At 40.3% G+C, this 115,343-nt stretch carries 112 protein-coding genes and 2 tRNA genes (2 of these 114 only partly in view); 56 read left to right on the forward strand and 58 right to left on the reverse strand.

Features of this window, described 5'->3' with window-relative positions; all coding sequences use genetic code 11:
• The 8 genes from ACVCDT_RS02415 to ACVCDT_RS02450 all read right to left on the reverse strand — a co-directional run.
• Positions 1 to 51 carry the beginning of a hypothetical protein gene (locus tag ACVCDT_RS02415; RefSeq protein WP_447131146.1) on the reverse strand. It extends 237 nt beyond the left edge of the window, so 51 of the gene's 288 nt are visible here — the first part of the coding sequence; its start codon is at positions 49 to 51; its stop codon lies off the left edge, out of view.
• Between the two features lie 215 nt (positions 52 to 266).
• Positions 267 to 695: an MAPEG family protein gene (locus ACVCDT_RS02420; RefSeq protein WP_447131147.1), complete on the reverse strand. Its 429-nt coding sequence runs from the start codon at positions 693 to 695 to the stop codon at positions 267 to 269.
• A 500-nt stretch (positions 696 to 1,195) separates the two neighbouring features.
• Positions 1,196 to 1,693, reverse strand: coding sequence for a hypothetical protein (locus ACVCDT_RS02425; protein ID WP_447131148.1), 498 nt, complete (start codon positions 1,691 to 1,693; stop codon positions 1,196 to 1,198).
• A gap of 113 nt (positions 1,694 to 1,806) precedes the next feature.
• On the reverse strand, positions 1,807 to 2,190 hold the full coding sequence (locus ACVCDT_RS02430; RefSeq protein ID WP_447131149.1) for a hypothetical protein: 384 nt from the start codon (positions 2,188 to 2,190) through the stop codon (positions 1,807 to 1,809).
• A 129-nt stretch (positions 2,191 to 2,319) separates the two neighbouring features.
• A complete protein-coding gene (locus ACVCDT_RS02435) occupies positions 2,320 to 2,976 on the reverse strand; it encodes a DUF2987 domain-containing protein (protein WP_447131150.1) in 657 nt (218 codons plus the stop codon).
• Between the two features lie 183 nt (positions 2,977 to 3,159).
• Positions 3,160 to 3,603 carry an energy transducer TonB gene (locus tag ACVCDT_RS02440; protein WP_447131151.1) on the reverse strand — a complete coding sequence of 148 codons (444 nt, stop codon included), beginning with the start codon at positions 3,601 to 3,603 and terminating at the stop codon, positions 3,160 to 3,162.
• A gap of 131 nt (positions 3,604 to 3,734) precedes the next feature.
• Positions 3,735 to 3,995 carry a Txe/YoeB family addiction module toxin gene (locus ACVCDT_RS02445; RefSeq protein ID WP_447131152.1) on the reverse strand — a complete coding sequence of 87 codons (261 nt, stop codon included), beginning with the start codon at positions 3,993 to 3,995 and terminating at the stop codon, positions 3,735 to 3,737.
• Positions 3,988 to 4,242, reverse strand: coding sequence for a type II toxin-antitoxin system Phd/YefM family antitoxin (locus ACVCDT_RS02450; RefSeq protein WP_447131153.1), 255 nt, complete (start codon positions 4,240 to 4,242; stop codon positions 3,988 to 3,990). Before ACVCDT_RS02450 ends, ACVCDT_RS02445 begins: the two co-directional genes overlap by 8 nt.
• Positions 4,243 to 4,407: 165 nt before the next feature.
• Here ACVCDT_RS02450 and ACVCDT_RS02455 point away from each other — a divergent pair, with 165 nt between their 5' ends.
• A complete protein-coding gene (locus tag ACVCDT_RS02455) occupies positions 4,408 to 4,686 on the forward strand; it encodes a damage-inducible protein J (protein ID WP_447131154.1) in 279 nt (92 codons plus the stop codon).
• 2 nt (positions 4,687 to 4,688) lie between these two features.
• A complete protein-coding gene (locus tag ACVCDT_RS02460; RefSeq protein ID WP_447131155.1) occupies positions 4,689 to 4,979 on the forward strand; it encodes a type II toxin-antitoxin system RelE/ParE family toxin in 291 nt (96 codons plus the stop codon).
• Between the two features lie 66 nt (positions 4,980 to 5,045).
• Here ACVCDT_RS02460 and ACVCDT_RS02465 read toward each other — a convergent pair whose 3' ends face one another.
• The 4 genes from ACVCDT_RS02465 to ACVCDT_RS02480 all read right to left on the reverse strand — a co-directional run bounded on the left by ACVCDT_RS02465 (position 5,046) and on the right by ACVCDT_RS02480 (position 6,372).
• Positions 5,046 to 5,339: a type II toxin-antitoxin system RelE/ParE family toxin gene (locus ACVCDT_RS02465; RefSeq protein WP_447131156.1), complete on the reverse strand. Its 294-nt coding sequence runs from the start codon at positions 5,337 to 5,339 to the stop codon at positions 5,046 to 5,048.
• On the reverse strand, positions 5,336 to 5,617 hold the full coding sequence (locus ACVCDT_RS02470; RefSeq protein ID WP_447131157.1) for a type II toxin-antitoxin system Phd/YefM family antitoxin: 282 nt from the start codon (positions 5,615 to 5,617) through the stop codon (positions 5,336 to 5,338). Before ACVCDT_RS02470 ends, ACVCDT_RS02465 begins: the two co-directional genes overlap by 4 nt.
• A 183-nt stretch (positions 5,618 to 5,800) precedes the next feature.
• Positions 5,801 to 6,094, reverse strand: coding sequence for a HigA family addiction module antitoxin (locus ACVCDT_RS02475; RefSeq protein WP_447131158.1), 294 nt, complete (start codon positions 6,092 to 6,094; stop codon positions 5,801 to 5,803).
• Positions 6,094 to 6,372, reverse strand: coding sequence for a type II toxin-antitoxin system RelE/ParE family toxin (locus ACVCDT_RS02480; RefSeq protein ID WP_447131159.1), 279 nt, complete (start codon positions 6,370 to 6,372; stop codon positions 6,094 to 6,096). The genes ACVCDT_RS02475 and ACVCDT_RS02480 overlap by 1 nt, the downstream gene beginning before the upstream one ends.
• Before the next feature lie 196 nt (positions 6,373 to 6,568).
• Here ACVCDT_RS02480 and ACVCDT_RS02485 point away from each other — a divergent pair, with 196 nt between their 5' ends.
• Together ACVCDT_RS02485 and ACVCDT_RS02490 are read left to right on the forward strand one after the other, a co-directional pair.
• The gene (locus ACVCDT_RS02485) at positions 6,569 to 6,841 is read left to right on the forward strand and encodes a type II toxin-antitoxin system Phd/YefM family antitoxin (RefSeq protein WP_447131160.1); all 273 of its coding nucleotides are present in this window, start codon (positions 6,569 to 6,571) and stop codon (positions 6,839 to 6,841) included.
• Positions 6,822 to 7,091, forward strand: a complete 270-nt coding sequence (locus ACVCDT_RS02490) for a Txe/YoeB family addiction module toxin (protein ID WP_447131161.1) — start codon at positions 6,822 to 6,824, stop codon at positions 7,089 to 7,091. The genes ACVCDT_RS02485 and ACVCDT_RS02490 overlap by 20 nt, the downstream gene beginning before the upstream one ends.
• Before the next feature lie 89 nt (positions 7,092 to 7,180).
• Here the strand turns inward: ACVCDT_RS02490 and ACVCDT_RS02495 are convergent, their stop codons facing one another.
• From ACVCDT_RS02495 to ACVCDT_RS02505, 3 genes are all read right to left on the reverse strand, one after another.
• Entirely contained in the window at positions 7,181 to 7,516 is a 336-nt protein-coding gene (locus tag ACVCDT_RS02495; RefSeq protein ID WP_447131120.1) for a DUF2314 domain-containing protein, read from the reverse strand.
• A 94-nt stretch (positions 7,517 to 7,610) separates the two neighbouring features.
• On the reverse strand, positions 7,611 to 8,090 hold the full coding sequence (locus ACVCDT_RS02500) for a hypothetical protein (protein ID WP_447131162.1): 480 nt from the start codon (positions 8,088 to 8,090) through the stop codon (positions 7,611 to 7,613).
• A 95-nt stretch (positions 8,091 to 8,185) separates the two neighbouring features.
• Positions 8,186 to 8,626: a hypothetical protein gene (locus ACVCDT_RS02505; protein ID WP_447131163.1), complete on the reverse strand. Its 441-nt coding sequence runs from the start codon at positions 8,624 to 8,626 to the stop codon at positions 8,186 to 8,188.
• Between the two features lie 367 nt (positions 8,627 to 8,993).
• Between ACVCDT_RS02505 and ACVCDT_RS02510 the strand changes: the two genes are divergently transcribed.
• Positions 8,994 to 9,965, forward strand: coding sequence for an integron integrase (locus tag ACVCDT_RS02510; RefSeq protein ID WP_447131164.1), 972 nt, complete (start codon positions 8,994 to 8,996; stop codon positions 9,963 to 9,965).
• A gap of 41 nt (positions 9,966 to 10,006) precedes the next feature.
• Here the strand turns inward: ACVCDT_RS02510 and hutH are convergent, their stop codons facing one another.
• From hutH to hutC, 3 genes are read right to left on the reverse strand one after another with little or no spacing between them, the layout of a single operon-like run.
• Positions 10,007 to 11,527, reverse strand: a complete 1,521-nt coding sequence (gene hutH / locus ACVCDT_RS02515) for a histidine ammonia-lyase (RefSeq protein ID WP_447131165.1) — start codon at positions 11,525 to 11,527, stop codon at positions 10,007 to 10,009.
• Positions 11,527 to 13,206, reverse strand: coding sequence for a urocanate hydratase (gene hutU, locus ACVCDT_RS02520; RefSeq protein ID WP_447131166.1), 1,680 nt, complete (start codon positions 13,204 to 13,206; stop codon positions 11,527 to 11,529). The genes hutH and hutU overlap by 1 nt, the downstream gene beginning before the upstream one ends.
• Before the next feature lie 9 nt (positions 13,207 to 13,215).
• Positions 13,216 to 13,926, reverse strand: coding sequence for a histidine utilization transcriptional repressor HutC (hutC, locus tag ACVCDT_RS02525; RefSeq protein ID WP_447131274.1), 711 nt, complete (start codon positions 13,924 to 13,926; stop codon positions 13,216 to 13,218).
• A 122-nt stretch (positions 13,927 to 14,048) separates the two neighbouring features.
• Between hutC and hutI the strand changes: the two genes are divergently transcribed.
• The 4 genes from hutI to ACVCDT_RS02545 all read left to right on the forward strand — a co-directional run bounded on the left by hutI (position 14,049) and on the right by ACVCDT_RS02545 (position 18,207).
• Positions 14,049 to 15,257 carry an imidazolonepropionase gene (gene hutI, locus ACVCDT_RS02530; RefSeq protein WP_447131167.1) on the forward strand — a complete coding sequence of 403 codons (1,209 nt, stop codon included), beginning with the start codon at positions 14,049 to 14,051 and terminating at the stop codon, positions 15,255 to 15,257.
• Between the two features lie 4 nt (positions 15,258 to 15,261).
• A complete protein-coding gene (gene hutG, locus ACVCDT_RS02535; RefSeq protein ID WP_447131168.1) occupies positions 15,262 to 16,218 on the forward strand; it encodes a formimidoylglutamase in 957 nt (318 codons plus the stop codon).
• 163 nt (positions 16,219 to 16,381) lie between these two features.
• Entirely contained in the window at positions 16,382 to 17,755 is a 1,374-nt protein-coding gene (locus ACVCDT_RS02540) for an N-acetylmuramidase domain-containing protein (RefSeq protein WP_447131169.1), read from the forward strand.
• Between the two features lie 20 nt (positions 17,756 to 17,775).
• Complete coding sequence (locus tag ACVCDT_RS02545; protein ID WP_447131170.1) at positions 17,776 to 18,207, forward strand: 3TM-type holin; 432 nt, start codon at positions 17,776 to 17,778, stop codon at positions 18,205 to 18,207.
• Positions 18,208 to 18,219: 12 nt separating this feature from the next.
• Here the strand turns inward: ACVCDT_RS02545 and ACVCDT_RS02550 are convergent, their stop codons facing one another.
• Together ACVCDT_RS02550 and ACVCDT_RS02555 are read right to left on the reverse strand one after the other, a co-directional pair.
• Entirely contained in the window at positions 18,220 to 19,011 is a 792-nt protein-coding gene (locus tag ACVCDT_RS02550) for a substrate-binding periplasmic protein (RefSeq protein ID WP_447131275.1), read from the reverse strand.
• A 25-nt stretch (positions 19,012 to 19,036) separates the two neighbouring features.
• Positions 19,037 to 21,235: an acylase gene (locus tag ACVCDT_RS02555; protein WP_447131171.1), complete on the reverse strand. Its 2,199-nt coding sequence runs from the start codon at positions 21,233 to 21,235 to the stop codon at positions 19,037 to 19,039.
• Between the two features lie 181 nt (positions 21,236 to 21,416).
• On the opposite strand from ACVCDT_RS02555, the gene ACVCDT_RS02560 reads away from it, so the two are divergent.
• A complete protein-coding gene (locus tag ACVCDT_RS02560) occupies positions 21,417 to 23,021 on the forward strand; it encodes an ABC-F family ATPase (RefSeq protein ID WP_447131172.1) in 1,605 nt (534 codons plus the stop codon).
• Positions 23,022 to 23,090: 69 nt separating this feature from the next.
• Positions 23,091 to 23,765 (forward strand): nitroreductase family protein, encoded by a 675-nt coding sequence (locus ACVCDT_RS02565; protein ID WP_447131173.1) that lies wholly within the window; start codon positions 23,091 to 23,093, stop codon positions 23,763 to 23,765.
• Between the two features lie 33 nt (positions 23,766 to 23,798).
• On the opposite strand, the gene ACVCDT_RS02570 is transcribed toward ACVCDT_RS02565, so the two are convergent.
• Positions 23,799 to 25,331 (reverse strand): DUF418 domain-containing protein, encoded by a 1,533-nt coding sequence (locus tag ACVCDT_RS02570; protein WP_447131174.1) that lies wholly within the window; start codon positions 25,329 to 25,331, stop codon positions 23,799 to 23,801.
• A gap of 261 nt (positions 25,332 to 25,592) precedes the next feature.
• Between ACVCDT_RS02570 and ACVCDT_RS02575 the strand changes: the two genes are divergently transcribed.
• A complete protein-coding gene (locus ACVCDT_RS02575) occupies positions 25,593 to 25,736 on the forward strand; it encodes a LapA family protein (RefSeq protein ID WP_447131276.1) in 144 nt (47 codons plus the stop codon).
• Positions 25,737 to 25,798: 62 nt separating this feature from the next.
• On the opposite strand, the gene gorA is transcribed toward ACVCDT_RS02575, so the two are convergent.
• Complete coding sequence (gene gorA / locus ACVCDT_RS02580) at positions 25,799 to 27,148, reverse strand: glutathione-disulfide reductase (protein ID WP_447131175.1); 1,350 nt, start codon at positions 27,146 to 27,148, stop codon at positions 25,799 to 25,801.
• A gap of 220 nt (positions 27,149 to 27,368) precedes the next feature.
• Between gorA and prlC the strand changes: the two genes are divergently transcribed.
• Positions 27,369 to 29,408 (forward strand): oligopeptidase A, encoded by a 2,040-nt coding sequence (gene prlC, locus ACVCDT_RS02585; protein WP_447131176.1) that lies wholly within the window; start codon positions 27,369 to 27,371, stop codon positions 29,406 to 29,408.
• A gap of 76 nt (positions 29,409 to 29,484) precedes the next feature.
• On the opposite strand, the gene ACVCDT_RS02590 is transcribed toward prlC, so the two are convergent.
• Positions 29,485 to 30,177: a DNA-3-methyladenine glycosylase I gene (locus ACVCDT_RS02590; RefSeq protein WP_447131177.1), complete on the reverse strand. Its 693-nt coding sequence runs from the start codon at positions 30,175 to 30,177 to the stop codon at positions 29,485 to 29,487.
• 217 nt (positions 30,178 to 30,394) lie between these two features.
• Here ACVCDT_RS02590 and relB point away from each other — a divergent pair, with 217 nt between their 5' ends.
• The 5 genes from relB (at position 30,395) to ubiB (ending at position 34,917) form a co-directional block, all read left to right on the forward strand.
• Complete coding sequence (relB, locus tag ACVCDT_RS02595; RefSeq protein ID WP_447131178.1) at positions 30,395 to 30,703, forward strand: type II toxin-antitoxin system RelB family anti-toxin; 309 nt, start codon at positions 30,395 to 30,397, stop codon at positions 30,701 to 30,703.
• Positions 30,704 to 30,735: 32 nt separating this feature from the next.
• Positions 30,736 to 31,452 (forward strand): hypothetical protein, encoded by a 717-nt coding sequence (locus ACVCDT_RS02600; protein ID WP_447131179.1) that lies wholly within the window; start codon positions 30,736 to 30,738, stop codon positions 31,450 to 31,452.
• A gap of 400 nt (positions 31,453 to 31,852) precedes the next feature.
• Positions 31,853 to 32,632, forward strand: coding sequence for a bifunctional demethylmenaquinone methyltransferase/2-methoxy-6-polyprenyl-1,4-benzoquinol methylase UbiE (ubiE, locus tag ACVCDT_RS02605; RefSeq protein ID WP_447131180.1), 780 nt, complete (start codon positions 31,853 to 31,855; stop codon positions 32,630 to 32,632).
• Position 32,633: 1 nt separating this feature from the next.
• Positions 32,634 to 33,275: a ubiquinone biosynthesis accessory factor UbiJ gene (locus tag ACVCDT_RS02610; protein WP_447131181.1), complete on the forward strand. Its 642-nt coding sequence runs from the start codon at positions 32,634 to 32,636 to the stop codon at positions 33,273 to 33,275.
• Between the two features lie 13 nt (positions 33,276 to 33,288).
• Positions 33,289 to 34,917 carry a ubiquinone biosynthesis regulatory protein kinase UbiB gene (gene ubiB, locus ACVCDT_RS02615; protein WP_447131182.1) on the forward strand — a complete coding sequence of 543 codons (1,629 nt, stop codon included), beginning with the start codon at positions 33,289 to 33,291 and terminating at the stop codon, positions 34,915 to 34,917.
• Between the two features lie 13 nt (positions 34,918 to 34,930).
• Here ubiB and ACVCDT_RS02620 read toward each other — a convergent pair whose 3' ends face one another.
• Positions 34,931 to 35,851 (reverse strand): hypothetical protein, encoded by a 921-nt coding sequence (locus ACVCDT_RS02620; protein ID WP_447131183.1) that lies wholly within the window; start codon positions 35,849 to 35,851, stop codon positions 34,931 to 34,933.
• A gap of 182 nt (positions 35,852 to 36,033) precedes the next feature.
• Here ACVCDT_RS02620 and tatA point away from each other — a divergent pair, with 182 nt between their 5' ends.
• Genes tatA through hemB form a run of 7 tightly spaced genes read left to right on the forward strand, consistent with a single transcriptional unit; the run spans position 36,034 to position 41,732 of the window.
• Positions 36,034 to 36,297 (forward strand): twin-arginine translocase TatA/TatE family subunit, encoded by a 264-nt coding sequence (tatA, locus tag ACVCDT_RS02625; protein WP_447131184.1) that lies wholly within the window; start codon positions 36,034 to 36,036, stop codon positions 36,295 to 36,297.
• Positions 36,297 to 36,596: a Sec-independent protein translocase protein TatB gene (gene tatB / locus ACVCDT_RS02630; RefSeq protein ID WP_447131185.1), complete on the forward strand. Its 300-nt coding sequence runs from the start codon at positions 36,297 to 36,299 to the stop codon at positions 36,594 to 36,596. The genes tatA and tatB overlap by 1 nt, the downstream gene beginning before the upstream one ends.
• A 5-nt stretch (positions 36,597 to 36,601) precedes the next feature.
• Positions 36,602 to 37,345, forward strand: a complete 744-nt coding sequence (gene tatC / locus ACVCDT_RS02635; RefSeq protein ID WP_447131186.1) for a twin-arginine translocase subunit TatC — start codon at positions 36,602 to 36,604, stop codon at positions 37,343 to 37,345.
• Positions 37,345 to 38,016: a hypothetical protein gene (locus ACVCDT_RS02640; protein ID WP_447131187.1), complete on the forward strand. Its 672-nt coding sequence runs from the start codon at positions 37,345 to 37,347 to the stop codon at positions 38,014 to 38,016. The genes tatC and ACVCDT_RS02640 overlap by 1 nt, the downstream gene beginning before the upstream one ends.
• A 4-nt stretch (positions 38,017 to 38,020) precedes the next feature.
• Positions 38,021 to 38,836 (forward strand): TatD family hydrolase, encoded by an 816-nt coding sequence (locus tag ACVCDT_RS02645; protein ID WP_447131188.1) that lies wholly within the window; start codon positions 38,021 to 38,023, stop codon positions 38,834 to 38,836.
• A complete protein-coding gene (locus tag ACVCDT_RS02650) occupies positions 38,821 to 40,719 on the forward strand; it encodes a sensor domain-containing diguanylate cyclase (RefSeq protein ID WP_447131189.1) in 1,899 nt (632 codons plus the stop codon). The genes ACVCDT_RS02645 and ACVCDT_RS02650 overlap by 16 nt, the downstream gene beginning before the upstream one ends.
• Before the next feature lie 8 nt (positions 40,720 to 40,727).
• Positions 40,728 to 41,732, forward strand: coding sequence for a porphobilinogen synthase (gene hemB / locus ACVCDT_RS02655; protein WP_447131190.1), 1,005 nt, complete (start codon positions 40,728 to 40,730; stop codon positions 41,730 to 41,732).
• A gap of 31 nt (positions 41,733 to 41,763) precedes the next feature.
• Here the strand turns inward: hemB and ACVCDT_RS02660 are convergent, their stop codons facing one another.
• Both ACVCDT_RS02660 and rhlB read right to left on the reverse strand, forming a co-directional pair.
• Positions 41,764 to 43,281 carry a Ppx/GppA phosphatase family protein gene (locus ACVCDT_RS02660; RefSeq protein WP_447131191.1) on the reverse strand — a complete coding sequence of 506 codons (1,518 nt, stop codon included), beginning with the start codon at positions 43,279 to 43,281 and terminating at the stop codon, positions 41,764 to 41,766.
• Positions 43,282 to 44,541, reverse strand: coding sequence for an ATP-dependent RNA helicase RhlB (rhlB, locus tag ACVCDT_RS02665; RefSeq protein ID WP_447131192.1), 1,260 nt, complete (start codon positions 44,539 to 44,541; stop codon positions 43,282 to 43,284). It lies immediately after the preceding gene.
• A 101-nt stretch (positions 44,542 to 44,642) separates the two neighbouring features.
• On the opposite strand from rhlB, the gene trxA reads away from it, so the two are divergent.
• The 6 genes from trxA (at position 44,643) to ACVCDT_RS02695 (ending at position 50,027) form a co-directional block, all read left to right on the forward strand.
• Positions 44,643 to 44,969 (forward strand): thioredoxin TrxA, encoded by a 327-nt coding sequence (gene trxA, locus ACVCDT_RS02670; RefSeq protein WP_447131193.1) that lies wholly within the window; start codon positions 44,643 to 44,645, stop codon positions 44,967 to 44,969.
• 365 nt (positions 44,970 to 45,334) lie between these two features.
• Positions 45,335 to 46,600, forward strand: a complete 1,266-nt coding sequence (rho, locus tag ACVCDT_RS02675) for a transcription termination factor Rho (protein ID WP_447131194.1) — start codon at positions 45,335 to 45,337, stop codon at positions 46,598 to 46,600.
• A gap of 144 nt (positions 46,601 to 46,744) precedes the next feature.
• Entirely contained in the window at positions 46,745 to 48,037 is a 1,293-nt protein-coding gene (locus tag ACVCDT_RS02680) for an amidohydrolase (RefSeq protein ID WP_447131195.1), read from the forward strand.
• A gap of 128 nt (positions 48,038 to 48,165) precedes the next feature.
• Positions 48,166 to 48,660, forward strand: coding sequence for a 5-(carboxyamino)imidazole ribonucleotide mutase (gene purE / locus ACVCDT_RS02685; protein WP_447131196.1), 495 nt, complete (start codon positions 48,166 to 48,168; stop codon positions 48,658 to 48,660).
• 25 nt (positions 48,661 to 48,685) lie between these two features.
• Complete coding sequence (locus ACVCDT_RS02690) at positions 48,686 to 49,825, forward strand: 5-(carboxyamino)imidazole ribonucleotide synthase (RefSeq protein WP_447131197.1); 1,140 nt, start codon at positions 48,686 to 48,688, stop codon at positions 49,823 to 49,825.
• A gap of 126 nt (positions 49,826 to 49,951) precedes the next feature.
• Positions 49,952 to 50,027, forward strand: a tRNA-Thr gene (locus ACVCDT_RS02695).
• 715 nt (positions 50,028 to 50,742) lie between these two features.
• Here ACVCDT_RS02695 and ACVCDT_RS02700 read toward each other — a convergent pair.
• The 3 genes from ACVCDT_RS02700 to ACVCDT_RS02710 form a co-directional block, all read right to left on the reverse strand.
• Positions 50,743 to 53,295 (reverse strand): glycoside hydrolase family 3 protein, encoded by a 2,553-nt coding sequence (locus tag ACVCDT_RS02700; protein WP_447131198.1) that lies wholly within the window; start codon positions 53,293 to 53,295, stop codon positions 50,743 to 50,745.
• Positions 53,292 to 54,554 (reverse strand): sugar MFS transporter, encoded by a 1,263-nt coding sequence (locus ACVCDT_RS02705; protein ID WP_447131199.1) that lies wholly within the window; start codon positions 54,552 to 54,554, stop codon positions 53,292 to 53,294. Before ACVCDT_RS02705 ends, ACVCDT_RS02700 begins: the two co-directional genes overlap by 4 nt.
• Before the next feature lie 96 nt (positions 54,555 to 54,650).
• Complete coding sequence (locus tag ACVCDT_RS02710) at positions 54,651 to 57,356, reverse strand: TonB-dependent receptor (protein WP_447131200.1); 2,706 nt, start codon at positions 57,354 to 57,356, stop codon at positions 54,651 to 54,653.
• Between the two features lie 549 nt (positions 57,357 to 57,905).
• Between ACVCDT_RS02710 and ACVCDT_RS02715 the strand changes: the two genes are divergently transcribed.
• Positions 57,906 to 59,036, forward strand: coding sequence for an AraC family transcriptional regulator (locus tag ACVCDT_RS02715; RefSeq protein ID WP_447131201.1), 1,131 nt, complete (start codon positions 57,906 to 57,908; stop codon positions 59,034 to 59,036).
• Between the two features lie 168 nt (positions 59,037 to 59,204).
• On the opposite strand, the gene ACVCDT_RS02720 is transcribed toward ACVCDT_RS02715, so the two are convergent.
• A complete protein-coding gene (locus ACVCDT_RS02720) occupies positions 59,205 to 61,043 on the reverse strand; it encodes a S8 family serine peptidase (RefSeq protein ID WP_447131202.1) in 1,839 nt (612 codons plus the stop codon).
• Positions 61,044 to 61,381: 338 nt separating this feature from the next.
• On the opposite strand from ACVCDT_RS02720, the gene ACVCDT_RS02725 reads away from it, so the two are divergent.
• The gene (locus tag ACVCDT_RS02725) at positions 61,382 to 62,011 is read left to right on the forward strand and encodes a lysoplasmalogenase (protein WP_447131203.1); all 630 of its coding nucleotides are present in this window, start codon (positions 61,382 to 61,384) and stop codon (positions 62,009 to 62,011) included.
• On the opposite strand, the gene prmA is transcribed toward ACVCDT_RS02725, so the two are convergent.
• The 4 genes from prmA to aroQ form a co-directional block, all read right to left on the reverse strand.
• Complete coding sequence (gene prmA, locus ACVCDT_RS02730) at positions 62,008 to 62,895, reverse strand: 50S ribosomal protein L11 methyltransferase (RefSeq protein ID WP_447131204.1); 888 nt, start codon at positions 62,893 to 62,895, stop codon at positions 62,008 to 62,010. The two genes, ACVCDT_RS02725 and prmA, sit on opposite strands and share 4 nt — an antisense overlap.
• Positions 62,896 to 62,985: 90 nt before the next feature.
• Positions 62,986 to 64,335: an acetyl-CoA carboxylase biotin carboxylase subunit gene (accC, locus tag ACVCDT_RS02735; RefSeq protein ID WP_447131205.1), complete on the reverse strand. Its 1,350-nt coding sequence runs from the start codon at positions 64,333 to 64,335 to the stop codon at positions 62,986 to 62,988.
• A gap of 13 nt (positions 64,336 to 64,348) precedes the next feature.
• Positions 64,349 to 64,822 carry an acetyl-CoA carboxylase biotin carboxyl carrier protein gene (accB, locus tag ACVCDT_RS02740; protein WP_447131206.1) on the reverse strand — a complete coding sequence of 158 codons (474 nt, stop codon included), beginning with the start codon at positions 64,820 to 64,822 and terminating at the stop codon, positions 64,349 to 64,351.
• Positions 64,823 to 64,860: 38 nt separating this feature from the next.
• Entirely contained in the window at positions 64,861 to 65,295 is a 435-nt protein-coding gene (gene aroQ, locus ACVCDT_RS02745; protein ID WP_447131207.1) for a type II 3-dehydroquinate dehydratase, read from the reverse strand.
• A 227-nt stretch (positions 65,296 to 65,522) separates the two neighbouring features.
• Here aroQ and ACVCDT_RS02750 point away from each other — a divergent pair, with 227 nt between their 5' ends.
• The 3 genes from ACVCDT_RS02750 (at position 65,523) to ACVCDT_RS02760 (ending at position 71,495) form a co-directional block, all read left to right on the forward strand.
• Positions 65,523 to 66,128, forward strand: coding sequence for an acyl carrier protein phosphodiesterase (locus ACVCDT_RS02750; protein ID WP_447131208.1), 606 nt, complete (start codon positions 65,523 to 65,525; stop codon positions 66,126 to 66,128).
• A 9-nt stretch (positions 66,129 to 66,137) separates the two neighbouring features.
• Positions 66,138 to 66,767, forward strand: a complete 630-nt coding sequence (gene upp / locus ACVCDT_RS02755; RefSeq protein WP_447131209.1) for a uracil phosphoribosyltransferase — start codon at positions 66,138 to 66,140, stop codon at positions 66,765 to 66,767.
• A 216-nt stretch (positions 66,768 to 66,983) separates the two neighbouring features.
• Positions 66,984 to 71,495 carry an EAL domain-containing protein gene (locus tag ACVCDT_RS02760; protein WP_447131210.1) on the forward strand — a complete coding sequence of 1,504 codons (4,512 nt, stop codon included), beginning with the start codon at positions 66,984 to 66,986 and terminating at the stop codon, positions 71,493 to 71,495.
• A gap of 46 nt (positions 71,496 to 71,541) precedes the next feature.
• Here the strand turns inward: ACVCDT_RS02760 and ACVCDT_RS02765 are convergent, their stop codons facing one another.
• Positions 71,542 to 73,344, reverse strand: a complete 1,803-nt coding sequence (locus tag ACVCDT_RS02765; protein WP_447131211.1) for a protein-disulfide reductase DsbD — start codon at positions 73,342 to 73,344, stop codon at positions 71,542 to 71,544.
• 241 nt (positions 73,345 to 73,585) lie between these two features.
• Between ACVCDT_RS02765 and ACVCDT_RS02770 the strand changes: the two genes are divergently transcribed.
• On the forward strand, positions 73,586 to 74,095 hold the full coding sequence (locus tag ACVCDT_RS02770; RefSeq protein ID WP_447131212.1) for an FxsA family protein: 510 nt from the start codon (positions 73,586 to 73,588) through the stop codon (positions 74,093 to 74,095).
• A gap of 19 nt (positions 74,096 to 74,114) precedes the next feature.
• A complete protein-coding gene (locus ACVCDT_RS02775) occupies positions 74,115 to 74,390 on the forward strand; it encodes a peptidylprolyl isomerase (protein WP_447131213.1) in 276 nt (91 codons plus the stop codon).
• Positions 74,391 to 74,432: 42 nt separating this feature from the next.
• Here the strand turns inward: ACVCDT_RS02775 and arcA are convergent, their stop codons facing one another.
• The 6 genes from arcA to ACVCDT_RS02805 form a co-directional block, all read right to left on the reverse strand.
• A complete protein-coding gene (arcA, locus tag ACVCDT_RS02780; protein WP_447131214.1) occupies positions 74,433 to 75,140 on the reverse strand; it encodes a two-component system response regulator ArcA in 708 nt (235 codons plus the stop codon).
• Positions 75,141 to 75,223: 83 nt separating this feature from the next.
• On the reverse strand, positions 75,224 to 76,873 hold the full coding sequence (locus ACVCDT_RS02785) for an ATP-binding protein (protein ID WP_447131215.1): 1,650 nt from the start codon (positions 76,871 to 76,873) through the stop codon (positions 75,224 to 75,226).
• Positions 76,874 to 76,991: 118 nt separating this feature from the next.
• Entirely contained in the window at positions 76,992 to 78,428 is a 1,437-nt protein-coding gene (glgA, locus tag ACVCDT_RS02790; protein WP_447131216.1) for a glycogen synthase GlgA, read from the reverse strand.
• 16 nt (positions 78,429 to 78,444) lie between these two features.
• Positions 78,445 to 79,470 carry a methyltransferase gene (locus ACVCDT_RS02795; protein WP_447131217.1) on the reverse strand — a complete coding sequence of 342 codons (1,026 nt, stop codon included), beginning with the start codon at positions 79,468 to 79,470 and terminating at the stop codon, positions 78,445 to 78,447.
• Positions 79,470 to 80,189 (reverse strand): tRNA (guanosine(46)-N7)-methyltransferase TrmB, encoded by a 720-nt coding sequence (trmB, locus tag ACVCDT_RS02800; RefSeq protein ID WP_447131218.1) that lies wholly within the window; start codon positions 80,187 to 80,189, stop codon positions 79,470 to 79,472. Before trmB ends, ACVCDT_RS02795 begins: the two co-directional genes overlap by 1 nt.
• 112 nt (positions 80,190 to 80,301) lie before the next feature.
• A complete protein-coding gene (locus tag ACVCDT_RS02805) occupies positions 80,302 to 81,021 on the reverse strand; it encodes an alpha/beta fold hydrolase (protein ID WP_447131219.1) in 720 nt (239 codons plus the stop codon).
• A 78-nt stretch (positions 81,022 to 81,099) separates the two neighbouring features.
• On the opposite strand from ACVCDT_RS02805, the gene mutY reads away from it, so the two are divergent.
• From mutY to ACVCDT_RS02825, 4 genes are all read left to right on the forward strand, one after another.
• The gene (gene mutY, locus ACVCDT_RS02810; protein ID WP_447131220.1) at positions 81,100 to 82,158 is read left to right on the forward strand and encodes an A/G-specific adenine glycosylase; all 1,059 of its coding nucleotides are present in this window, start codon (positions 81,100 to 81,102) and stop codon (positions 82,156 to 82,158) included.
• Positions 82,159 to 82,202: 44 nt separating this feature from the next.
• A complete protein-coding gene (locus ACVCDT_RS02815) occupies positions 82,203 to 82,475 on the forward strand; it encodes an oxidative damage protection protein (RefSeq protein ID WP_447131221.1) in 273 nt (90 codons plus the stop codon).
• A gap of 155 nt (positions 82,476 to 82,630) precedes the next feature.
• Positions 82,631 to 82,706 (forward strand) — tRNA-Phe (locus ACVCDT_RS02820).
• 312 nt (positions 82,707 to 83,018) lie between these two features.
• Positions 83,019 to 85,160 carry a response regulator gene (locus tag ACVCDT_RS02825; RefSeq protein ID WP_447131222.1) on the forward strand — a complete coding sequence of 714 codons (2,142 nt, stop codon included), beginning with the start codon at positions 83,019 to 83,021 and terminating at the stop codon, positions 85,158 to 85,160.
• A 52-nt stretch (positions 85,161 to 85,212) separates the two neighbouring features.
• Here the strand turns inward: ACVCDT_RS02825 and ACVCDT_RS02830 are convergent, their stop codons facing one another.
• Positions 85,213 to 86,343 (reverse strand): PQQ-dependent sugar dehydrogenase, encoded by a 1,131-nt coding sequence (locus ACVCDT_RS02830; RefSeq protein ID WP_447131223.1) that lies wholly within the window; start codon positions 86,341 to 86,343, stop codon positions 85,213 to 85,215.
• A gap of 229 nt (positions 86,344 to 86,572) precedes the next feature.
• Between ACVCDT_RS02830 and ACVCDT_RS02835 the strand changes: the two genes are divergently transcribed.
• Together ACVCDT_RS02835 and ACVCDT_RS02840 are read left to right on the forward strand one after the other, a co-directional pair.
• Complete coding sequence (locus tag ACVCDT_RS02835; RefSeq protein ID WP_447131224.1) at positions 86,573 to 86,968, forward strand: c-type cytochrome; 396 nt, start codon at positions 86,573 to 86,575, stop codon at positions 86,966 to 86,968.
• 113 nt (positions 86,969 to 87,081) lie between these two features.
• The gene (locus ACVCDT_RS02840; protein WP_447131225.1) at positions 87,082 to 89,700 is read left to right on the forward strand and encodes a bifunctional diguanylate cyclase/phosphodiesterase; all 2,619 of its coding nucleotides are present in this window, start codon (positions 87,082 to 87,084) and stop codon (positions 89,698 to 89,700) included.
• Here the strand turns inward: ACVCDT_RS02840 and rep are convergent.
• A complete protein-coding gene (gene rep, locus ACVCDT_RS02845; protein ID WP_447131226.1) occupies positions 89,697 to 91,715 on the reverse strand; it encodes a DNA helicase Rep in 2,019 nt (672 codons plus the stop codon). The two genes, ACVCDT_RS02840 and rep, sit on opposite strands and share 4 nt — an antisense overlap.
• A 124-nt stretch (positions 91,716 to 91,839) precedes the next feature.
• On the opposite strand from rep, the gene ubiK reads away from it, so the two are divergent.
• Entirely contained in the window at positions 91,840 to 92,088 is a 249-nt protein-coding gene (gene ubiK / locus ACVCDT_RS02850; RefSeq protein ID WP_447131227.1) for a ubiquinone biosynthesis accessory factor UbiK, read from the forward strand.
• Between the two features lie 32 nt (positions 92,089 to 92,120).
• Here the strand turns inward: ubiK and ubiA are convergent, their stop codons facing one another.
• Both ubiA and ACVCDT_RS02860 read right to left on the reverse strand, forming a co-directional pair.
• Positions 92,121 to 92,993, reverse strand: coding sequence for a 4-hydroxybenzoate octaprenyltransferase (ubiA, locus tag ACVCDT_RS02855; RefSeq protein WP_447131228.1), 873 nt, complete (start codon positions 92,991 to 92,993; stop codon positions 92,121 to 92,123).
• Positions 92,994 to 92,996: 3 nt separating this feature from the next.
• Positions 92,997 to 93,560 carry a chorismate--pyruvate lyase family protein gene (locus tag ACVCDT_RS02860; protein WP_447131229.1) on the reverse strand — a complete coding sequence of 188 codons (564 nt, stop codon included), beginning with the start codon at positions 93,558 to 93,560 and terminating at the stop codon, positions 92,997 to 92,999.
• Positions 93,561 to 93,711: 151 nt separating this feature from the next.
• On the opposite strand from ACVCDT_RS02860, the gene ACVCDT_RS02865 reads away from it, so the two are divergent.
• Positions 93,712 to 94,128 carry a flagellar basal body-associated protein FliL gene (locus tag ACVCDT_RS02865; protein WP_447131230.1) on the forward strand — a complete coding sequence of 139 codons (417 nt, stop codon included), beginning with the start codon at positions 93,712 to 93,714 and terminating at the stop codon, positions 94,126 to 94,128.
• Here ACVCDT_RS02865 and glpG read toward each other — a convergent pair.
• The 4 genes from glpG to ACVCDT_RS02885 are packed head-to-tail and all read right to left on the reverse strand — an operon-like array spanning position 94,125 to position 97,566.
• Positions 94,125 to 94,976 (reverse strand): rhomboid family intramembrane serine protease GlpG, encoded by an 852-nt coding sequence (glpG, locus tag ACVCDT_RS02870; protein WP_447131231.1) that lies wholly within the window; start codon positions 94,974 to 94,976, stop codon positions 94,125 to 94,127. The two genes, ACVCDT_RS02865 and glpG, sit on opposite strands and share 4 nt — an antisense overlap.
• An 11-nt stretch (positions 94,977 to 94,987) precedes the next feature.
• Positions 94,988 to 95,308: a thiosulfate sulfurtransferase GlpE gene (gene glpE, locus ACVCDT_RS02875; RefSeq protein ID WP_447131232.1), complete on the reverse strand. Its 321-nt coding sequence runs from the start codon at positions 95,306 to 95,308 to the stop codon at positions 94,988 to 94,990.
• A 39-nt stretch (positions 95,309 to 95,347) separates the two neighbouring features.
• Positions 95,348 to 96,373 carry an L-threonine 3-dehydrogenase gene (gene tdh / locus ACVCDT_RS02880; RefSeq protein ID WP_447131233.1) on the reverse strand — a complete coding sequence of 342 codons (1,026 nt, stop codon included), beginning with the start codon at positions 96,371 to 96,373 and terminating at the stop codon, positions 95,348 to 95,350.
• Positions 96,373 to 97,566: a glycine C-acetyltransferase gene (locus tag ACVCDT_RS02885; RefSeq protein WP_447131234.1), complete on the reverse strand. Its 1,194-nt coding sequence runs from the start codon at positions 97,564 to 97,566 to the stop codon at positions 96,373 to 96,375. The genes tdh and ACVCDT_RS02885 overlap by 1 nt, the downstream gene beginning before the upstream one ends.
• Before the next feature lie 401 nt (positions 97,567 to 97,967).
• Between ACVCDT_RS02885 and ACVCDT_RS02890 the strand changes: the two genes are divergently transcribed.
• Entirely contained in the window at positions 97,968 to 99,269 is a 1,302-nt protein-coding gene (locus ACVCDT_RS02890) for a 3-deoxy-D-manno-octulosonic acid transferase (protein WP_447131235.1), read from the forward strand.
• A 2-nt stretch (positions 99,270 to 99,271) separates the two neighbouring features.
• Here the strand turns inward: ACVCDT_RS02890 and ACVCDT_RS02895 are convergent, their stop codons facing one another.
• A complete protein-coding gene (locus ACVCDT_RS02895; RefSeq protein WP_447131277.1) occupies positions 99,272 to 100,348 on the reverse strand; it encodes a glycosyltransferase family 4 protein in 1,077 nt (358 codons plus the stop codon).
• 105 nt (positions 100,349 to 100,453) lie between these two features.
• Here ACVCDT_RS02895 and ACVCDT_RS02900 point away from each other — a divergent pair, with 105 nt between their 5' ends.
• From ACVCDT_RS02900 to coaD, 3 genes are all read left to right on the forward strand, one after another.
• The gene (locus ACVCDT_RS02900; RefSeq protein WP_447131236.1) at positions 100,454 to 101,197 is read left to right on the forward strand and encodes a 3-deoxy-D-manno-octulosonic acid kinase; all 744 of its coding nucleotides are present in this window, start codon (positions 100,454 to 100,456) and stop codon (positions 101,195 to 101,197) included.
• Entirely contained in the window at positions 101,194 to 102,225 is a 1,032-nt protein-coding gene (locus ACVCDT_RS02905; protein ID WP_447131237.1) for a CDP-glycerol glycerophosphotransferase family protein, read from the forward strand. The genes ACVCDT_RS02900 and ACVCDT_RS02905 overlap by 4 nt, the downstream gene beginning before the upstream one ends.
• Positions 102,226 to 102,298: 73 nt before the next feature.
• The gene (gene coaD, locus ACVCDT_RS02910) at positions 102,299 to 102,784 is read left to right on the forward strand and encodes a pantetheine-phosphate adenylyltransferase (RefSeq protein ID WP_447131238.1); all 486 of its coding nucleotides are present in this window, start codon (positions 102,299 to 102,301) and stop codon (positions 102,782 to 102,784) included.
• Here the strand turns inward: coaD and mutM are convergent.
• The 5 genes from mutM to radC form a co-directional block, all read right to left on the reverse strand.
• On the reverse strand, positions 102,781 to 103,593 hold the full coding sequence (mutM, locus tag ACVCDT_RS02915; RefSeq protein ID WP_447131239.1) for a bifunctional DNA-formamidopyrimidine glycosylase/DNA-(apurinic or apyrimidinic site) lyase: 813 nt from the start codon (positions 103,591 to 103,593) through the stop codon (positions 102,781 to 102,783). The two genes, coaD and mutM, sit on opposite strands and share 4 nt — an antisense overlap.
• A 3-nt stretch (positions 103,594 to 103,596) precedes the next feature.
• A complete protein-coding gene (locus tag ACVCDT_RS02920; protein ID WP_447131240.1) occupies positions 103,597 to 104,070 on the reverse strand; it encodes a hypothetical protein in 474 nt (157 codons plus the stop codon).
• 103 nt (positions 104,071 to 104,173) lie between these two features.
• Entirely contained in the window at positions 104,174 to 104,329 is a 156-nt protein-coding gene (gene rpmG, locus ACVCDT_RS02925) for a 50S ribosomal protein L33 (protein ID WP_158972543.1), read from the reverse strand.
• Positions 104,330 to 104,340: 11 nt separating this feature from the next.
• Positions 104,341 to 104,577 (reverse strand): 50S ribosomal protein L28, encoded by a 237-nt coding sequence (gene rpmB, locus ACVCDT_RS02930; RefSeq protein ID WP_447131241.1) that lies wholly within the window; start codon positions 104,575 to 104,577, stop codon positions 104,341 to 104,343.
• Positions 104,578 to 104,868: 291 nt separating this feature from the next.
• The gene (radC, locus tag ACVCDT_RS02935; protein WP_447131242.1) at positions 104,869 to 105,543 is read right to left on the reverse strand and encodes a RadC family protein; all 675 of its coding nucleotides are present in this window, start codon (positions 105,541 to 105,543) and stop codon (positions 104,869 to 104,871) included.
• 108 nt (positions 105,544 to 105,651) lie between these two features.
• On the opposite strand from radC, the gene coaBC reads away from it, so the two are divergent.
• Both coaBC and slmA read left to right on the forward strand, forming a co-directional pair.
• On the forward strand, positions 105,652 to 106,863 hold the full coding sequence (gene coaBC / locus ACVCDT_RS02940) for a bifunctional phosphopantothenoylcysteine decarboxylase/phosphopantothenate--cysteine ligase CoaBC (protein ID WP_447131243.1): 1,212 nt from the start codon (positions 105,652 to 105,654) through the stop codon (positions 106,861 to 106,863).
• 25 nt (positions 106,864 to 106,888) lie between these two features.
• Positions 106,889 to 107,482 (forward strand): nucleoid occlusion factor SlmA, encoded by a 594-nt coding sequence (slmA, locus tag ACVCDT_RS02945; RefSeq protein ID WP_447131244.1) that lies wholly within the window; start codon positions 106,889 to 106,891, stop codon positions 107,480 to 107,482.
• Between the two features lie 70 nt (positions 107,483 to 107,552).
• Here the strand turns inward: slmA and ACVCDT_RS02950 are convergent, their stop codons facing one another.
• Positions 107,553 to 109,193, reverse strand: coding sequence for a M28 family metallopeptidase (locus ACVCDT_RS02950; RefSeq protein WP_447131245.1), 1,641 nt, complete (start codon positions 109,191 to 109,193; stop codon positions 107,553 to 107,555).
• A gap of 118 nt (positions 109,194 to 109,311) precedes the next feature.
• Here ACVCDT_RS02950 and ACVCDT_RS02955 point away from each other — a divergent pair, with 118 nt between their 5' ends.
• The 3 genes from ACVCDT_RS02955 (at position 109,312) to ACVCDT_RS02965 (ending at position 111,714) form a co-directional block, all read left to right on the forward strand.
• On the forward strand, positions 109,312 to 109,887 hold the full coding sequence (locus ACVCDT_RS02955) for a TetR/AcrR family transcriptional regulator (protein WP_447131246.1): 576 nt from the start codon (positions 109,312 to 109,314) through the stop codon (positions 109,885 to 109,887).
• A gap of 256 nt (positions 109,888 to 110,143) precedes the next feature.
• Entirely contained in the window at positions 110,144 to 111,181 is a 1,038-nt protein-coding gene (locus ACVCDT_RS02960; RefSeq protein WP_447131247.1) for an NAD(P)-dependent alcohol dehydrogenase, read from the forward strand.
• Positions 111,182 to 111,285: 104 nt separating this feature from the next.
• The gene (locus ACVCDT_RS02965; protein WP_447131248.1) at positions 111,286 to 111,714 is read left to right on the forward strand and encodes a YybH family protein; all 429 of its coding nucleotides are present in this window, start codon (positions 111,286 to 111,288) and stop codon (positions 111,712 to 111,714) included.
• Between the two features lie 239 nt (positions 111,715 to 111,953).
• Here ACVCDT_RS02965 and ACVCDT_RS02970 read toward each other — a convergent pair whose 3' ends face one another.
• Positions 111,954 to 113,609 (reverse strand): LytTR family transcriptional regulator DNA-binding domain-containing protein, encoded by a 1,656-nt coding sequence (locus ACVCDT_RS02970; RefSeq protein WP_447131249.1) that lies wholly within the window; start codon positions 113,607 to 113,609, stop codon positions 111,954 to 111,956.
• Between the two features lie 138 nt (positions 113,610 to 113,747).
• Here ACVCDT_RS02970 and ACVCDT_RS02975 point away from each other — a divergent pair, with 138 nt between their 5' ends.
• Positions 113,748 to 114,842: a serine hydrolase domain-containing protein gene (locus ACVCDT_RS02975; protein ID WP_447131250.1), complete on the forward strand. Its 1,095-nt coding sequence runs from the start codon at positions 113,748 to 113,750 to the stop codon at positions 114,840 to 114,842.
• A 203-nt stretch (positions 114,843 to 115,045) separates the two neighbouring features.
• Here the strand turns inward: ACVCDT_RS02975 and ACVCDT_RS02980 are convergent, their stop codons facing one another.
• Positions 115,046 to 115,343, reverse strand: partial view of a nuclear transport factor 2 family protein gene (locus tag ACVCDT_RS02980; protein WP_447131251.1) — the 3' portion only. Its footprint extends 74 nt past the window's final position; the window shows 298 of its 372 coding nt (coding positions 75-372); its start codon lies beyond the right edge, outside the window; it ends in the stop codon at positions 115,046 to 115,048.

Raw genomic sequence — 115,343 nt, forward strand, 5'->3', positions numbered from 1 at the left:
TTCTAAAATCGTCTGAAATTCTTGAAAATTATTACTTTGGTTGTGCTTCAAAAAAAACCGTCAGCAAAATTGAATTATCAGGTTGAGTATTGGGGTTTGGTTCAGCTAAAGCTGAAATGCAAACTACAGACAAAACCAATAATATAGATAACTTGTACATGGAATACTCCTTTTTTATGGTTAACGCTATTCGAATTGGCAGATTACAATTTGCTTAATTTGTCGTATGCATAGCAAGCAGTTACTTTTATATTTAGGGCTGCTTGTTAGGTTAGGGTTAAAACTTGATATGCGAACTTACACACCATAACCCACAGCACAATACTCGACATAAAATAACTAACAAAGCGCCCCAAAACATGATTTAAAACACAATGTATTAAGCTATGAACAAAACGCAGCATAACGTAAGCCCAAGCTAGATAAACAGTAGGCATATCTACTTTATCTGATATTACAAATAAAATAGAAACCACATAAAAAATGACAGGCATTTCAAATAAATTTTTTAAATTATTAGATGGCTGATTAACTGCCTCTGGTAATAACAAATTACACTTTTCTGGGGTTGCTAGCTTTTGCGAATGAATTTTATTTTTAATTGAATAACCAATTCGCAAATAATACATGTAGCACCACACACACATGGTCAACAACATCATTACAACAACTGGTTGAATTAATAATTTCGACATGAATCTCCTTAGTCTCGCTTGAATAATGTGTACGATAGTTTGGCAATTTTTTTAGGCTTTATGCAATAAAAATCACCAAACCTATTCAAATCACCATTAATTGACTTGGTAGTTGCCCTTGAACAATCTTTGTGCACAGATGCAATCACAAGGTGTGATATATGTAGAGAATTAGATGGGTATTTGACTGAGCAAAGAGGGACAAATGGCGTATGTTTTTTAGCGTGTTTAGTGAAGGCCGCTATTTGGCTGTAACAAAGTTTAATAAAGTTGTTATGCGTTGGGTTTATCCCAAATGTTTTTCCCTGTTTTTAACTTGTAAACAAGATGAATACCAGAGAGTAAGGTGACTAAACCACAAAAAGCCCAAAAATAATCGCCTGTCCGAATCCCTTCGATTAAACCCAATATTCCAATGATAAAAATAAATATTCGACCCAACATTCTAAATCTCCACATTCTATTTTTTATACTGAGTAAAATTCCACATTTTGTTTTTGTTAGGCATCGTCCCATGTCCTCATATCATAGAGGTAAGAATTTAACTCTGAATTAGCAAGCAATGAATCAACAGTTTTAACGAAACCAGGATCAAATGCCTGCCTACCAATTACAACCCACCATTTTCTGGCTCGTTCTGTTCCAAGATGGATTGCAATCACACCGTGATACGCTTTATAAGCTCTTTCATCTAAAACGCCTTCTTGAAATTGAAACCATTCCCATTCTCTCTGACGTAAAAAAGCGATAAGAAAGAGACCTAATTTAGCTTGCTCATCTGCTGTAAGAGGCCCTTCTCTGACACTTGCATAGGTAATAGCAGGATCCGAAAGTTGCATATAAAGTTCTTGATCTTGCTGCTCGATCATCCTTTGCCGTACTTGGAGTTTTGCAAAAATGTTACCTTGACGAACCTGTGCAGCAAGGTAGAGGAGAGTAATGATTACCACAATTACACCAACTATTTGAGATATTGTGCTTATTGCTTCCCAATTCATCGAAAATTCCTATTAATGCCTAGCGCTCGCCTAACACTCAATGTTTTGGCGTGGCTTTTTGAGTTGATTGCCAAATCTATGACAACTAATTATTGTAGTAGTTAAGGCGTATGTTAGGAATTTCTCAATACTTCCTTTGAACTTGAGATAATGCTATCCAATTTTAGTGGTGTGTCTTTATACTGCTCCGACTTCCACAATCTTTCGTCTGACCAGCAATCTGCTTTAATCATGCATCGATCACCTAAATTTTGGTCAATATAATAAATCTTACTTCCAGCATTCATCCATAGGCCACAAATATGCATATCCATTTCATTAGATTTTCTCTCAGGATTCTGTTCGATAATCTTAAGATAAGCTCTGGTTTCTGTTGCAGCCTCTAAAATCAATTTGACAGCTTCCATCGTTTCATTACGACGATCCTTGCGAATAGAAAGCAATTCTTTAAGCAATTCTAGAGTGGCATTTAATCCTTTTATTATATTATCGACCATCAGTTAACCCTTTCAATTATTCCTAACGCCATTTTAAGTGACGAAATGAATGTTGGCTAAAATAAGTGACGCAGGAGCAAAAGCCAATTGTTATGTGTCCTGCTTTAACGACTTGTTATGTTTCGCACACTATAATTTTGGCGTGTAACTTTTTGGAATCTGGCTAAAAACTAATTGAGGGTTAAACTCCAACCACTCATCTTTTAAAGGTATTTCTATTCTATTGTCATCATCCGATTGAAACAATTGATCTTGACCCACTCCAGTAACAAAGGAAATAGTTGCAGGTTCAGAAAAGCTAAATTCGATCTCATCCAAGCTTGGAACAAACCAAGACATATTTCCTGCCATAATACTTATGAAATGATTTAAATCTTTCAGAACTGAGAACAACTCTCTATAGCTAACTTTTGGTTCTTTTATTGGAACAACATCGGTATAGAGGGATATTCCAGCGTCATCTTCTGATTGATTTATATTCAACATTACATTTTCTGCTTTCTCCTGGTTTAAAATAGGGAACGAAATATTACCAGCACTATCAAGTTTACCCTCTGCGATTTTCTTACCATCAAGAGTCAGCCATAATTCAATGTCTTCATAGGTTAAACTAGAGTTCTTGATCTCTACCTTAAATATACTAACAAAGTACTTTGAGTTAACTTTGTTAGTAACAAGGTCCAATACCTGATTGAACTCTTTGTATTCTAGGCGTCGCTCTTTAGAAAAAGTGTTTGTTGAAAAACACAAAATAAATAAACCAAGTAAAAGTAATGTTTTTCTCATTATCAATCTCCATATTAAGGCTTATTAAAGGCAACGCCTTTTAGCATAAGTTCCACACTTCGATTGGTTGGGGCAATTGGGATAGATAGGTATAGAAACGCCCCGTTTATGGGCGTGCGTAGTTTGCGAGTCCGTGCCAGCGTTGATTGCTGGCGTGTTCCGTTAAACGGCTTGTTTTGTGAATTAGCCACATGTTAATTTTGTTTGTTTTTTGCAGGCATTTTGTGCTTGTTCTATTGATTCTCCGCCTATACAAAAATCAAACCTCAAGGTTCTCTTTTCTGGGACAGGGTCTGAATTGGTTGAGGCAGGCACCCACTTCCATTTTTTTAGCATTTTATGCGAATGTTTACCAAGGTCCTTTTTCGGTAATGAGTTGATAACCTCAATATTTTCAGTTTTTCCTGAGTCAGAGATGTTGAAAGATAAGATAGCACAACCTATTGTTCCCGAACGGGCAAGTTCTACAGGGTATTTGGGAGTGTTTTTATTTGCACGTTCCCAAATAAAGTCATTAGTGGGGGCTAAATTGGTTACCTGCACGTCAGCGTAAATAGTATTAGTTTTACCTGCAACAGTTGCCGAGGTAATAGTAAGGACAATTGGGATTAACGTTAAAATTTTCATATACACTCCTTGTTAGAATTATTCACAAAACGCTGCATTAAGAAGCGAGTTAAGGCTACCGTTTATTTAACTGAGAAAGTCCCGGCAGCCGTTACGAGTATTCTTCAATGACATGTTAGCTGCCGCATACACTAGTAGTGATAACGACAGGATATTACCGTTAAATATGAATCAGATACCGCATACACTAAACGGTTAGTTTCATCTATCCGCCTAGACCAAAAGCCAGATAAAGTTTCTTTTAATGGCTCTGGCTTACCGATACCCTCAAATGGAGAACACTGAGTTTCACTAATTAATCTATTAATACGCTTCAAGGTCTTTTTATCTTGCCCTTGCCAATAGAAATAATCATTCCAAGCTTCATCTGTCCAAGCAAGCTGCCTAGTCATCAGTAAGCTCTCGATGCTGAACTTTACCCAAATTATAATTTTCTATTGATTTAGATAAATGCGCAGCATTAGCTGGGGATTTTAATAAATGAACTGTTTCCATTAAGCTATTGTAATGCTCCATTGACATTACAACTGCATCCTCTGCATCTCTTCGAGTTATAACGGTATAATCAACATCATTTACAACGTTATCCAAGACAGATTTCAGTCCATTGCGGGCTTCAGTAAAAGATACTATACGCATAGCTCACCTCATTAGTTGTACAGTTAATAAGACAAGTTTAACCAATTAACAATACATGTACGACATTAGGGACAACTCTTAAACTTGAAAGGCAGCTAACGCATTATTGACTTGCTAGTTGCCCTTGGCTAATCTGTGTGTACAAATGTAAACACGTGGTGTTTTATGGATACACGAATTCAATTTAGAGTCGATGAAGAAGTTAAGAAACTTGCTCAACAAATGGCTGAAAGTCAGGGCCGTACGATAAGTGTTGCATGTAGAGAGTTGACGGAGCAATTAGCCGAGCAGCAACGCCTGAAATCATCGCACGACTCTTGGTTAACCGAGCAGGTTAATCAAGCGTTTGAAAAGATGGATGCAGGAAACTCTACGTTTGTAGGTCATGAAGAAGCGAAGGTATCGATGGCGCAAAGAAAAGCAAAAATTAGGCTTCGGGATTAGTAGTGATTTATTGGGAAGAGCAGTCTCTAATTGACCGAGAAAAGATATTTGAATTTCTATACAAGTTTAATCCGATGGCAGCAGAGGCAACGGATGAAACAATAGAGGAAAAAGTTGATGGCATACTGTTTCAACCAGAGATGGGCGTAGAGCGAAAAGGGGTTAATGGGCGACTATTAATAATTCCGAACATATCAATGATAGTTTCATATTATTTTGATGGTAAAAACATTAGAGTAATGCGAGTACTTCATACAAAGCAAAAGTTTCCAGAAAAAGATGTGGGCGATTAACGCTTTGAATATGGGGATTTTAGGAGCGCTTTTTCAGCCAGTAAAATTCCCACCATGATGCACTTGTTATAACTCAATATTATCTGAAGTTAATAGTTGGCGACTATTTCGTAAGGTTAGTATTTTAATCTCACTTTCAATTTTGTAGATAATGCGATAATTACCAAAAACCACTTCTCGATAGTTTGAGCCTAACAATTCTGGCACCACTCGACCTAATTCAGGTTGAGTAGCTAATAAGTCTGCATGATCAAAAATGTCATTAACCCATTTAAAAGCCGCTGAAGGTTTATCAAGTGCAATATACTTTGCCGCGGCTTCTAGTTTTTCTAATGCTAAAGGAGACCAAATTACCTTCAACGATCGATGCTCTGCAAAATTCGTTCTCTAGCATCTGAGTTAGAAACACCTAACCCCGCAGAAAGTTGGGCTTCCGCTTTTTGTACTTCTTCAAGTAATTCAATCTTTTCTTGCATTGATTCATACTCAGCAACACCTAAAACAACAGCGACACCTTTCCCTCTTTGGGTTATAACAATAGGTCGTCTAGTCTCATTAACTTGACGTATAAAAGCAGCTGCACCAGCTCTAAAGTCCGACAGTGGTTGTATATCCTGATCAAAATGAAGCCTACTCATAACTATACCTTTAGTTGTACTCTGTATGGTACAAAGTATAGTTAAAAGCTGCTTGCAGCACAACGCTTGGTTTTTGAGTTATAACGCCCGCCTAACACGCAATGTGTTGGCGTGGCTTTTGCGTTGTTTGCCAAAACTATGACAACTAATCATTGTCGTAGTTGAGGTGCTTGTTATATTCCTTTACGCGATTGCAAAGTCAATTTGATGAACTCTAGCTAAGTTTACATTATGCTTTGCTTGCCAAAGATCATAATTATCTTGCATCGATAACCAACTTTCAGGGCTACGGCCTAGTGCTTTCGATAGTCGTAAAGCCATTTCCGGAGTAACAGCACTTTTAGCTTTTAAGATACGGCTTAAAGTTGAAGGAGAAACATCTAATTGTTTTGCAACAAATCGACAACTATAGCCAAATGGTTCCATATAAACATCGGAAATAAATTCACCCGGATGCGGTGGATTATGCATATTCATTAGTGATAATCCTCATAATTTAAAATAAAAGCATTGCCATCTTTAAATTCGAATGTGACTCGCCAATTACCATTTACAGTAATAGACCAAATTCCATCTCGTTTACCTTTTAAGGCATGTAACTTAAACCCAGGTAAGTCGATGTCGTCTAAAACAGTCGCAGTATCAATAGCGGCGAGTTGCATTCTAAGTCGACGCTCATGCTTGGCTTGAATGCCAGCTTTACTGCCTGACTCAAAGAACTTTCTCAGTCCTTTATGTTTAAATGATTTAATCATAGCCGAAAGTGTAGCGTGTTGCGCAACGGGTGTCTAGAAGGAATATAACGCCGCAATAAACGGCTAAGTAATAGTTGGCTAAAATGTGAAGCGAAGCGGAACCGAGCCAACTTTTACGTGTCCGATATTTAATTGCCTTGTTATATTTTTAACACTATAATGTACTGCATTACCGTACACAAATTGTGAGTTTATTATGAATAGCATAAGCGTGAACCAGTTTAGGGACAACTTAAAAACATATGTTGAACAAACTGTTAATGAGCATGAACCTATAAAAGTAACCAGACGTGCTGGTGAAGACTTTATTGTTATGAGTGCAGATGATTGGGAAAGAGAGCAAGAAACATTGCATGTATTACAAAGTAGTAATTTGATGCAGCAAATTGCCGAATCGATGGAAACTCATGGAAGCAGTAAAGGCTATAAACCAACACAAGAGCAATTAAATGAGATCACTAGTCTTTGAAGGGAAATCTTGGCTCACTTATGAGTTAATGAGAGAAAAAGATAAGAAGCTTCATAAGGCACTGTGTAAAATATTAAAGGAAATGTTGCGCGCAGATCCTGCTAGTGGTCTAGGTAAGCCTGAGCCATTAAAGCATAATTTATCTGGTTTATGGTCAAAGCGCATTTCTCAGAAAGACAGGCTGATTTATAAATTTGATGATGAATACATCTATATTTTCGCAATAGGTGGGCACTACGACCAAAACTAGAAAAAATATAACGCCTACAATAACGGGAAAAGCTAAGCGGCAGCGAGGCTTTTTCCCAATGAGCGAAGCGAATGTTGTTTATTGTTTTGTTAGGTGTTTTCATCGTAAATATCGATTACATGGCAAGATTGAAAAGTAACAAGTTGTCCGCAAAGCACACAATCACTGCCACCTGGATCATTATCTAACTTGCCTTCATAGTAATTAGGATGTTCGGCTGTAATTTCTACCCACATACGTTCAACTGAAATTTCTTCTGAACCAACAGTTTCTTCCATACTGAAGATTAATTTTACCAAATTACCTACTTTAAGAGATTCCCTAGCCTCTTTTTCAGGAATCCAGAATGAGTCAGGATATTCCTTATTTAATTCTTCTCCATTATCCAATTGATAATGATCTTTGTCATAGGTTGGTAGAATCATCAAAATCCTCAAAACACCTAACGCTTAACATATGGGGATTTTAGGAGCGCTTTTTCAGCGAGTAAAATTCCCATCATGATGTTTTTGTTAGAAATTAATTTGATTCAAAGAGCCCCGACAGTATTTTTAATGCCTCACTCTCATCTCTTTTCATAATTAAATTGTGACCAGAAATACCTGCAAATGAATAGAACCTTTTTGCAACTGCATCGTTCGGAGGAGTATCTGATGTCGTGGTATATTCATAGTAGCTGACCTGATTAGGTTGAAGTGAAACATCAAATTCCATTAAGTTGTGGGTCAGAAATGCGTCAGGCTTTAGAACCACTTTATAATCACCTGGTTCAAGGTTTAGTCGAATAAACCCTTTACCACTTAAACACCCACGTTCAAAATCATTTAAAAGCACCTTTAAACATACTGTTACACCATCATTACTATTTGGTTTATACAAATAAAATAATGAAGTATTGTTTGCTATATCTGTATGTTTAACGAATTTAGAACCTTTCGCAATTGGCCCTGCACATGCCGCTAAAAACAAACTTAAAACTATTACTAAAACTCTAATCATGCTCGATGCTTACCTTTAATTTCTAACGCCCGCATTTGCGGCTGGTTTGGAGCGAAGCGGAAAACCAGTCCGACAACATGCGCTTGTTAGGCGCGCTATTGCCAACCATTGTTCTCTTCGCACCAGTCATAAAGAATTATGATTTGTTCAAGCTCATAGATTGCTCGAAACAAATTACCGTAAAGCTTACGCTCACTGAAATTAGCCATTGATTGAGTTAATGCATTATTAAGAAGAAATTCATGCGCCATATCATTACGATAATTTACGACACTTTCTAGATAAATAATAAAATCTGCCCTTAAGCCTTTATCTCTTAGCTCGTTTTTCGTTTTGCCAAGAGTCCACTTCTCCATGCTCTCTGATGGGACGCCATACATTCTTGATAGCAGCCCCTTTAAACCAAATTCGAGAATTTGAGCTTTACCCATGAACATGGCGTACTGCTCAAGAACACCCAGATTTTTGTATTCTTCCAGCTTTGCATCGACTAATTCTTTTATGTCTTCAGCAGATAATGCCGCAACTTCTGTCATTCTCGACTCCTTGTCGCTTCAGGCGCCTAACAGTTTATTAGGCGGAGGTCGGGTTAAATAAAAACACTGGTTTCATTTTCACCTCGACATTCCGATTAATTTATCCAAGTATTTCATTAACTTATCACTTTAGAAAGGGAAATATGTATTTGATATTTTTTGATCAAACCAAGCCATGTATTTATCTAGCCTTTTTAGTCTGGATAAATACATGACTAAAATACAATTGATATAAAAATCAATGTTATAGAGGTGGGGTTTTGTAAAAGTGAAGCCTTAACTGGCTTTTTATGCCCATTAAAAAGTTTGAATATTTGCCATTTTGCATTATAACTGTATATACATACAGCTTAACAGGGATGTCAATATGTCTGCTTTTATTGAGTCAATTCGTGAGGTTATTCGAACTAAACAATATAGTTTAAAAACCGAAAAGTCTTATTTGTATTGGGTTAGGTATTTTATTCGCTTTCATCATTTACGGCATCCTCGAGATATGGGTAATAAAGAAGTTGAGGCGTTTTTGTCTCATCTTGCAGTGGTGCGCGGTGTTAGTGCTGCAACGCAAAATCAGGCTTTGTGCGCCATTGTATTTATGTATAAACACGTTTTGGATACCGAGCTTAAAGATCTAAAATTTGGTTATGCAAAAAAACCTCGAAACTTACCTACTGTTTTAAATGCTCTTGAAGTTCAAAAAATATTAGCCTGTTTGTCGGGCAAATATTGGTTAATCACGGGGATATTGTATGGCTGTGGTTTACGGGTGCACGAGGCGCTGCGCTTACGTATTAAAGATATTGATTTTGTTAATAAGTCGATATTTATTTTTCGGGGCAAGGGCGGTAAAGACAGATACACGCTTTTACCTAATTGTTTAGTTAAGCCCCTTCAGCAGCAAATTGTCGTTGCTAAAAAGTGCCACGCTAGGGATGTGCGCGAGGGATTTGGTTTGGCTTCTTTACCGTCTTCGTTAATCAGAAAATATGGCAATGCTGCTAAGCAGGCCAGTTGGCAGTTTTTGTTTCCTTCTAGTGTGCGTTGTCCGCATCCATTTGATGGTTATATTTGCCGCCATCATATTCACGAAACCGCTTATGCTAAGTCGTTGCGTCAAGCTGTGGCGCAATCTGGTGTGTTAAAACGAGTTACGGCGCATACCTTTCGTCATTCCTTTGCGACTCGACTTTTGCAGGCTGGGGCCGATATTCGCACAGTCCAAGAATTACTCGGTCACGCTGATCTGAGAACGACCGAGATTTATACCCATGTAGTGGGCAGTAGGCGCGCTGGCACTATTAGCCCTATTGATTTACCCGAACAGGCAATACCTGTGTAACTAAGCCATTCCTTTGGCTTAGTGTGTGCAGATTACAATTGTTACAGCAAATCAATATCTACAATGTCCAATAGTTTGCGTTCTACTATTAGCTGTTTGGCGTTTTCTATATCTGGCGAAAAGTACCTGTCTTTGTCGTAAAAAGGTACTTTTGAGCGTAGTAAGGCTTTTACTGTGTTTAATTTGTCGCTAGTTTCAAGAGGAGCTCTAAAGTCTATACCTTGGCATGCGGCTAACCATTCTATGGCTAAAATGCCTGCTACATTGTCGAAAATATCGGCTAATCGTCGGCCAGCAAAGGTGGCCATAGACACATGGTCTTCTTGATTGGCAGATGTTGGCAGAGAGTCTATTGATGCTGGGTGCGCTAGGGTTTTGTTTTCGCTAGCGAGGGCAGCACTGGTAACTTGTGCAATCATAAAGCCTGAGTTAACCCCGCCGTTATCAACTAAAAACGATGGTAAACCGCTTAAACTAGGATCAATTAGCAAGGCCATGCGTCTTTCCGACAGCGCGCCAATTTCTGCTAGGGCAATGGCTAACATGTCTGCGGTCATAGCCACTGTTTCGGCGTGAAAGTTGCCGCCAGATAAAATGTCTTGGCTGTCTGCAAATACTAAGGGATTGTCCGATACTCCATTGGCTTCAACCACTAGTGTTTGCGCGGCAAAGCGCATTTGTTGCAAACAGGCGCCCATCACTTGTGGTTGGCAACGCAGAGAATAGGGGTCTTGCACTTTATCGCAGCCACTGTGCGATTGCCCTATTTCAGATTGTTTAAGTAAAGCGCGGTAGGCTTGAGCTACGTCTATTTGCGCTTGATGACCTCTTGCGGCATGAATTCGTTCGTCAAAAGGTACTCTCGACCCCATAGCGGCTTCAACACTTAATGCACCTATGGCTATGGCACTGTGCAGGGCGTTTTCGGCTCCAAACAGACCTTTTAATGCAAAGGCGGTGGAGGCTTGCGTACCATTAAGTAGCGCTAGGCCTTCTTTAGGCGCTAGGGCAATTTTTTCTAAGCCGGCAATCTCTAGTGCTTTTTCTGCCGAAATACGTTGGCCTTGATAAATCGCTTCTCCTTCGCCTAGTAACACAACACTCATGTGGGCTAAGGGGGCTAAGTCACCCGATGCGCCTACCGAGCCTTTTTCTGGTATGGCTGGGTATACTTCTTTGTTGTACAGGGTGATCAAAGCTTCTATAACTTGTAATCGAATGCCCGAATACCCGCGGGCCAAAGAGTTAATTTTTAGCACCATTAACAATCGTACTACGTCTTGCGACATAAACTGGCCTATGCCTGCGGCGTGCGAAAGCACTATGCTGCGTTGTAATAGTTCTAATTCGTTAGGGGCTATTTTGGTGTTTGCTAACAATCCAAACCCTGTGTTTATGCCATATACAGTGCGTTGTTGCTTAATCACGTCTTGCACCACTTGTTCGGCTTTGTGGATAGCTTCGTGGGATTCAGGTGCTAATGATATAGGCACATGTTGGCGTTGAACTTGCCTTAATTGCGCTAGGGTTAATTGACCTGGTTGAATAGTTAAGTGTTGCATTATTTATCCCCTTGCACGTCTAGCATAGGTAAATCTAATTTGTGCTGTTTGGCGCATGTTTTGGCTATGTCGTAACCTGCATCGGCATGGCGCATTACCCCTGTTGCTGGATCATTGTGTAGTACTCGGGTTATACGTTTGGCCGCTTCGTCTGTGCCATCACATAAAATCACTACTCCAGAGTGTTGGCTAAAGCCCATGCCTACCCCGCCTCCATGGTGCAAACTTACCCAAGTTGCGCCGCCAGCAGTGTTAAGCATGGCATTCAGTATTGGCCAGTCAGATACTGCGTCAGAGCCATCTAACATGCTTTCGGTTTCGCGGTTGGGTGATGCAACCGAGCCTGAGTCTAGGTGATCGCGCCCAATGACTACTGGCGCTGATAGTTCACCGCTTCTAACCATTTCATTAAAGGCTAATCCGAGTTTTTGTCTTTCGCCTAAGCCTACCCAACATATACGAGCAGGTAGCCCTTGAAATTGAATGCGTTCTTTGGCCATATCTAGCCATCTATGCAGATGTTTATTATCTGGGATCAATTCTTTCACTTTGGCATCGGTTTTGTAGATATCTTCGGGATCTCCAGATAAAGCTACCCAGCGAAATGGCCCTATGCCTTGGCAAAATAACGGGCGAATATAAGCTGGTACAAAGCCCGGAAAATCAAAGGCGTTTTGTATGCCTTCTTCAAAGGCCATTTGCCTAATGTTGTTACCATAATCAAGGGTTACAGCTCCTTGGTTTTGTAGATCTAACATGGCGTTAACTTGTACTGCCATAGATTGTTTGGCGGCCTTAACTACTGTAGCTTCGTCTGACGCGCGCATAGTGGCGGCTTGTTCTAAACTCCAGCCCTGTGGCAAATAGCCGTTTAACGGATCGTGAGCACTGGTTTGGTCGGTCACCACATCTGGGATCACTTTGCGTGCTACTAATTCGGCAAATACATCGGCGGCATTGGCGAGTAAGCCAATCGACACAGCTTGGTTATTGGCTTGGGCGTCTTTTAGCATGCTCAGTGCCTGATCTAAATTATCGGCTTTTTTATCTAAGTAGCCGGTTTTTAATCTAAAATCGATGCGGCTTTCGTCAACTTCAATGGCCAACATAGAAAACCCCGCCATAGTGGCTGCTAAAGGCTGAGCACCGCCCATGCCACCTAAGCCACCTGTTAGTATCCAGCGGCCTGTGGCTTCGCCATTAAAATGCTGTTTGGCCACACTCACAAAGGTTTCGTAAGTACCTTGCACTATGCCTTGCGAGCCAATGTATATCCAAGAGCCTGCGGTCATTTGGCCGTACATCATTAAGCCTTGTTTATCTAACTTATTAAAATGCTCCCAATTGGCCCAGTGCGGCACTAGGTTTGAGTTGGCAATTAATACTCTGGGTGCGTTTTCGTGGGTTGGAAATACCCCTACTGGTTTACCGCTTTGCACTAATAAAGTTTCATCGTTATTTAACCGAGTTAATACTTCTACTATTTTGTCAAAGCTCGGCCAGTCGCGGGCGGCACGCCCAATACCACCATAAACCACTAGGTCTTGGGGGTGTTCGGCCACTTCTGGGTCAAGGTTGTTCATTAACATTCTGAGTGGCGCTTCGGTCTGCCAACTTTTGGCGGTCAGGGTGGCGCCTCTTGGGGCTTTAATTACGCGGCTGGGATCGTGACGATTCATAAGTGTATCCTAAGAGGTTGGATTAAATGTAAGGTGCCCGCCAATCCGATATCGGTCAGCTGGGTGGTATAACAGGGCATAACTCACTATGCCTTTGGCAGAAAAGGTTCTTCGGCTAATTTTCAAGCATGCCTGCCCTGTTGCCATGGTTAATAAATTGGCTATTTTTTCTGGTGCTAAGCAGGCTTCTACCACATGGTCTGCTTGAGTCAGTGGTGCCACCTGATTAAGATAATGACTAGCTGTGATCTGCGAAAAATCTTGCTGCAAATACTCGGGTGCCCATTTAGGGTTAACCAGTCGATCTTCGAGCTGCACGGCTAGGCCGTTTTCTTTGTGCACTATTTGGGTATGAAATACTTGGCTACCTAGCTTTACCCCTAACCATGCGCTTTGCTGTTCGTTGGCTTGAATACTTTGCGCTTTTATCACTTGGTTAGCATAGCTATGGCCACGCTGAATAATTTCTTCATCTATACTACGAATTTCTAACATTGAGCTCATAGGTCGGCAATCAGATACAAAAGTGCCTAAACCTTGCGAGCGCGCTAAAATGCCTTCGTTGACTAATTCACTTAAGGCTCTGCGCGCGGTCATTCGACTCACTCCATAAGCATCGGCCAGCTGGTTTTCAGAAGGAATTTTATCACCAGGCGCCATTTCGCCTTGCTCAATCTTTTTTAATAAAGCCGATTTAATTAATAAAAACCGGGCTTGAATTGGCTTAGTATTATTCAAGGTATTTCCTGCTCAATGACTTAACCGACAATTTATATCAAGCTACTTGTATATACAAGTATGTACAAGTAAGCTTAAGCAAAATACTACTCTGAGAGAAAGCCATGACCTTGCCATGTGATCTATTAATTAAAAACGTTCGAATTGCCTCTATGCAGCAGCAAGGTCAACCCTATGGCGAGTTAAACGAGCAGGTAGTAGCCATTAAAGACGGCAAAATCATTGGCCTAAGTAAACAAGCTCAAGATTTTTCTGCCACTAGAACTTTTGATGGCCAGCAAAAATGGTTGTTACCAGGTTTTATCGATTGCCATACTCATTTGGTTTATGGTGGCAATCGCGCCGCCGAATTTGAACAGCGGTTATTGGGTAAATCTTATGCCGAAATAGCCCAAGCAGGTGGCGGAATTCAAAACACTGTTAATGCCACACGTGCTGCGTCTGCCAGCAATTTGCTAAATAAAGCGCTAAAACGAGCGGCTCGCTTGGTCGAAGAAGGGGTGACCTGTATTGAGGTAAAGTCTGGTTATGGCCTAGATCTCGACACCGAAATTAAAATGCTTAAGGTGGCCAAACAAATCGAACACCATCTGCCAGTCACTATTATTCCTACTTATTTAGGCGCACATACTGTACCCAAAGAATTTAAACAGGCGCCCAACGACTATGTAGATTTTATTTGCCAAAAAGTCATCCCAGAAGTGGCTAAACAGCAACTCGCCGAGGCTGTTGATGTGTTTTGTGAAAGCATTGGGTTTTCGCCAGCTCAATGTGAAAAAGTCTTTGTGGCAGCCAAACAACATGGATTAAAAGTAAAAGCCCATGTTGAACAGTTATCTGATTTAAAAGGTGCCAAATTAGCCAGCGAGTATCAGGCGTTATCGGTGGATCATATTGAATATATGCAAGCTGTAGATGTGCCCTATCTCAAACAATCAGGCACAGTCGCGGTTTTATTACCCGGGGCCTTTTATTATTTACACGAAAAACAATTGCCGCCTATTCAGGCATTGCGTGAGCATCAGGTGCCTATGGCCATTGCCACCGATCTTAACCCTGGTAGTTCACCCATTGCCTCTTTGTTAACCACTATGAATATGGCCAGTGTACTTTTTGCTTTAACTCCTGAAGAAGCACTCAAAGGGGTCACAGTGCATGCTGCTCAAGCCCTAGGATTAAGCAATAAAGGACAAATTGCACAGCACATGGATGCAGATTTATGTTTATGGGATATCGAGCATCCAAACGAATTAGTATACGCTGTAAACCAACACAGACCCGAGACTAAATGGTTAGCAGGACAACAGGTATAATTTCATGGCAAAAATCGACAACAGTTATCATTGGGTAGGTCGCACAGACTCTGAAGACGGCCAAAAAGGTCTGCGTTTTCATCAGGTGGTTGGGCAACAAAACCATCAACAAAGTTGTGCACTTGTGGGTTTTCAGTGTGATTTAGGGGTTGCCGCCAATAAAGGTCGAGTAGGCAGCGCCTTAGGCCCAAATGCTATTCGTAGTTCGCTAGCCAACTTAGCTTGGCATGCCCCATGTAATTTATTTGATGCAGGCAATATTAAAGCGGCACATCAACTCGCCGACGCCCAAGATTTATATGCACAGTCTATTCAGCAAAGTTTAACTAAAAACCAGTTTGTGATTGGGTTAGGCGGAGGTCACGAAATAGCCTGGGGGAGTTATCAGGGGCTGTTCCAACACTTAGCTAAACACCCCAACAAAAGCATAGGAATTATAAATTTTGATGCACATTTTGATTTAAGAAAACCCGCGCCTAGCGCCAGTTCTGGTACACCTTTTCGGCAAATAGCCGAATATTGCCAAGAGTACGACCTAGACTTTAATTATGTTTGTTTGGGTGTGTCCGAGGCTGCTAATACCCCAGCTTTGTTCGACTACGCTAAACAGACCCGTACCGAATATCTACTGGATACAGATTGTACATTTCAGGCCGCCAAACATTTGTTAGAGCCTTTTTTATTCAACATTGACGAATTGTATGTCACGGTTTGTTTAGATGCCTTTCCTGCTTACCAAGCACCTGGTGTAAGTGCCCCTAGTGCCTTGGGTATTTCTGTACAAATGGTTATAGATACCTTGCATTGGATAGCACAAAGCCAAGCATCCTTTGGTTTTAATTGGTCTTTAGCAGACATAGCCGAAATGAACCCCAATTTTGATCAAGACAACCGAACTGCCAAACTGGCTGCTCGCTTAGTGTTTGAAATGCTTAAAGCTAAATTTGTAAAAGGCCAATAACACCAAGTTAACCTAACAAGCTTAAATTTAGCGCTAAGACTTGCCTGCCCTTTTGCATTGTAAATTTTGGCTATGCCTTCTATATTCAGAGCTGTACAAAAAATACACAGCGGATCAAAGGCATGATCGCATCTACACAACTCTATAATGTAGGCGCCCTAAAATGTTAGGGGCCGTTTCCACTTACCGACTAAACGTACGCAGCTTGCCTTCGCCTACTAGTAGTATTCTTGGCCAACTCTCAGAAGGCATGGTGGTAAAAGGCGAAGGGCCGCACAATAATTGGTTACAGTTTGAGTACCAAGATACCTTTGGCTTTGTCTGCGCTGCTTATTTAAAACCCGTCAACGATCTTTCGCGCTTAACTGGCACAGTCAATACAACTAGATTAAACATTAGGCAGGGGCCTTCAACTAGTGCCAAGCACCTAGCCACAATTGGCCGAGGGGCATCTGTAAAAACCCTAGCCTTAGTTAACGATTGGATAGAAATTGAGTTTAATGGCCAAACTGCCTATGCCGCGGCCAAATATATCGATTTAGTTTATGTTTCTTCGGGATATTACGCCAAGGTGGTCGCCGATGTATTAAATGTGCGTTCGGCACCTTATGTAGGCGCGAGCTTATTTGGTCAAATTAATTTAGATACCCGAGTGTGGGTTGAGGGCACGCAAAAAAATTGGAGCCAAATTCGCTTTAACGGTAACCGTGGGTATGTAGTGAGTGACTATTTAAAAGCAGACTTAAGCCCAGCTGCAGAGTCATCTGAAGAGGTACCTATTGCACTCTCTGAGCACCAAGACAGCTTACCTATTCCTGTTGCCGAACCTAGCCATGATCTAAACCGGATTACCCCCTCTCTTATTTTGCCTGTGACCGGCTCGAGCGAACAAAAAAACGTGGCAGCTACCTGGAATCGCTGGGGTGCCTTGTTAGAAAACCTCAGTGCGAAAAAACAACTGGATGTGGCTTGCGCCTTAGCTGTGCTCTGTGTTGAAAGTTCGGGCAAAGGCTTTGAGCAAAATAATGCTGACCGCATGATCATCCGCTTTGAAAATCACAAATTTTGGAAATACTGGGGCAAACATAATCCACAACAATACCGTCAACACTTTAGTTACTCAGAAGACAAAGTGTGGTTAGGACATAAGTGGCGCCAAGAAGCCTCGGGCGAATGGCAAAGTTTTCATGGCAGGCAAAGTGCCGAATGGCAAGTATTTGAATTTGCTAGGCAGCTAGACGAAAACGCCGCTATGTTATCGATCAGTATGGGCGCCCCACAAATAATGGGCTTTCATTATGAGCGTATTGGTTACCAGTCGGTCACCGAAATGTTTGCTGCTTTTGCTAGCAATATTCAAGGGCAAATAAACGGCCTGTTTGATTTTTTCTCTCCCCGTATGCTGCGGTATTTACAAGACCTCGCCTTTGAAGATTTTGCAGGCATGTATAACGGTAAAGGGCAAAAGAAAATCTATGGCGAAAAAATTCAAAAACACTACAGGGCGTGTAAAAAGTTAATGCCCAATGCCAATTAAGTGGCTTACTAGGAGGGAATATGAACGTTTTTTCATTTATTAGTAACATTTTCGAACCTGCGGCAAAGTTAGTCGACGAATTACATACCAGCGACGAAGAAAAACTTAAACTTCAAGCTCAGATAAAAGCAGTAGAAAACGAGCTATTGGCCAAGGTCATTGATTACGAATCTAAATTATTAGAAAGCAAAACCGCAATTATATCTGCAGAAGCCACAGGCCAGTCTTGGATGCAACGTAATTGGCGCCCTATTACCATGCTAACGTTTTTAGCCTTAGTGGTGTTTGATAGTTTTGGCTGGTTACCTAATCCCTTGGCAGGCGATGCATGGACCTTATTACAAATAGGTTTAGGTGGATATGTTGCAGGCCGTAGTGCAGAAAAAATGACACAGCAATATTTAAAAGCCCGCCCCGCAGAAAACAAATCGGGTGATATGGCAAAAGGCTAGGCTGCTTTTAAATTAATCTACCGGCATAACATTTTGAATATTGTATTGTTGCTTAAGTTTTTTATATTTTCCGCTGGCAACAAATTCGCGTAATGCCCGATTAAAAGCCTGCTTTAATTGAATATCTTTAAAGCCCGCACTGTAGCGGTTCATGGGAAATAACGGATGAACCGTGACGTTATTTAAATGATTTTGGCCAGTATGCTTTTTGCTAAGGGCCGAAAAAATATTAATATCGATAATAATGGCATCAACTTCACCGAGTAAAAATAACTCTAATTGTCCGCGCTGATCGGCCATTTCTAGGTATAAATGATTCTTAGCCGCTACCACTTTAAACTCGTCACCTAAGACTTGAGAGGCTCCTTGGAAAGCCACCAAACTCAGTTCGCTGAGATCTGATACATGTTCTACTTCTAGTTTATTTTCGCGTAAAGTTAACACCACATTTTGATATATCACAAACACATCACTCAACAGCGCTTTGTTTACTCCACTATTGAGATTTAAGGTGAGCGCCATATCCACTTTACCTTGCTTTAGCAGGCTAATGGTGCGTTCGTAGGGCACATACACAAAATGCGCCTTGTGCCCCATACTGCTTAGCACTTGCTTTACTAAATCTAATTCAAAACCCGAGTGATGCTCTGGAATAATATAGGGAGGTCTGGCCCACCCTGCTGCCACATCTATCGTTTTAGCCAACCCAAGCCAAGAAGTACTAGCCAAAATCAAAGCCAATGCATACAGCATTTTATTTAACTTAAGTTTTTTTAAATCTCGGCTAATACTTAATTTAAACACAGTCAATTTCGACTCTCTTATTTGCCTATTGCGAATTTCTTTGGCCTGGAATATAAGTTTCTACCGCTCTTTTTAATACATCTTCGCGATAAAAGGCCACGTCTTTAAATTGTTTATCTGCGTAACGCTGGGCTTGGTCATAAAAATGTTTAGACTCTGGATCACCACTTTGACCACCCGCCAACAAAGATTTAGCTTTAACTTTATCACCAAATTCCACCACTGCCACAAAACTATTGCCGCGATAGCCATAAAGTTTTTTACTGCCATTTACGCTTCGAGAGCCATAGGCTGCTAAGGCTCCCCATCGGCCAGACGCCATACCAATTGCAATACTAGGCGCATTGTCATCCACTACATAATCAATATCACCCGTCAGGCGCTGAAACCTATTAATTTCTCCCCAAGGTTTTTGCCATTGACCAAAGTTAGTTTCGAGCTTTTCTAAAGCTTTTCCAAAGATTTCGAGTCTTTCTGAGCGCAACGATTGTGTACCAAAATGCTCAATACGCTGCATTAAGCTGCTGCCAGTTGGATAATCACCCTCGGCTAAATACTGCATGCCATAAAAATGTGCCAACGACATGGCCACTGAATCTGTAGACACAGTAAAATCCCAGTTACGTAACACTTCTATCGGCTCGGCTAAATAACGCGCGGGGTTGCGGGTTTTATCGTATGCATCAACCAAACCCGTAATTAGGCTTTCAAAACCTGGTAAATAGGGATCGTATGCCAATTCAATCAAGCTATCTAAGGTCACATTGCTTGCGTTTTTTAACACTCTTACGGCATTTATGCCTCTGTGATTTTCAGCATCTGGTGCCATATATTTAGGGTAATTTTCTGGCTTAGGGCTAAATTCGCCCGCTGCGGTAAAAGGTGTAGAGTTGGCATTTTGGATCCAGCCAATAGCGGGATTTAACAAAGTAATAGTTTCACTTACATCATGTAAGCCCTGCCAATCTGTTTTAGAGGTAGTGCCTATCACGGGTTGTGAATAGTCAAAGCTTGGATCGCGCTTAGGGATAAAGTTGCCATGAAAATAGGCAATATTGCCTTGAGCATCGGCATACACAGTATTGTTAGATGAGTTGGTGCGCATATCCATCATTTTTCTAAATTCTGCGTAATTAGCGGTTTTGGTTCGAATAAAAGACTGCTGCAAAGCGTTGACCGGATCCCAATTAATGCGAGTGGTGATCCACTTACCATTTTCACTATGGGTCACTGGCCCATGATGGGTGGCATAAGTAGTAAACCTTTTAGCTTTGTATTGCTGGCCTTCTTTGTAATACAAAGTTACAGGCTCAGTTTTAACTCTTAATTCATCATCGTCATATAAATAATACAGCTTGTTGTTACGTTGAATGATGTGCTCTTGGTATTCGTCCATAAAGTCCACGTAAGTGGAGGTGTGCATCCAGCCGTTGTGTTGATTAAATCCCTGATAAACAAAAAATTGCCCCCAAGTTACTGCACCATAGGCGTTTAAGCCCTCTTCACTCACTACATGTACTTCGGGTCTAAAATAAAAAGAAGTATGGGGATTAATCAATAACATGCTGTTGCCAGAAGCAGTTAACTTACCAGAAAGCGCAAAACCATTAGAGCCAGAAGGCTCTGTCATGGCCACATCGATTTTTTCTGGTCTATCGCTTTGCTGTCCATAAAAGGCTTCGATTCCTTTCACCGATATTTGCTCTATATCGCCGCCAATTGACCCTTCAGAAAAAAACATCGGCATCCAGGGTTCAAATTTGCGGATCAAAGCAGGTTTTACCTCGGGGTGTGTGGCTAGGTAAAAGTTCAGTCCATCAGCAAAGGCTTGGCATAATTGTTTGAGTGATTCAGGTGCATTTTCATAAGCGCGTTTGGCTTGTTCTGTGCTCATAAACAATCTGGCACGTAAGTCACTGTAAATGGCTTTTTCGCCTTCTACTTCGGCTAAGCGGCCAATTGCCCAAATATAATTTCGCTCAACCCGGTTAAAATCATCTTCGGCTTGTGCGTACAACAGTCCAAACACCGCATCGGCATCGGTTTTGCCATATATGTGCGGCACCCCAAAATCATCACGTATAATTTCAACCTGCTTAGCTCTGGCGCTTAAGCGTTCAAATTCGGTCAGAGGTTTAGTGGTACTACAAGCGCCCAAGAATAGGGCAAAAATCAGCGCTAAAAGATTAACAAGCTTAGCCTTTGAGAGAACCTTAACTGTCATAATTTATCCATAAAAAATAAAGATTTTAGCTGATGCTACCAAGCAGCTATTAAGAAGTACAACCTAGGTTAAAAAAGCAGCGTTTTTACTCGACTTTAGTTGGCCATTTCCGTATGATGCGCGGCCTTTTGTCGGCTAATAGTCAGACGCTCTTTTTACTTTTATTCTGGATGACCTACTTTTGATTTCTACTGCCAATATCACCATGCAATTTGGTGCCGAACCTTTATTTGAAAATATTTCAGCCAAATTTGGCCACGGCAATCGTTACGGCCTAATTGGTGCAAACGGCTGTGGCAAGTCAACCTTTATGAAAATTTTAAGTGGCGATTTAGTGCCAAGTGCTGGCAATGTGTCTATTACCCCAGGAGATAAAGTAGGTACTCTTAGTCAAGACCAGTTTGCCTTTGAAGCCTTTACTGTAGTTGACACTGTTATTATGGGTGACACTAAGCTTTGGCAAGTTAAACAACAACGCGACCAAATCTACGCTAAAGCTGAAATGAGCGAAGCGGATGGCATGTTAGTGGCAGACTTAGAAACCCAGTTTGCCGAAATGGATGGTTATACCGCCGAAGCCAGAGCAGGAGAAATCCTATTGCAAGCCGGCATAGCTGAGCATTTACATTTTGGCTTGATGTCGCAAGTGGCACCGGGTTGGAAACTCCGAGTATTATTAGCTCAAGCCTTATTTGCTAATCCCGATATTTTATTACTGGATGAGCCGACCAACAACTTAGATATTTACACTATCAATTGGCTAGCCGAAGTATTAAACCAACGTAAATGCACCATGATCATTATTTCGCACGATCGCCACTTTCTTAATTCGGTATGTACCCATATGGCCGACATAGACTACGGTGAATTACGCATTTATCCGGGTAATTACGAGGCTTACCAAGCGGCTGCGTCATTAATTCAAGAACAACTACATACAGAAAACGCTAAAAAATCAGCAGAAATTGACGAACTTCAAGCCTTTGTGAATCGTTTCTCGGCCAATGCATCAAAAGCCAAACAGGCCACATCTAGAGCTAGGCGCATGGAAAAAATCACCTTAGACGAGGTTAAGTCTTCGAGCCGTCGCAGCCCTAAAATTATGTTCAAGCAACATAAAAAGCTCCATCGCCAAGCCTTAATATTAGAGCAATTAGGCCATGGTTTTGACCAATCACCTTTATTCGAAAAAGCCGATTTAATTTTAGAAGCAGGCGCTCGCTTAGCTGTGATTGGCGAAAATGGCGTAGGAAAAACCACCTTTTTACGTTGTTTAATTAATGAAATTAGCGCCACCACTGGTGTAGTCAAATGGTCAGAAAATGCCAGCATAGGTTACTGCCCACAAGACAGCAATGCAGACTTTGACTCTGATTTAAGTTTGTTTGATTGGATGTCGCAATGGCGCACACCAAAACATGACGACTTAGCCGTACGTGGGCTATTAGGTAGCTTGTTGTTTAGCGCCGACGATTTTAATAAAAAAGTAAAAGTGTGTTCGGGTGGTGAAAAAAATCGCTTAATCTTTGGCAAGTTAATGATGTCTGACATCAATGTGTTAATTATGGATGAGCCAACCAACCACATGGATATGGAAGCCATTGAAGCCTTAAACAATGCTTTAACAAAGTTTGATGGCACCTTAATTTTTGTTAGTCACGACCGTCAGTTTGTTTCTTCTCTGGCCACCAGCGTGATAGAAATTTGTGATCAGCAAGTCATTAGTTTTCAAGGTACTTATAACGAATATTTAGCTAACCGCGAAGCCTCGTTAAAAGTTGCCTAAGCACAGCAAAAACTAGTAAAACCCGCCTCGATAAAATACAGTAATTGCAAAAGTATTATCGAGGCGACTATGCAAAACCATCAAGCACTTCCACTAAGCGACTTTATTGAATATCCCCCAGCCGAAATGCTGGCGCGTTCTGAGCAGTTTTACGCCGAGATCAAGCGCCGACATAGCATTCGAAAATTCAGTGATAAGCCTGTAGATAAAGGCATTATTGAAAATTGTTTAAAAGCCGCAGGAACTGCACCCAATGGGGCAAACCATCAACCCTGGCACTTTGCAGCTATTCACTCACCTGAAGTTAAAAAACAAATTCGCCAACAAGCCGAAGCGTTAGAACAAGGTTTTTATCAAGGCCGTGCAGGCGAAGAATGGTTAGGCGCCCTTAAACCTTTAGGTACAGACGCTGACAAGCCTTACTTAGAACAAGCCCCTTGGTTAATCGCAATTTTCAGTCAAAAAAATGCAGAGTTACAAGATGGCCAAAAACAGACTAATTATTATGTTCACGAGTCTGTAGGTATAGCCACGGGCTTTTTAATTAATGCTTTACATGCAAGTGGTTTGGCTACCCTAACTCACACCCCTAAGCCCATGAGCTTTTTATCTAAGATTTGCCAACGCCCCGACAACGAAAGACCCTTTATGTTGTTAGTGGTTGGCTATCCAGCCAAAGACGCCACTATTCCGGTGCATGCGGTAAATAAAAAACCGCTAGAGCAGATTGCTAGCTTTTTATAAACCCTAAGGCAAAAACCGACGCCTGATTATACCCTAAGTGGCAACCCTAAAAGGTTGCCTTGCTTGGTAACTAAGTGAGCGCCAAACCCACTCGAAAGGGCCAAATTGATAATGCTTTAACCACCAAGACGATAGTGGAATTTGCACAGCAATGATGGCCAATACCAAGAGTATTTGTGGCGCTCTGGCAATTTCGCCATACATGCCACCTGCGTATCCATAAAAAACCGAGGTTAGAATAATCGAGTGCATCAAGTAATTGGTTAGTGCCATTCGCCCCATAGGCGCAAGCTTAAGCAATAAATTTTGCCATTTGGGAGAGTCTAATAGTCGAATAATGGCGCCTAAGTATCCCGCCGCCATAAAATATTGCCCCAAATTAAACAGCACATGTGCCACGCTTTGTAACGCAATATTATGCTCTACACTTGGCTGGTCTAAGATCATTAGCGCAGATACATTAAAGACTAAACCCACACCTAAACCAATTTTGGCCATATAAGAAAACAGTATTGGGTGATTTGCGTGATCTTTTATGGCCCCTGTAATCACCAGCCAATACCCCAATAAAAAGATTGGAACAAGAATACTTAAGGCAAACACGGGTGAGAAAAACAACCAAACCCAGGCGGTTTTTATCCTGAAAGCCACGGCATCCCAATAACTGCCTTGACCTAAGGCTAGCGCTTCTTGTTGCCCCTCTTGAATTTGCTGTTGCTCTTGGTCATAAATTTCTTGAGCTTGTTGTTGTAAAGTTAAAGGAAATTCAATGTTTTTATCTTCGGTTTGATTAGCACCAGTAGTTTGCTTATCCGCTTGTTGTGCTTGAATCTCTTGCGGGCTAAGTTCTAGTTCTGCCTGAGGCTGAGCAGATAAAGTGCTGAGCTGCGTTTCAGTTTTAGTGTTTTTTTGCAGTTCTAACTCACCCACTAAGGCGCGTATTTCTTGGCTTTCTGCCCATTGCTCTGTCAGTGCCTGACGGTCAAAGATCACACTAAAACCAATGCCAGCTAAGGTTGCCAATAACATGGGAATACTGATCCACCACAGGGCTATTTTTAAAATGCTTTTAGGATTGTTATAAGCTTTAAATCGCTCACTACCCAATAAATAGATAATCCCCAACATGATTAACCCCGCTATGGCGTAGTCATGTAAAATATCGCCCTGCCAAAGCAAAAACATATGCAATAGACCTAACACATATAGCACCAGCATACGCCGCACAAACCACCCGGTAAAAGGTCGATTTTTAGCTTGAGCTTGTAGCAACATTACAGCTACGCCCATGCCAAATAGCAAAGCAAATAATTTATAAAACTTACCTTCAACAAAACAGCGAACTAACCAGGCTATGGCGTGGTCAATGCCAGATAATTCAGGATCATTTAAACCCAGCATTAAAATAGGTCGACTGAACCATTCAATATTCATAAATAAAATGCCTATCAAGGCAAAAGCTCGTAATATGTCTAGGGCACTTATGCGCTTTTCTGCGGCCACAGGTTGTAAAGTCTGAGGATGACTGTGGGAAAGTTGGTCTTGGGTTGGGCTGTCCATGCTCATGTTATTTCTCTCCTTGGTTAGCCGGCTTTTTAAGGCTATTCTGAATCGGCTTTTTTGTCTATTTTTGTGGGTAAGTAAATGTGTCAAATTAAGCTAGCAAAACAGTAATCTTGCGTATAATCAAAAAGCTAACAGTAGTTTTAGACTTTAATTTACTGTGGCAACTATAACCACAAAACACAAGGACAGTTCATGCCTAACTTTTTTAAATATTTCATGCTCACTTTGCTGGTTTTGTGCCTGATTTTTATTCTGCAAAATATGCAAATTGTGCAGGTGTCTTTTTTGTTTTGGGATATTTCAATCTCAAGAGCGGTGCTGGTTTTTGTATTATTGATTATTGGCTTTGTGCTGGGATATTTTTTTAACAGCGCGAGAAAGATGCTATCGAAGCGCGAAGATTAGCTTTAAATTCAGCGAATAGGCAAAACGCCTATTCGCTGGAGCTTAGACTTTATAAGTGTAGATTAAGTTAAGGTAACGTACTCTTCTGCTGATGTAGGGTGAATGGCCACACAAGCATCAAAGTCTGCTTTGGTCGCGCCCATTTTCATTGCCACACCAAATCCTTGTAGAATTTCGTCCATACCAAAACCAATGCCATGTAGGCCAACCACTTTTTGCTCTTCACCTGCACAAACCAGTTTCATTCTGGTCATTTGACGGTGCTGAGTTACAGCCGTATACATGGCCGCAAAACCAGAGTTATAGACAGTGATATTTTGTTGTCCATACTGCTCAATGGCTTGTTCTTCACTTAAGCCCATAGTGCCAATTGGCGGGTGGCTAAATACCACAGTAGGAATAAGTGAATAGTCCATGTGCGCATCGGTTTGACCATTAAACAATCGCTCTGACAATAAACGACCAGACTTAACTGCTACAGGCGTGAGTTCGACATAACCAATATTGTCGCCAACCGCATAAATGCCTTCTACATTAGTATTTTGGTATTTATCGACTTTAATGTACCCACGTTCGTCTAATTCTACCCCTGCATTTTCTAAGGCAATATTGTCGGTAGCGGGTTCGCGGCCTATGGCCCACACCACACAGTCAGTTTCTATTGATTGTCCATTTTCAAAGTGAATAGTTAATGAACCATCAGGATTTTTTTGTACTTTTTCTGGGCTTGCATGGGTCAAGAGTTTAGGCCCCTCTTGAGCCATAAGCTCAACTAAGGTGGAACTTAACATAGTATCAAAGTTACGCAGAGGCGCATGCTTGCGCACGGCTAAATGAGTTTCTGTACCTAGCGCATGCATCACTCCAGCAAGCTCAACCGCAATATAACCCGCGCCTACTACAACGGCTCGTTTAGGCTGCTCGGTTAAGGCAAAAAATCCATCAGAATCAATCCCTAACTCTGCACCTTCAATTTTTGGTTTAACGGGTCGTCCGCCTGTAGCAATTAAAATGTGATCAGCTGTGTATTCTTTACCATCAACTTCTACTGTATTTTTATTCACAAAGCGGGCAAAACCTTTGATCACAGTCACACCGTTTTTCTCAAAACCCGCGCCGTAGCTACCATGAATGCGCTTTATATAAGCTTCGCGACTATTCACTAAGGTTTGCCAATTAAAATTATTGAGCGACACATCAAAACCGTAATCAGGCGCATATAAATTAATTGCCTCAGCCACATGCGCGCCAAACCACATTACTTTTTTGGGTACACAGCCCACGTTAACGCAGGTTCCACCCACGGCCTTAGCTTCTATAATTGCTACTTTTTTGCCATGTTTAGCAGCGCGGTTTGCTGATGCAATTCCGCCGCTACCACCACCAATACATATATAATCAAAATCTGCCATGAATTCACCTAATTAAAATTTGCGTCAAAGATAAAGCTAATCGATTAAAAATGACATGCCATTTTTACTATCGTTCTAATCTAACAAATCGATACACTAATATTAATGCTAAGTGCTGGTTTAATTTGGCGCCAAATTAAACGAAATATTCGCTGTACTCTTGAGATTTACCCAGTGCAACCCAACTTCTGGTTATATTCCAATAGACAAGAACCTATTTATGACTAACCCAATTTGTGATTTATCTGGCTTACCCAAATTTTCTGAGATTAAGCCTGAGCATATTCAGCCCGCTATTGAAGAGGCGATTAAAGCCTGTAAAGACAAAATTGAAACCCTGTTACAACAACCGAGCTACAGCTGGGACAACTTAGTGGCGCCTATTGAAGAAATAGACGACCAACTAAGCCGCAAATGGTCGCCAGTGTCGCATATGAATTCAGTGGTGAGTAATGATGAATTACGTGAAGCACATGATGCTTGTTTACCCGCTCTTTCAGAATACGGCACTTGGGTAGGACAAAACGTAGACTTATATAACGCCTATTGCCAAATTGCCAAAAGCGCTGAATTTACCCAGCTAAGTCCTGCTCAACAGCAAGTGATCAATCATGCTATTCGCGATTTTAAACTTTCGGGCGTTGCCTTAGATACCGATAAAAAAGCTCGCTATGCCAAGATCCAATCTAGATTATCTGATTTAGGCTCAACTTTTAGTAATAATGTGATGGATGCCACCTTAGGCTGGCAAAAACATATCACTGACATAAATGAGCTCGCAGGACTGCCAGAATCGGCTTTGGCTGCAGCAAAGCAGTTAGCGCAAAGCAAAGAGTTAGATGGCTGGTTATTTACTTTAGATATTCCAAGTTATTTACCGGTTATGACTCATGCCGATAACCGCGCATTACGTGAACAAATGTATTTAGCCTATACCACCCGCGCGTCTGAGCAAGGCCCCAATGCGGGTAAATGGGATAACACAGAGATCATTAATGAAACCCTAAGCTTGCGCCAAGAACTAGCAAAATTATTGGGCTTTAAAAATTATGCTGAATATTCACTGGCGAGCAAAATGGCTAATTCTAGTGAACAAGTGACCGGCTTTTTACAAGACTTAGCTAAACGTTCTAAGCCTCAAGCTCAGCAAGATATTGATAGCTTAAAAGCCTTTGCCCAAGAATTTTATCAGGTAGAACAGCTTGAAGCATGGGATTTAGCTTATTACAGCGAAAAGCTTAAAGAACAAACTTATAAAATTTCAGACGAGCAATTACGCCCTTATTTTCCTGAAAATAAAGTATTGGCAGGCTTGTTTGAAGTTATCTCGCGTTTATACAAGTTAAAGGTAAGTGCTCGAGAAAATGTGGATACCTGGCATAAAGATGTACGTTTTTATGACATTCATGATCAAGATGGACAGCTGCGTGGTAGCTTTTATTTAGATCTGTACGCCCGCGAGAAAAAACGTGGGGGCGCGTGGATGGACGAGTGCCAAGTACGCAGGCAAAAACCAGATGGCAGTCAACAATATCCTGTGGCTTACTTAACCTGTAATTTTAATGGCCCAGTAGGGGATGCACCGGCTTTATTTACCCATGATGAAGTGGTGACTTTGTTCCACGAATTTGGTCATGGTATTCATCATATGTTAACCAAAATCAATGTTGGTGGAGTATCTGGCATTAATGGCGTGCCATGGGATGCAGTAGAATTACCTAGTCAATTTTTAGAAAACTGGTGCTGGCAACCCGACGCCCTGAGCTTTATTTCAGGCCACTATCAAACAGGCGAACCTTTACCCCAAGCCATGCTCGACAACATGTTAGCAGCACGTAACTTTCAATCAGCTATGCAAATGTTGAGGCAACTTGAATTTAGCTTGTTTGATTTTACCTTGCATGAGCATTTTGCAGATGCCCAAACCACTAATGTACAAAGCTGGCTAAATCAGGTGCGTGAACAAGTAGCTGTGGTTATGCCCCCTAGCTTTAACCGTTTCCAAAACAGTTTTGGGCATATTTTTGCGGGCGGATATGCTGCTGGCTACTATAGCTATAAGTGGGCCGAAGTATTGTCGGCTGATGCTTTTAGTCGTTTTGAAGAAGAAGGCATTTTTAATCAACAAACTGGCCAAGACTTTTTAACTCACATTTTAGAAATGGGCGGCAGTAAAGAACCCATGGAATTATTTGTAGCCTTTAGAGGTAGAGAGCCAGAAGTGGATGCCTTGCTGCGTCATTCGGGTATTGCCGCATAACCAGCCACAAAATTAATTAAGCCTAAAGCTGCCTGCTAAATATTTTTTTTGGCAGGCAGTTTGGTTATCCTGCCTGTTAGTGTGTAAAGCCCACTTTGTTATCACCCACCGAAAAAGCAATAATTTGACTCAATTCTTGTAGGCTTAAATTAGACTCTTGTTGCCAATGATTAAAAGCCTGTTGAATAGCCGTAATACTTTTAATACTAGTTAACCCGCCTTCAATTAAATTGTTAGCTCGAAAATAACCTTCTACATCTCGCGATAATAAAAACGTATCTTTGCCTAAAGCACGTAGCGCATATGGTCCAGTATTGCCACCTAATCGTGCACCATGTTTTTTTAAGTAGCCCCACAAACCCGTTATATTATCTACAGGCCAGTCTGCCAGCCACTTTGCTGCTGATCCATGGGTACTAGCCAAATCACTTAGCATTAAGGCATTTTCGCGTATGGTTTTAATTTTATTAAAATTTCTAATGATGCTTGGATCAGTGGCTTTTTGCTCTAACATTTCGTCTGGCATGAGTAAGACTTTTTGAATATCAAAATTAAAAAAAGCTTTTTCAAAGTTTTCCCATTTATTTTCTACTACACGCCAAACAAATCCAGACTGAAAAACCTTTTTAGTCAATTCAGACAAAATTCGATCATCTGTTAATTTGGCCAAGGTTGTAGCGCTAGCAGGTTGATATAAAAGCTGGCTCAACGCTTGCTCGCCACCTTTTCTTTCGGCGGCCCTTTGATAAATAGCATGAAAGGATTCCATCTACTGACTTCTCTGTTTGATTGCTTTAAAGCAGTGGATTGTAATCAACTAAGATAAAATGAGAAAGCCTGAAACAGCTTAAATTGTGCTTAGCTAAGCACAGGCTAAACAGCTTAGCGCTTGCAAAATTGGTAAAAATTTATGCCGAAAGTAGTAGACAAAATAAGCAGTTTTGATTTAGGATTTGCTCATCAATTAGCCTGAACAAAGTTTTACTATGAGTAGACGAACAAAAATTAGCGGTCATTTGCTTCGTGAATTGCGTAAAGAAGCGGATCTTACTCAGGCAGACTTAGCCACTCGCATTGGCATTAGTCGCGAAACGGTTTCGGCAATTGAAAATGATAAACGTGAAACCATTGAAGCCTTAGGGGCCGAAGTTATTTCTAAATGGCACATGATTTGCGCGCAAAGCGCATCTGCTGCTACCCGTCATAAATTCTTCCAACATGTCATGCAATATTTTGGCTTTTCAGACATGCAAGTGATGAACTTATCTAAAGCTCCTGCTAAATCGAAAGAATAATTTAAATCAGTTGCTCTAAAAGGAAAGGCCTAATGCCTTCTACTTTTCAATACTATTTTCACCAAACGCTTTTTTATATCACCATTCCGGTTTTTGCGGCTTTAATTTATTTTTTTGGTGAAAATCCTGAACACTTTGACATCATTTATATTTTTGCTTTAGGGATAAGTTGCCTTTTTTGTTGGCACGACAAAGACACTTTAGGTGCCTTAGCCATTTTATTGGGGCTCTGGATTTGTTCTCGGCTACTTTTTATTTCTTTAGATATTAATTTTGGCCTATTTCTCATCTATTTCTTCAGCCTCTGCATAACTTTTTATTGTTTTAGCCAAAATGTGGCAAAAGTAGTTTTTTTACTCATTTTATTTAGCATTGGTTGTGAGATTTATTGGGAATACATCGATTATTCAAACCGTCCGCAAATAACTTATTTTGTAGGAACATTGTCATTTATAGTTTTAGCAAGAGAGTTATTATTCAATCGAGTATTCATAGCGCATAAATATTTTGGATATGCATCAGGCAAAATTGCATTAGATTGGCAGTTAAGAGGAGTTTTACTAGCAGACAGTGTATTAGTTATTTGCATGTTGTTGGAATACTTTATGAGACACATATTGGGGTTTTCTCATGCCACAATGGTTTATTATAATTTTTCTTTGTCTGCTTCTATTCTTTCTGGATTAACTTTATCCATCGTTTATATGCATTATTTTTACAACCAATCTAAGAAACATTTGCTTGCATAGCTTATTTAATAAGCAATTTCATTGCACTAAACCTATGGCATAATGTTTGTAATGTGGAACTTAATCCACATTTATCAACATTTTACTGGAGCGTTTAGCATGAAAAAATTTAAATTATCATTGGTTGTACTTGCATTATTTTCTTCATTAATTTCTGCGCCAAGCCTAGCTGGTCCAGCTAGTAAGCCACCACCTTCAACCCTTCAATCAACTTTTTAATTTGCGCCTGATAGTGAATAATAATTAGCGGCAATTACTCACTATACATCTAAGCAAATACTTTCTATGAAAAACAGTTTAAATTAGCCAATACCCATCTAGTGGTTATTGGCTAATTCTTCTCTGTTTGCTTTCGCGTTTATTCGGTAAACTATAGGGATAAAACCAGTAAGGATTATTAATGAGCGCCTCTGACACTAATTCATCTCAGTCTAGATCTGATAACACCACGCATTTTGGCTTTAAGCAGGTGGATGCCAGCGAAAAAGTTAAAATGGTGAAAGACGTATTTCAGTCGGTCGCGGCTAAGTACGACATTATGAATGATTTAATGTCTTTAGGTATTCATAGATTATGGAAACGTTACACTATAGATTGCAGTGGCGTACGAGCTGGACACAAAGTATTAGATTTAGCCGGTGGCACCGGAGATTTAACCGCAAAGTTTTCTCGCATTGTGGGTGAAAAAGGCCAAGTGGTATTGGCTGACATTAACGATGCCATGTTAAAAGTCGGGCGCGACAAACTGCGCGATAAAGGCATAGTAGGCAATGTCCAATACGTACAAGCCAATGCCGAAGCCTTACCTTTTCCCGATAACAGTTTTGATATTATTACCATAGCCTTTGGCCTTAGAAACGTTACCGACAAAGACAAAGCCTTAGCCTCAATGTATCGGGTACTTAAACCCGGAGGTCGTTTATTAGTGTTAGAGTTTTCTAAACCCACTAATGACATGTTAAATAAAGCTTACGATATGTATTCCTTTCATTTACTGCCTAAAATTGGCCAACTGGTGGCCAATGACGCAGACAGCTATCAATATTTAGCTGAATCAATTCGTATGCATCCCGAGCAAGAAGTACTAAAAGGCATGATGGACGCGGCAGGTTTTGAACAAACCAGCTATCACAATTTAACCGGTGGCATAGTTGCCTTGCACAGAGGCTTTAAATTTTAACATGCCCGCTGCCCAACTCATTTCTGCTGGCATAGAATTGGCGTTAAACCAATTACTTAAACTCGATCCGCAGAGTAACCAAAGGCTAACCAAGCTGAAAGGCAAAAGCCTTGAGGTAAAGGTAAAAGAGTTACCTTGGCCTTTATTATTTAGTTTTTCTGAACAAATAGACCTGATGGCTTTAACCCCGCCACAAGCCGAACAAAGCAGCACTGCCGATTGTTTAATTGAATTAGATTTAGACACCTTACCTAAACTCAAAGACACTAGTCAGCTCACTCAGCTTATTCAGCAACAACAACTCAATTTAGTTGGCGATATTTATGTGGCGCAAACCTTTAGCAGCTTGATCAAAGACTTAGATATTGATTGGGAAGAACACCTGTCACACTACATTGGCGATGTGGCTGCGCATCAAAGTTTTAGTACCGCACGCTCAGTGATAGATGCCACTAAACAGCAGTTAGAGCAAGGTTCAAAATCACTTGGACAAAGGCTCACCCAAAGCGACTCTTTGGCGGTTAGCCAACAAGAAGTGGCAGATTTTAGTCAACAAGTGAACACATTACGCAGTGCAACAGAACGTTTAGAGGCCAGATTGGCGTTATTAGAGCGCGCCAGTGCCAAAGCAGATGATAATTAAGGTTTAAGTTTTAGTGAGAATTTTACGTTTATACCAAATCAATAAAGTACTGCTTCAACACGGATTAGATGAGCTAATTCCCAGAAAATGGCTACCTTGGTACGTTAAGTTTGGGCGCGTGTGCTTTTTTTGGCTAGCCAATAAACATCCAGACAAATCACAAGGTCAAAGAATTCGATTAGCCTTACAAACATTAGGCCCAGTATTTATTAAATTTGGGCAAATGTTGTCTACCCGCAAAGATCTACTGCAACCTGATGTAGCCATTGAATTAGCTAGGTTACAAGACCAAGTTGAGCCATTTGACAGTGAATTAGCCGAACAAATTATTCGCCAAGCTTTAGGCCTAGAGCAAATTTCGGATTTGTTTAATGAGTTTGAATCTAAACCATTGGCTTCAGCATCAATTGCTCAAGTGCATAGCGCTAAATTAAAGTCGAATAATCAAGATGTGATTGTCAAAGTGATCAGGCCCAATATCAAACACACTATAGTGTCAGATATCGAGCTCATGCGTACAGTCGCCCAAGCTTTGCAAAAGCTACTTCCAGATGGAAAACGTTTGCGCCCAGTAGAAGTTGTGGCCGAATACGAAAGAACCATTATTGACGAATTAGACTTGTTGCACGAAGCCGCCAATGGCATTCAGTTTAAGCGTAATTTCGAAAACTCGCCAGCTTTATACGTGCCTACTATTTATAGCGATTATTGCCGCAAGAATGTCATGGTAATGGAGCGTATTTATGGCACGCCCATTTCTGATATTGACCAGCTAGTTGCGCGCCAAACCAATATGAAAAAGCTGGCAGAACGTGGGGTGGAGGTGTTTTTCACCCAAGTATTTAGAGACAGCTTTTTCCATGCTGATATGCATCCTGGCAACATATTTGTCTCTACCGTTAACCCAGAAGATCCACAATACATTACTATAGACTTTGGCATAGTTGGCACCCTAAATAGTGAAGACAAGCGCTATTTAGCCGAAAATTTTATTGCCTTTTTTAATCGCAATTACCGTAAAGTTGCAGAACTACATGTAGATTCTGGATGGGTACCCTCAGACACAGACATAGACGATTTCGAAGCCTCCATTCGCAAAGTATGTGAACCTATTTTTCAAAAGCCCTTAGCTGAAATTGAGTTTAGCAATGTATTACTGCAGCTATTTAATACAGCTAGGCGCTTTAATATGGTTATCCAACCACAATTAGTGTTATTACAAAAAACCTTGTTATACATTGAAGGCTTAGGCCGCCAGCTTTACCCTCAATTAGACTTATGGCAAACCGCTAAACCCTTTTTAGAGAATTGGATGAAAGAACAAATTGGGCTTAAGGCCATGTATCAAAAAATATCTGCAAATCTGCCTTATTGGTCTGAAAAAATGCCGGAAATTCCTGACTTGATTTACGACACCTTAAAGCAAGTCAAAAAGTTACCTGAGCAACAACAAAAGCAGGCAGAGCAACAAAAACAACAATTACAGCGTCAACATTTAAGCTCGCAACTCGTTAGCATAGGCGCAACCTTTATTATCGCCGCTGCTATCATGCCTATTTATCAAAGCCAGATGTGGCCAAGCGCAAGTTGTGTTGTTTTAGGGCTAGTCTGTTGGATAGCGAGTTGGCGGGTAAAAAGCTAAACACTGGCAAAATTTAACTTTCGCCAAAATAGCCTTCTACCCGCAAAGCTAAGCCGTATGAGGCAGAAAAGCTTTCATCGCGACGCCATAATACAAAAGGCTCAACTTCATAAAATAACCATTCGCGTAAAGTGTTTTTGCGCCACCTTAAGCTAACTAAATATTCTTCTAAGCGATAATTAGGCCGACTTAAGCCTTCTACATAAAACCCTGCAATAAGCGCATTTTTGTGATTAAACTGCAGTAATTGCTGCACACTATGCTGCCACAGCCAATCGTTGCTTTTATCGCGGTAATAAAAATGGTTTTTCCATCTCAGAATAGAAGCTTGACTAAGGTTATGATCGACTTGCCAAGAAGCATCTGCACCAAAACCATCACGACTATAATAGTAGGCTGCGGTTTGCCAACGTAAACGCAGATTATCGGTAAGTGCATGGGTATTACGATAGCGGCTTTTAACAAAGATTTGCAATCTTCTGCCTACTCCCACTCTATGAGATAGACCGCTTTCGGGTTTACTTCGCCAGCGTAATGCTAGGCTAAAGCGGTTTTCTTCTACAAAGTTTTGATTGCCAGAGGCGCGAATATCATTGTTAGGGCGGTCGTCGTCGTAATCAGAAAACACCAAATCAACACGGTTTTTAAGGTTGGGGAGTTTCACTCGAATTTTAAAGCGTGTTTCAAATTCGGTTAAGTCACGACTTCTTGGCTCCCAGCCTAAACGAATTCTAGCCTCACCCACAGCTTCTTGACCCTGACTATTTTCTTCGAGGGCAAAAAAATCATCAAACCATAAGGCGCTTGATTTAACCGAGGTGGCAATACTTTTATGCATGCTATCTAGCCAAGGGTAATCCACTTGCTCTTCTTCGGCACCAACGGCTGAACAAAAGCTAATAAATATCACGCTAGATAAAAAAATTATTTTCACACTGTTCCTTGCAAGCATTACCTTAAAACTCAGTGGTAATAAGAAAAAACTTAGATCACGACAGTGTATTGATTAACGCAATTCACTATTAAAAAGTCAAACATCTTCGATTTGACGATCAAATCAGTGACCTTTTTAATAAGCTACGTATAATAAAAATATAACGTTTTTAGGAGTAGTTTATGTTTGGCATTAGCCCCATGCAATTGTTGATTATATTAGTTATCGTGGTTTTGCTGTTTGGCACTAAAAAACTGCGTGGATTAGGCGGCGATCTTGGCTCTGCACTTAAAGGCTTTAAAAAAGCCATAAGTGAAGACGACAAAGAAAAAGACACAGTCGCTGACGCGGATTTTGCGAATAAAGAAAAAGTAGAAAATAAAGCGGCAACTGAATCGGTTGAACCTGCACAAAAAACCAAGAGCGAAACTAAAGAGCCCAATTAATGTTTGATATAGGTTTTTTTGAACTCTTAATCATTGCTGTTGTGGGCTTAGTGGTATTAGGCCCAGAAAGGCTGCCAGGCGCGATCCGCTCTACTTTAAAAACCGTACGCGGCATAAAAGGTATGGCAAATGGATTTCGCCAAGAAGTTGAACAACAATTTAAAATTCATGAGCTACATGAAAACCTAAAAAAAGCCGAACAGCAAAATCTTGAAAACCTTTCGCCTGAATTGCAAAAGTCTGTGGACGAATTACGCGATGCGGCAAAATCTGTACAAAAACCTTATTCAAAAGAGTAATTTGAGTGGCTGAGCCCAATAGTTTAATAGCTCATTTAATTGAGTTAAGAAGTCGAGTATTAAAGGCATTTCTCAGCGTCTTTGTGGTGTTTTTATGTTTGGTCTATTTTGCTCAAGATCTTTACCACTGGTTGGCCACGCCTTTACTCGATACCCTGCCCGACCAAGCACAAATGATTGCCACAGACGTAGCTTCGCCGTTTTTTGCGCCTTTTAAGCTAACTATGGTGTTGTCGTTTTTTATCGCCATTCCTGTGGTTTTGTATCAAATATGGGGATTTGTAGCACCAGGTTTATATAAAAACGAAAAACGCCTAATCGCCCCTTTGTTGTTTTCTAGTACTTTATTATTCTATTTGGGCATGGCCTTTGCCTATTATGTGGTGTTTCCTTTAGCCTTTGCTTTTTTCACCAGCGTAGCGCCCGAAGGTGTAGTGATAAACACTGATATAAGCAGCTACCTGAATTTTGTATTAAAAATCTTTTTTGCCTTTGGGTTATCTTTTGAAATTCCCGTAGCTATTGTCTTAATGTGCTGGACCGGCATGACCACCCCAGACTCGTTAAGAGCCAAGCGGCCTTATGTAATAGTTGGGGTATTTGTTGTGGGTATGTTACTAACCCCACCAGATATTATCTCGCAAACCCTATTAGCTATCCCTATGTGGATTTTGTATGAGTTTGGCATACTAGTTGGCAGCATTTATTCCAGACGTAAGCATAACGAAGAACAACAGGAAGATCTGTGATGTATAAACTAGTTAGTATGATGGTTATTTTTGGTATCAGTTCTTTGAGTTTCGCTCAAGATCTTAAAACTGAGTTGTTAACTTGTGCGGCAGAGTCAGATAACGCTAAACGTTTAGGCTGTTACGATGCTTTAGCTATACAAGAGAAGCCATCAGAAGCTAAACTAGTCGCTGCTACTACGCCTAAAAATCCTGTTTCTACTTCACAGCCAACTGCTCCTACAGTTTCAGCTCAAGAGCAGCCCATAGCTGTGGAAAAAGCCCCAACTGTAGCTCAGCAAAACCAGAGTCAGCCTTTACCAACTAGTGCTGCTAAACCAACAAAGCCAAAATTAGTTGCACAAGCTAGCGAAACTCCCAAACCGCCAACTAATACTCAACCCCCAGTACAAGTAAACGATGATGCAGAGCAGCGCTTTGGTTATGAACATACACAAGCCCCCAAAGGCATGCTTGAAAAGCTAAGCTTGCCAGTGTCTAAAGTGAACAAGACTCCGTTTGGGCGCATGGTTATTACCTTAGAAAACGGTCAGGTTTGGCGTCAGTCTGATAAAGTGCGACTAAAAATAAAACCAGGACAAAATGTAACCATAGAGCGCGGCGTGTTAGGTTCGTTTTTTATGTCTACTGATCAAGTGAAAAAAAGCATTCGTGTTAAACGAGTAAAATAAAGCTATGGCTTGGTGTGATATAGGGGTTAACTTCACCGACAATAGATTGGAGTTTTCTACGGTATTTGCGCGCGCCCTTGAGGCAAACGTACAATCAATGATCATTACCGGCACTGATCTAGACAAAAGCATTCAAGCCAACTTACTTGCTCTTGAACACCCAGAACATTTATACGCTACAGCTGGGGTTCACCCTCATTCTGCTAGCAGTTTTAATCAAGCTAGTATCGAACAAATAAAACAACTGGCACAATCTAAACAAGTGGTGGCCATTGGCGAGTGTGGCTTAGACTTTAACCGAAACTTTTCTTCACCCGCAGATCAACTTTGGGCTTTTGAACAACAGTTGATAATAGCTTGCGAGCTGGGCTTGCCAGTATTTTTACACGAGCGCGATGCATTTGATGATCAAATCAAATTATTAACTAAATACTCAAAGCACTTAGCTGGAGGGGTCGCCCATTGTTTTACTGGTACCCTTAATCAAATGCAAGCCTATGTGGATTTAGGGCTGTATATTGGTATTACTGGCTGGGTGTGCGATTTAAAACGCGGAGAAGCATTGCGCGATGCTGTAAAGCATCTACCCTTAGAACGTATCTTATTAGAAACAGATGCGCCTTATTTACGCCCCAAAGGATTGCCTAATAATCGCAAAGTAGACAGGGGCAATAATGAGCCCGCTTACTTACCCTTTATTGCGCAGAAGGTGGCAGAATTAATGGCTATTGAGGTAGAAACTTTGTCGCAAGCTTGTTTAAAAAACTCGAAACTTTTATTTAACCTGCCGCAGGACAGTGCCGCATGCAGGCACATTTAGGTGAGCATAAGTTAACCAAAAACTGGCTGTTTTTTATTGTCAGTATGCTTATTGTTATTGGCCTATTTACTTCGTTAAATTGGCCTAAAAAACAAGGCTTAGGCAACCAATTTTCTGTTCCCGACATTCACTATTTAGTTGATGCGCAAGCAAGATTCAAGATAGACGCAGTCACACACTTAGCGACTCATGCTTGGCAGCCATCTAAAACACCTAGGCTGGCTTTTGGCTTAACCCAATTTCCCCATTGGTTTAAGTTTGAACTCAAGGCCTTGTCTGCTGCAGAAAGCCATGTTTTAGTGATCGACAATCCACTTTTAGACACAATTAACTTGTGGTTTATCGACAATGGTCAAATCATCTCAGAGCATAAACTTGGCGACACTAAAGCATTTTCACTTCGTCCCATTGCCCATGAAGCTTTTGTGGTAACTGTGCCTCAGCAAAACAGGTCGCTGAAAGTCATTTTACAAGTGCAGACTAAAGGTGCGTTGGAGCTTCCCATAAAAATCTGGAAAGCCAGTGATTACCTTGCTTTAACCAGTCAAAACGAACTGGTTATGGGCTTGTTTATTGGTTTGATTTTGGCCATGGGCTTAAGCAACTTTTTCTTTTTCGCTAGCTCTAAAAACCTCACCTTTTTAGTCTATAGCGGTTATGTATTATGTTTGGGCTTAACCATCTTAAGTTTAACTGGCCATGGTTATAGGTTTATTTGGCCAAGCTTTCCTTGGATGCAGCAGCATGCATTTGGTTTGTTTGCTAGCCTCACCCTTTGTTTTGCCATAATTTTTTGTGACCGCCTTTTAAAAGTTCAAGCTTACAATGTGGCCATTTGCAAAACCTTAAGATTAACCAGTATTGTGTGTTTACTGCTCGCACTCGCTAGCCTAATGATTAAGCTGTCATTGTTTATTCAACTTTTTGTGCTCATGCTAATTTTTGTCGGACTATTGGTTTTGGCCGCATCTGTTTGGTTATGGATAAAGGGCGAAGTATTAGCCAAGTTTTATACCTTAACTTGGACAGTGTTATTAATTAGTGGGGTAATTGTGAGCTTGGACAAATTAAGCATGCTTAGTTTAACCCTGCCCTCCTATTATGTACTTATGTTGGCCGCCTCAATTGAATCTATCATGCTAGCTTTAATTCTGGCGATTAATCACAATGCTCAAGGCCAATCTCTACTCAATGCCCAAGCTGAGCTACTTGAAAAAGAGCATCAAGCCCAGTTAGCTCAAAAAAACATGTTAGCTGCGCAAGAAAATGCCAAAGAAGACTTAGAATACAAAGTACAAGAGCGCACACTTGAGTTAGAAATAGCTTTGCGAGAGCTGTCTGATATTAATAGAGAATTAGAAGAAAAAAATACCTTAGATGCTCTCACTGGGATCCGCAATCGCAGTTATTTTGACCAAAAATATTTAGCCGAACTTAGACGTAGCAGACGCGAACAAACTGAGTTATCCATAGTGATGTTAGATATAGACCACTTTAAAAAGGTTAACGACAACTACGGACATTTGGCGGGGGATGAATGTATAAAAACCGTGGCCAATATTATTAAACAGGCATTAAAGCGCCCTAGTGATGTAGTCTGTCGTTATGGAGGTGAAGAATTTGCTTTGATTCTGCCTAACACCGATTTAGCTGGAGCTAAATCTTTACTTGAAGAATTAAGAAACACTATTCAAAACACAGCAGTACACACAGAAGACACTAGCATTCAACTGACCATAAGCGCAGGTATAGCCAGTGCTATTGCTAGCATAGATCAACCCGAAGACGCCTTTCTGGCCTTTGCCGATAAACAACTGTATTTAGCCAAAAATGCTGGCCGAAACAACGTTCAAGGACGTCATTTAGACGACTCTCAACCTTAGGATTTTTTATGTTTGAACAATTCCCTCATACTCGCATGCGCAGATTACGTAAGGCAGAATTTACTCGTAAATTAGTTGCCGAAAATCAGCTTAGTGTCAGCGATCTGATTTACCCCATATTTGTACATGAGGGAGAGAATAAAAAACAAGCCATAGAGTCTATGCCCGGCATTGAAAGATTGTCTATCGACTTGTTAATCAATGAAGCCGAACAATTAGTAGAATTAGGCATTCCCGCAATCGCTCTATTTCCTGTGATACCTGCCGAATTAAAATCACTTTGTGCTAGCGAAGCTTTTAATCCATATGGCTTGACGCAACGCGCAGTCAAAGCGTTAAAATCGGCCGTGCCTGAGCTTGCCATTATTACCGATGTGGCATTAGACCCTTTTACTTCTCATGGCCAAGATGGACTAGTAGACGACTCTGGCTATGTTATGAACGATGAAACCATTGAAGTCTTAGTGAAACAAGCTTTGTCACATGCAGAAGCCGGGGCAGATATAGTGGCGCCCTCGGATATGATGGATGGGCGGGTTGCAGCTTTGCGCCAAGCCCTTGAAAAAGCTGGGTTTGTACACACCAGTATTATGGCTTATTCGGCCAAATATGCCTCTAGTTACTACGGGCCATTTAGAGATGCAGTCGGCTCTGCGGGCAATATTAAAGGTGGCAACAAAAAAAATTATCAAATGGATCCAGCTAATTCTGACGAAGCCATGCGTGAAATTGCCCTAGATATTCAAGAAGGGGCAGATATGGTTATGGTAAAACCTGGCATGCCATATTTAGACATAGTTAGACGTTGTAAAGCTGAGTTTAAAGTCCCCACTTTTGCCTATCAGGTTAGTGGTGAATATGCCATGCATAAAGCCGCTTTTGCCAATGGTTGGTTAAAAGAAGATGAAGTGATTTTAGAGTCTTTATTGGCCTTTAAGCGCGCCGGAGCAGACGGAATTTTAACGTATTTTGCTAAGCAAGCAGCGGTATTATTAAAGCACGATAGCAATTAAGCAGCACAAGGCTGCAAAAATATTGGCTGGTTTAATTACACTCCAACAACCAGCCTACTTTGTGTTGTTGCCACTTTTCGTTGGCTAGCTCTGCATCAATCAAAGGGTGTGATTTCAACCAGCCCTCAGGGAAAGTGAGTGTCCACTTCTGATCTTGAATAGTCAGAGTAAAGTCTGCCAATAAATTATCTTTACGACGAATGGACAACAAACAGGCTAAGCGCAATATGCGCATTAAAGTTAACAGAACTTGACGTACTTCTGGGTGAAAAGAATCAAAGAGTTGTAAGTTAATGTCTTGTCTGTGGCTTTGCACCAAAACTTTAACTCCCGCTCGTTGTTGTTCGGTAAACCCCACCATAGGCAAATAATTTAAAATATAGGCACCGTGCTTGTGGTATTGCTTATATTCAATGTGCAGGCCAATTTCGTGCAACATAGCGGCAGACAATAACATGGCTTCGCTGTCGACCTTGCCCATAGGCACCTGACGTTTCACTTGTTTGTATAAATTCAAGGCAACGCTTTTAACCCTGTCTGCATGTTCTGCTTCAATATGAAAACGTTCAATAAATTGTTCAAGGGTTTGGCTACGGCGATCATTTTGTTTCATGTTGTCTAACATGCCATAGATAAGCCCTTCTCTTAGGGCACCACCTGAAATTTGCATTTCTTGAATATTAAGTTGCTCAAATAAAGCAATTAAAATGGCTAGACCACTAGGAAATATGGCGCGTCTTGCTTCTGTTAGCCCTTCAATTTCTAACAAATCTATACTAGTGCAATCAATGCATTGCTGTTTTAAATTATGCAGATAACCAATGCGGATAGAATCACTTATCCCTTGAGTCACCAAAATTTCAGTTATGGCTTGGGGTGTACCAGATGCACCAAGACATTGCTGCCAATCAAAATTGATAAAGTCGTCTTTAACTGGCTCAAGTAAAGAACGAGCATGATTAATTGCCTCGTCAAAACTTTGTTCGGTAATTTGCCCATCGACAAAAAAGCGCTCTTTCAAGGTAACGCAGCCCATATTTAAACTAACTAAATGCATAGGGGTCATATCGTTACCCACTATCACTTCGGTACTGGCACCACCAATATCGATCACCAAAGTATTACCTTGGTTGGCCGAGGTATAAGCTACGCCTAAATAAATTTGTCTGGCTTCTTCTACCCCATCTATCACATCTAACTTGTGATGCAGGATTTGTTCGGCTTTTTTAATAAATACATCGGCGTTGGCGGCTAAGCGCAAAGTTGCAGTGCCTACCACTTTAATGTTTGAAAGGGGAATATCTTGCAGCCTTTCGGCAAAGGTAGCTAAACAATTCCAGCCTCTTTCAAGGCTTTCTTGGTTTAGCATCATGTTTTCATCTAGCCCTGCGGCTAATCGCACTTTTTGTTTAATTTTACCTATTATATGCACGCTGCCAGCTACCACGCGCACAATCACCATATGGAAACTATTTGAGCCCAAATCAACAGCTGCATATAGCTGTTCAGGTTGAGCAAATGGAACCACTACTTCGGTATTATTTTTCATTTATTTACGATTGTGCCTTGGGCCAGTGTGGCGCTTTTGATGACTTTTTCCACTTTGCATACGCTTTTTATACCTAGGCTTAGGCGGGGTAACATCACGGATTAAATCATTTGGGTTGTATTCTGTTACTGGAATAGCATGCTGCACGTACTCTTCTATAGCAGGCAAGTTAAGAGCGTATTTTTCACAGGCAAAACTAATAGAACTACCACTTTGACCGGCACGGCCTGTGCGGCCAATACGGTGCACATAATCTTCTGCATCGTCTGGTAAATCATAGTTAAACACATGACTTACCATAGGGATATGTAACCCTCTTGCGGCAACATCAGTGGCTACTAATACGTCTATTGCGCCAGAAGTGAAATCTTCTAAGATTTTTAAGCGTTTATTTTGCGGCACATCACCACTAAGTAAGCCCACTCTATGCTTATCTGCTTGTAGCCAATCACAAACTTTCTCACAGCTATGCTTAGTATTAGCAAAGACTATGGCTTTATCTGGCCACTCTTCTTCCATTAGGGTAAGCAACAAATAAGGTTTGTCTTCGTCTGATGGATAAAATAATTCTTCTTTAACACGCTCTGCCGTTTTGCGTTCTGGCTCTATTTGCACATGAGTGGGATTATTCATGTGTTCATAGGCAAGCTCTTGCACCCGGTAAGACAAGGTAGCAGAGAACAACATGCTAAGGCGTTGCTCTGGGGCTGGCATTCTCCTAAATAAATAACGTATGTCTTTAATAAAGCCTAAATCGAACATACGATCGGCTTCATCAAGCACAGCGACTTGTATACCTTCTAAGGAAAATATGCCTTGTTTGTAATAATCAATAATTCGGCCAGTGGTGCCAATAATAATATCTACACCTTCTTCTAGCTTCTCACGTTGACTTTGATAACCTTCGCCCCCATAGATCAAGCCAAGGGTTAATCCTGTATGTTGGCTTAGCAGTTCTGCATCATTAAAGATCTGCACCGCTAATTCACGTGTAGGTGCCATAATGATAGCTCTGGGTTGACGTTTACTGTCCTGAGGATTACTCAATAAATAATGGAAAGTAGCGACTAAAAATGCGATGGTTTTACCGGTACCCGTTTGTGCCTGTCCCGCTATATCATGACCTTCTAATAAGGGGGGTAAGCTCAATGCTTGAATTGGCGTACAATGATTAAAGTTGGCAGCGGATAACGCTTTGACAACCTGCGGGTTAATCGGTAAGTCAGAAAAATGTGTATCAGTTAAGTGTGTTGTTTGCATAGCTTATAGCTTATCATTGCTTGCATTAAAAACCAGTTTCTATATAACAATCATAACCGCGCTGGTAAAGACCGGCGACTGAAAAAATTACGGAGAAAAGAATGAGCGACAAAATTATCCAGTTAACTGACGATAGTTTCGAGGCCGATGTAATCAATGCTGCTGGTCCTGTGTTAGTTGATTTTTGGGCAGAATGGTGTGGCCCTTGTAAAATGATCGCACCAATTTTGCATGAAGTTGCTGATGAGTTTGACGGCAAAGTAACAGTTGGTAAGCTGAATGTCGATGAAAATAACGAAACGCCACCTAAGTATGGGATTAGAGGCATACCTACTTTGTTATTATTTAAAGACGGTAATGTTGCTGCAACTAAAGTAGGCGCTTTATCTAAAGCTCAACTTTTAGAGTTTTTAAACGACAATATTTAATGATTATTTAGCTATTATGGCTAAAGTCAAAATTAAAATAAAAAGCTCAGCTTAGCTGAGCTTTTTTGTACGTACTCACTAATTAAACTAGCTATAGGCCGCATTTTTATTGTGCATTGGACTTTTTTAGAGAACCCAAATAGTTAACAATTCGCTAGTGTATTAAAGCAAAAACCCCTGCTAATCGCTGCAAAGGTATACAATTCACTGGACGCAGGTTTTATTTGGTGCTAACTTTTAGTTGTTCTTACCTGAACAAACTCGAACTTCGCTCAAATCAGAGACAGAAATAAGTAAAAAACCTTTGAATTATTCAATCAATCTTGGCCAAAAAACCAAGTTTCAAGCATAAAGACCCACCAATTATGAACCTAACGGAACTCAAGAATAAACCGATCAGCGAACTAGTTAGCCTAGCCGAAGAAATGAAGCTAGAAAACATGGCCCGCGCCCGTAAACAAGACATTATTTTCTCTATCCTTAAATCTCACGCTAAAAGTGGCGAAGACATTTTTGGCAATGGTGTACTCGAAATTCTGCAAGATGGCTTCGGATTTTTACGTTCCAACGATTCTTCTTACTTGGCGGGACCTGACGATATTTATGTATCACCAAGTCAAATAAGACGCTTTAACCTGCGCACTGGTGATACTATTTCGGGCAAAATTCGCCCACCTAAAGACAGCGAACGTTATTTTGCGTTGTTAAAAATCAGCGAAGTAAACTACGACCGTCCAGAAAACTCGCGCAATAAAATATTATTTGAAAACCTTACGCCATTACATGCCAATGAACGACTCACAATGGAACGAGGCAATGGCAGTAGTGAAGATATCACTGCCCGTGTATTAGATTTAGCTTCTCCTATTGGACGCGGTCAACGTGGTCTAATTGTTGCGCCACCTAAAGCAGGGAAAACCTTACTGCTACAAAACATCGCTCAGTCTATTGCAGCCAACCACCCTGAGTGTTTATTGATGGTATTGCTAATAGATGAACGCCCTGAAGAAGTGACTGAAATGCAACGTCTAGTGCGTGGTGAAGTTGTAGCCTCTACCTTTGATGAGCCAGCCAGCCGCCATGTTCAAGTAGCTGAAATGGTTATTGAGCGTGCAAAACGTTTGGTTGAGCATAAAAAAGATGTAGTGATATTGCTAGATTCAATTACTCGTTTAGCTCGCGCTTATAACACGGTAATTCCTTCGTCAGGCAAAGTATTAACTGGTGGTGTAGACGCTAACGCGCTGCACAAACCTAAGCGCTTTTTTGGTGCCGCTCGTAACATCGAAGAAGGCGGCAGCTTAACTATTATTGCCACCGCATTGATAGATACCGGTTCTAAAATGGACGAAGTAATATACGAAGAATTTAAAGGTACAGGTAACATGGAGTTACACCTGAACCGTAAAATTGCAGAAAAACGCGTATTCCCTGCTATTGATTACAACCGCTCGGGTACTAGACGTGAAGAGTTATTAACCTCGCAAGATGAATTACAAAAAATGTGGATCTTGCGCAAGATAGTGCATGAAATGTCAGAAATTGACGCCATGGAATTTTTAATTGGTAAATTGTCTATGACAAAAACCAATGACGAATTCTTTACTGCAATGCGCAGACAAAAAAGTTAACTTGTTTTAGCTTGTTAAGATCCGCTACCAGCTTGCTGTTAGCGGATTTTTTATTTTAGGTCGATAAAAAGCCAGCTTTGCTGATTTGACAAGCCAAGCTGTATTCAACATATTAATGTCTTGATATTAAAAAATGGGAACGTCATGAAAAGCTTATTAAATATTGTGTTAATTGGGAGTTTTTACAGTTTTTTTGCCTTAGCTGAAGAAAATGTTGAACAAAGCGTTAATGCCATAGAAGCAAAGGTCATTAAATGGCGCCACCATTTGCATCAGTATCCAGAATTGTCTAATCGCGAATTTGAAACGGCCAAATACATCACTGCTCACCTGCAAAGTTTAGGTTTAAAGGTGCAAACTGGCGTGGCAAAAACCGGGGTGGTTGCTGTATTAGACAGTGGCAAACCTGGCCCAGTAGTAGCACTACGTGCAGATATGGACGGCCTTCCTGTACTAGAACAAAACGACTTAGCCTGGAAATCCACCCAAAGAGGTGAATTAGAAGGTAACGATGTACCTGTTATGCATGCTTGCGGCCATGATACTCATGTGGCTATGTTAATGGGCGCGGCTGAAATATTAGTTAACATGAAAGAACAACTACGTGGAAAAGTGAAGTTTATCTTTCAACCCGCTGAAGAAGGCGCACCAAGAGGCGAAAAAGGTGGCGCACAAGTTATGGTAGAAGAAGGGGTATTAAGCAATCCCGATGTTGACGTAATTTTTGGCTTACACATTAGCGCCAACACTGATATTGGCAAAGTCAGATATAAAGAAGGGGGCACTATGGCCGCCGTTGATCCTTTCAAAATCGTAATAAAAGGTAAACAAGCGCACGGCGCTTACCCTTGGTTGAGTGTTGATCCTATTACCACAGCGGCACAAATTATAATGGGCCTACAAACTATAGTAAGTCGCGAAATTAAACTCATAGACGAAGCAGCTGTAGTGACAATTGGCTCAATTCACGGTGGCAACCGCTCAAATATTATTCCTAGTGAAGTAGAGTTAGTTGGGACTATTCGCACTCTGAATAAGCGAGCGAGAGAGCACATGTACGAAGCCGTCCCAAGAAAGGTTAAAGGTATTGCCGATAGTATGCGCGCCGAAGCCGAAGTCACCTTGCCTTTAGATTACAATTACCCTATTACCTTTAACGATTTGGCGCTTACCGAAAAAATGCTGCCTAGCTTAGTGAAAAGCGTTGGAGCCAAAAACCTGATCCACAGTAAAGCTGTAACTGGTGCCGAAGACTTTTCTTTCTTTCAAGAGAAGGTACCAGGTTTGTATTTGTGGGTAGGGGGTAAACCACTAGATGTAAACGAACATGATGCACCCGCCCACCATACTCCAGAGTTTTATGTGGATGACGCTGGCTTGAAAACCGGAGTGAAATTACTGACAGACCTAACCTTAGATTATATGCATATGCATTAACCCAAATCAGTTAGTTTTAGCCTAGCTGTGATGGTTTCTATGCAGCTAGCGATAAGCTACAATACGCCTCCCAAAATTCTAAGGACTTCTATGAGGTCTAACGCAAACTATTTGTAAGTGAGAAAATTATGCCAGACGTAGCCATAATAATGGGCTCTAAATCTGATTGGCCAACCATGCAAAATGCGGCACTTATGCTAGAAAAACTAGGAGTAAGTTATACCGCTAAAGTTGTGTCAGCTCATCGTACGCCTAATTTATTGGTAGAATTTTCTGAACAAGCTGCCGAACAAGGCTATAAAGTAATTATTGGTGGAGCAGGCGGAGCCGCCCATTTGCCAGGCATGATAGCAGCACATACACATTTACCCGTTTTTGGTGTACCTGTGCGCTCTAGTCAGCTTAATGGCCTAGATTCGTTACTGTCTATAGTTCAGATGCCCAAAGGCGTAGCTGTAGGTACCTTGGCCATAGGTGAAGCAGGTGCAGCCAATGCCGGCTTGTTAGCAGCCCAGGTAATAGCTTTGAACAATCAAGACGTACAACAAGCAATTAAAGACTTTAGAACTGAGCAAACCAATACTATTTTGGCTCAGGATGAATTAACCCTACCCTCTTTATAGTTGATTTACAGGTGAGATAAATAAGATGAGCATAGTAGTTCTTGGTTCTGGTCAATTAGCAAGGATGATGTCGTTAGCCGCTTACCCTTTAGGTGTAAGCGTACAGGCAATAGATGTTGCCGATAACAAAGTGATTGATCCGGTCACCAAACTACCTTTGAATATTTCTCTTGAAGCCGCATTTGAAGAAGCTGACAGCATAACTGTTGAATTTGAACATATCCCAGAAGATTTGCTCGAAATTGCCCATCGAACAGGCAAATTAAAACCCAGCGCAGAAGCCATTTTAGCCGGCGCCGACAGAGTAAGAGAGAAACAGCTTTTAGAAAAACTCGGCATAGCCAATTGCCCTTTTGAAATTATCACCCAAGTAGATCAACTCGATGCAGCCATTCAAAAGCTAGGTGAAAAGCTCATAATCAAAGCAAGTCGCGATGGATATGACGGTTATGGGCAGTGGCGTTTGAAAAGTCTAAGCGAACTACCTGCTTTAAAAGAAAAGTTAGCCCAACTTGACCTAGAAAAAGTACCACTTATTGCTGAAAGCATGCTGAATTTTGAGCGCGAACTATCTTTGGTTGCAGTGCGTAGCAGCGAAGGTCAATTAGCCTATTATCCGTTAGCCGAAAACCTTCACTATCAAGGACAATTGCACGTTTCTGTGGCTCCTGCCTCTAATGTAAATGATGCCCTTAATCAACAAGCCCAAGAGGTGTTTAATAAACTAGCAGAGTCCTTAGATTATGTTGGGGTGTTGGCCGTTGAGTTTTTCCAAGTAGGCGATAAGTTATTAGTCAACGAAATTGCCCCTAGAGTGCACAACTCAGGGCATTGGAGTATGCAAGGTGCAGATACCAGCCAATTTGAAAATCACATCCGTGCGGTACGCGGCTTACCCTTAGGCTCGACCCGAATTTTATCAACCACAGCTATGATTAACATTATTGGATGCAAGGCCTTTGATCGAGACATGTTAGGTATAGAAGGCTGTCATCTACATTGGTATGGTAAAACCCCGCGTAAAAAGCGCAAAATGGGCCATTTTAATTTATGTGCTCAAAATTATAAGGAGCTCGCGAGCAAACTATTAGAGTTGGCCGAGCACCTTCCCCTTGAACATTTCCCCATGTTAAAAGACGAAGCCCAAAGGTTGAGCAAACTTTAAACGAAATAGAGTTAATTGATTAATTTTATTGACATCAATCGATTTGTGAATAGAATAGCGCTCGCTTTCGGGATTAGCTGCTTTTAAGTAGTTTACCAACAACCCAAAAGTGGTATCACTTAGTGTGCCGACTTAGCTCAGTTGGTAGAGCAACTGACTTGTAATCAGTAGGTCACCAGTTCGACTCCGGTAGTCGGCACCATTCTTCTTTTCAGATAATCTCAAACAAAAATGTAATCAGTAGCTAAGCCTCATAGCAGTTCGACTCCGGTAGTCGGCACCATTTCCGTGCAAATTCATCGAAACAAAACACAGAGCGAAGCGAATTCCTATTCTTGAGATGACATTTGCGCAACCCACCAATGAGCACAGCCATAAATTCTTAGGTTTAAATTCCCCCAAACCAATTTGTAATCAGTAGCTAAGCCTCATAGCAGTTCGATTCCAGTAGTCGGCACCATTTCCGTGCAAATTCATCGAAACAAATTGCCGAGCGCAGCGAGCACCCATTTTTGAGGTGACATTTGCGCAACCCGCCAATGAATACAGCCATGAACTCATAGGTTTAAATTTCTTAAAAACTTTGAAGTAGTTAAATACGGGATATCCCATACACGTCCCTGATGATATGCCCCCAAGCTCGACTTCCTTGTCGAGCTGTTCAGCTGGGCGCTGCTGTGCAGCTAGAAAGTCCAGCTTCCCCCCCCAGTAGTCGGCACCATTTACGTGCAAATTCATCGAAACAAAACACAGAGCGAAGCGACTTCCTATTCTTGAGATGACATTTGCGCAACCCGCACACAAATGCAGCCACAGACTTACGCCATTACAAAATAGAAAGATACGTTTTGAATTTACACCTGTGCCATCAATAAAAAAGCCAGAAACTTAAGAGTTGCTGGCTATTTATATGGCTTTTACTGGCAGCTTAAATCTGCGTTTTGGGCTTGTTTAGGATTGAACAAAATATCCGATAATCCTATTGCAAGCTTACCTTTTGATTCCAATGCGAAGGGAGAGACAATATCTTTAAATCTTACGCCTTGGTTGGCAAAACATTGCAGGTCGATAGTTAAATTTGTCCATTGATTGAGCTCTATCTGGCTCAATTCTTTAGTGACATCTAATTTAGCATTGCAACTGCCTGGCTCATCACCAAAAGCTTCACAATTCATGGCTATGTACACTTTATCACTAGGTCTGCTTTCAACTTTTAGCAAGATAGATAACACCCCATCCATCAGTAAGTCTTTAGTCAGATCTTCCCTAAAGTGACTTTCACTTACAATTTTCAGGCCCGCCATTTGGGTGCCATCTAAAGTTAATAAAAGTGAGTCTTCTTGAACTTTTCTATCAATAGTGCGATAGCTTAATCCATTTAACTGATGTGAATTAGCATTGATGAATATTTCTTGTGAGCCTGAAAATAAGCTCATTAACCAAGGCTTGTGCATGGCACCAGTATAGAAGTTACGTGCTTTTACTTGGGTTTCATCAAACTTAATTTCTTCAGATAAATTATCTGCTAACACATTCTGGTCTTGATAGGTCAGCCCAAACCCATAGGGTAAAAGCGGAGCATAGTCTTTGTCACCACGATTGACAGTGGCTTGTTGAGCTGTTTTTGGCCATGAGAATGATAATTTACCCACAAAGTCATGCTGCACTGATCCGTCTGGATTCGCTAACAGTACTTCTGCCACTCCATTGCCTTCTGAGCCAGGTAACCAAGCAACCACAAAAGCATCAGAGGCATTAAGCTCAGCATTCATCCATAACGGGCGTCCAGTGATAAACACAGACACCACAGGAATGCCTTGAGACTTAAGTTTTTGCAATAAGGCTAAATCTTTCTTGTCGCCGCCTTGATAGTTTAAGTTTTCTCGGTCGCCATGCCCTTCGGCATATGGCTCTTCACCAAATACCACCACTGCTACATCTGGCTTAACATCAAACTTGCCATTTACATCTAAGCTAACTTGTCCACCAGCGGCTTCGATTTGTTGCTTTAAGCCATCATAAATAGAGGTGCCACCAGGAAAATCTGCATTGGTGTTGTTGGTACCTTGCCAGGTGATAGACCAACCACCTGCTTGTTTGACTATATTGTCTGCACCATCACCTGCCACTAATACATTTAATCTAGGATCTAATGGCAAGAGTTGGTTTTTATTCTTTAATAAAACCAATGACTCTCTAACAGCCTGACGCGCCACATCTCTATGGCTAGGTTGACCTATTAAATGCTTTTTACCGGCGAATTTTCTATTTGCTGGGCTAGGCTTGTTAAATAAACCCGCTCGTACTTTGACGCGTAAAATGCGAGTAACCGCATCATTAATACGAGACATAGGAATAATGCCGCGTTTAACTTGTTTGATAGTATTTTCATATAAGGGTTTCCACGCATCTGTAGGAACCATGAAAATATCCAACCCAGCATTAACCGCTTGTGGGCAACTATCGTTTCTGCAGCCTTTTACCTGACCGTGACCATTCCAATCGCCAACAACAAAACCATCAAAGCCCATTTGCTGTTTTAATACATCTGTGAGTAGGTATTTGTTACCGTGAATTTTGTCACCTTGCCAACTATTAAAAGACGCCATCACTGATTGTGCACCAGCGCTTAAGCCGCCTACATAACCTTGGGCATGAATATCAAATAGTTCTTGCTCAGTGCTAATATTATTTCCCTGGTCATCGCCACCTACAGTGCCGCCATCTCCTACAAAGTGCTTCACTGTGCTGATAACCCTATTATCTGACAGGAAGTCTTTGTCTGCATGGCCTTGTAAACCTTTAACTATTGCTGAGGCATAGCTTCTTACTATTTCAGGATCTTCTGAGTATCCTTCATAAGTTCTACCCCAACGGTCATCACGTACAACAGCTACAGTTGGAGCAAAAACCCAATCTATACCCGTTATCATAACTTCGGTTGCTGTTACATTGGCTATTTTTTCAATTAACTCGGGGTTATTGGCTGCCCCTAAACCAATATTATGTGGAAACAAAGTTGCGCCTATCACATTGTTGTGACCATGCACGGCATCTGTTCCCCACATAGTTGGAATAGTTGAGCCATCTAAACTGTCATCAATAGAAGCTAAATACATGTCGTTAGCTAATTTGATCCAATCATCAACACTCGAATGTTTATTGTTGTTAGGAAAGGCTCCACCACCATTTAAGAATGAGCCAAAGCCATATTTGCGCATGTCTTCAACACTAATATCTCGAATTTCTGGTTGGATCATTTGTGCTACTTTTTGTTCCAAAGTCATAGTCGAAAGTAAAGCTTCTACTTTGGCTTCGACTTTTGGATCTTTTTTAACCGCAATATCTAATTTAGGCCAAATATTACTGGCATTGCGCTGTTCAGGCTGTTTAACATCCTGCTGAGAATTACAAGCACTGAGCGAGCATAAAATAACTGCGATTAAACTCGTACTTAATGTCTTATTCATGAGTTTTCCTGTGAGTTATTCATTTTAACTTTACTGCCACGCACACCGTAATGGGCGATAAAGAAGTAACAAAGAAGGGGTAAAATAAAGGACAATTGAATGCCAATTGAGTCGGCCAACATACCTTGAAAAACAGGCACTATGGCACCGCCAACAATAGCTAAACATAAAACACTCGAACCTTGAGGAGTATGTTTACCTAAGCTGTTTAAGGCCAAACTAAAAATAGTAGGGAACATGACTGAATTACACAGTCCTACCAATAAAATCGACCACATGGCTAAATAACCATCTGTACTCATAGCAATGATAATTAACACAGCCGCTGCTAAAGCGTTAAACGTCAGCACTACACCACCACCAACACGATGCATGACTGCCGCGCCTATAAAGCGCCCCACCATAGCTCCACCCCAATAGTAGGCTAGATATTTTGCTGCTTGGCTTTCTTCTAGCGCTGCAATATCGGCTTCACCTAAAAAGCTAACCAAAAAACTGCCTATAGATACTTCAGCGCCCACATACACAAATATACCCACAGCACCCAACACTAAATGTTGGTATTGCCATGCATTTCCTTCTATTTCTTCACCTAAGTCAGGCTCAGCAGAATCAATAGTGGGTAATTTTAGATAGGCAAAAACCGCCGCCAATAAAATCAACATAGACATAAGCAACAAATAAGGCATTTGCACAGACTCTGCTGATTGTGACGAGGCAACTGAATGAGTGGCTTCGTTCAGAATAAATAACGCCCCTAAGTAAGGCGCAATAGTTGTACCTAACGAATTAAACGCCTGAGTTAAGGTTAAACGCGCCGGAGCTGATTCAGATGGCCCAAGCAAAGTAACATAAGGATTAGCCGACACTTGCAAAATAGTAATGCCAGAGGCTAATACAAACAGTGCCCCCAAGAACAAAGGGTAACTATGAATAGCTGCAGCTGGGTAAAATAACAAACACCCTAGCGCTGCCACCAACAGACCCGCAACTATGCCTTTTTGGTAACCTAAAAGTTTTAAAAGCTTGCCAGCTGGTAACGAAACAATAAAGTAAGCGCCAAAAAAGCAGAATTGAATCAACATGGCCTGAGTGTAATTTAGGTCAAAGGCTGCTTTTAGATGAGGAATTAAAATGTCATTTAAACAAGTAATAAACCCCCAAATAAAAAACAGTGATGTGAGTGCTGACAAAGCAAAGGTATAGCCTGATCCTTGCTGAGTTCGAGTTTGACTCGACAAATCGCCAGTGGGTGACATAAGTACTCCAAAATAAATAAAAACTAGGAAAGGTTCGTTAGGTCAATTAAAAATCTAATTAAGCCTAACGAACCCTAAAGTTAACAACTCAAAGAGTTAGAAGTTATAACCTACACGTAGGCTCCAACTGCGCTCCGCCTTACCAGCAATGGGTGTACTACCAGCGTATCCCTGCCACCAGTTAACATCCTCATCGGTTAAATTGTAGACCCCAGCTTCTGCGTACCATTGATTATCTACAGTTTCATAGCGAATGTTGGCGTTAACCATTGCCCACGCTTCACGTTTATCTGAGTAGATATTTAAATCAATGCCTTCGTTGAGATCACCAGCTTCGAATTGCCACTTATCAGTGTTATCAATTGAAGTATATGAATCGTCTTCCCAATGCACATTGGCAAAAGTGGTAATACGACCATTTTCACCTAAGTCAAAGGTATGGCTAAAGTTAAAAGTTAATGAGGCTTCTGGTGAATAAGCCAATTGGTTACCTTTTAGGTTTCTATACCAAGCTCTAGATTCATCCAATACCCCAGGCACTTCTACCCCATCAGGATTTGCAAATACTTGGCCAGGTTCGATTGACCAATTTTTCCAGTAATCAGAGGTGATTTTTGTGTCAAGGAAAGTTAAATAACCACCTATATGACCCCCTTCCCATGGAATAAACTCCATCTCTAACTCTAAACCACTGATTTCTGAATTTGAGGCATTACGAGTTAAGAAAGTACCTAGGTCTTGGGTCATTTCGATCATTTCACCAGTACGAGGATCCTCAACGCTTTCAGTAACAGTGTCGTAAATTGTCCAAGCGGTAAATTGCTGATTTTCATAATCACTGTAAAAGTAGTTGGCACGAAGGTGCATCTTGTTATCAAACAAAGAGGTTTTTACCCCAACTTCATAGGTAATCACTTCTTCACCGTCGTAACTGGTATCAAAACGCGTGCCATCTGATTGTCTAATTAACACATCACCTATGCCACCACCTTTGTAACCATTAGCTATATAAGCGTAGAAAAGCGTGTTTTCGGTTTTTTGGTAATCTAGGCCAACGCGCCATGTAGTTTTGCTCCAGCCCTCTTTAACATCATTCACTGAATCAACTTCTGCACCATCAATAGGATAGTCATAATAATCAGCAGGCAAAGCGTTTAAGTTGGCGCGAACTGCACCAGTATTTTCTACCTGGTCTTCAAGTGGACGACTCCAATCTATGTATCCCCACACTTCGCCCCATGCCGAATCGGTATAACATTCGTTTGACCAACAGCCTAGGTTTTTTCCGCCTTTATCTTCTTTTTCATCTTCTGTGTATCTGGCTCCTAAAGTGAGAAATACTTTATCGGTTAAGGCATAAGTTCCTTGGGCAAATACGGCTTCGGATTCAATGGTTCGGTTCGGTTGCATCCACCAAGACACACCGCCCATGGCACCGTGGTATTGGCCAGCCATAAAGTTATCTTCTTTAAAATTAAAGTAACCTACAATCCACTGAAGCGGGCCTTCATCGGTTGATTTTAACTGTAACTCATGTGACCAAGAGTCGTAATCTGTGTCTACCCATTTCAACATTTGATCCCAAAAGTACATACCTTGGTCTAAATCAACTTGACCGGTACGTTCTTGGCTTTGATAACCAGCTAAATAAGAGAATTGAATTTCATCATTGATATCGTAATTAAAGCTAGAGCGCAGACTGTCTAGGGTCATATCCACTTTACCAGGGATATTTACATAAACTGCATTGTTGTCTTCAGAGCCCCACAAGTCGGTACAGTTTCCACCGTATTCAAGGGGGCGATTAAGAATGCGCTCACAATCTTTTTGCGCAGCGCCACCGGCTCCTTGATCGACAAAGCGCTCGAAAGTTACTAACCATGAAAGCTCTGCACTAGGTGAATAAAGCCCAGACACGCGGAATGCATATTGGTCTTTGTTATTGTAGAAATCTGCAGGATCGGCTTTGATGGGTTGATATAGAATATCGTTAAAAAAGCTTCGATTAGCTGAATCGCGATCGGCCGGCGTAACACCTTCGGTAATTGGAATGAGTTCAGAGCTGTCGAAATCTAAATAACGCTGATCCCATTGGTTAGGATCGTAATAACCATTTAGATTTGAATATTTGGTTTCTTTAAACACCGCAAAACGCAGGGCAAATGAATCAGACACTGGTAAATTGAGTACACCTTTAATGGCTTTTTGATTGTCTTTACCTACTTCAACTTCTACTTTACCTTCAACCTCATCTAGATTGGGTTTAGCCGAGATAATATTTAAACTACCTACGGTTGAGTTTCTCCCAAATAACGTCCCTTGAGGGCCACGCAGTGCTTCAACACGCTCAACATCAAACATTAGCGACAAAGCACCTTGTGGTCGAGGTGAATAAATACCATCGTAATGAACCCCAACAGCCGGATCACCCCATTCTGTAGTGTTAGTAGACCTTACACCACGCATGGTAATAATTGGAGCCGATGACTCTCTATCTGTCATTATGCTCATGTTGGGTATAACGTTGTTCAAATCTTGTACGTTTTTAATCCCAATTTTACTTAATTGTTCTTCGGTAAACGCAGAGATAGCGATAGGCGTATTCATCAAAGAAGTATCACGCTTAGTGGCCGTTACTGTAATGGTCTCTAGCGTATCTTCTTTTTTGTCTTCAGTTTGTTCTTCTTGTTGAACATTTTGCTCTTGTGAAAAAGCTGGTGTGGCATAAGCAAGGTTGGTCGCCAAAATTGCAGCAAAGATTGGGTTAAGTTTATGCATTTTGTTGCTTGAATTTATTTTCATTTTCTAAGCCTTATTATTAGGTGTTTGTTTGGGCTCAAAAACAAATATTTCTATCAAAATATTAAGTGGCTTAATACTCAAGATAGCTCAATAGGTTTTTATCCCCCACAGAAACGTCGATATCAATTTGCTGGTGTACACATGCAATATTTTTGTTGTTCTGTTGATATCGAGTCTGTTTTAAAAAACAACCAAGATGCTGTCGTCTTGTTCTAAAGCTTTTTTTCAAACTTGCTATTTTTAAGGTATTCATACGCGACTTTTAAAAGAACTCGTTATAAAAATCAACAAGTTAGCTAAAGGTAAAAAAGAGACTGTAATTTATTTTTATTTAAAATAATGTAAAAAAAATGTGCTTGATTTAACTAATTGCAACATTACCTTCGGTTTATTCTTAACAAAAAAATAAAATATAAATTATCTGTTGGTCGCAAAATGTATTCACGTTAGTATGAAAAACGTATTTTTGAGAATAGAAAAATCCCAGTTCTAAGATGACAGTATTAGATGAGTAGCGTTTTATTTAATTTAAATGACATGGTGTTGATTATGACCATTTTCATGTCTTTGCTTTTTTGTGTCATGCTACTTTCAAACTCTAAAATGCAAAACTCTAGTACTTATTTATTGGCTGCTTTTATGGCGGCACATGCCTTAATGGCCACCCATGAGTTGACTTTTTATGCAGTGGAATTTAGATATGAAGTCATCGAAAACCTACCTAACTTTCTGTTTGTCGGCAGTTTAGCTTATTGTTTTGATGCGATTATTCTTTATTTTTATGTCAATTCAATCATCTACAAAGACTTTAGCCTTAAGAAAAAAGACTTTGTTTACCTTATACCTGCTGTTAGTTATTTAATTTATTTAATAGTGACTTATTACAGCTTAAGCCATTTAGATAAGATCGACAGAATTACAGACTGGCAGCTGGCGCAAAGTTGGCACTTTGTTACCACAGACGCCATTATTAAATTAATTAGACTGATTTTTATTGTTCAGGCTTTAGTCTTAATCACCCATTATTATAAGCATCAAAAAGAGCGTAGAGCGGACATCTCAGCCGAAGAACTAAACTGGTTAACAGTATTGCTAAAAGGCTTTTTAGTCATTATTTCGGTTGAGGCCCTACTAAGTTTGTTAAAAGTGCTACAACTTTTTGTGCCTATAGAACAATCTATTTTCATCGCCATTGGACTGTCAACTTACTACTCAACTATGTTGTTAGTGGTATTTTTATTGTTTTATTGTGTGACCCGCGCCCCTTCTGTCATAAAAATATCTCGAGAAGATGAACACCATAGAGTCAATGAAAAGCTAGATGAACACAATGATTTCAAACCTAAGTACATCGCTCAATTAGAAAGCTATATGGATGAACAAAAGCCTTACTTAACGCCTGAAATCACTATAGAAACATTAGCTCAGAGTTTAGGCTTCACAGTTAAAGATTTATCGGTCACGTTAAACCGTCATTTTGAAATGAATTTCTACGAGTTTATTAATAACTATCGTATTAACGAAGCCAAACAATTGTTAATTAAGCAACCAGACAAAGCGATAACCGATATATATTTTGCTGTAGGTTTTAACAGCAAATCAGTCTTTTATAACTTCTTTAAGAAAAAAGAAGGCATGACCCCTTCTGAATTTAGAAAGACTCATCAGCAAGCCAACTAAACTCTTTAGCAATCTGTCTTGCTCACCCATAACATTCACAGTGCCCAGCATCATTTGCCCTAAATCCGCCGCCAATTGAACAGCAAGTTTTTACTGCCATAGGTCTCACTAAATTTTAGGCATAAAAAAAGCAGGGTCATGACCCTGCTTTAACGATTAAGTTGCGATTTAAAACACTACTTGAACCGTAGCGGTACAGGTTGTGCTAGCTGCTTCACACACTTGGTAATCATATACACCACCACCTTTAACATTTAAGGCATCGGTGTAGCTACCGTCATTAGGTGTGGTGGCAATTAACCCACCATCACGATAAACGTCTACATTACTCGAAGTCGCACCACTCCAATTTAAATCAACGTTTTGCGTACCTTTGCTCTTATAGCCATTGGCTGATAATTCAAAATCACCAGTAGGAGGAGGCGGTGGAGGAGGCGTAGTTCCGCCACATGCATTAGCGGTTAAATAAGCATCAGCGTCGGCAGCTTGTACTATACCGTAACCGAAGTTTACGTCTTTACCTGCTGCACCTGAGTCCATAGCTGTGGCTTTAAGTGCCGCACGAATATCTTCACCAGTACAATCAGTATGATTAGACCAAACTAGGGCCGCTACACCAGCAACAGCAGGAGTAGCCATAGAGGTACCGCTTAAGAAACCATAATCACTAGCAGTAATTGAAATATCCATTGAGGCTGCAGCAAGTAACGCACTTCTGTCTTCTTGGGCTGCGCCCACAGCAGGAATGCTGGTTGTATTAGTACTAGCATCACCTAAAGTGCCATATAACATACCAGGCTCATTGTTGATGATGACAGCGCCTATCCCACCTGACTGCTCACAGTTATTTACTTTGTCATGGAATGAAATTACACCACGGTCAATCACACAAACTTTACCGTTAGCATTGCTGTCTGTTGATTCAGCTGTACCCATAAAATAGGTAGTTCCCATGGCATTGCCACTGTTTTCCATGGCTGAAGAGGCATAGGCTACGCTATCAGCCGAAAGGCCAGAAGCAGTGGCTAAACCTGCAGGGAAAGTAGATAAGGTATCTACCCCACCAGCTGTTACTTCAACACAGATGGTTTCGTCTGTGCTAGCTCGCTTGCCGCGGCCAGTGGTACAACTAGGATACTGCGAGAATGTGGCGATATCATTGTTGGCATCGTTTGCTCCAATCATCATAATTGAAGAATAACCTGCAGGGTAAGAGCGCACTGAATTACCATCATTACCAGCTGCAGCTACCGTTAAACCACCAGCATCGCGGAATGAATTAAAGGCGTTTTCTTCGGTACTGTTTGCACCACCACCACCTAAACTCATGTTGATGATATTGGCACCAGCAGCACTACAAAGCTGAGCCGCCTTAGCTAAATCTGAGGAATATCCCCAACCTGCCGCGTTAAACACTTTGATGATGTGCATATCAACACCAGGCGCCATACCTACTACACCATAAGAGTTGTCTGCTGCACCTATAGTACCAGCAACGTGGGTACCGTGTTCGCCACCTGCTTCAAACCAATTGCCGGTTCCCGAATCGTTATCACCTGTGATCCTTGACCAATCGAAGTCTGGGTTCGACGAGTCTAAGCCCGAATCAATAACACAGACTTTCATACCTGCATTAGGGTTTAGAGTAAGTTGGTTAGCTTGAGATTGATATACTGCATAAGGCGTGATCTGCTGAACCATAGGGTTACCTGCATCATCACTAAAAGTAGCTAGTTGCTTACGCACTTGGTCTACTTCAACCAATTTAACATGAGGGTTATTCATTACCCCCTTTACATCTTCAAGGCTATAACCATTTAATTCAGCTGCGATAAACCCATCGCCTTCTACTTTAATCGAGCCACCCAGCTGCTTAGTTAACGCTTTAACTATGCCTTTGCCTTTATTGTCTACTTGGATTACATAACGGTCTGAAGCGTGAGATGCGCTCGCTCCAAGAGCAAGCATGGTTGCCATAGCAACCGAAGTGATTTTCATTTTTTTCATTATTATATTTCCCAACAACTTTTTATAAGAAATTACATCGTAAATGACTATTTTTAATCTAAATTTTTTGGCCTTTATTGATGTATATAAACCAGACTTATTTTTATCTGTGAGACGAAACTACAAGAAAATCAGACGAATAACAATCAAACTAAAGTCTAATTCATTTAATAATTTGATAACTTATTGTTAACAAAGAAGATTAAATTTTGTTCTGTGCTGGGTGGTTTTATACTCAAAGCGCTTAACTTAAACTTAACTTTGCAGGTTTTAGACATTGCTTAATAATGGGCAAATCATAATAATAGCCGTAAAAACTAGCCACAATTATTCAGCCCATGCCAAACTATTTCTCTATCGGTTATTTGTTATTAAGCACACTATATTTTGTGGGCTTGGCTTACCAATTACCCTTACAATGGCTATTGAAAGTGCTACCTATTGCCTTATTGATTTTGGCCGTAATCAAAACCTCTCACTTAAATACAGCCAAGGTGTTATTTATCGCTTTGGTTTTTAGTGGCTGCGGCGATCTATTATTAGCCTTTGATAAGTTCATCCCTGGCTTAATTGCATTTTTATGCGCACAACTTAGTTTTGCTTATCTTTTTTATACCTTGCACAAAAATATTTGGCATAGATGGCAATGGTCGTTACTGCTTTTGTTTTATATGATTTTGATGCTGATTTGGCTTTTGGGGCAACTAGGTACATTGTTATACCCAGTATTAGCTTATATGACTGCAATTGGTTGTATGGGGCTACTCGCTATTCAATCAAAGCTCTCCATGCGCGGGGCTGTGATGGGGGCCTTGGTGTTTATCTTGTCGGATTCTTTTATCGCCATAAACAAATTTATTATGCCGCTACCCTTAGCGAGTTATTTAATTATGACCAGCTATTATTTGGCGCAGTATTTATTGCTCCGAGGTTTTTTATCTGCGCCAGCTCACTTAACTAAAAGTTAAGCTTCTGGCTTTTTTGTGCCAGACACTCTTGCCCACTCTCCTTCGATAGCAATAGGCTGCATATCGAATAGATCGCTATATAACGCATTTATTTCTTCAGCTTGGTTGTCTAAAATGCCCGACAACACTAATTTGCCACCCGTTTTACAATAGCCAGCAATCACCGATTTTAAATCACGTAAAGGACCAGCCAAAATATTTGCCAGCACCACATCGGCTTGCAACTCGGGTTGATGTTCGGGTAAATACAATTCAATTTGCTCGCCAACTTGGTTGCGGTTGGCATTGTCTTGGCTAGCTAACAAAGCTTGAGGGTCAATATCAATTCCCACAACTCGTTTAGCCCCTAATTTAAGTGCGGCAATACCCAATATGCCTGAGCCACAACCAAAATCGACCACAGTTGACTGACTTAACTCTAAACCATCTAACCATTGTAAACATAAGCTAGTAGTGGGATGGGTGCCGGTACCAAAGGCTAAACCCGGATCTAACATCACATTCACCGCATCAGGATCGGGCACATCTCGCCAGCTAGGGCAGATCCACAAACGCTTGCCAAATTGCATAGGATGAAAGTTTTCCATCCACTCCCTTTCCCAATCTTTGTCTTCTAGTTGATCGAATTTATGATTAAAGCCTTTGCCTAATATTTTAGATTTTTCCAGTTGGCTAATCACACGGGCCATATCGTGGTTAGCTTCAAATAATCCAACAACCTGAGTGTCTGGCCAAAGTAACACTTCACCCGGTTTAGGCTCATACATAGGGGTATCTTTTGCGTCAACAAAGGTCACCGCTTGTGCGCCATTAGCCGACAACATCTCGCCAATTTGTTCAGCATGTTCGGCTTGATGGTTTATTTTAAGTTGGATCCAAGGCATTCAGAATCACCAAGTAAGAAATTTGCTCGAATTATAGAGTAAAAAAAAGAGCGATACTTCGCTCTTTTTTACTATTTAACTTTAGCAGTCTTAGTGACCACCCAGTCCTAGCTTTTTCTCTAGGTAATGGATATTGGCACCACCTGCAGCAAAGGCTTCGTCGGCCATTATGCTTTTTTGCAGGTCGATGTTGGTTTTGATCCCGCCAATGACTAATTCATCTAATGCATGACGCATACGTGCAATTGCCACTTCTCGGGTTTCACCATAAGTAATTAACTTACCTATCATAGAATCGTAATAAGGCGGAACAACATAATCGTTGTAGATATGCGAATCCCATCTTACCCCTAAACCACCTGGAGCATGAAACTTAGTGATACGCCCCGGACTAGGTATAAAGGTTTTTGAGTCTTCGGCATTGATACGACACTCAATAGCATGACCTTTTACATTCACATCTTCTTGCGAAATGGTAAGTGCATATCCCGCAGCCACTCTTAATTGTTCTTTAATTAAATCTACGCTAGTGACCATTTCAGACACTGGATGTTCAACTTGAATTCGGGTGTTCATTTCGATGAAATAAAACTCACCATTTTCAAATAAAAACTCAAAGGTACCTGCGCCACGATAGTTAATATCGATACAAGCCTGGCAACATCTTGCGCCAATTTCTGCACGCATCTCTGGCGTGATACCAGGTGCAGGTGCTTCTTCTACTACTTTTTGGTGGCGGCGTTGCATTGAACAATCGCGCTCACCTAAGTGAATAGCATTACCTAAGCCATCAGCCAATATTTGAATTTCAACGTGACGTGGATTTTCAAGGAATTTTTCCATGTACACAACGTCGTTATTAAAGGCTGCACCCGCTTCGCTTTTGGTCATAGCAATAGACGAAATTAACTCATCTTCATTACGCACCACACGCATACCACGGCCACCACCGCCACCCGCGGCTTTAACTATAATTGGATAGCCAATTTCTTTAGCGAGTTTTTTATTAAACGCATCATCGTCACCTAAAGGTCCATCTGAACCAGGCACACAAGGCACACCTGCGCTTTTCATTGATTTAATCGCCGAGACTTTGTCACCCATTAAGTTAATGGTGTCGGCTTTAGGACCAATAAAAGTAAACCCACTTTTTTCAACGGCTTCGGCAAAATCAGCATTTTCAGCTAAAAAGCCATAACCAGGGTGAATAGCATCAGCGTCTGTCACTTCTGCAGCGGCAATAATGCGTGGAATATTTAGGTAACTTTCAGTAGCCGATGCTTTACCTATACAAATGGTCTCGTCTGCCAGCAATACATGCTTTAGCGATTCATCAGCAGTAGAATGCACAGCTACGGTTTTAATGCCTAACTCTTTGCATGCGCGCAAAATGCGTAGGGCAATTTCACCTCGGTTTGCAATAAGGACTTTTTTTAACATTGGCATAGACCTTTTATTCAATTACAAACATAGGTTGGTCGAATTCAACTGGCTCTTGATTTTCCACTAAAATTTGTTTGATAACGCCAGCTTTGTCTGACTCAATTTGATTCATCATTTTCATAGCTTCAATGATGCATAAGGTATCGCCTACGTTTACTTTTTGTCCTACTTCAACAAAAGCTTTGGCACCAGGCGAAGATGAACGGTAGAAAGTACCAACCATAGGCGAACACATAACGTGACCGCTGGCGACCGGAGCTGAATCTGTACTTTCTTCAGACGCGGCAGCAGGAGCAGGTGCGGCAGCTTGTGGCTGAGGAGCATATTGGATTTGAGCTGGCATTTGCGCAGCAACTTGCTGAACTGCACCAGCTGAACCACCACGGTGGATACGTACCGACTCTTCACCTTCGGTAATTTCTAATTCAGATATTCCTGATTCTTCTACCAGTTCTATCAATTTTTTAATTTTGCGTATGTCCATTTTTCTCTCTCTAATTAATTAACCAACAGTGTTGATCTTTATTTGGATAAATATTTTTTTGCTGCTGCTATAGCAAATTCATAACCTTGGGCGCCTAACCCACAAATTACGCCTTGTGCAATATCAGATAAATAAGAATGTTGTCTAAATGCTTCTCTGGCATGCACATTAGACAAATGCACCTCAATAAAAGGAATAGAGACACTTAATAATGCATCTCTAAGGGCAATGCTAGTATGAGTAAAGGCCCCTGGATTAATCACGATAAAGTCTACTTTATGCATAGACTGATGAATGGTATCGATCAATTCGTGCTCGGCATTAGATTGAAAATGACTCAAGCCTAAGCCAAGGTCTTTAGCATAGCTTTGTAGTCCATCAACAATTTGTTGCAAACTTAACGAACCATAAGTTTCTGGCTCTCTTTTACCCAACATGTTTAAGTTTGGGCCATTGATCACTAATACATTCACTGGCTTGCCATTATAGATAAATAAAATTTAACTCAGCTTGCCCAATAATTAACAAGCCAGCCACTTTTTTGTACAAAAATCGCACATTAATTTAAAATATTCGACCATTATAAGGTGCATATAGAAATTAGCAGCAAAATACTGGTCTTATCAGCGAAGATTGCTGCAAAGTTAGTATATTTTGTGTTTTGATACTAGGGTTATATTAGCTTTTATACAGGCCAACTATGAACTACATTGCACACCTGCACATAGCTGAACATACTCAAACTAGTCTGCTTGGTAACTTTTTAGGTGATTTTGTTAAAGGCAGCCAACTCAATCATTTACCAAAGCCTTTAATCCAAGGCATCAAATTACATCGCAGTGTAGACGTGTTCACTGACTCACACCCAGCAATAGCTCATTGTAAAAGTTGCTTTCCTAAGAATTTAAGAAGAATGGCTGGGGTGATTTTAGATATATATTTTGATCATCTTTTAATGCAAAATTGGCGGCAGTATTCAAGCACCAGTTACCAAGCAATATTTGCGCGTTTTTATCAGCAACTTGCAAATAATGGCTTACCTATAAACGGATTTTACACTCAGGTCGCCACGCGTTTGATGACCCATCAATGGTTAGATCAATATCAACATAAAGAAACTTACTACAAAGCCATGCAAAGCATTGAAAAACGCTTAAAAAACAAGCTGATATTTGCAGATAATGCCAATCTATTTATCACCAATAACAGTGAATTTCTTGAGTCTAGTTTTCATCAGTTTTATCCTGATTGCCTAGACTATAGCAAGCAAGTAGTTGAATCTAACCATCAGACACTATCAAAATGAGAAACCATAATGGCCGTACACGAAATTAGTCACCCTTTAATCCATCACAAAATAGGCCTAATGCGCGAACAAGGGATCAGTAGTAAAGAGTTTAGAGCCCTAGCAAGTGAAGTAGGAAATTTGCTTACTTATGAGGCAACCAGAGAGCTTGAAACGGAAAACCATACTATTACTAGTTGGAATGGCTTGCCTATTTCAACCAAAAAAATCAAAGGTAAAAAGATCACCATAGTACCCATACTACGAGCGGGACTAGGTATGTTAGACGGAGTATTAAATTTAATTCCCAATGCCAAAATTAGCGTGGTGGGTTTATATAGAGATGAAGAAACCCTACAACCTGTAGCCTATTTTGATAAAGTGGTGAAAGATGCTTCGCAAAGAACCGCGCTGATAGTTGACCCTATGCTAGCAACGGGTGGCACACTGATTGCCACAATTGATTTACTTAAACAAAAAGGCTGTAAGCAGATAATGGGGCTATTTTTGGTAGCCGCCCCTGAAGGCATTCAAGCCGTGCAAACTGCCCACCCAGATGTAGACATCTACACAGCGGCAATAGACCAAAAACTCAATGAACAAGGTTATATTTTACCGGGTCTAGGCGATGCGGGTGATAAAATATTTGGAACTCGATAAAGCAAAGGCATTGTTTTACTATTCAATCAGCATAAATGATCTATTGTTTATAACAATGACCTAATAATAACAATTAAGACACGCTTTCAGCGTGCTACAAGGTGAAACTGTGCAGTTGCTAGCCACTCAAATAAGATACTCAAATTAATTATGTTGGTATCACTTATCAACTTATACACAAAATTAATAATCCGCTTAGTTAATTTAGGTGGCCTGATGTTTTTGTGTAGTTTTGCCGCGCATAGCATTGAACCATTAGTAAAGGAACCTAGCTTTTTAAGGCTATCAACCGAAAATGGTCTATCGCAAAATACCATTAATGCCATGGCGTTAGACAGTGAAGGCTTTTTATGGCTGGCCACAGAGTCTGGGCTGAATAGATTTGATGGCTATAAAAATCAAATCATACCTGGACCAAATAATGAGTTTGTTGGCACGCCAATTAGTTATGTTTTTCAAGATTCTAAGCAAAACTTATGGGTAAGCAGTTACACTCAAGGGGTTTTCTTATTTAATTTAGCAACCAACACAGCCCAAACTATTCTAAGGTACCCTACCAGCCAAGACGATCAAGTATTGCAACTGGCTAATTTTATTAGTGAAGATCCGCAAGGCAGAATAATTTTATCCATGGACCAAGGCGTTTATCGTTACTCTTACCAAACCCAAGAAATAGAAACCCTTTATTTATTGCCAGAAGACTTAGTTGCAGAAGGCCAATTTATACGCAGCCATTTAATTACCCCTAGCAGTTTATTTATTGGCACAACTAAAGGGTTATATGGATTAGCCATTGGACAAAATTTTGCCAAACCCATTCGCCATATTCCCAATGGCATTGCTCCCTCAATAGACAATCAAAATGTGAAAATACTGCAGACTTTTGATGGACAAACGCTTTGGGTAGGAACGGTAGAGGGGTTATATACTTTACCCTTTAATGCCAGCCAGTCATTTATAAATGAGCAAGACACTCAGCCACAGGCCTCATTAAAGGTAGCAAACCGTAATATTTGGAACATAGCCTTAGATAGTCCAGATCTTCTGTACTTGGCCACAGATAAAGGTTTGTTTAGCTACCAAGTTTCACAGCAACAATTAGCCCACATTTTTTTACCCACAGATAGTCGTAACCTTATCTCTAGTGATGTATTAAAGGGTGTAGTTATAGATAAAAACCACAACCTGTGGCTAGGTAGCGAAAATGACGGCGCCATGTATTGGCTGCCCAAATCAACCTTATTTACTAACGTATTTAATATTCGCGGTGGGCGTGATAAAAAAATTCTTAGCCACAATAATGTTTGGAGCCTTCATCAAGCTGGCGAGCAATTATGGGTAGGAACTCGTAATGGTTTAAATTTATATCATTTAAATAATGGCCAAACTCAACAATTCTTAGTATCAGGAGACGAAAAAGCTCAATACTCAGCCTCTTCTATTGCGCAAATAGGACCAGCAGAAAACGGCAATTTATGGCTAAACACTGGCAGCGGAATTTTACACTTTAATAGTCAAACCGGCCAAACTACCCCATTACAACCTATAAGTTCAGATAACGAAGTAAGTATTCCAGAATACGTGTGGGATATGTTTGTCACCCAAAGTGGCGAGCTGCTTTTAGTCTTTCAAGATGGCTTTTTTCGTTATTCACAAGACACCGGTAAATTAGATAAATTAGAGCAACTTTCTGCAACGCTCAATCCTCGTAAAACCATAGGTTTTATTAAAGGTGTAAAACCTAATACAACCTTTGTTAGTGCCTATGGACAATTGTGGGAAATGGATAATCAATCCTATGAGATAAATTTGGTTCACGAAACGCCTATACAACAACGCACCTCTAAAGTATTCCCTAGTGATTTATCCTTAGATAAAAATCAAACACTTTGGGTTACCTATTCTGGTTATGGTTTAATTGGGTTAGATGCCAACAATTATCAACAAAAATACTTTTTTGACCAAGAAAACCTATTGCCTACTAATACTGTCTTTGACATGCAACAAGACGCCAAAGGCAATATTTGGATGGGTTCAAATGCTGGCTTGTTAAAGTTTGATCCTATTAATCATCACTTGCAAAAGTTTGACAGTAACCAAGGACTGTCTAACTCAGAGTTTAACTCTTACTCTAGCCTAAAGTTAACAGATGGAAGAATGGTATATGGCTCGCCTAAAGGCCTAATAATTTTTGACCCTAAAAAGCTAGAAAAAACGCGCCAGCAAGATATTAAGGTTAATATTACCGACATTAGCCTTGCATCAAATACATTGCGCATGCCAATTAAAAACTTGGATGGGCAGCATCTAGAACTAAATCATGACGACTTTGGCATTAGCATTGGGTTTTCTACTCTTGAGTATGAAAATATCAATAACACTCGCTATCTCTATCAATTAAAAGGTGAAAATAACTTTGTTTACCCTATAACAAAGCACGCTGAAGTCACTTTTCCCAAGCTTGAACCAGGTCAGTACCAATTTTCAGTGGTGGCTTTTGATCCTGTTAGTGGTAAACAATCTAGCCCGGCAAAGGTTAATATTAGAGTAAATTACGCCCCATGGGCCTCTCCTCTAGCCTATTCACTTTATGTATTGCTTGGCTTAGTAGGGCTATCTTTAGTTTGGATGTTTTTCCGAGCAAACAACAAGCGCTTGTATAAGGCTCACCAAGAGGCTCTGTTAAGTAAAAACAAACTTACTTTAGCTTTACACGCCAGCAAGAGTGGTATTTGGGAGTTTCAAACCCGGGAGGATAAATTTCTAACCTCTAGAATAGATGATAATTTAACCTATAAAAAAGCCATTAGTTTTGAGCAACACTTAGGCATGATCCAAGATCGTGACAAAAAGCGCTACCAATCGGCATGGCAAGAGTTTTTAACTCAAAAAGACGCCGAATTAGATATTTCTTACCGCATAAAAGGAAAAGATAAAAAATGGCATTGGTATCGTGATGTGGGAAAAGTGGTGGAATATGACAAAGACGGCAAACCACTTTTAGTCACTGGCACCTATACCAATATTACAGATTCTGTAGCAGATCAAAAAAACTTACGCTTATACGGCGAAGCATTTAAATACACCCTAAACTGGGTCATTATTTACAATGATAAATATTTTCCTATCGCCTTTAACAACGCCTTTAAGAAGTTTTTTGATATAGCTGAGGACGCTGATGTTCCAAAAGAAATGGCCAAGCTTTGGGAAATTCAAACCCCAGACACCTCTATTTTTTGGAATAAAATGTTGTCCTTTAAAGCGGGTAAACAATGGCGCGGAGAAGATAAAATTAGACTGCCAAATGGCAATATATGTGACGTGTTGGTGCATATTCATGCGGTAGCTAGTGTGCATGAAAAAGATAAAATTGAGCATTTTTTGGTGATTATTTCCGATATTACCGAGCAAAAAGCCACCGAAGCCAAGTTATTAACCTTAGCCAATTATGATGCCCTTACAGGTTTACCCAACCGTACTTTATTATTAGATAGAATTGAGCGTGGCTTAGAACATGCACGTCGACACGAAAAAAGCATGGCAGTGTTTTTTGTTGATTTAGATAAATTTAAGCAGGTGAACGACAGTTTAGGTCACAAAGCCGGTGACGAATTATTAGCCATCATTGCTAAGCGCTTAGAAAACAAGTTACGTAAAGAAGACACTGTGGCTCGTTTAGGTGGCGACGAATTTGTCATTATGATTGAAGAGGTAAACTCAGCTGAGGCCATTAGTTCGTTAGTTACAGATATCAGTAAAATAATAGATATTCCGGTTAGTTTGCGCTCTCAAACCGTGAGTGTCTCTTCTAGCATTGGAATTGCTATGTATCCAGGTGATGGACAGAGTGCTGAAGAACTACTAAAAAATGCTGATATCGCCATGTACCACGCCAAAGAACAAGGCAGAAGCAACTTTCAATTTTTCACTCAGCAAATGGATGAAAAAGTAAAAAACCGATTAAAGTTAGAAAACCAATTAAAAAAGGCCCACCAAGCCAAAAGGTTTTTAAATTATTACCAGCCGATATTTAATACCCAAAGTCAAAAAATCGAGGGTTTTGAAATACTTATGCGTTGGCCAATAAAAAATGGCATGGTCCCCCCCGACAAATTTATTCCTGTTTCTGAAGAATTAGGCTTGATTGAAAATATGACATTAGACGCTTTTGAACGCGCAATGCCAGTATTAAAAGCCATGCGTAAAGATGGTTTTGAGGGGTATTTGTCGGTCAACTTATCGGCAAAACACTTCGAAAGCCAATCTTCAATCGATAAAATCATGTTATTGCTAGAAGAACACTTTATTCCAGTCAACGCCATTCGTTTCGAAATCACTGAAAGTGCACTTATGCGTGATTACGACAAAGCCCTTAAATTTATGACTCAGATCCAAGAAAAGGGCTTTTTAATTGCTTTAGATGATTTTGGTACAGGCTTTTCATCATTAAAATACCTAAAAGAGTTTCCCATTAACATCATTAAAGTAGACAAGAGTTTTGTTGATGATATTGGCAAGAATCAGAATAACGAAGCCATTATTTTAACCACCTTAAGCATGGCCAAGCAGTTAAATATGAGCTGTATCGCTGAAGGTATAGAAACTCAAGAGCAAGTGGAGTTTTTCAAAACTAACCAGTGTCATCATCTACAGGGCTATTTCTTTTCTAAACCTGTACCTTCAGAAGATATTCCGGCTTTGTTAGATAAAACCTGGCCTAATACTTAATTAGGCTAGATTTTTTAACTGTAACCCTGGCGCGCACTTGCGTTCATTACTTTGCCTTGAACAACCTATTTACATGTTCAGCAAAAGACTGGGCGCGCATAAACCCAGTTACTCTAGCTGTGGTCATTTCTTGCCCGCTACTATCAAAAAATAATATAGTTGGCAGCCCCAAAACATTAAAGTGTTCTTGAAAAGCGAAATTTTCATCTGAGGCTTCAGTTAAGTCTATTTGCATCCAAACCGTATCTTTTAGAGCATCTATTACTTGGCTATCTGGGAAAGTGTATTTTTCGAATTCTTTACAAGCTACGCACCAATCTGCATAAAGATCTAACATCACAGTTTTGCCTTGTGCATTGGCTTCGGCTAAAGCTGACTGAAAGCTCTCTAGGCTATCAACTTTAATGAATTCGGGATGCTGATAATTCTGACCTAGTTGCTTAGTGGTTGACGGCTCGCTGGTTAAACTGCTTAGCGCCTGATATCCGTAACCTGCTGAAACAAACAAACCTATAAAGATGAAAAATGTTCTTAACCCCTTGAAGAATGATGTCTCGCTTGCTTGATTCATAGTATAAAAATAGCTAAATGTTGCTAAACCCAATAACCCCCAAGCAATATCAGTTGCTAAGTGATTAACTAAACGTTCAACAAACATAATGGCCACAGCGAGCATCATAAACCCAAAGCTAACTTTAACTATATTCATCCAATTACCAGCCTTAGGCAGTAACTTTCCTCCTGTGATACCAAACAATATAAGTGGTATGCCCATACCTAAACTTAAGGCATATAAAGCACAAAAGCCTAAAACCAAATCGCCGCTTTGCGCTATATACAACAAAATGCCAGTTAAGGGGGCGGTAGTGCAAGGTGACGCCACTAAGCCTGAAATGGCCCCCATAACAAACACCCCAAAGTAATTGCCGCTAGATTGGTTGTTACTTAAGCCGTTTAGTTTTTCTTGCCAAGCAGAAGGTAGTTGTAGTTCATAGGCGCCAAACATCACTATCGCCAGCAACACAAAAATCACAATCAAAACAAGCAAGATTGCCGGGTGTTGCAACCAGGCTTGAAATTTCACCCCTGCAAGCGCCACCACTAAACCCAATAGTGAATAGGTTAGGGCCATGCCTTGTACATAAATAAAAGATAATGAAAATGCCCGTGACAACCCAATACTTTTACCTTGCCCTATCACAATACCCGATAAAATCGGATACATAGGAAATACACAAGGGGTAAACGCCAACCCTATGCCTAAGCCCAAAAATAATAACAAAGTCCAAAACAAGGTTTGCTCACTAGACAATAGATCTGCTAATTCAAATTGTTGGGAAACTGGTTTAGATTGAGTCAAATTAGACTCTGATTGAGTAGTAGAGCTTTGTACTTCCCCTACAGCATTCAAAAATACTTCTTTGCTGGTAGGTGGGTAACACAAACCCGCATCGGCACAGCCTTGATAACGAATTTTTAGTACCGCGTCTTTAGGTGCACTGATGATGGGATAAGTAATAGTAACTTGTCCTCTAAACACATCTGACAAACCAAAAAATTCATCTTCTACTTGTTCAGCTTCAGGAAAAATAGGTGCGCCTAGTCTGACGTCTGGAGCCGCTGTTTTAAACTGTTTTTTATACAAATAGTAACCTTGTGCAATTTGCCAAGTTACATGCAGTTGGTCATCCTGTTGCACAAAATCAAATTGAAAAGCTTGATCGACTTGCAAAAACTCGGGCTCTTTTGCAAATAAGTCAAACATAGGATCTGCGGTTTGCGCCATATTCGAAAATGATAAGAGACTGGCAATGATCAATACAACACTAGGTACAACAGTTAATTTCATTTAGTTCTCATTTTATAATTATGGCGATTGTACTATTTTAATAACGCCAGTTTAGATACTGACTTTACAGACCTGAAAGTCACTAAGTTAATTTCAATGCCTGCTAGATTAGACAAACTAAGCAACAATCTGTAACAATGTAATAGCTGTTAATCATAACAAGATCCCCATACTTTAAGGAATAGCTCCTAAACCTAAAGCTAGTTTTAAACTAGATCTGCAATTTATTATCGAGGCTTACTTGGCTAAATTATTTTTACTTTTTGCAATTTTACCTATTATCGAAATCGCAATTTTAATTAACGTAGGTGAACAAATTGGTGGCTGGTACACAGTCGCCATAGTGGTTTTAACCGCTTTTGTGGGTGCTCGTTTAGTTAAACAACAAGGGTTAAATACCCTAACTCAAGCACAACAAAAAATGCAGTCAGGTATCATGCCAGGTCAAGAAATGGCCGAGGGATTATTATTAGTAATTGCCGGGGTATTATTGGTTACTCCAGGGTTTATTACCGATGGCATAGGTTTTTTACTGTGCTTACCTATGACGCGCCCGCTCATTGCTAAGGGCTTGGTAAAACATTTATCGGTCAAAGTGGTGAACACACAATTTCAAGGTGACTTCTCACATCATCAAGCTCAACATGGTCCTAGTCACAGTGACTCTGATGATATAATAGAAGGGGAGTTTGTGCGTAAAGATCATCCGAATAATCCATCGCTACCCAAAGACAAAAACCAATCAGATTAAACCATTTGAGATTAAAGCCATGAAAGCCTGTGCATGCCATATTTTAGTTAAAGACAAAGCCTTAGCGGAAAAACTAAAAAAGCAACTAGAAAAAGGTGGTAACTTCCACCAGCTGGCAAAAAAACACTCCATTTGCCCATCTGGCAAAAAAGGCGGCGATTTAGGCGAGTTTAGTCCTGGCACTATGGTTAAAGCATTTGACAATGTAGTGTTTAAAAAAGACATTCTGACTGTGCATGGGCCAGTGAAAACACAGTTTGGATTTCACCTGATTAAAACCCTATATCGTAATTAAAAAAAGCTCCCTTAGGAGCTTTTTTTTAGAGCTTGTACTAGGTTAAGCGTCAACCGTTCCGCAAAAACGATAACCTTCACCATGAATAGTAACAATCAAATCATCGGCATTCACTTCAGATTCAAAGTGCTTACGAATGCGGCGAATAGTAACATCAACAGTACGGTCGTTTGGACGCAATTCACGTCCTGTCATTTCCATTATTAGCTGATCACGTGTGAGTATTTTACCTGGATTATTTAGGAACAAATGCAAGGCACGGAATTCACTGCGAGGTAAACGAAATTCATTGTTGCTCGGAGAAATTAAACTACGACTATCGCCATCTAATGTCCAACCGTTAAAGCTTACACGACTAGGTAAGTCATCATCTTCACTAGTATTAGTGGTGCGAGCTAATAAGTTTCGCGCTCTAATGGTCAGTTCTCTTGGGTTAAAAGGTTTAGTTAGATAATCATCTGCGCCTATTTCTAACCCTAAAATACGATCTACATCATTATCTCGACCGGTTAAAAATATCAATCCAATATTTTTACGTCCGCGCACTTCACGAGCCAGAATTAATCCATTTTTACCTGGAAGATTAATATCCATAATGACCAAATTGATGGTGTTATTCTCGAAATATTCATGCATTTGCTCGCCATTTTCAGCTTCGAATACATTGTATCCTTCTGCTTCAAACAAGCTTTTAAGGGTGGTACGAGTAACGACTTCGTCTTCAACTATTAATACGTTAGGAGTCTGCATGTTTCAGGCCTGGTTGAGAATTTGAATAAAAGTTTATCAGAAAATATCTAAAAATCAGGGTTTTATCTAGCAAAATTGCTGAATTACACAAAAGAACTAGTTGGAAGCTTATCTGTGCTGACTTTTTTTACTGGAAAAAGTATTTTAAATTGCACTCCGTGTCCCTCTTCACTATACACAGAGATAGATCCATTTAATCCCTGAGTGACTAGATTATATACCAAATGCATACCTAATCCGCTACCTCCCTGTCCACGTTTAGTGGTGACAAAAGGATCAAATATGCGCTTACGCATATGCTCTGGAATGCCTCTGCCATTATCGCTAAATTCGATGGATAATTTATTGTCGTCAATACAATTAATAACTATGTCTATTTTGCCGTTATCCATGTGTTCAAATCCATGAATAATAGAGTTCATAATTAAATTAATCATAATTTGATTAATTGGCCCAGCCTTTGACTCAATCACTAAATCTTCGGCACATTCTACGTTAATTTGATGCTGTACTTTTTTAAGCTTAGGACGCATAGACAATAAAATTTCATCCATTAACTTAGAAAAAGAAAAGACTCTGTTGTTTTCTGATGTTTGATCAACAGCAACTTGTTTAAAGCTAGAAATTAACTCTGCAGCGCGATTTAAATTACGGTAAATAATATTTAAATTTTCTTCGCCTTCATTAATAAATTTAGACAAACTGCTGGCTTTTAAAGTTTTTCCCTCAAAGGCCTTACGCATTTCTGATAGGCGATCTAACATCATAGTCGAGGCTGTCACCCCAAGACCAATTGGTGTGTTAACTTCGTGTGCAACCCCTGCCACCATGTCGCCCAATGAAGCCATTTTTTCATTTTGTACCATTTGACGTTGAAATTGATGCAGCTTTTCTAGTGTTTGGATTAATTCGCTGTTGGCTTCTTTTAAAGCATTAGTTCGATGCTGGACTTTTTCTTCAAGACTAGAATTTAACCTAACCTGTTCGGCTTCAGCGGCCTGTTGCTTTTCCATATGCTCTTGCGTTCGCTGCAACATGTTATTAAAGGCATCGCCTAAAATATCTAGCTCTTTTATTCCCTGAGGCTTAGCGCGGCTTGAAAAATCTTTTTGCCGAGAAATACGTTGGACTAACTTAACTAAAACATTAATCGGCGCTGTAATGGTTTGTTGGAGCTTTAAAGTTAACAAAAAACACACTAACAAACATAAAACCAATACGCTGAACGTTAACAAAATGGATTTAGAGGTTAAGTTTTTTAAAGTATCGGCTGAGGCTTGCACATAGACATAACCCAATAACTTATCTGTGTGCTTAATAGGCCGAATAATTTCAATCACGCCTTCCGAAATAATCGGCTGATTGAGCCATTCAATTTGCTCTAACTTTTCTTTAACTGGTGAATTACCTAATTTATTGTAGCTTGCAAAAAACTCAACGCTTTGGTCATCAAAAACTTGGTAAATGTGCACATGCTGAATAATTTCTGAGGCCGCTAAAGTCGTTAGGTTTTGCTGCTCTAGTAATTTATCATCGTTGAGTAATGAAAAGGCTGCTGATCGCCCAATCATTTCGGCAAAAATAGTCACATCATTTTTTAGTGATTGTCGGTAAGTGCTAATTTGGCTGTATAAGTTCACTCCAGAAGACACAATGAGCGACAACGAAATAATCGCCATCACCACCCACAAAATAAGGCTTTTTATAGATAAAGATTGTGTTTTTGAAGCCATAAACCCTTTAAGTCTTTATAAACATATAAGTGCAACACTAACATAGTATATAAAATACACTAATTTGCACAGCTAGCTGTTTGATTTACTAGTCTTTAATTAAATTGAGTACAACTAATTAGTACGCCTTTGTTAATGCCTCTGTATATAAGGCTTGATAATTTTTTGCCGCCTCTAACCAGGTAAATCGGGTTTGCATTGCACGTTTTTGGGTACTAACAAACTCTTTTGGCACTTCATGATAAAACAATAAAGCTCGTTGAATGCAACTTAATAAGGCCTCACCTGTGGGCTCAGAGAATACAAAACCAGTAGCCTGCGCTCTATTCTCTTGCCAATCAACCACTGTATCTTTTAAACCACCCACGGCTCTAACAATAGGCAGGGTGCCATAGGCTAAGCTGTACATTTGATTTAATCCGCAAGGTTCAAACAACGAGGGCATTAGAAAAAAGTCGCTGCCAGCTTCAACCATATGTGCGCTTCGCTCACTAAAAGCTTCAACAAAGGCCATTTTTTCAGGGTGCAATTTGGCTACTTTTTGCAAAACATCACTGATTTCAGGATCGCCAGTTCCAACTATGGCAATTTGTACTTGATGCTCTAACAAGGCCTCTAAAATAGGTAGAATAAAAGCAAAACCTTTTTGTTCAGTTAACCTACATACCATACCTATGATAGGGGTACGGGCTTTCTTAGCTAAACCAAATTCTTTTTGTAATTGCGCCTTACAAACTTTTTTGCCACTTAGATCAGTGTGATCGTATTGCTGGGCAATATGTGGGTCATGCGCGGGATCCCATTGGCTATAGTCGCATCCATTAAGAATACCAGACACATCGTTATGCCTATCTTGAAACTCATTGTATAAAAAGTGCGAGCCCAAAGGCGTGAGTAATTCTTGCGCGTAGTTAGGACTAACCGCATTAATTTTATTGGCATAACGAATACCCATGCGCACAAAATTTAATGCATCACCATCTAACTGACTATGAAGTTGGTAGTGAGGCAACAAGTACTCTATATCATTAAATTTATGCGTGCCTTGATAAGCGCCATTGTGAATAGTAAATACGGTTTTGCTTGCGGCAAAAAATTGGCTGTCGTCAATAGAAACAAAATAAGGTGTTAGCGCTGTATGCCAATCATTGCAGTGCACAATGTCGGGTTTAAAATTTACTGCCTTGCTAACTTGTAAGGCTGCATGGGCAAAAAAAGCAAAGCGTTCAGCATTATCTGGATAGGCATGATAGTCATCTGAATACAATCCTTTACGAGCAAAGTATTCGGGATAATCAACAGCCAGCACATTGACGCCTTCCATAGCTAACTGCTTGACTGCGAACTCGTAACCTTTATGTCCAGCATATAATGTTTGCCTTTCGCAGGCGTCATTTGCCGAAAACTTTTCGGCTAGTTGGGCATAATAAGGCATGATTATTGTCACTTGATGCCCTAACTCTGAAAGCGCAATAGGCAGCGCCTTCCCTACATCAGCTAAGCCGCCTGTTTTAACCAAATCTTCTACTTCGGAGACCACAAACAATATTTTCATCTTAGCTGAATTCCTCTTATTTCATGCGTTCACACTGATATAAACTGAATTTAGTAGTTTGTGCTAACAATGAAACACCACTAAATTTTTGCTCAAGCAATTCAGAGTAACGCAAAAATTTATTCGCGACTAAGAACAAAGCGCCATTTTTTATTAAAAATTGCTTAAGCTGGTGAATAAAGTTTTCGGTCACCGAATAATCTGTTTGAATGCCAGTATGAAAAGGTGGGTTGGTATAAATAGCAGAAAACTTCCCTTTAAGCTCAGCTAAGCCATTCGAGGGCACTACCTTCACTGCAACTCCGTTACGCTTAGCACTTTGCTCAGAACAATGTACAGCCAAAGCACTAACATCTGTCATTAACACTTCACTTTTAGGGCTTTGTAAGGCCAGAAAACAACCTATAACGCCAGCTCCACAACCAAAATCTAATAATCTGCCCGCTTTAATTTCTGGTAAATTTTCAAGTAACAACTGGGTACCTAAATCAAGCGAGCCATGATTAAACACGCCAGGAAGCGAACAAACTGTATACTCAACCCCTGCGACTGATAGCGCTATGTCTGTTTGCCAGTCATCTAAATTAAAGGCTTTAACTGGCTTATTTATTTGCGCTGCAAATAACGCACAGTGCCTAGCTGAATCGACTTTATTAACCTGAGTGCTGACGGTTTCCAGTAACTTGGCTGCGCTTTTAATGCCGCCTTTATTTTCACCTACCAATAATAATTGGCCCTCAGATTTAATACAGGCTGCCACATTAGCAATTAGCATTTTGGCTTGTTCTTTTGATTTTGGCAGGTAAATAATAGCGCCATCAAAAGGTTCATCGGTGGTATAAGCGGCACTAAATTGATGCTGGGCTTGGTTGCCAGCAGCACAACTTTGTTGGTAAATATCAAAATATTGATGAAATACCTTAATCTGCGGATTGCCTAATTGGTTGGCAATTTGGCTATCAGTAGGGTTTACCAATAACCATTTTCCTGTGGTGAAGTTAGCCTCACTACGCATTAATAATTGACTAGGCGCGGATAACATTAGGCGACTCGCTCAAACATTAAATCCCACACACCATGACCTAATCTATGGCCTCGTTGTTCAAATTTAGTTAATGGGCGTTGTTCTGGTCTAGGCACATAATCTTGAGTTGCAGACAAGTTTTTAAAACCTTCGGCTTGGGTCATAACCTCTAACATATGTTCTGCGTAGTTTTCCCAATCAGTCGCCATATGAAACACACCGCCTATGGCGAGTTTGCTTCTTAATTTTTGCACAAACTCTGGTTGTACTATGCGACGTTTATGATGACGTTTTTTATGCCAAGGGTCGGGGAAAAACAGTTGCACTCTAGCTAAGCTGTTATCGGCAATACAATCAGCAAAGACTTCAACGGCATCGTGCTCGTAAATGCGCAAGTTAGTTACATCTTGCTCAGCGGCTTCACTTAAACATGATCCCACTCCAGGACGATGCACTTCAATGCCTATAAAATTTTTATCGGCTTCATTTTTAGCCATTTCTACTAAAGACTTACCCATTCCAAAGCCAATTTCCAACACCACAGGCGCAGAACGTCCAAACACCTGAGTTAAGTCTACTAACCCATCTTTATGTTCTAACCCCATAGTCGGCCAATGTTGTTCTATGGACTTAGCTTGACCAGCAGTTAGGCGTCCTTCTCTTTTAACAAAGCTTTGGATTTTGCGAATGTATACACCTGATGCGGCGGCTTCTTGTTCAGATTTAAACTGACTCATATTGGGATCTCATTTTGATAAAACTTTGTACTGGCTTTTATATTTTTTAACCAGTGGTTATGCTGGCGCATTATCCAGCGACACAGCTTGAATGCAAGGTAGATTGGGAAGTTTAGCCAATTTTTTCTGCTAAAAACCTCGCCAAAGACAAAGGCTGCTCTATGGGCAACATGTGACCGGCGTTTTTAACTAAGTGTAAATCACTTTTAGGCAGGGCTAGTCGCAAGGTTTTTTCATCTACTAAACTATCTTGTTCACCGGCAATAAGATGAATAGGAAAAGGACATTTAGCTAGTTTTCCTGTTAAGTTTTTACGCGTTGCAGTGGCAGTCATTTGTGCAACTAAAACACCCGCCCCTAAATCTTGCTGCATGCTTTTTAGTAACTGCATTAACTCTTTATTACCTTGTTGGCTAGCATGAAAATACTGCTTTAAGCTTGTGTCTGGCATAGCAGTAAAATTTTGTTTATTAATTGATTTAATTAACTGCTTACGTTGTTGCAGCTCAGTATCAGGCAAAACATCACAACTACTACCTATCAAAGTCAAAGAGGCTATTTTGTCTGGATGTTGTATCGCAGCTAAAGCCGCTATATAGCCCCCCATAGAGTAGCCAATGAGATGGACAGCTTGGTCGAAATAGTCCAGTCGGTCGGCACACAACATTACCATCTGCTCCAGCGTTTCAGCCCATTGCAGAGGCACAAAAGCCCTGTTAGCAATCTCAAGGTGTTGCCAACACGGATTAAATATTCTTTCGTCGCACAAAGTACCAGGCACAAACACTGCTGCTTGGGTAATAGATAAGGGGGTAATTGGGTGTTTGGTCAAACCGATCTCAATTAAGCAGTTGTCTTGATGTTAAGGTATTATCTGGCAATTCTTACAAAAACAACAGAGCCAGACCTAGTGAGCAACACAGTAAACCCAACATTCAGCGATAAAATTTTAGCTTGGTTTGAGCTAAAAGGTCGAAAAAACCTACCTTGGCAACAAAACAAAAGCCCTTACACTGTTTGGGTGTCTGAGATCATGCTGCAGCAAACTCAGGTCAAAACTGTTATTCCTTACTATCAAGCATTTATGCATAGGTTTCCTGATATTTTAGCCTTAGCCAACGCTGCTCAAGATGACGTTCTACATCATTGGACCGGCCTAGGTTATTATGCCCGCGCACGAAATTTACACAAAGCCGCAAAAATCATACGCGACCAATATCAAGGAATTTTTCCTACTCAATTAGAGCAAGTTATAGCTTTACCCGGCATTGGACGTTCCACTGCAGGCGCAATTTTATCTTTAGCCTGTGGACAACAACATAGTATTTTAGATGGCAATGTAAAACGGGTACTCGCCCGATTTTTTGCCATAGAAGGCTGGCCCGGCAATAAAAAAGTCGAAACCCAATTATGGCAATTTGCCGACCGGCTAACGCCTTCTACAAATACCGCTGACTATACCCAAGCCATGATGGATATGGGTGCAACCATTTGCACCCGCACTAAGCCTCAGTGCGAACTATGCCCAATAAGTACTGACTGTTTGGCCAATGTACAAGGTAGACAAGGGCAATTGCCGCATAAAAAGCCTAAAAAAGTCATACCCACTAAATCAACTATTATGTTGATCCCTATGTGGCAAAAACAATGCCTTATATACAAAAGACCAGCAGTAGGGTTATGGGGCGGTTTGTGGGGGTTTTACCAAGTAGATAAAACAACAGAAATTGAGCATGTTGCGCAAAACTTAGGGCTGAACGAATTTCAAATTCTCCCATTACCAAGCTTTAGGCATACCTTTAGTCATTTTCATTTAGACATTCAACCCATAGTACTCGCATTAAAAACCCAACCCACAGGGCAAATTAATGAAGACCAACATATATGGTACGACTTAAACCAACCACAAAAAGTCGGATTAGCCGCGCCAACCAAGCAACTATTTAGTACAATTGACACATGGTTTTAATTTGGGCCTGATTAACTCGCGCCCTTTCAATGAAATAGAGCATTATGAGCAGAACAGTATTTTGTCTAAGAGAACAAAAAGAAACCCAAGGATTAGACTTTCAATTATATCCAGGAGAACTAGGTAAAAAGATATTCGAAAATATCGGCAAAGACGCTTGGGCACAATGGCAAAAAAAACAAACCATGTTAATTAACGAAAATAAGTTAAATATGATGGAGCCAAGTGCTAGAGAATTTTTAGAAGCCCAAATGCAAGCTTACTTATTTGAAGGAAAAGAGCCTGATATTGAAGGCTATGTGCCCCCAACCAAATAAAATCAGGTCATTTTTGCGACTTTTTAAGCGCAATTAGCTCAATCTGTAAGCAAACTGCAAAAAACTACGAAAAAGTGGTTGACTTAAAAGCACTAAATCCGTTTAATACGCACCCACAGCGATGCAGGCAGTTAAAAAACAGTTTGTAAGTTGAAGCCCAGATAGCTCAGTTGGTAGAGCAGAGGATTGAAAATCCTCGTGTCCTTGGTTCGATTCCGAGTCTGGGCACCATTATTCCGAAAGCCTTGCAAGAAATTGCGAGGCTTTTTTGGTTCTGGCATAACTGAAATGAAAATCTTCTGCCCTTGCCGGATAACCGTAATGAAAATCCTAGTCTCCTTGCTTGATTCTCCCGCTCATAATACTGCTGGCTTTAACCAACAAAAATCTAGCCAAACATTAGGGTTAATAGGAATTTCAGATTTTTGCCTACTCATTACAATTTATTACCTATTTTCAGTTGCTTACTAAAATTTTGGTCTAAGATTAAAAAATATAAGGCTAAGTTAAGTTACCAAGTTGAATTTGAATCCAGTAGTCAATATGTCAATTCGCATTCGTTTTATTTTCGCTTTAAGCTTAATTGCTGTGGCTTTTACTTGTTCGTTATTAGCGCTTCAATTAGGTTTTTCTCAACTAAAACAAAATAACCATATTGTTGCTATCGCAGAGCATCAACCTATTCTTTTACAACGCATTAGCTTGCAGCTGGCTTTGTTGGCAGCTTGCCCAATTAATAGCACCGATATTGCTAAACGTTTAAATTCCGATATCAACCAACTTCACCATAATAGAGTTGAACTACTGGCTTACCCAGAGCAACCTTTAAGCGTAAAAAACTTATATTTTGGGCCACAAAAACTCGACCAAAGAACCAAAGTTTTTGCCTCTAACGCGGCCAATTTCTTAAATACCGCAAGTAACTGCCAAAGCTTGCCACCCGAGCTATCTATACAGCAATCTTCAGCATTGCTTACTGAACTCAAACAAGTCGCCCAAGTATTTGAAAATGAAGCAAAATTAAAAACCCAAAATATTGAAAAAATTGCTGTGTGGGTTTGGTTAGGGTTTTTATTGTTATTAATGCTTATCTTTATGTTTGTATTGAATCCTATGCAGGAAAAAATCAAACAAAGCATAGAAACTTTAAAAGACAATGCTGTCAAAGCCCAAATTGCAGAAAAACAAGCCTTAGAAGCAAGCCACTTAAAGTCTGAATTTTTAGCCAGTATGAGCCATGAACTTAGGACTCCTATGAATGGCTTGTTTGGCATGATCGAACTTGCCCTTGATAACCCTAAAAATACTAAAAGTTATTTAAAAAAAGCTAAAAATGCTGGCAAGCAGTTGTTAGTTTTGATTAATGATGTGCTGGATTTATCTAAAATAGAGTCTGGCCAGTTAGTTATAGAACGTACCTCTTTTGATTTATTTCAATTAATTGAAAATGTCACAGCCATGCAGGCGGTAAATTGCAGATTAAAACACCTACAATTTGATTATCATCAAGATTCAGACTTGCCAAACTTTATTATTAGCGATCCAACTCGAATCGCCCAGGTGATGAATAATTTGCTTAGTAACGCGGTTAAGTTTACTCATAGTGGAAAAATTGAGTTGAGCATTGGCCTGATAGTTAAAAATCATCAAACTTGGCTAAACATAAAAGTGCAAGATACAGGAATAGGTTTAGACGAGCATACCCTTAAGTCACTGTTTAATAGATTTGAAAAACCTGACTCTGAGCAAACTAGGTTATACGGAGGAGCAGGTTTAGGCTTGCCAATAGCACAAAAAATTGCCGAGTTATTAAATGGGCAACTAACAGTACAAAGTGAGTTAACTAAAGGCAGTTGTTTTCAATTCTCTTTACCAATAGAAATAGACAATAGGCAATCTCAAAGTGCTAAGCCAGGTCTCACTTTACATTGCGCTATTATCGATGACTTAAAAATTAGCCGAGATTATTTAGACAGGTTAGCCACATTAAATGGTTTTGACGTGACCCAATTTAGTCAATCTAGTGAATTTTTGGCTGACAATATAACTAAGTTTGAAATCATTATTATTGATCAAGCTTTATTACAGATGAATCAATTTGAATTTCTGCTTGAGTTAAAAAGCCGTCAATTAAAACCCTTTCCGCATATTATGGTAGTGGCTTCTGAGCAAGAAGATCAAGAATGCCCCGAACCCCTAGCTGGCCTCATTTGGCGTACCCTTACAAAACCTGTCCAAAGGAAGGATTTTGATCAACATTTAACTGAACTTCTGCAAAGACGCAAACAAGAATTTAAAGCCTTAAGCGAAGGTGTGCATGATAAAAAAATTCTGGTTGTAGAAGACAACGAGATCAATGCTGAAGTAGTAAAAGTGATGTTAGAAAGCTCAGGGTATCAAGTCACTATTGCCACAGATGGAGAAATCGCCTTAAAAGCCTGCATTTTAGAGCAGTTCGATTTAATTATTATGGATCTGCAAATGCCGAATATGGATGGTGTGACTGCCACAGATAAGTTAAGAAACGAATTGAAATTTGCTAACCCCATTATTGCACTTACAGCTAATGCATTTATGGAAGATAGGGAGCGTTGCTCAGAAGTGGGCATGACAGACTTTTTAGCTAAACCTATAGATAGAATGACCTTGCTAGCCTGTATACAAAGGCATTTGCATAACGAATAACTAAGTAAGCCCGTAAATTTACCAGCTTACTTAGTTATTTAAAAAAATCGGTTTAAATATTAGGTACCAATTTAAATATACCGGCGCCATCGGTGGCAACGTATAGGTAACCGTCTAAGCCCTGTTTTACATTACGCACTCGGCCTATATTCTCTAGCACTACTTCTTTGTCTGTAACCTTATTACCATCTAGCTTTAACAGTTCAAGATAAGCAAACTTTAATGAGCCTACTAATAATTTTCCCTGCCAATTAGGGTATTTTTCACTAGTGACAAAAGTCATACCAGAGGGGGCAATTGAAGGCACCCAATACCATACTGGCGGCTCCATGCCTGGTTTTTCTGTAAGATCAGTGAATGAAGTTCCACTATAGTTAACCCCATAACTCACAACAGGCCAGCCATAATTAGCGGCCTTTTTAATAATGTTAACTTCATCGCCGCCTCTTGGGCCATGCTCATGGGTCCAAATATCTCCAGTTAAAGGGTGTAACGCCATGCCCTGTGGATTGCGGTGTCCATAAGAATAAATACTTGCATTTGCCTTAGCTTGGCCAACAAAAGGATTATCTTTTGGAATAGTGCCATCTGTATGAATTCGATGAATTTTGCCGGCATCACGATCTAAACGTTGCGGGTTTACATCTCGCTCGCCCCTATCTCCAACCGAGATAAATAATTCGCCTTGAGTATTAAAGGCTAGACGACTACCAAAATGGTGACCACTAGTAGTATTGGGGCTTGCTTCAAATATAACTTTTTGTTCGGCTAGGCTAAAACCTGACAATTTTGCCCGCATAACCGAGATACTGGCTCCTTCACCTTCGCCCTCAGTGCCAGAATATGAAAAATAAATAAGCTGATTTTGTGCAAAGTTTGGATCGACTATCACATCTAATAATCCACCTTGGCCTTTGGCAACAATTTCTGGCAACCCTGAAATTTTTGTTTCAGATAACACGCCATTTTTTATTAGTCTAAGTTCGCCTTTACGATCTGTTACCAATATTGACTGTGGATCTAACCATGCCATACCCCAAGGAATATCAATTCCTTTAGTCACTAATTGTGCCATATAGCTACTGGCTTTTTCAGATTTTTGCTGGGCATTGGCAGCCACATTATTTGTTAGTCCAATTAAGCCAACACATAACAAAACACTTTGAATTCCAAGTTTTAACATTCTGCACTCCTAATTTTTCAGTGGTCTTACCCTGAAACACAGGTTAATTTTATTGGTAGTATATCAGAGCTTAGATCCAACTCTTTGTTTAGAAATTAAAAATTACTAAAAATTGCGAGATTCAAAACAATTGTTAGATTTATTTTGTTTAATAGTTGTTCACGAAACATTAGTAGTTATAATCAGCTCAGTATTTTTAGGTAAAACAAAACCTGATTTGGAGAATTTTGTGAAAGTAAAAGCCTTTTTATGTATTTGTATGAGTGTGTTTATGGGTCTAAGTGTTCAAGCCCAAGACATGACCGATGACGAAATTAAAGCGCGTATTCAGCCTATTGGTAAAGTCCATGTAGCTGGCGCTAAAGCCGCCACTGCCTCTGCAGGCCCTAGATCAGGCGCCGAAGTATATAACAAGGCTTGTGTTGCCTGTCACAGTGTTGGGGTGATGAATGCACCTAAATTAAAAGATACAGCAGATTGGACGCCTCGTTTAGAAAAAGGCTTTGATACTGTTTGGAAAAATGCCATCAATGGTATAGGCGGCATGCCTCCTATGGGTACTTGTGGTGATTGTTCAAACGACGAAATCAAAGCTGCCATAGAGCATATGATTGAAGGCATATAAATTAAACTAGAATTCAATGCATTAGCACAAAGTAGACCGCCTTGGGTGGTCTTTTTGATCTTAATAGTTTATTTTGTTGCCGCTCTTTTTTAAAAGTAATATCGATATAGTTAATGAAGTCAGAAAATATCGCAGATGAGTTGTCTTTAGAAGAACTGCGCGAACTAGTTCCTCAACTACAACAAATAACCCAAAAATATAAGCGGTCTGAAGCTATTCAGAAATCGCTTTTTGATATTTCTGAATTATCTAGTTCAATAAACGAGCTTTCCAGTCTCTACCCTGCCCTACATGATATTGTCAGTGGCTTTATGCAAGCTCGAAATTTCTTTGTAGCTTTTTATGAAGAAGACAAAGAGCTGATAGACTTTGTGTACTTTGTTGATGAGTTTGACGAGTTAGAAGTCACAAATATTTCAGCAGAAGATCTTAAAAACAGTGTTACGGGCTATATTCTACGCACTGGGAAACACCTTTTTCTTACTCAAGAAAACTACTACCAACAGCTAGAAGGCGTTGAAATCAAAGATCTGGGTTCTCATCCAGTTGATTGGATTGGGGTGCCCCTAAAACGAGGCAATCAAGTCATTGGTGCCATGGTCGTTCAAAGTTATGACGAATCTGAGCGTTATAGCCAAGCTGATTTAGAAATATTACTCTTTGTTTCGCAACACATAGTTAATTGTGTTGATCGTGTTAAAAGTCGAGAATTAACCGAAAAAAATATTCGCCAAAGAACCAAACAACTAAGGCAAATTAACGAAGAATTACAAGACGAAATTAACGAAAGACAAAAGGTCGAGTCTTTACAACAAGCCTTATTTGAAATCTCTGAGTTGTCTGCTTCAGTAGAAGGTGACATGGATGACTTTTATAGTGCCATCCATGACATTTTATCGCGCTTGATTGGTGCACCTAACTGTTATGTAGCGCTGTTAGATGAATCTAAGCAAATTCTAAATTTTCCGTATTACAAAGACCAAGTTAATTCTAAAATTGAACCAAGACCCATGCACCTTGGGTTGACAGAATATATTATCCGCCATGGTAGTGCCGAGTTAATAGATGCAAGTCGAGTACAGAAACTAAGTGATGAGAATGAAATATCGCCCAAAGTGGCAGAGAACATCAAACTCAAGCAAAACTCTTGGATAGGTGCACCGCTTATTATAGAAGGTGAAATAAGTGGAGTAATTGCTGTACAAAGTTATGGCACAGAAAAACAATATAACCTTAAAGATTTAGAGTTTTTGCGCTATGTATCTCATCATATTGCTGTTGCATTGGGCCGAAAACGATCCTCTGATGCCATGAAAGCCTACAACCAAAGGCTAGCAAAAGAAGTAAAACAACAAACTAAAGAGCTCAACAGCACCAATCTGTTTTTACAAAAACAAATTGAAGAACGTAAGCAAGCACAACAGCAATTAGAACATGATGCCCAGCACGACTCTCTTACCGGCTTGGCTAATAGAGTATTGTTTAATAGTCGATTGTCCTTGGCTTTGGCCAATAAACAAAGATACCCGGCTAATAACTTTGCGGTAATTTTTATAGATTTAGATCGTTTTAAACAAATCAATGACTCTTTAGGGCATTTAGCCGGCGATAATTTTTTAAAAGAAGTGTCTCAACGCATTAGCTCTTGTATCCGTGGCCACGACTTATTAGCCAGATTAGGCGGCGACGAATTTGTGGTACTGTTCGATAATTTTGAGTCTTTAAGTGATATTGAAGAAATTTCTTCTCGCATTATTAGCTCTATCGCCCAACCCTTTAAAATTGAAAATAAAGACATGTATTCGGGTGCCAGTATAGGTATTACCTATATTGAAAGTGGCTACCAAAGTGCCGATGAAATATTACGCGACGCTGATGCAGCCATGTATCAAGCAAAATCATTGGGCCGTGGACGTTATATTATTTTTGATAAAACCATGCGCGAAAAACTGCTAGAAGAAATGGAAGTTGAAAATGAGTTTAGAAACGTTCTCAACACCAAAGACTTTGATAACTTCTCTCAAGCCGTGGTTAATTTAAGTAGCAAAGAAGTCATTTATGATGAATGTTTTGTGCGCTGGGAACACGCTAAAATTGGTAAGATTAAGCGCGAACAATATTGGCAAATTGCTGAACAGGCTGGCTTAACGGTAGAAATGGATAATTACATGCTGAATAAAGCCTGTGAAATCCTTACATACTGGAAAACTAATTGCCCCCTAGAGCAGAATAAAAAAGTTGCCATCAATTTATCTATTCACTACCTAACTCAAACGTCTTTGGCTCAGCAACTAATAGAGCAAATTATTGATGCAAAGGTTGACCCTACTAAGTTAGTGATTGAATTTGATGAAAATGCTCTAAATCGTCGCTCACAGTTTTTCTTACCTGCAATTAAAATTCTTAAAAATGCCGGTATTACCTTAGTGTTAGACAACTTTGGCAGTGGCTTAGCATCCTTAAGTTATTTGTATTCTTATCCATTTGACTACGTAAAAGTTGATCATTATTTTGTTAAAACCCTGCCAAAGTCAGAACGAAACTTAAAGCTGATCCAATCTGTGCTTTCCATTTCTGAACATTTGAAGTTTAAGTTGATTGCCGCTGGCATTGAAACTGAAGAGCAATATCAGTTGTTGGTAGACGCAGGTTGTGAGTTTGGTCAAGGTAAATTTTTACAAAGGTCAGCTAAAATTGAGCTTACCTCTCTGCCCAATGCCGCTATAGGCTAACTACCTTTATTCATTAAGTTACGTAAGTTAGCAATGCCCTGCTGAGATTTTTTTTGTCTTTCATCGGCAGAGACTTTTGGTTTTTTATGCTCCCACACCAAATCATCTTGCGGTAATTCATATAAAAATCGACTCGGCTCTGGGTTGATCACTTCACCATATTGACGCCTTTCTTTAACTAAGGTCATAAACAATACTTTTTGTGCACGAGTAATGCCTACATAAGCTAAGCGCCTTTCTTCATCAATATTGTCTTCATCAATAGAACTTTGATGCGGCAACAAACCTTCTTCCATACCCACCATAAACACATAAGGAAACTCTAATCCTTTAGAGGCATGTAAGGTCATTAATTGCACTTGATCACTTTCTTCGGCATCTTCGCCTCTCTCCATCATATCGCGCAAAATCAGTCGATTAACCACCTCTTGAAGGGTCATGGGCGGGTCTAGTTCACTCCCCTCTAACATGTCACTGATCCAACCAAACAAGGTACTGATGTTCGCCATAGCCATTTCTGCAGCTTTGGGGCTAGTGCTTGATTCGTATAACCACTCTTCATAACCCATAGACTTAATCATTTCGCGGATAGTTGCTATGCCATCGCCTCTAACGGCACGGTCTGATAACTCTACTATCCAACGACTAAATTGTTCGATAGATACCAAAGCCTTGCCCGTGATCACGTCTTGTAAATGTGGATGAAAGGCTGCTTCAAACATAGAGCAGTGCGCCTGATTAGCTAAATTACCTAGTTTCTCTAAACTGACTCGGCCTATGCCGCGCGTTGGCGTATTGATAATACGTAACAAGGCATTGTCGTCATCTTGATTAACTAAGAGTCTGAGGTAAGCCATGATGTCTTTAATTTCAGTGCGCCCAAAAAACGACATGCCACCGCTAATTTTATAGGGAATGCGGTTACTCATTAACACTTTTTCAAACACCCGCGACTGAAAGTTTCCACGGTATAAAATGGCATAATCTTTAAAGTCAGTGGCTTGCATAAACTTATGCGCCATAAGTTCAGCCACCACCCGTTCGGCTTCATGTTCTTCATTTTTGGCAGTGATCACTTGTAATGGTTCACCATAGCCTAATTCCGAAAACAGCTTCTTTTCGTAAATATGAGGGTTGTTTTGAATTAAAATATTAGCGCAATGCAAAATACGCTCTGAGGAACGATAATTTTGCTCAAGTTTAATCACGCGTAATTTAGGAAAGTCGGTTTGCAATAACACTAGGTTTTGTGGTCTGGCACCGCGCCAAGAGTAGATAGACTGATCATCATCACCTACCACGGTAAATCGTGCACGCTCTCCAACTAGTAGCCTAACCAGCTCATATTGACTGGTGTTAGTATCTTGATATTCATCCACCAGCAAATAGCGTATTTTGTTTTGCCACTTTTGCCTTACTACTTCAGAACTTTTAAGCAAAAGAGTAGGCAGTAGAATTAGATCATCGAAGTCGAGGGCGTTATAGGCGCGTAAATGATTGTGATAGCGTTGATAAAACTCGGCAAACTCTCTATCACTTGCCGACAAAGACTGTTTTGCCAGATGTTCTGGCATGATTAAATCGTTTTTCCAATTCGAAATACAGCTTTGTAATTGCCCGAGTAATTCTTTATCGCCATCCAATTCAACCTCGGTAAGGTCTTTTAGTAGAGCCATGCTGTCTTTGTCATCAAACAAAGAAAAGCCCGGCTTAAGCCCTAAAGCTTTTACTTCAGACTTAATTATATTTAATCCAAGCGTATGAAAAGTCGAGACTTTTAGCCCTCTAGCCTCTTTTTTACCTAAGGTTTGAGCCACCCGCTCTTTCATCTCTCGGGCAGCTTTATTAGTAAAAGTAACAGCAGCAATGTATCTGGCAGGCATGTCACATTCACGTACCAAGTAGGCAATTTTATTGGTAATCACTCGGGTTTTACCACTGCCTGCTCCTGCTAAAACTAAGCAGGGGCCAGAAATAAATTTCACAGCTTCATTCTGACCTGGATTAAGTTTCATGCTAAATTAAACAACCTAAATTTAAAGGGCGGTGATTGTAAGAAATTATACGACTGAGTCCAACTAAATTGATAATCTATTGTGCAAATAGACACTTTACTGCCAGCTTACTAAGAGACAAAAAATGTTAGATCCCAAAAAATTAGAAGATATTGCCAAACAAATCTCTGAAGCCGTACCGCCAGGCATGAAAACCATGGCAGAAGGCGCAGAAGCAAAAGTAAAACAGGTGTTACAAGCTCAAATTAGTCGCTTAGATTTTGTAAGTCGCGAAGAGTTTGATATTCAAAATCAAGTTCTTATGCGTACCCGCGAAAAGCTAGCCGCGCTAGAAGCTCGAATTAGTGAATTAGAAAAAGCCCAAGCTAAATAAAGCCTAAGTATTAAGACAAGCGCTAAGCGCCTTTACCAATAATGGGCAAAAATACCTAGCGCAAAAACTAAGCCAATATAATGATTGTGCAAAAACGCTTTAAAACAAAGGCTAGGTTGGCGATTTATAAGTAGCCTAAACTGATAAGCAAACAACATAATGTTTAATCCTAAGGCTAGATAATAGGGCCAGCTAAATTGCAATTTTATAGCTATGAATGTTAATACCAAGACAAAGGCCAATTGCAATAAAACAATAATCATTCGGTCAAAGCGCCCAAATAATATGGCGGTAGATTTTATTCCTACTTTTAGATCGTCAGCCTTATCCACCATGGCATATTGAGTATCGTAGGCTACTGTCCAACACAAATTTGCTAAATATAAGGCCCAAACATGCCAACTTAATGGCTGCCCTGAAGCAACAAACGCCATGGGAATCGACCAACTAAAAGCAGCACCCAATACAACCTGGGGCAAATGGGTGTAACGTTTCATAAAGGGATAGATAGTAGCTAAGATTACCCCACCAAGAGACAACATTATGGTTTGCCAATTTAAGGTTAACACCAGCAAAAAAGCACAAAGAATCAATATAAAAAACAGTCCTAGCGCTTCTTTTTCGGTCACTTGGCCCGTCACTAAAGGCCGTGTTTGAGTACGAGCAACGGCACCATCAACTTTGCGATCAGCATAATCATTTATCACACAACCAGCCGAGCGCATAATAAAAACCCCTAATCCAAATACTATGCATAGATGCCAGCTTGGTATGCCTTGATTGGCTATCCATAATGCCCAAACACAGGGCCATAACAACAAATAAATCCCTATAGGCTTATCAGCACGCATCAGCAGCCAATAGCCTCTGAGTTTTGCGCGAGATAAATGAGATAAAACCGGCATTTTTTAATCCTTTAACTTGTATGCGGGGGCATTGGGTAAAAACATTTCACTGACCATCATTTTTTGCTGTTCAAAACAAAATACTGAGCGACGCCCCCAAATTTCTTTTACTGTTGCTATCCCTAGCTGCGCCAAAAATGCGCTGGAGTCTGTCATTTTGCACACTTCAATGGGTTGGCGTTGAAAGCGTTTATCGTTAAAAATTAAGTGCCCTAAAGGTTGGGTATTAAGATCGACAAAGTCTTGCTCACATAATCTTTGTGGAATAATCGAACGGGCAAACACCCAAGGAATACCGTCACCACACAATAAAACTTCTCTCACCTGCCAATCTGCTTTATTGAATTTTTGTGATGAGCTGACTTGGGTAAATTCTTCTTGGCTAATGTCTGCTTGCCTTTGACCTAATAAAATCAATTGAAATTGTTGACACAAAGCTTGCAGCCTAGAGGTTAATGAGCCTGAATCTAACAACCAATTGGCCAACTCAGAGTGGGGAATAGGTATCTGCTCTGGTGCGACCCAGCTCGAAGGAATACCTATTGGAAAAGGATAATTTAACGTCAATTTTTACTAACTCTAAAGGATGTAAACGAATGATAACAACTGCTTGCATTAGACTAAAGTATTTAACACCTAAGCTAAATTTGTTTTGTGAGCATACTAAAAGTTGTTAGACTGGCAATTCAATCATGCTAAACAACAAGAGAAACTTACCATGAAAACAAAACCTTGGCTGCTTGCTGGTGTATTGTTACTCGTCAGTTTTCAGCATTTTGTTTTTGCCCAAGAGCCTGTGAAAAAAAACTACGCTTATTTCAGCATTGAGCCTGAAATAGTGACTAATTATTTGGGCACCAATGCGCGCAAATTAGGCTTTGTCAGAATTTCTATTGAGCTGATGTTAGAAGATGCTAGCTTTTTAGAAGCCGCAGAACATCACTCGCCCTTACTGCGCTCGGCCATTATTGAAGTCATTGGGCGCCAGCCTGCGGACAAAGTTAAATCACTAACAGGCCGTGAAGACATTAGGCGTATTTGTTTAGATAAACTAAAAACCCTTATGCTCAGAGAAACCGGCTCTGAAATCATTAAGGATGTTATTTTTACTAAATATCTTTATCAGCAAAGTTAGTGGTAACTGCTTTTATCTTTTGAAGCTAAAAACCACGCAAATAGACAACCACATATCAGCCCTACTGTATGGGCTGTGTTGGCCATATGTATAGGTAAAATATCTAGGTAACCCACAACTAACCAAATCAGTAAAAAACCAATCACTGGCTTAGGCAAACCTACGCCCCATTTAGGTTTAAGCCAGCCCAACCACCATACACAACCAACCAACGCATAAACCACGCCAGACAAGCCGCCAAAGTTAGGGCCACTAACAACTAGTTGAGCAAAATTTGAGACAGCCGCAGAATAAACAAATAACAATAACAAACTACTTAACCCAAAGGTTTTTTCAATTTGTTTACCTAAGCTCCACCACCAGAGCAAGTTAAAGGCGATATGCAAAAGCGAAAAGTGAATTAACGCAGGCCCAATTATGCGCCACCATTGACCGCTCTGAGCGATTTGCTCAATAGGTTGAATATGTAACCACAAATAAGGTCCTGTAATGCCAAATACCGCCAGCGAGTAGGTGATAAGGCAAATCACTAACACACTTGCTGCAAAGGGCGATTGCTTTAACTGCTTAAACAGCGAGCTATATGAAATGGCGCTTGGGGTGTTAAGTTGAACACCTTGTGCTGATTCCCAAGCTGTATGTTGGTATTTACTGTGATTGGGGTTTTGCACAAATTCTTCAGCCATTTTTTGTGCAAGGTCTTGCTGCTTATCGTCACTTAAGATCACTAAATGTGCATTATCAGAAAACAGATATTCTGCTTGTATGCCTTGTGAAATTAAATAGTGCGCGAGCAACCTAGCAGGTTGCTCTGCTGAAAAGGCAATAAGTTGGCTTTTATCGTTCAAAGGCCCCTAACCTAGTCTGAGGTAACAAAAGGGAATTGTTTACGCCAAGCGTCAAAGCCGCCGTCTAAACTATATACTTCATCAAAACCTTGATGAATTAAAAACTGCGCTGCTTGTTGGCTGCTATTGCCATGATAACAACAAACTATGACAGGGGTATCTGGCTCCACTTCAGACATAAAACGCTGCAAGGTGCCATTGGTTAAGTGTGTAGAGTCAGCAATGTGACCCGCACTAAAAGATCCTTCATCGCGAATATCTACTACTTTTACCTGCCCTTGAGCAATTTTTTTCTGAGCATCTTCTACTGAAATATGAGCAAATTGCTCCATAACCACTTGTCTCCTAAAGAAGGCTTTGCTGCTAAAAGTTTAAGTCCAATTCAGGATAACTTTACCTGACTGCCCAGACCCCATCATATCAAATCCCTGCTGGAAGTCGTCAATCGAAAACTGATGCGTGATAATTGGGGTTAAGTCCAAGCCACTTTGAATTAGACTGGCCATTTTATACCAGGTTTCAAACATTTCTCGACCATAAATACCTTTGATGGTCAGCCCTTTAAAAATCACAGTATTCCAATCAATTGCCACATCGTTAGGGGGAATACCTAACATGGCAATTTTTCCGCCGTTATTCATTTTATCAAGCATATCTCTAAACGCACTGGGTACCCCAGACATTTCTAGCCCCACATCAAAGCCTTCGGTCATGCCGAGTTCTTTCATCACATCTGCTAAATCGGTATTGGCAACATTGACTGCGCGTGTGGCGCCCATTTTACTGGCTAATGCTAAGCGATATTCGTTGATGTCTGTAATCACCACATTACGTGCACCCACATGACGTGCCACTGCCGCAGCCATAATACCTATAGGCCCAGCTCCGGTAATCAGTACATCTTCACCCACTAAATCAAAAGACAAAGCGGTATGCACAGCATTGCCAAAAGGGTCAAAAATCGCTGCAAGATCGCTGGAAATATTGCTTGGAATTTTAAAAGCATTAAAAGCTGGAATCACTAAGTATTCAGCAAATGCACCTGGTCTGTTCACCCCAACCCCAGTGGTATTACGACACAAATGGCGACGCCCAGCACGGCAGTTGCGACAGTGCCCACAGGTGATATGTCCTTCGCCAGACACACGGTCGCCTATGGCAAAACCTGCCACTTCTTGGCCTATTTCAACCACTTCTCCAACATACTCGTGCCCTACTACCATAGGCACTGGAATGGTTTCTTTAGCCCAGTCATCCCATTGATAGATATGCATGTCGGTTCCGCAAATGGCGGTTTTATGAATTTTTATTAATAGATCGTTATGCCCAACTTCGGGCTTTTCACTATCGGTAAGCCAAATGCCTTTTTTACTGTGTAATTTTGCCAAGGCTTTCATTAAATGACTCCTAACTCTTTGCCCACTTCAATAAAGGCATCTATGGCGTGATCAATTTGTTCAATGCTATGCGCTGCCGACATTTGGGTTCGAATTCTGGCTTGCCCTTTAGGTACCACAGGGAAAGAGAAACCTACTACATAAATGCCTTTTTCTAACATTTTATCTGCCATGTCACTGGCTAGTTGGGCGTCGCCTAACATTACCGGAATAATCGCATGATCTTTGCCACTTAAGGTAAAACCAGCTTCTGTCATGCGGGTACGGAAATGTGCAGAATTTGCCACTAACTTTTTACGTAAGTCATGACCATCTTTAAGCATGTTAAAGGCTTTTATTGAGGCAGCAACTATAGGAGGCGCAACTGAATTTGAGAATAAATACGGACGACTGCGTTGGCGTAACCAACTAATAACTTCTTTTTTACCCGAGGTATAACCGCCAGACGCGCCACCTAGTGCTTTGCCTAAAGTACCAGTTAAAATGTCAACTCGGCCCATCACCTTACAGTATTCATGGCTACCTCGCCCTTCTTCACCCACAAAGCCTGTAGCATGACAGTCATCAACCATAACTAGGGCTTGATATTTGTCGGCTAGGTCGCAAATTGAAGCAAGATCAGCTATTACCCCATCCATAGAAAATACCCCATCAGTGGCAATAAGCTTGGTTCGTGCACCATCTTTGTCTGCTTGAATAAGCTGTTGCTCTAATGCTTGCATATCGTTATTGGCATATCTATAACGTTTTGCCTTAGATAACCTAACACCATCAATAATACTGGCATGGTTAAGTGCATCAGAAATAATCGCATCTTCAGCCCCTAAAATGGTTTCAAATAAACCACCATTCGCATCAAAACACGAGGGGTATAATATGGTTTCTTCTGTGCCTAAAAATTCACTGATTTGTGTTTCAAGCTGTTTATGAATATCTTGAGTTCCACAAATAAAACGCACAGATGCCATGCCAAAACCATGGCTATCTAATCCAGCTTTAGCTGCATCTATTAATTCTTGATTATTTGCTAAACCTAAATAATTGTTTGCACAAAAATTTAAAACCTGTCGACTGTTATTGACCTGAATATCGGATTGCTGGCTAGACGTAATCACCCTCTCATGTTTAAACAATCCTTGTTGTTTGGTCTCAGAGATTTGCTCTGCTAAACGGGTATAAAAATCTTGCTTCATGAGAGATCCTGTTAGTACAAATAGTTAATTAGGCGAATAGTATCTATCCCTTGCTGAGATTGATAATTTTTTAAGTAGAAAGTCGTCTGCAGTTGGAACAGTTTTTTTACACTTTTACCTAACAAAGCTTAAGGTTAAGCCACATACAATCAAAAACTTATTGATTACTGGGTATTTTATATAAATTTTGCCAAATCTTGTTACGCACTTTTTATCAAGGATGGCCAAAAGCGTAATTTCATCAATGGGTTTAGAAATATAGTAGCCTTGGCCCATTTCGCAGAAAAGTTGTCCTTGGACACTAGAAATACCTAAACTTCTTAAGGAAGCTATTTGTATGCCTATTAAATGCAGAAATCTGATAAAGTTAATAAAAATGATTCTGCGCGAACCCCTTTATTATGTCGGCAACTTTTACGCCTAGCCTAAAACAACAATTTGCCTTGTTGTGTTACTCCTTTATTTGGTTTTGCTTAGTACCTTTGGCTTTGCTGCGCTTATTGGTTTTTTGTTTAATTAAAAAGCCAGGATATTCCCTTGCAAGGCTGTCTCGCTTTGGCTGGCTTAGCCAGCAATCATATACAGCCCATGGGTTACTAATTCACTGCGCCTCTGTGGGAGAAGTGGTGGCTATTCAAACTCTGGTAGAAAAGCTGCTACATGCCCAACCTACACTCGCCATCACTATTACCACTAACACCACCACAGGCGCAGATAGAGTTGCGCTGTTATTTAAAGGTGCAGTCAATCACGCCTATTTACCTTACGACTTTCCATTATTTATGAAGTTGTTTTTAACCCGGTTGCAACCTAAACAAGTGTTAATCAACGAAATGGAATTGTGGCCAAACCTGTGTGACCAATGTTGGCGGCAAAGCATACCCCTTTATGTCATTAATGCCCGCATGAGTGAAAAATCAACACGCACCTATCGAAGGTTTCCTGCGCTTTTTCAACCTATGTTTGCCAAAATCACCACTATTTGTGCGCAAGGTGAAAGGGACTATCAAAACTACCTCAAGTTAGGGGTCAACAAAGACAAGTTAATTTTGACTAACAATATCAAATTCGATTTAGTGCTTTCAGAGCAAGATATCGCCCTAGCAAATTCTATAAAACAAGATTTTTCGCTATTTGATAGACACATATTAGTCGCCGGTAGCACCCATGAGCCAGAAGAACAAATACTGCTTGATGCCTATCTACATTTAGTTAAACGTTACCCCAAGTTGCTTTTAATTTTGGTTCCTCGTCATCCACAAAGATTCGACAAGGTTAAACAACTGTTAAACAAACATCAGATACCCACTACTTTAATGAGTACAGGAGAAGCCATTACTGCACAAACTCAGGTACTGTTATGCGACCAAATGGGCAAACTACGGGCGATTTATGGGTTAGCCCAGATAAGTTTTGTGGGGGGCAGCATAGCGAACAAAGGAGGACATAATGCACTTGAACCTGCCGCTTATGGTGTGCCTATTTTAATGGGCAAGTCTAGGTTCAATAACCCAGCGATTTGCCAAGCACTAGCCGACAGCGGCGCGCTTCTCGAAGCCAATAGCGCCTTTGAATTAGAGCAAGCCTGCCAAACATGGTTAGACAACCCAGAGTTAAAATCGCAAGCTGGTCACGCTGGCAAACAAGTGTTAAGTCAAAACTCAGGTGCGATTGATAAAACCCTGAGTGCATTGGCTATCTAAACTTACTGTAAGCTTCTAAAAAATGTTATGAGTCGATTCGCTTCGTCTTCTACACGATATTGACTCTCTACTCTTTGGCGCCCAGCTTGGCCCATTTGTTGTAAAACTTGGCTATCAGACAGCAATAAATCCATTTTTTCAGTTACGGCTTTTTGGTCATTCACTGGCACTATATAACCGTCTACTCCTGGGCGGATGATATCTTCCCAAGCACCTGCTTGAGTGGCCAATACCGCAGCCTCGCAACTCATCGCTTCTAGCACTGTTAATCCAAAGCCTTCGTTATCACTCAGCGCCGCCACTAAAGACAGGGAACTAAATATCTTAGGAATTTGAGAAAACGGTAATTCGCCAGTAAAAGTAATTCGATGAGACAAATTAGCTGCATGAATTTTAGCTTTAAGTTCGTCTACAAACTCTTGGTTGCTAGAAGATATCGCGCCTACCACAACCGCATGGTAATCAGGGTATTGATCAAATAACTCTATGCAGGCATTAACAAATAAATGCACGCCTTTTTGTTTTCTTACTCTGCCTAGTATGCCTATTCCTATTTTTCCACCATAACCAAGTTGTTGCCAAGCTTGGGCTTTATTCTCAGCCGATTGGTATTGGTCAATTTGCACACCGTGCGGGTTAATTAAATCTGGGGGATCACACAAGAAGCTAGCCGAACGATTACTCACAGCAATAACAGCATCCATTTTACGTGTTAACCACACAGTACTGGCTGAGCGTTTACGTTGAGCGGCAGAGCTAAACACCAGTTTTATTTTGGCGCCAAACACATATTTAAGCAGCACGCCTTGGATCATTTCATCTACTCTGCGTGCGTGAAAAATTCTGAACTTACCATTTTTTAACGGTTTACGGCACATCTTGACTGTTTGCCAAAAACTAATTGCAAGGCTGGGATCAGGTAAAAAGTGTTTACCCATAATTCGCAAGTTAATCAGCTTTTTTTGATGCGACATGACTTGCAACATAGTAGAGGTTACGCCTGAGAAGTTCGCACTAGAGTTACCAATAATTAGCTCTACTTCATCTGTTTGTGTCACGCCCGTAGGTTGCTCTGACATCATTAACTTTTCTCGTCTTAGTCTTTTAAAAACAGTTAGTTGAACTGCACTTAGGCATACATTAAGTATACAATGCAGCAATTGAATTGAGATTTAAATTGTATCATGCCAAACATCCAGCAAAAAACGCTAAACCAACAAGCCATATTATTTGATGCTGAATTTTTCCACCAGCCTAGTGCTGAACTATTTGAGCCAGGCTATTGGCAGGCCAAACAAGCCATAATTGGCCAAGCTGTGGGGCGCGGTACCACCTACTTTATTAAAGAAAAAGGCATTGAGCTGGTATTACGTCATTACAGACGAGGTGGCCTGATAGGAAAAATACTTAGCCGTAGCTATTTTTACACTGGTCTTTCTCGTACCCGTGCCTGGCAAGAATTTGCTTTATTACAACACTTACAAAGCCTTAATTTACCGGCTCCTACACCTGTTGCTGCTAACGTTAAGTATCAGGGTTTGGTGTATCAAGCCGATTTAATTTGCGCCAGAATTCCCAATGCGCAAGACCTGTTTCAACGTTTACGCCAGTATAAATTAGAAAAACAGTTATGGCAGACTATTGGGCAAACCATAGCGCAATTTCACAATCATCAAATCTATCATCATGATTTAAATATTCACAATATTATGCTTGATAACCAAGACCAAACTTGGCTAATTGATTTTGATAAGTGTAAGGTCAAACGCGGCCATCATTGGAAACAGCAAAATATACTTAGGTTAAAACGCTCATTTGAAAAAGAACTAGGGCTACATAACATCCACTGGGATCAGCAAGACTGGCTAAGCCTAATCTCTGCTTATAAGGCCGCATCTCATCACCAAGCTAAAAAGGAAATAGAGTGAAGCACTACCTTTTTTATATTGCACACAACTACGCATTTGAAATATTACGCCCATTGCAACAAGAAATTCAAAAGCGTGGTGACAAAGTTGCGTGGTTTGTAGAAGGCAATCAAATAGCTCACCACTATTTTCACCCAAATGAACATATTCTTGAGTCTATTGAACAAGTGATAGATTTTAATCCACGCGCGGTTTTTGTGCCTGGAAATTTAGTGCCAGACTTTATCCCAGGTTTAAAAGTACAAGTTTTTCATGGCTTTGAATGGAAAAAGAAAGGGCACTTTCGTGAAAGAGGTTGTTTTGATTTGTATTGTACACAAGGTCCGTTTTTCACTGAACGCTTTAATCAAATTCGTGCTGCGCATCCGCATTTTAATGTGATCGAAACTGGCTGGCCTAAAACCGACAACTTATTTGATGCCGCGCCTTATACTTGGGCAGATCAACGTAATGTAAAAACCTTACTCTACGCGCCAACATTTTCACCCTCCCTCACCTCAGCTAAACTCTTGCTAGACGAGATAACTACCTTAGCTAAGACTCGAGACGAATGGCAATGGATAGTAAAATTCCATCCCAAAATGTGCAAAGACACAGTGCAAGCATACCAAGATATTGCATCGAACAACCTACATGTAGTTAACACCGCTGAACTCGCACCGGTTTTACAGGTGGCAGATCTAATTGTTTCAGATACCTCTTCCATCATTACCGAGTTTGCTTTGTTAAGTAAACCTATAGTGACCTTTAGAAACAAAGCCGCAGAGCCACATTTGTTAAACATTACTCAGGCATCTGAGTTAGCCCAAGCAATAGAAAAAGGCTTAACCCCAGATCCTAGTTTATTGAATAAGATTAAACATAATGCAGAGCAGCTACATCCCTATGTAGATGGCCAATCATCGGCTAGAGTGTTAGATGCAACCGAACAAATGATCGAATCTCCGCCGCCAGATACCTTAGCTAAACCTCTTAATTTACTCAGAAAATTAAAGATGCGAAAAAAGCTAGGTTATTGGCGGTATTAATATATGTTATAAATACAATACAATTAGTAAAACCCATTACAATTACCTTAGCCTTAAAGAAAATAAAGCAATTATGCATAGAAAAGCGATTTATCCAGGTACTTTTGATCCTGTCACTAATGGTCATGCCGATCTCATTGAGCGCGCGGCAAACATGTTTTCTCATGTCATAGTTGGCATAGCGTCGAATCCCAGCAAAAAACCCTTATTCACGCTAGAAGAAAGAGTTGAGCTAATTAAACAAGTCACTAAAGATTTAGAAAATGTTGAAGTGATTGGCTTTACTGGCTTATTGGCCGATTTTGCCGAAAAGCAAGGTGCCACTGTATTAATACGTGGGCTAAGAGCGGTATCGGATTTCGAATACGAATTTCAGCTAGCGAATATGAATCGTCGCCTCAATCCAGATTTAGAAAGTGTGTTTTTAACCCCTTCAGAAGAAAATTCATTTATTTCTTCAACCTTAGTAAAAGAAGTAGCGCTACACAGAGGAAAGGTTAATGAGTTTTGTCATCCCGCTGTGATTAAGGCCCTAGAAAACAAGCTACATCAAAACTAGCGCTGACACTGAGGGCAATAAAAGCTATTACGTTGACCAATAACTATTGATTTTATCTCAGTGAAACACTGATCACACTTTTCGCCCGCGCGACCATAAACCAGCAGCTGCTGAGCAAAATAACCTGGTGAACCATCTGCCTGAGTAAAGTCTTTTAGTGTGGTTCCTCCTTGTTCTATTGCGCTTTGTAAGACTTTTTTAATAATTTCAGCTAACTGTAAATAACGCTTTTTGGTAATTTTTGCCGCTGCTTTTCGTGGATCTATCCCTGCCATAAAAAGCGATTCATTGGCATAAATATTACCCACACCCACTACCACTTTATTCTCCATAATAAAGTTTTTTACCGCCATCGACCTACCTCTTGAAAGCGCAAACAGTCGATTACCATCAAAGTCTGAGGTCAGAGGTTCAGGGCCTAAGTACTCCAAAATCGTTAGTTGAGGCTGATTAATATCTTGCCATAAACAGCTACCAAAACGGCGCGCATCGTTAAAACGTAAACACTTACCGGATTGCATCACAATATCTAGATGATCATGCTTTTTAACTTCAGTGTCGTGATCTACCACGCAAAGCTTTCCTGACATACCTAAATGTAAAACTATGCTGCCTTTGGCGGTATCTAATAATAAATATTTAGCCCGGCGCCTAACCTGCGTAATCACTAACCCTTCGGCCTGATGTATTTCGTCAGGTATCAACCATCGCAGCTGCTTTTTACGTACAATAATTTTATCGATAGTTTGATTTTCTAGAAATGGGCTGATTCCCATACGGCTAACTTCGACTTCTGGTAACTCTGGCATGGATTACTCGGTTAAGGTTAATGAATGATAGTCAGTGCTTAGCAATTGGAACATCTGCTCGTCAACAGACACTAGAATAGGCTGAGTGTCGGGCCAAAATTGATAAACAACAGGAGCGGCTTGCCCCGCTAACCAAACCTGCACCTTGATACTTTGCTCTGCATCTGGCGTTGAAAGCTCATGCTCTGGTGCCAAGGGTTGAATTTGAGCTTGCTGCCATTGTTCTGTTAGTTCGATTAATTTGTCTAAACTGCTGTTTGCCAAGTTTGAACGCCACCCTTGCCCTATTCGTTCTACCTGGTAATGAGGAAACTGCATAGTGGTGATAATCATACCCTGAGGGATTAAACCGCGCTCAGTGGCAGCCACATCATTCTCACCATTTAATATGTTACTGCTGAAATTAAACATGACGATTAATATCAACATACTAATGATGATGACATTGTTCCAAGCACGCTGAGAGAGCTTTAGCATAAAGTATTCATACTCCAAATAAGACAGGCTAGAGTATGACATAAGCTGCAAACGCAAAAAACCCGGCAAAGGCCGGGTTCTTCAGGAGACAAAACCAATAAATTTACTTGATTTTGGCTTCTTTAAACAAAACGTGCTGACGAATTTTAGGATCAAACTTTTTGATCTCCATTTTGCCAGGCATATTACGTTTGTTTTTATCTGTAGTGTAATAGAAGCCAGTACCTGCACTAGACACTAATTTAATTTTATCACGCATGATTTGCTTCCTTAAATTTTAACACCGTTGGCACGCATATCAGACAATACTGTATCGATACCTTTTTTATCAATAATACGCATACCTTTAGCAGATAAACGTAATTTCACGAAACGGTTTTCGCTTTCAACCCAAAAACGGTGGGAATGAAGGTTTGGCAAGAAACGACGACGAGTCGAATTTTTTGCGTGTGAACGGTTGTTACCTACCGCTGGACGCTTGCCTGTAACTTGACATACTTTGGCCATGGCCTTTGTCTCCAAACAATCTAAAAAATTTAGCTCTGACCCACATTTAATCGTAATCAATCTATGTGTCAGCTAACGCTATTAACAAGAGGGCGCATTTTATACAGTAAACAAGTCGCTAGTTCAAGAATAATGTGCAGAAAAACAACTCTTTTGTCGGTTATTGCTAGATTTCACTCACAATAGTCATTTTTTAAGCTTTTGTCGTAACAATTTAGCACTAATTGTAAATTCACTTTGGCGCAGCAAAAGCACAGAATTTACTAATTTTAGCGATAAATTGAGCCAAGGTTAAAGCAAACCTCGTTGAGCAAAAGACACCGCAACCCCATCGCCAATCACAAAGTGATCTAACACTTTAATATCCATTAGCTGAAAAGCATCAATGATCCTTTTGGTAATGGATTTATCAGATTGACTGGGTTCGGCTACCCCTGAAGGGTGATTATGCGCAAGTATTACAGCCGCAGCATTGTCTAACAGAGCTTGTTGGACCAACACTCTAGGATAAACCGATGCACTATCTATAGTGCCATAAAACATCGGGCGATATTTTATGAGTCGATACTGACTATCTAATAACAACATGGCAAATACTTCATGCGGCTGATCACGTAATTTAGCCATTAAATAAGCTTGAGTTTGTTCTACCGAATTAAACGCATTGACTTTCTCAATGCGCTCCGCCAAAAAACGTTGGCTCATTTCTAAACTGGCTTGCAATTGCGCATACTTAGCTTGGCCTAACCCTTTAGTGTGGCAAAACTCAGTTTGGCTGGCGTTAAACAACTGACGTAAGCTGCCAAACTTAGTTAACAATTGCCTGGCTAAATCTATGGCACTAAAATCTTTTATGCCTGTACGTAAAAAAATAGCCAGTAATTCTGAATCTGATAGCGATGCTGCGCCTTGGGATAGTAACTTTTCTCGGGGCCGCTCATGCTTGGGCCAGTCGGAGATCTTCATGCGTCCTTGCCTCAATCTTGTTGAAACTTCAAAATAAGCCTAGCAAAAAGAGGCGATTCAAGCCAATAATGTGCTTATCGAGCTTTAAAACAACATACTTAAGATTCAATGCTACTCGAAAACAAAAATATACTTTTAGGCATAACTGGCGGCATCGCAGCGTATAAAACACCAGATTTAGTCAGAAAATTGGTGGCCAAAGGCGCCAATGTGAGAGTCGTTTTAACTCAATCTGCTAAAGAGTTTGTGAGCCCTTTGGCACTACAAGCGGTATCTGGTTATCCGGTTTCTGACGACTTGTTAGATAGAGATGCTGAGGCAGCCATGGGCCATATAGAGTTGGCCCGCTGGGCTGATAAATTAATCGTGGCCCCAGCTACAGCAAACTTTATGGCCAAAATGACCTATGGGTTAGCCGACGACTTACTTTCTACTTTATGTTTGGCCACCAGCGCGCCGATAATTATTGCGCCAGCCATGAATCAACAAATGTGGAAAGCGCCAGCCACTCAACACAATTTATCTGTATTACTTAATCGAAATGTGCAAGTTTTGGGCCCAGCAGAAGGTGAACAGGCTTGTGGTGATACAGGCTTTGGCCGAATGTTGGAGCCAGAGCAAATTGCTGATTTGTTGGCCCAGTCTCAGCCTAAACAATTATTGGCAGGAACCAACATAACCATTACCGCTGGCCCCACACAAGAAGACATAGATCCTGTTCGCTACTTAACCAATCATAGTTCTGGAAAAATGGGATATGCCTTAGCTGAGGCCGCTCAAGCTATGGGTGCACAAGTCACCCTTATCAGTGGCCCAGTAGCGCTTGCTGCGCCTTCGAATGTACAAACCTTAGGTGTTTCAAGCGCCCAGCAAATGCATGATGCAGTAATGCAATCTATGCCAGATTGCGATATTTTTATAGCTTGTGCAGCTGTGGCAGACTATCGAGTACAACAAAAAAACACTCAAAAGATTAAAAAATCAGATCAGGAGTTAACGCTTACTTTTGTTAAAAACCCTGATATTCTTAAAGATGTAGCTCATTTAGCCAAGCCACCTTTTACTTTAGGCTTTGCCGCAGAAACTCAAAACCTGCGTGAATATGCCCTAGGTAAATTACAAGCTAAAAAGTTAAATATGATTGCTGCGAACGATGTATCTAATAAGTCAATTGGCTTTAATAGTGAAAACAATGCGTTAAGCGTATTTTGGCCCGAAGGTGAAAAAATTCTAGAGATGGCCGATAAATCCACACTAGCCAAACAATTGATGCAACTTGTTGCACAAAGATACCTAGATAATAACAACAATAAAGACTGACGCTAAAATCGCTTAGGAAACCATAATGCCAGCTACTAAACGCCCCAACCGCCGTGCGCAAATTCTTCAAGCACTGGCCAGCATGTTACAAACCAACCCAGGCCAAAGGATCACTACAGCTAAGCTTGCTGCTCAAGTAGGTGTGTCTGAAGCCGCTTTATATAGACACTTTCCTAGTAAAGCTCGAATGTTTGAAGGGTTAATTGAGTTTATTGAAGAAACTTTGTTTTCGCGCATTAACAAAATTATTAATGAAGAAAAAGATACCGCTATTCGTTGCCAACTTATTTTGCATCTTATTTTAGGCTTTGCAGAAAAGAACCCAGGTATCACTCGCATTTTAAATGGCGATGCCTTAATGGGTGAGCAAGATAGGCTTAGAGAACGCATTGCTCAATTGTTTGAGCGTCTTGAAACCCAATTTAAGCAAGTATTACGTGAAAGAAAATTGCGCGAAGGTAAAACCTTACCCGCAGATGAAGGGGTCATTGCTAATATCCTCATTTGTTTTGCCGATGGCCGCATTAACCAGTTTATTCGCAGCGAGTTTAACAAAAGGCCAACAGATGGCTTTACCGAGCAGTGGCAACTCATTAACAAACAGTTTTTTCATGTTTAAACACAACTGTTATCGATAAAAAAAGCGGACTTCATCAGAGTCCGCTTTTTTATTGATAATAAATTATCCCTTACTTAGCAAAGGTATCTCCAAAGAAATCCCCTTCATTCCAACTTGAACGTTGCGCTTGATTCGCTAAGGTTAGACCTATGTGGTAATTCACTTCAGCAAACTTAGTAGCTGCTTGCCAATTAAATGGTTGAGTAAAATCATCACCCGGTTTGTGGTAATTGGTTTTTAAGAAATGGCTAAATTGTTTGCCGCCATCTGTATCAGGATCCACTGACTTAAACCCAGGCACTAAAAATACCGAAGGAATGCCTTGTTTTACAAAGCTATAGTGATCTGAACGCGTGAACAATGCTTGGTCTGGCATGGGATCGGGGCTAAGTTCTAAACCTATTTTTTGCGCCGCATCCGCCACCGACTTTTGCATATCACTATGATTAGCACCAAAGGCAATTACATCAGCAAATTCATAAGTTAAAATTGGCATATCCAAGTTTACATTCGCAACCATAGCGCCTTCGGGTACGGTTGGGTTTTGCGCAAAGTAATCAGAACCTAACAAGCCTTTTTCTTCACCGGTAACCGCCACAAATAAAATTGAACGCTTAGGGCGGGTGTCTAATTGGCTAAATAAACGGGCTGTTTCTAACAAGATTGACGTGCCAGTAGCGTTGTCCATGGCGCCATTGTTAATTTTGTCTTGTTTAACGGTTTTGGCAAAACCAATATGATCTGAATGTGCTGAGTAAACTACATATTCTTGTTTTAATTTAGGGTCTGAGCCTTCTAATATCGCCACTACATTGGGGCTAGAGATAGTGTTGTGAGTGCTGGTTGAGGTCATATTAACGCTTTTATTTAACGCAAAGCCTTTAGGTGACTCATCGTTTTCTAACATAGCGTAAATGTCGCTTAACTCTTTTTCAGCGCCGGCAAAGATAAGTTCAGCCGCTTCTTTGCTAAAATAAGCCCCGCCTTTAATTTCTGGAAATACGCCTGCTGGACTTCCATCTTCATTTAACCAACGCACCGAAGGAGTGTGTAAGTAATTTAAAAGATTTTGATAAGGTCTAACGTTTTCTGCTCTAGGAGTACTAATAGTTACATAACCTACCGCACCATTTTCTGCTGCATGGCGTAATTTTTCGCGGCTCGAGCCAAAGTGTGCGCCTTCTTCGCTAGGGAATGATTGGGGTTTTCCAGCTAAAGCAACCACAACTTTACCTTGTACATCTATGTCTTGATAATCATTGTGTTGTAGCTCAGGTGCCACTATGCCATAACCAACAAAGACTAATTGCCCTTTCATTTCAGTTAGTGTTTGTTGAGTATTAGGTGATGTTAAAAATTGTTTTGGGTAGCTTAACTCCTGACTACCTTGCTCACTGGTTAAGGTGAGTGCAATAGACGACTGATCTATATGCGCTTGCACAAAATTAACCCTTTGCATATAAGTGTCATTATCGCCAGCTGGGGTTAAACCATATTTTTCGAATTCTGCGGCAATATATAAAGAGGCGATTTCGTGGCCTTGACTACCAGTATCGCGACCTTCTAATAGATCATCGGATAAAAATCGTAAGTGTGACTTAATTCGCGATGCGTCTGCACTGACTTCTGTGGGTTGTTGTATTTGTTCGGGTTGACAAGCGACCAGTGTCACAGCACTTAATACACTGCCTAAGGCAAGACCTAACTTCATGTGAATCTCCAAGTATTTTTTCACCACGCACATTAAGCGACTTAGCCAATGACTACAAGCTTGACAGGCAATTTAACTAAGCTAATCTGAAAGAACGTTTATTCTGCCAAATACTCCTATGCCTCGCACAGCCCAATACAATGTCGATACTGTATTAACTCAAGCGGTAGATGTGTTTTTAGAGCATGGCTATCATGGAGCCATAATGGATGAAATTATCGCCAGAACTGGATTTAATAGGCGGGGGTTTTACGTTGAATTTGGTAGCAAACAAACCTTTTTGTACATGGTATTAAAGCATTACCAAAATACTCGCCTAAATAAATTAATGAAACATTTAGAGTCAAACCAAGGGTTAGATTCAATTAGCGCGTTTTTTAGCGATTACGTTGAGCATGTTAAAGGCCAAGGTTGCTTATTAATCAATTGCATTACCGAGCTAGGATACGATGACCAAAAAGTGCGAGAGATTGGCCGTCACTATCTAGACAGATTACAAATTGATTTTATTGGTTGCTTAGAAAAGGCGCAAAATTTAGGCCAAATTCATAGTCATACCAATATCGAATCTACTGCCTTACAACTTACCAGTTATGTTCAAGGTTTTGCTGTTAATGCAGTATTAGCTGGCGATACCGATGAATTGCAATTGGCAACTCAGGCGCTATTGGGTCCACTGGCGATAAAACAGTAGGCGGCGAGTATTTACTTTATGCCTTTTACTATTGCTTAAACCCCTTCTTTTGTTACGCGACGCTTCAAAATTCTAACCTGTTGGAAAAAACCAACGTTAAGAAGAGCAGGTGCGTTCTACCACATATTATTAGCTACCAAGACTTTTAGAAACTCCCATTTTGCATCAAGCATTAAAAGTTTCGTTGAGCTTCCGTAACTCAACTACACTGAAGTGTTTAAAAAACTTTATTAGATTGGTCAAACAGGAAGACATTATGCAAGCTAAAGCATACGCCGCACACAATAATCACGACCCACTCAAACCTTACAACTTCGAAAGACGTGAATTAAAACCCAATGATGTACATATCGATATTCTCTATTGTGGCGTTTGCCATAGTGATATCCATATGGTCCACGATGATTGGGGCATGGCAAGTTACCCCCTTGTACCAGGTCACGAAATAGTTGGCCGAGTTAAGGCAGTAGGCAAAGAGGTTTCAGGATTTAGCCAAGGCGATTTAGTAGGTGTGGGTTGTATGGTGGACTCGTGTAGACAGTGTCAGCCATGCAAAGCGCACCTTGAGCAACATTGCGAACGCGGTATGTTAATGACCTACGGAAGCCCAGATCCTGATGGGGCTGATAAAATCACCCAAGGTGGTTATTCGTCTCATATAGTGGTTAATAAAGATTTTGTGCTAAGGATTTCCGAAGAGTTAGACATTCAAGGCGTTGCACCACTGCTTTGTGCAGGAATAACGACCTATTCTCCTCTACGGCAGTGGGATATTAAAAAAGGAGACAAGGTTGGCATCATTGGATTAGGTGGATTAGGTCACATGGGCGTTAAGATTGCCGCTGCAATGGGGGCTGAAGTTAGCATGATAACCACGTCAGCTTCTAAGGCAGAAGATGCAAAACGTTTAGGAGCTAATAAAATTTTAATCTCTACAGATGACAAACAGTTAGAAAAGCATGCTGGTTATTTTGACTTTTTAATGGATACCATTCCTGTGCAGCATAGCCTTGACCCCTACTTACCGCTACTAAAGCTAGGTAAAACTTTGTCGGTGGTAGGCGCAAGTCCAACTGATATGCATACCATGCCATTGGCTTTTGGTCGTAAAGTAGTTGCAGGCTCGCTGATTGGTGGCATTCAGGAGACCCAAGAGATGTTGGACTTTTGCGCCCAACACAAAATCGTTTCAGATGTTGAAGTGATCGATATCGCAGACATAAACCAAGCTTATACTCGTGTTATGAAGTCAGATGTTAAATATCGTTTTGTCATAGATATGGCGTCACTTTAAACCGCTATCGATAGAATTGGATTGGGTTATAAACAGTGCTGTAAAGATAAAGCCATGTTTTAGCTAAACAAAGATTATAAAACCAACAAAATAAGGAGATATCTATGAAAGTAATACAATTTATGGCCCTGCTGTTGTTATTTAATTCATTTTCTACCTGGGCTGTTGATAATCAAACAGAAGAAGCTCGTATCTTTGAATTAGAATCCATTTGGTCGGATATGTTTGCCAAGAAAGATCTAAACGGCGTGATAGCACTATTAGCTAAACAATCTGTGTTAATCATGCCAGGTACTGCGCCAATAGTAGGCACCGAAGCGATACATCGCGCCACAAAATCAATGATGGCATCCGATGATAAAGTCACTTGGAAGTCAGATTTTGTCCAAGTTGCAGCTAGCGGAGATATGGCATACGACTATGGCACTTCTATTACAACCCTAGCCGACGGTTCTACTGTAAAAGGCTCTTATTTAGTGGTGTGGATTAAAGAAGACGGCCAGTGGAAAGTAGCAGCGGATATGTTTAACTAGGCTAAATCTAATAAGTGTTTATAACCAAGTACGTAAACTGAAAGCAAAGCGCTAGACTAACAATTAAAACGCTTGGTCTAGCGAGAAATTTAGATACTTATGTGAATCAGTCTTAACTCGAACAACAGAATTCAATTAAATCTGGCAGTGGCAAATGTGCCAGAAGCGTCATTCCCAACTCGATTGGGAATCTCTGCTTGGTGCCATTTTCGGAACATCGCTACTTTATGACTGAATGATCATTGTATTGTGGAAACTGCAAAAATTGGTTTGATAACTGATTGATATTTTCGCCCAATTGGCACAGTATGTTTATCCAATTCGAGAGAGTAATCTGCTGACGTTCTGCGCAGAAAGTTAAAATCTTTTTTGGTCGAGACTAAGTAAGATTTATGACAACGAACTAAACCATCCCCTTTTAATATTTCTTCAATTTTGGTGAGGTTTATATCGACAACTAACTCTTTCAATTCATCGCCATTCAAATGGTATGCAATCGAGTAATTTCCAAACGCTTTCACGAAAAGAAGTTTGTCAAAAATACTCAAAATATCCAATATAGGTTTAGAAGTACGGTTCTCTTTGTCTAGAGCATACGAAGCAAGCTCTTGTTTTGTTTTATTTAATTGCTCCACTGATGATGTATAGTCTTGAAACAACGTCTGTTGCTTCTTAATAAACCGAGACTGCATATACATGAGCCCTGTTGCCAAAGACACCATTTCTAGAATTGCCCCAAACTTGATAAAGCCCCAATCTGCTCGAAAATCGATAACAGCGCTAATAGATAAACCCGCAAGTAATCCAAAAAAGAGCATCGAAGACATTCCAGCTAGAAAAAAATAGCCGACGTCACCGCCATCTTTAATATTTAAGAATGCTCCATAGACAACGCTTAGCAATATGGCAAAACAGAGAATCAACGATACACCATAGAACACTTGATAGAAGCTATTGTCAGCTTTATTGAATGAAAAACAAAAAAGGCACCAAATCATCGCTAGTAAAACCTGTCCTATATTGAGCAGTCTATGTATCAGGAAAGCGTTTTTCTTTAGGTCTAGAAATAGCTGACTAAATTTCGCTAAGCAAATGAAGTAGACAAGCCCCAGCGCATTTGCTTTTAATAAAGGTAGGTAATTCGCGTTTGGATATATCGCAGCTATGACTCCCTCTCCCGCAGTAACCCAAAACATCAAAGCAGTTTGCAACATTGAATAAAGTAAAAAGACATTTTTATGGAAAAACAACCATGCCAGAACACCAAGAGCGATGAAAACAATCACAAACCCAAAGAATATTGCATTTAACGTCGAATAATTTTGTACTTTAGTTGAAAGGTTCGTGTCAGAAAGTAAATGCAGTTGACCTCGAAGATAACGCCCTGAGAGGGAAATGTAGTAAGTGGACGATTGATCGTTACTGGGAATTAATGCAGCAATGACTTTGTTGTTCTCAGTTACGGGTTGAAGACTGATACTTGAAGTTGCAATTTTATCCTCAGCGTGAAGTTCAACGTTGGTGAAAATGTTGTTTCTAAATAGTGCAATATAGGAGCTCTCCTTAGGGAGCTGCATGTCATTTTCAATCGTTACTCGAACAACGGCGTGTTCGTTTTTTCCCAAGTTAAATTTGCCATTTGATAAAGCTTGCCAGTTTTCCAACACGGGATAATCGTCGCTACTAATTCGTTGCCCGCTTTTGTAAATGAAAAATGCTGGAGAAGATTTGGCATCAGTCAATTTCGTCTGGCTCGTTGAGAACTGGTAGTAATTGCTAGAAATTATAATAGCCGTTGCAAAGCTGGCTAAAAAAACGACAATCGCAATCTTGAGCACTCTACTTTTTGTCATTTTAGCGGAGCTGTATAAAAAAACATTATCCTTAAAATTCAATTATATACCTTCATTTAGCACTTAGTAGTCTACGGCTCATCATTAATTATGCGTGAATATAGTCGCCTAGCTACACATGTTGGTATTTAACTGTAACCTATCATTTAAACATTTCAAAAAAAATGGAAATGCCTCTCAATGGAAATTAAACGATTTAATAGATACGCGCTGTTCGTATTTTGTGTCATGAGTGTTGTGGGTTGCAATAGCAACGATAACAAGACGATTGAAACGGGTGTACGAATCACGCTACAAGAAACCATGGATTCGGCCTTGGAAGCTAACATAGGAATTAATGAGCCGGGGCTCACCCTTTCGGTTTGGCAAGATGGCGTTGAGCTTTATTCCAATTCACGGGGTATAGCTCGGCCCGACCAAGCAATAGATGAGAACACTCAGTTCAGGCTAGCTTCGGTCAGTAAAACATTTACTGCGCTTGCCATTATGAAACTCTATGAAAGAGGAAGCGTTAATTTACATGACTCTGTACTTTACTATTTGCCTCAACTAGATGAGTCATGGCGCCCCATCACTTTGCATCACCTTCTAAGTCATCGCTCAGGCATTCCAGATTACAACAATGATTTCGATATAAGCGAGATACTTCCCAATGGCATCACTGCGAAGAATATCATCGACTATTTTATTCAAAATCCAGAGTTGGAGTTTGAGCCTGATAGTCAAGGTGACTACAGCAACACAGGTTTTGTTTTGTTGGCTGAAATTGTCAGTGTTGCATCTGGCTTATCATTTTCAGAGTTCATGCATATCGAATTTTTTCAACAACTCGGAATGACAGAAAGTTTTATATGGAACGAAGAGGTTAACCCGACAACACAAACTGCAATGAATTTTGCTCAAAATCATCAGATATTTGGTCGTGAGTTTTATGGAGTTGGCTCTTCTTCTCAAGTTAGTTCTCTGGAGAACATGACAAAATTTGTTTTAGCATTAATGAATGGGCAAATTATTCAACCAGAAACACTAACACTCATGCTCGAAATACATAGCGAGTTGTTGGGCGAAATAGATTTAAAAGCAGGCTACGGCGTGTTGTTCTTCAACAATGCTAACACCGCGCTTTTCGGGCACACTGGCAGTAATGATAGCTTTAGAACCATCTATGTTGTGAATAGAAGTACCAACGCTTTCATTGTAATTTTGGGCAACGGTGGAGATTCGCTACCTGACTATAATTACTTAATCAACCTTGTCGGAGAGTTCGTCAATTAGATTTGTAAAAGCCTAAATCATTTTTGAATCAATATTCACATTGACGGTTCCGGTGTTATTGAAAGACAGCGAATATCCGTTATTTGTCTGAAGCGGTAGCCTAATCTTTTAAAGATGACCATCCGCAATTCGCTCATAGTTGTCTATCAGATGATAGTCCAACCTTATTAATCGATACTGTAAGATCAGATATGAGATACAACCTATGAATGCAAGTAGAAAATTTTGCTCATTATTTGCCATTGCCCATCGATTTTAACTAAGGTGAAAAAATCGCTAAAGCGATGACCAGTCCAGTTGTCTAGCTCTATCCTCACGGTTGCAGCGGTTCCTTCAATATCAATTTGTGGTGGTTTTGCACTAAGTTCTTTTGCAGGACCATTTTCTGTGTGCCAGTCATAAAACATCTCGATGGGTCCAGCAAAGAGATCGGGGCCAACATAACCACAGATTGTGGCTAGCTCATGAAAAATGGGGCGCAAAATGTCGTTATCGCCAGTT

This window comes from Paraglaciecola aestuariivivens, from assembly GCF_052983255.1.

Bases quoted from the DNA above. Each gene is read 5' to 3' on its own strand.
- ACVCDT_RS02420 (WP_447131147.1), bottom strand. From the start codon at position 695: ATGTCGAAATTATTAATTCAACCAGTTGTTGTAATGATGTTGTTGACC.
- ACVCDT_RS02425 (WP_447131148.1), bottom strand. From the start codon at position 1,693: ATGAATTGGGAAGCAATAAGCACAATATCTCAAATAGTTGGTGTAATT.
- ACVCDT_RS02430 (WP_447131149.1), bottom strand. From the start codon at position 2,190: ATGGTCGATAATATAATAAAAGGATTAAATGCCACTCTAGAATTGCTT.
- ACVCDT_RS02435 (WP_447131150.1), bottom strand. From the start codon at position 2,976: ATGAGAAAAACATTACTTTTACTTGGTTTATTTATTTTGTGTTTTTCA.
- ACVCDT_RS02440 (WP_447131151.1), bottom strand. From the start codon at position 3,603: ATGAAAATTTTAACGTTAATCCCAATTGTCCTTACTATTACCTCGGCA.
- ACVCDT_RS02445 (WP_447131152.1), bottom strand. From the start codon at position 3,995: ATGACTAGGCAGCTTGCTTGGACAGATGAAGCTTGGAATGATTATTTC.
- ACVCDT_RS02450 (WP_447131153.1), bottom strand. From the start codon at position 4,242: ATGCGTATAGTATCTTTTACTGAAGCCCGCAATGGACTGAAATCTGTC.
- ACVCDT_RS02455 (WP_447131154.1), top strand. From the start codon at position 4,408: ATGGATACACGAATTCAATTTAGAGTCGATGAAGAAGTTAAGAAACTT.
- ACVCDT_RS02470 (WP_447131157.1), bottom strand. From the start codon at position 5,617: ATGAGTAGGCTTCATTTTGATCAGGATATACAACCACTGTCGGACTTT.
- ACVCDT_RS02475 (WP_447131158.1), bottom strand. From the start codon at position 6,094: ATGAATATGCATAATCCACCGCATCCGGGTGAATTTATTTCCGATGTT.
- ACVCDT_RS02480 (WP_447131159.1), bottom strand. From the start codon at position 6,372: ATGATTAAATCATTTAAACATAAAGGACTGAGAAAGTTCTTTGAGTCA.
- ACVCDT_RS02485 (WP_447131160.1), top strand. From the start codon at position 6,569: ATGAATAGCATAAGCGTGAACCAGTTTAGGGACAACTTAAAAACATAT.
- ACVCDT_RS02490 (WP_447131161.1), top strand. From the start codon at position 6,822: ATGAGATCACTAGTCTTTGAAGGGAAATCTTGGCTCACTTATGAGTTA.
- ACVCDT_RS02495 (WP_447131120.1), bottom strand. From the start codon at position 7,516: ATGATTCTACCAACCTATGACAAAGATCATTATCAATTGGATAATGGA.
- ACVCDT_RS02500 (WP_447131162.1), bottom strand. From the start codon at position 8,090: ATGATTAGAGTTTTAGTAATAGTTTTAAGTTTGTTTTTAGCGGCATGT.
- ACVCDT_RS02505 (WP_447131163.1), bottom strand. From the start codon at position 8,626: ATGACAGAAGTTGCGGCATTATCTGCTGAAGACATAAAAGAATTAGTC.
- ACVCDT_RS02510 (WP_447131164.1), top strand. From the start codon at position 8,994: ATGTCTGCTTTTATTGAGTCAATTCGTGAGGTTATTCGAACTAAACAA.
- hutH (WP_447131165.1), bottom strand. From the start codon at position 11,527: ATGCAACACTTAACTATTCAACCAGGTCAATTAACCCTAGCGCAATTA.
- hutU (WP_447131166.1), bottom strand. From the start codon at position 13,206: ATGAATCGTCACGATCCCAGCCGCGTAATTAAAGCCCCAAGAGGCGCC.
- hutI (WP_447131167.1), top strand. From the start codon at position 14,049: ATGACCTTGCCATGTGATCTATTAATTAAAAACGTTCGAATTGCCTCT.
- hutG (WP_447131168.1), top strand. From the start codon at position 15,262: ATGGCAAAAATCGACAACAGTTATCATTGGGTAGGTCGCACAGACTCT.
- ACVCDT_RS02540 (WP_447131169.1), top strand. From the start codon at position 16,382: ATGTTAGGGGCCGTTTCCACTTACCGACTAAACGTACGCAGCTTGCCT.
- ACVCDT_RS02545 (WP_447131170.1), top strand. From the start codon at position 17,776: ATGAACGTTTTTTCATTTATTAGTAACATTTTCGAACCTGCGGCAAAG.
- ACVCDT_RS02555 (WP_447131171.1), bottom strand. From the start codon at position 21,235: ATGACAGTTAAGGTTCTCTCAAAGGCTAAGCTTGTTAATCTTTTAGCG.
- ACVCDT_RS02565 (WP_447131173.1), top strand. From the start codon at position 23,091: ATGCAAAACCATCAAGCACTTCCACTAAGCGACTTTATTGAATATCCC.
- ACVCDT_RS02570 (WP_447131174.1), bottom strand. From the start codon at position 25,331: ATGAGCATGGACAGCCCAACCCAAGACCAACTTTCCCACAGTCATCCT.
- ACVCDT_RS02575 (WP_447131276.1), top strand. From the start codon at position 25,593: ATGCAAATTGTGCAGGTGTCTTTTTTGTTTTGGGATATTTCAATCTCA.
- gorA (WP_447131175.1), bottom strand. From the start codon at position 27,148: ATGGCAGATTTTGATTATATATGTATTGGTGGTGGTAGCGGCGGAATT.
- prlC (WP_447131176.1), top strand. From the start codon at position 27,369: ATGACTAACCCAATTTGTGATTTATCTGGCTTACCCAAATTTTCTGAG.
- ACVCDT_RS02590 (WP_447131177.1), bottom strand. From the start codon at position 30,177: ATGGAATCCTTTCATGCTATTTATCAAAGGGCCGCCGAAAGAAAAGGT.
- relB (WP_447131178.1), top strand. From the start codon at position 30,395: ATGAGTAGACGAACAAAAATTAGCGGTCATTTGCTTCGTGAATTGCGT.
- ACVCDT_RS02600 (WP_447131179.1), top strand. From the start codon at position 30,736: ATGCCTTCTACTTTTCAATACTATTTTCACCAAACGCTTTTTTATATC.
- ubiE (WP_447131180.1), top strand. From the start codon at position 31,853: ATGAGCGCCTCTGACACTAATTCATCTCAGTCTAGATCTGATAACACC.
- ACVCDT_RS02610 (WP_447131181.1), top strand. From the start codon at position 32,634: ATGCCCGCTGCCCAACTCATTTCTGCTGGCATAGAATTGGCGTTAAAC.
- tatA (WP_447131184.1), top strand. From the start codon at position 36,034: ATGTTTGGCATTAGCCCCATGCAATTGTTGATTATATTAGTTATCGTG.
- tatB (WP_447131185.1), top strand. From the start codon at position 36,297: ATGTTTGATATAGGTTTTTTTGAACTCTTAATCATTGCTGTTGTGGGC.
- ACVCDT_RS02640 (WP_447131187.1), top strand. From the start codon at position 37,345: ATGTATAAACTAGTTAGTATGATGGTTATTTTTGGTATCAGTTCTTTG.
- ACVCDT_RS02645 (WP_447131188.1), top strand. From the start codon at position 38,021: ATGGCTTGGTGTGATATAGGGGTTAACTTCACCGACAATAGATTGGAG.
- ACVCDT_RS02650 (WP_447131189.1), top strand. From the start codon at position 38,821: ATGCAGGCACATTTAGGTGAGCATAAGTTAACCAAAAACTGGCTGTTT.
- hemB (WP_447131190.1), top strand. From the start codon at position 40,728: ATGTTTGAACAATTCCCTCATACTCGCATGCGCAGATTACGTAAGGCA.
- ACVCDT_RS02660 (WP_447131191.1), bottom strand. From the start codon at position 43,281: ATGAAAAATAATACCGAAGTAGTGGTTCCATTTGCTCAACCTGAACAG.
- rhlB (WP_447131192.1), bottom strand. From the start codon at position 44,541: ATGCAAACAACACACTTAACTGATACACATTTTTCTGACTTACCGATT.
- trxA (WP_447131193.1), top strand. From the start codon at position 44,643: ATGAGCGACAAAATTATCCAGTTAACTGACGATAGTTTCGAGGCCGAT.
- rho (WP_447131194.1), top strand. From the start codon at position 45,335: ATGAACCTAACGGAACTCAAGAATAAACCGATCAGCGAACTAGTTAGC.
- ACVCDT_RS02680 (WP_447131195.1), top strand. From the start codon at position 46,745: ATGAAAAGCTTATTAAATATTGTGTTAATTGGGAGTTTTTACAGTTTT.
- purE (WP_447131196.1), top strand. From the start codon at position 48,166: ATGCCAGACGTAGCCATAATAATGGGCTCTAAATCTGATTGGCCAACC.
- ACVCDT_RS02690 (WP_447131197.1), top strand. From the start codon at position 48,686: ATGAGCATAGTAGTTCTTGGTTCTGGTCAATTAGCAAGGATGATGTCG.
- ACVCDT_RS02700 (WP_447131198.1), bottom strand. From the start codon at position 53,295: ATGAATAAGACATTAAGTACGAGTTTAATCGCAGTTATTTTATGCTCG.
- ACVCDT_RS02705 (WP_447131199.1), bottom strand. From the start codon at position 54,554: ATGTCACCCACTGGCGATTTGTCGAGTCAAACTCGAACTCAGCAAGGA.
- ACVCDT_RS02710 (WP_447131200.1), bottom strand. From the start codon at position 57,356: ATGAAAATAAATTCAAGCAACAAAATGCATAAACTTAACCCAATCTTT.
- ACVCDT_RS02715 (WP_447131201.1), top strand. From the start codon at position 57,906: ATGACCATTTTCATGTCTTTGCTTTTTTGTGTCATGCTACTTTCAAAC.
- ACVCDT_RS02720 (WP_447131202.1), bottom strand. From the start codon at position 61,043: ATGAAAAAAATGAAAATCACTTCGGTTGCTATGGCAACCATGCTTGCT.
- ACVCDT_RS02725 (WP_447131203.1), top strand. From the start codon at position 61,382: ATGCCAAACTATTTCTCTATCGGTTATTTGTTATTAAGCACACTATAT.
- prmA (WP_447131204.1), bottom strand. From the start codon at position 62,895: ATGCCTTGGATCCAACTTAAAATAAACCATCAAGCCGAACATGCTGAA.
- accC (WP_447131205.1), bottom strand. From the start codon at position 64,335: ATGTTAAAAAAAGTCCTTATTGCAAACCGAGGTGAAATTGCCCTACGC.
- accB (WP_447131206.1), bottom strand. From the start codon at position 64,822: ATGGACATACGCAAAATTAAAAAATTGATAGAACTGGTAGAAGAATCA.
- ACVCDT_RS02750 (WP_447131208.1), top strand. From the start codon at position 65,523: ATGAACTACATTGCACACCTGCACATAGCTGAACATACTCAAACTAGT.
- upp (WP_447131209.1), top strand. From the start codon at position 66,138: ATGGCCGTACACGAAATTAGTCACCCTTTAATCCATCACAAAATAGGC.
- ACVCDT_RS02760 (WP_447131210.1), top strand. From the start codon at position 66,984: ATGTTTTTGTGTAGTTTTGCCGCGCATAGCATTGAACCATTAGTAAAG.
- ACVCDT_RS02765 (WP_447131211.1), bottom strand. From the start codon at position 73,344: ATGAAATTAACTGTTGTACCTAGTGTTGTATTGATCATTGCCAGTCTC.
- ACVCDT_RS02775 (WP_447131213.1), top strand. From the start codon at position 74,115: ATGAAAGCCTGTGCATGCCATATTTTAGTTAAAGACAAAGCCTTAGCG.
- arcA (WP_447131214.1), bottom strand. From the start codon at position 75,140: ATGCAGACTCCTAACGTATTAATAGTTGAAGACGAAGTCGTTACTCGT.
- ACVCDT_RS02785 (WP_447131215.1), bottom strand. From the start codon at position 76,873: ATGGCTTCAAAAACACAATCTTTATCTATAAAAAGCCTTATTTTGTGG.
- glgA (WP_447131216.1), bottom strand. From the start codon at position 78,428: ATGAAAATATTGTTTGTGGTCTCCGAAGTAGAAGATTTGGTTAAAACA.
- ACVCDT_RS02795 (WP_447131217.1), bottom strand. From the start codon at position 79,470: ATGTTATCCGCGCCTAGTCAATTATTAATGCGTAGTGAGGCTAACTTC.
- trmB (WP_447131218.1), bottom strand. From the start codon at position 80,189: ATGAGTCAGTTTAAATCTGAACAAGAAGCCGCCGCATCAGGTGTATAC.
- ACVCDT_RS02815 (WP_447131221.1), top strand. From the start codon at position 82,203: ATGAGCAGAACAGTATTTTGTCTAAGAGAACAAAAAGAAACCCAAGGA.
- ACVCDT_RS02825 (WP_447131222.1), top strand. From the start codon at position 83,019: ATGTCAATTCGCATTCGTTTTATTTTCGCTTTAAGCTTAATTGCTGTG.
- ACVCDT_RS02830 (WP_447131223.1), bottom strand. From the start codon at position 86,343: ATGTTAAAACTTGGAATTCAAAGTGTTTTGTTATGTGTTGGCTTAATT.
- ACVCDT_RS02840 (WP_447131225.1), top strand. From the start codon at position 87,082: ATGAAGTCAGAAAATATCGCAGATGAGTTGTCTTTAGAAGAACTGCGC.
- rep (WP_447131226.1), bottom strand. From the start codon at position 91,715: ATGAAACTTAATCCAGGTCAGAATGAAGCTGTGAAATTTATTTCTGGC.
- ubiK (WP_447131227.1), top strand. From the start codon at position 91,840: ATGTTAGATCCCAAAAAATTAGAAGATATTGCCAAACAAATCTCTGAA.
- ubiA (WP_447131228.1), bottom strand. From the start codon at position 92,993: ATGCCGGTTTTATCTCATTTATCTCGCGCAAAACTCAGAGGCTATTGG.
- ACVCDT_RS02865 (WP_447131230.1), top strand. From the start codon at position 93,712: ATGAAAACAAAACCTTGGCTGCTTGCTGGTGTATTGTTACTCGTCAGT.
- glpE (WP_447131232.1), bottom strand. From the start codon at position 95,308: ATGGAGCAATTTGCTCATATTTCAGTAGAAGATGCTCAGAAAAAAATT.
- tdh (WP_447131233.1), bottom strand. From the start codon at position 96,373: ATGAAAGCCTTGGCAAAATTACACAGTAAAAAAGGCATTTGGCTTACC.
- ACVCDT_RS02885 (WP_447131234.1), bottom strand. From the start codon at position 97,566: ATGAAGCAAGATTTTTATACCCGTTTAGCAGAGCAAATCTCTGAGACC.
- ACVCDT_RS02890 (WP_447131235.1), top strand. From the start codon at position 97,968: ATGTCGGCAACTTTTACGCCTAGCCTAAAACAACAATTTGCCTTGTTG.
- ACVCDT_RS02895 (WP_447131277.1), bottom strand. From the start codon at position 100,348: ATGTCAGAGCAACCTACGGGCGTGACACAAACAGATGAAGTAGAGCTA.
- ACVCDT_RS02900 (WP_447131236.1), top strand. From the start codon at position 100,454: ATGCCAAACATCCAGCAAAAAACGCTAAACCAACAAGCCATATTATTT.
- coaD (WP_447131238.1), top strand. From the start codon at position 102,299: ATGCATAGAAAAGCGATTTATCCAGGTACTTTTGATCCTGTCACTAAT.
- mutM (WP_447131239.1), bottom strand. From the start codon at position 103,593: ATGCCAGAGTTACCAGAAGTCGAAGTTAGCCGTATGGGAATCAGCCCA.
- ACVCDT_RS02920 (WP_447131240.1), bottom strand. From the start codon at position 104,070: ATGCTAAAGCTCTCTCAGCGTGCTTGGAACAATGTCATCATCATTAGT.
- rpmG (WP_158972543.1), bottom strand. From the start codon at position 104,329: ATGCGTGATAAAATTAAATTAGTGTCTAGTGCAGGTACTGGCTTCTAT.
- rpmB (WP_447131241.1), bottom strand. From the start codon at position 104,577: ATGGCCAAAGTATGTCAAGTTACAGGCAAGCGTCCAGCGGTAGGTAAC.
- radC (WP_447131242.1), bottom strand. From the start codon at position 105,543: ATGAAGATCTCCGACTGGCCCAAGCATGAGCGGCCCCGAGAAAAGTTA.
- coaBC (WP_447131243.1), top strand. From the start codon at position 105,652: ATGCTACTCGAAAACAAAAATATACTTTTAGGCATAACTGGCGGCATC.
- slmA (WP_447131244.1), top strand. From the start codon at position 106,889: ATGCCAGCTACTAAACGCCCCAACCGCCGTGCGCAAATTCTTCAAGCA.
- ACVCDT_RS02950 (WP_447131245.1), bottom strand. From the start codon at position 109,193: ATGAAGTTAGGTCTTGCCTTAGGCAGTGTATTAAGTGCTGTGACACTG.
- ACVCDT_RS02955 (WP_447131246.1), top strand. From the start codon at position 109,312: ATGCCTCGCACAGCCCAATACAATGTCGATACTGTATTAACTCAAGCG.
- ACVCDT_RS02960 (WP_447131247.1), top strand. From the start codon at position 110,144: ATGCAAGCTAAAGCATACGCCGCACACAATAATCACGACCCACTCAAA.
- ACVCDT_RS02965 (WP_447131248.1), top strand. From the start codon at position 111,286: ATGAAAGTAATACAATTTATGGCCCTGCTGTTGTTATTTAATTCATTT.
- ACVCDT_RS02975 (WP_447131250.1), top strand. From the start codon at position 113,748: ATGGAAATTAAACGATTTAATAGATACGCGCTGTTCGTATTTTGTGTC.